At 61.7% G+C, this 115343-nt stretch carries 93 protein-coding genes and 3 pseudogenes (2 of these 96 cut by a window edge); 54 read left to right on the plus strand and 42 right to left on the minus strand.

What is annotated here, in order from left to right; all coding sequences use genetic code 11:
• Positions 1-595 carry the 3' portion of a bifunctional O-antigen ligase/aminoglycoside phosphotransferase family protein gene (locus tag BM110_RS11990; RefSeq protein ID WP_093513449.1) on the plus strand. Its footprint begins 1262 nt before the window's first position, so only the last 595 of its 1857 coding nucleotides appear in the window; its start codon lies off the left edge, out of view; its stop codon occupies positions 593-595.
• 54 nt (positions 596-649) lie between these two features.
• Here the strand turns inward: BM110_RS11990 and BM110_RS11995 are convergent, their stop codons facing one another.
• From BM110_RS11995 to BM110_RS12020, 6 genes are all read right to left on the minus strand, one after another.
• Positions 650-1531 (minus strand): glycosyltransferase, encoded by an 882-nt coding sequence (locus tag BM110_RS11995; protein WP_092246568.1) that lies wholly within the window; start codon positions 1529-1531, stop codon positions 650-652.
• Positions 1528-2676, minus strand: a complete 1149-nt coding sequence (locus BM110_RS12000; protein WP_093513450.1) for a glycosyltransferase — start codon at positions 2674-2676, stop codon at positions 1528-1530. Before BM110_RS12000 ends, BM110_RS11995 begins: the two co-directional genes overlap by 4 nt.
• A gap of 59 nt (positions 2677-2735) precedes the next feature.
• A complete protein-coding gene (locus tag BM110_RS12005) occupies positions 2736-4136 on the minus strand; it encodes a PIG-L deacetylase family protein (RefSeq protein WP_093513451.1) in 1401 nt (466 codons plus the stop codon).
• On the minus strand, positions 4133-5029 hold the full coding sequence (locus BM110_RS12010) for an antimicrobial resistance protein Mig-14 (protein WP_093121296.1): 897 nt from the start codon (positions 5027-5029) through the stop codon (positions 4133-4135). Before BM110_RS12010 ends, BM110_RS12005 begins: the two co-directional genes overlap by 4 nt.
• Complete coding sequence (locus BM110_RS12015) at positions 5030-6787, minus strand: carbamoyltransferase family protein (RefSeq protein WP_092246556.1); 1758 nt, start codon at positions 6785-6787, stop codon at positions 5030-5032. It abuts the gene before it with no gap.
• A 142-nt stretch (positions 6788-6929) separates the two neighbouring features.
• Complete coding sequence (locus BM110_RS12020) at positions 6930-7286, minus strand: YceK/YidQ family lipoprotein (protein WP_092246553.1); 357 nt, start codon at positions 7284-7286, stop codon at positions 6930-6932.
• A gap of 198 nt (positions 7287-7484) precedes the next feature.
• Between BM110_RS12020 and BM110_RS12025 the strand changes: the two genes are divergently transcribed.
• Positions 7485-9569, plus strand: coding sequence for a TonB-dependent receptor family protein (locus BM110_RS12025; RefSeq protein WP_093513452.1), 2085 nt, complete (start codon positions 7485-7487; stop codon positions 9567-9569).
• Here BM110_RS12025 and BM110_RS12030 read toward each other — a convergent pair whose 3' ends face one another.
• Genes BM110_RS12030 through glnE form a run of 8 tightly spaced genes read right to left on the minus strand, consistent with a single transcriptional unit; the run spans position 9570 to position 19513 of the window.
• The gene (locus BM110_RS12030; protein ID WP_093513453.1) at positions 9570-11012 is read right to left on the minus strand and encodes a lipopolysaccharide kinase InaA family protein; all 1443 of its coding nucleotides are present in this window, start codon (positions 11010-11012) and stop codon (positions 9570-9572) included.
• Positions 11012-11764, minus strand: coding sequence for a lipopolysaccharide kinase InaA family protein (locus BM110_RS12035; protein ID WP_093121299.1), 753 nt, complete (start codon positions 11762-11764; stop codon positions 11012-11014). Before BM110_RS12035 ends, BM110_RS12030 begins: the two co-directional genes overlap by 1 nt.
• Positions 11761-12495, minus strand: coding sequence for a lipopolysaccharide kinase InaA family protein (locus BM110_RS12040; protein WP_093121300.1), 735 nt, complete (start codon positions 12493-12495; stop codon positions 11761-11763). Before BM110_RS12040 ends, BM110_RS12035 begins: the two co-directional genes overlap by 4 nt.
• A complete protein-coding gene (gene rfaP, locus BM110_RS12045; protein ID WP_093513454.1) occupies positions 12495-13301 on the minus strand; it encodes a lipopolysaccharide core heptose(I) kinase RfaP in 807 nt (268 codons plus the stop codon). The genes BM110_RS12040 and rfaP overlap by 1 nt, the downstream gene beginning before the upstream one ends.
• The gene (locus BM110_RS12050; RefSeq protein WP_092246541.1) at positions 13298-14422 is read right to left on the minus strand and encodes a glycosyltransferase family 4 protein; all 1125 of its coding nucleotides are present in this window, start codon (positions 14420-14422) and stop codon (positions 13298-13300) included. The genes rfaP and BM110_RS12050 overlap by 4 nt, the downstream gene beginning before the upstream one ends.
• Positions 14422-15483, minus strand: coding sequence for a lipopolysaccharide heptosyltransferase I (waaC, locus tag BM110_RS12055; RefSeq protein ID WP_093513455.1), 1062 nt, complete (start codon positions 15481-15483; stop codon positions 14422-14424). The genes BM110_RS12050 and waaC overlap by 1 nt, the downstream gene beginning before the upstream one ends.
• Before the next feature lies 1 nt (position 15484).
• The gene (gene waaF, locus BM110_RS12060) at positions 15485-16519 is read right to left on the minus strand and encodes a lipopolysaccharide heptosyltransferase II (protein ID WP_071492320.1); all 1035 of its coding nucleotides are present in this window, start codon (positions 16517-16519) and stop codon (positions 15485-15487) included.
• Between the two features lie 54 nt (positions 16520-16573).
• On the minus strand, positions 16574-19513 hold the full coding sequence (gene glnE / locus BM110_RS12065; RefSeq protein ID WP_093513456.1) for a bifunctional [glutamate--ammonia ligase]-adenylyl-L-tyrosine phosphorylase/[glutamate--ammonia-ligase] adenylyltransferase: 2940 nt from the start codon (positions 19511-19513) through the stop codon (positions 16574-16576).
• 383 nt (positions 19514-19896) lie between these two features.
• Between glnE and aceE the strand changes: the two genes are divergently transcribed.
• From aceE to msrA, 4 genes are all read left to right on the plus strand, one after another.
• Positions 19897-22542, plus strand: coding sequence for a pyruvate dehydrogenase (acetyl-transferring), homodimeric type (aceE, locus tag BM110_RS12070; RefSeq protein ID WP_058423512.1), 2646 nt, complete (start codon positions 19897-19899; stop codon positions 22540-22542).
• Between the two features lie 11 nt (positions 22543-22553).
• A complete protein-coding gene (gene aceF / locus BM110_RS12075; protein WP_093513457.1) occupies positions 22554-24203 on the plus strand; it encodes a dihydrolipoyllysine-residue acetyltransferase in 1650 nt (549 codons plus the stop codon).
• 315 nt (positions 24204-24518) lie between these two features.
• Positions 24519-27212, plus strand: a complete 2694-nt coding sequence (locus BM110_RS12080) for a putative bifunctional diguanylate cyclase/phosphodiesterase (RefSeq protein ID WP_071492324.1) — start codon at positions 24519-24521, stop codon at positions 27210-27212.
• Between the two features lie 73 nt (positions 27213-27285).
• Complete coding sequence (gene msrA / locus BM110_RS12085) at positions 27286-27933, plus strand: peptide-methionine (S)-S-oxide reductase MsrA (RefSeq protein ID WP_093513458.1); 648 nt, start codon at positions 27286-27288, stop codon at positions 27931-27933.
• A 127-nt stretch (positions 27934-28060) separates the two neighbouring features.
• On the opposite strand, the gene BM110_RS12090 is transcribed toward msrA, so the two are convergent.
• Positions 28061-28897 (minus strand): 23S rRNA (adenine(2030)-N(6))-methyltransferase RlmJ, encoded by an 837-nt coding sequence (locus BM110_RS12090; protein WP_071492326.1) that lies wholly within the window; start codon positions 28895-28897, stop codon positions 28061-28063.
• Between the two features lie 174 nt (positions 28898-29071).
• On the opposite strand from BM110_RS12090, the gene BM110_RS12095 reads away from it, so the two are divergent.
• Entirely contained in the window at positions 29072-30349 is a 1278-nt protein-coding gene (locus tag BM110_RS12095) for an O-acetylhomoserine aminocarboxypropyltransferase/cysteine synthase family protein (RefSeq protein ID WP_092246523.1), read from the plus strand.
• Here the strand turns inward: BM110_RS12095 and BM110_RS12100 are convergent.
• The 3 genes from BM110_RS12100 to putP form a co-directional block, all read right to left on the minus strand.
• Positions 30335-31018: a DUF4123 domain-containing protein gene (locus BM110_RS12100; protein ID WP_093513459.1), complete on the minus strand. Its 684-nt coding sequence runs from the start codon at positions 31016-31018 to the stop codon at positions 30335-30337. The two genes, BM110_RS12095 and BM110_RS12100, sit on opposite strands and share 15 nt — an antisense overlap.
• 26 nt (positions 31019-31044) lie before the next feature.
• Positions 31045-33018 (minus strand): type VI secretion system Vgr family protein, encoded by a 1974-nt coding sequence (locus BM110_RS12105; protein ID WP_093513460.1) that lies wholly within the window; start codon positions 33016-33018, stop codon positions 31045-31047.
• A 204-nt stretch (positions 33019-33222) separates the two neighbouring features.
• On the minus strand, positions 33223-34707 hold the full coding sequence (putP, locus tag BM110_RS12110) for a sodium/proline symporter PutP (protein WP_071492330.1): 1485 nt from the start codon (positions 34705-34707) through the stop codon (positions 33223-33225).
• Positions 34708-35167: 460 nt separating this feature from the next.
• Between putP and putA the strand changes: the two genes are divergently transcribed.
• Both putA and BM110_RS12120 read left to right on the plus strand, forming a co-directional pair.
• On the plus strand, positions 35168-39121 hold the full coding sequence (gene putA / locus BM110_RS12115) for a trifunctional transcriptional regulator/proline dehydrogenase/L-glutamate gamma-semialdehyde dehydrogenase (RefSeq protein WP_093513461.1): 3954 nt from the start codon (positions 35168-35170) through the stop codon (positions 39119-39121).
• Positions 39122-39325: 204 nt separating this feature from the next.
• Complete coding sequence (locus tag BM110_RS12120) at positions 39326-41128, plus strand: acyl-CoA dehydrogenase (RefSeq protein ID WP_093513462.1); 1803 nt, start codon at positions 39326-39328, stop codon at positions 41126-41128.
• Here BM110_RS12120 and BM110_RS12125 read toward each other — a convergent pair.
• Together BM110_RS12125 and BM110_RS12130 are read right to left on the minus strand one after the other, a co-directional pair.
• Positions 41125-41418 (minus strand): cell division protein ZapA, encoded by a 294-nt coding sequence (locus tag BM110_RS12125; RefSeq protein WP_071492333.1) that lies wholly within the window; start codon positions 41416-41418, stop codon positions 41125-41127. The two genes, BM110_RS12120 and BM110_RS12125, sit on opposite strands and share 4 nt — an antisense overlap.
• A complete protein-coding gene (locus BM110_RS12130) occupies positions 41415-41645 on the minus strand; it encodes a hypothetical protein (protein ID WP_058423524.1) in 231 nt (76 codons plus the stop codon). Before BM110_RS12130 ends, BM110_RS12125 begins: the two co-directional genes overlap by 4 nt.
• 343 nt (positions 41646-41988) lie before the next feature.
• On the opposite strand from BM110_RS12130, the pseudogene BM110_RS30115 reads away from it, so the two are divergent.
• From BM110_RS30115 to selO, 5 genes and pseudogenes are all read left to right on the plus strand, one after another.
• Positions 41989-42645 (plus strand): annotated as a pseudogene (locus BM110_RS30115) (MCP four helix bundle domain-containing protein); the annotation flags it as partial.
• Positions 42646-42948: 303 nt separating this feature from the next.
• Positions 42949-43548: pseudogene (locus tag BM110_RS30120) on the plus strand (methyl-accepting chemotaxis protein); the annotation flags it as partial.
• A 234-nt stretch (positions 43549-43782) separates the two neighbouring features.
• A complete protein-coding gene (locus tag BM110_RS12140; RefSeq protein WP_093513464.1) occupies positions 43783-45525 on the plus strand; it encodes a potassium/proton antiporter in 1743 nt (580 codons plus the stop codon).
• A gap of 50 nt (positions 45526-45575) precedes the next feature.
• Positions 45576-48914 carry a mechanosensitive channel MscK gene (gene mscK, locus BM110_RS12145; protein WP_071492335.1) on the plus strand — a complete coding sequence of 1113 codons (3339 nt, stop codon included), beginning with the start codon at positions 45576-45578 and terminating at the stop codon, positions 48912-48914.
• 48 nt (positions 48915-48962) lie between these two features.
• Positions 48963-50426: a protein adenylyltransferase SelO gene (gene selO, locus BM110_RS12150; RefSeq protein WP_093513465.1), complete on the plus strand. Its 1464-nt coding sequence runs from the start codon at positions 48963-48965 to the stop codon at positions 50424-50426.
• 45 nt (positions 50427-50471) lie between these two features.
• Here the strand turns inward: selO and BM110_RS12155 are convergent, their stop codons facing one another.
• Positions 50472-50873: a helix-turn-helix domain-containing protein gene (locus BM110_RS12155; RefSeq protein WP_038846491.1), complete on the minus strand. Its 402-nt coding sequence runs from the start codon at positions 50871-50873 to the stop codon at positions 50472-50474.
• Positions 50874-50881: 8 nt separating this feature from the next.
• Positions 50882-51169, minus strand: coding sequence for a type II toxin-antitoxin system HigB family toxin (locus BM110_RS12160; protein WP_093513466.1), 288 nt, complete (start codon positions 51167-51169; stop codon positions 50882-50884).
• A 237-nt stretch (positions 51170-51406) separates the two neighbouring features.
• Here BM110_RS12160 and trxC point away from each other — a divergent pair, with 237 nt between their 5' ends.
• Entirely contained in the window at positions 51407-51841 is a 435-nt protein-coding gene (gene trxC / locus BM110_RS12165; protein WP_092246493.1) for a thioredoxin TrxC, read from the plus strand.
• Between the two features lie 57 nt (positions 51842-51898).
• Here trxC and BM110_RS12170 read toward each other — a convergent pair whose 3' ends face one another.
• Entirely contained in the window at positions 51899-52669 is a 771-nt protein-coding gene (locus tag BM110_RS12170) for a ParA family protein (RefSeq protein ID WP_071492339.1), read from the minus strand.
• A gap of 349 nt (positions 52670-53018) precedes the next feature.
• On the opposite strand from BM110_RS12170, the gene BM110_RS12175 reads away from it, so the two are divergent.
• From BM110_RS12175 to BM110_RS12270, 20 genes are read left to right on the plus strand one after another with little or no spacing between them, the layout of a single operon-like run.
• Positions 53019-53738 (plus strand): beta-ketoacyl synthase chain length factor, encoded by a 720-nt coding sequence (locus BM110_RS12175; RefSeq protein ID WP_092246490.1) that lies wholly within the window; start codon positions 53019-53021, stop codon positions 53736-53738.
• Positions 53714-54526 (plus strand): lysophospholipid acyltransferase family protein, encoded by an 813-nt coding sequence (locus BM110_RS12180; protein WP_092246487.1) that lies wholly within the window; start codon positions 53714-53716, stop codon positions 54524-54526. Before BM110_RS12175 ends, BM110_RS12180 begins: the two co-directional genes overlap by 25 nt.
• On the plus strand, positions 54504-54773 hold the full coding sequence (locus tag BM110_RS12185) for a phosphopantetheine-binding protein (protein ID WP_071492342.1): 270 nt from the start codon (positions 54504-54506) through the stop codon (positions 54771-54773). The genes BM110_RS12180 and BM110_RS12185 overlap by 23 nt, the downstream gene beginning before the upstream one ends.
• A gap of 9 nt (positions 54774-54782) precedes the next feature.
• Positions 54783-55037, plus strand: a complete 255-nt coding sequence (locus BM110_RS12190; RefSeq protein ID WP_016979215.1) for an acyl carrier protein — start codon at positions 54783-54785, stop codon at positions 55035-55037.
• Entirely contained in the window at positions 55034-55579 is a 546-nt protein-coding gene (locus tag BM110_RS12195; RefSeq protein ID WP_093513467.1) for a COG4648 family protein, read from the plus strand. Before BM110_RS12190 ends, BM110_RS12195 begins: the two co-directional genes overlap by 4 nt.
• Complete coding sequence (locus tag BM110_RS12200) at positions 55576-57246, plus strand: acyl-CoA synthetase family protein (RefSeq protein WP_093513468.1); 1671 nt, start codon at positions 55576-55578, stop codon at positions 57244-57246. Before BM110_RS12195 ends, BM110_RS12200 begins: the two co-directional genes overlap by 4 nt.
• A complete protein-coding gene (locus BM110_RS12205; RefSeq protein ID WP_092246478.1) occupies positions 57239-57973 on the plus strand; it encodes a glycosyltransferase family 2 protein in 735 nt (244 codons plus the stop codon). Before BM110_RS12200 ends, BM110_RS12205 begins: the two co-directional genes overlap by 8 nt.
• Positions 57970-58905 carry an LpxL/LpxP family acyltransferase gene (locus BM110_RS12210; protein WP_092246475.1) on the plus strand — a complete coding sequence of 312 codons (936 nt, stop codon included), beginning with the start codon at positions 57970-57972 and terminating at the stop codon, positions 58903-58905. Before BM110_RS12205 ends, BM110_RS12210 begins: the two co-directional genes overlap by 4 nt.
• Complete coding sequence (gene hutH / locus BM110_RS12215) at positions 58889-60430, plus strand: HAL/PAL/TAL family ammonia-lyase (RefSeq protein WP_093513469.1); 1542 nt, start codon at positions 58889-58891, stop codon at positions 60428-60430. Before BM110_RS12210 ends, hutH begins: the two co-directional genes overlap by 17 nt.
• Positions 60423-60848 carry an acyl-CoA thioesterase gene (locus tag BM110_RS12220; protein WP_093513470.1) on the plus strand — a complete coding sequence of 142 codons (426 nt, stop codon included), beginning with the start codon at positions 60423-60425 and terminating at the stop codon, positions 60846-60848. Before hutH ends, BM110_RS12220 begins: the two co-directional genes overlap by 8 nt.
• A gap of 29 nt (positions 60849-60877) precedes the next feature.
• Positions 60878-61531 (plus strand): outer membrane lipoprotein carrier protein LolA, encoded by a 654-nt coding sequence (locus BM110_RS12225; protein ID WP_093513471.1) that lies wholly within the window; start codon positions 60878-60880, stop codon positions 61529-61531.
• A complete protein-coding gene (locus BM110_RS12230; protein ID WP_093121331.1) occupies positions 61521-63833 on the plus strand; it encodes an MMPL family transporter in 2313 nt (770 codons plus the stop codon). Before BM110_RS12225 ends, BM110_RS12230 begins: the two co-directional genes overlap by 11 nt.
• 33 nt (positions 63834-63866) lie before the next feature.
• Positions 63867-65114 carry an NAD(P)/FAD-dependent oxidoreductase gene (locus BM110_RS12235; protein ID WP_092246459.1) on the plus strand — a complete coding sequence of 416 codons (1248 nt, stop codon included), beginning with the start codon at positions 63867-63869 and terminating at the stop codon, positions 65112-65114.
• Positions 65111-65845: a class I SAM-dependent methyltransferase gene (locus tag BM110_RS12240; protein ID WP_092246456.1), complete on the plus strand. Its 735-nt coding sequence runs from the start codon at positions 65111-65113 to the stop codon at positions 65843-65845. Before BM110_RS12235 ends, BM110_RS12240 begins: the two co-directional genes overlap by 4 nt.
• Positions 65842-66324, plus strand: a complete 483-nt coding sequence (locus BM110_RS12245; protein ID WP_093513472.1) for a hypothetical protein — start codon at positions 65842-65844, stop codon at positions 66322-66324. Before BM110_RS12240 ends, BM110_RS12245 begins: the two co-directional genes overlap by 4 nt.
• Positions 66321-67487, plus strand: a complete 1167-nt coding sequence (locus BM110_RS12250) for a beta-ketoacyl-[acyl-carrier-protein] synthase family protein (RefSeq protein WP_093513473.1) — start codon at positions 66321-66323, stop codon at positions 67485-67487. Before BM110_RS12245 ends, BM110_RS12250 begins: the two co-directional genes overlap by 4 nt.
• The gene (locus BM110_RS12255; RefSeq protein WP_092246447.1) at positions 67484-67945 is read left to right on the plus strand and encodes a hotdog family protein; all 462 of its coding nucleotides are present in this window, start codon (positions 67484-67486) and stop codon (positions 67943-67945) included. The genes BM110_RS12250 and BM110_RS12255 overlap by 4 nt, the downstream gene beginning before the upstream one ends.
• Positions 67942-68670, plus strand: a complete 729-nt coding sequence (locus BM110_RS12260; protein ID WP_092246444.1) for a 3-ketoacyl-ACP reductase FabG2 — start codon at positions 67942-67944, stop codon at positions 68668-68670. The genes BM110_RS12255 and BM110_RS12260 overlap by 4 nt, the downstream gene beginning before the upstream one ends.
• Positions 68670-69896, plus strand: coding sequence for a beta-ketoacyl-ACP synthase (locus BM110_RS12265; protein ID WP_071492357.1), 1227 nt, complete (start codon positions 68670-68672; stop codon positions 69894-69896). The genes BM110_RS12260 and BM110_RS12265 overlap by 1 nt, the downstream gene beginning before the upstream one ends.
• Positions 69897-69922: 26 nt before the next feature.
• Positions 69923-70366: a hypothetical protein gene (locus BM110_RS12270; protein WP_093513474.1), complete on the plus strand. Its 444-nt coding sequence runs from the start codon at positions 69923-69925 to the stop codon at positions 70364-70366.
• Between the two features lie 160 nt (positions 70367-70526).
• Here the strand turns inward: BM110_RS12270 and BM110_RS12275 are convergent, their stop codons facing one another.
• Positions 70527-71420, minus strand: coding sequence for a LysR family transcriptional regulator (locus BM110_RS12275; RefSeq protein ID WP_092246437.1), 894 nt, complete (start codon positions 71418-71420; stop codon positions 70527-70529).
• 124 nt (positions 71421-71544) lie between these two features.
• On the opposite strand from BM110_RS12275, the gene BM110_RS12280 reads away from it, so the two are divergent.
• The gene (locus BM110_RS12280; protein WP_092246434.1) at positions 71545-72819 is read left to right on the plus strand and encodes an MFS transporter; all 1275 of its coding nucleotides are present in this window, start codon (positions 71545-71547) and stop codon (positions 72817-72819) included.
• A 119-nt stretch (positions 72820-72938) separates the two neighbouring features.
• Here BM110_RS12280 and hemE read toward each other — a convergent pair whose 3' ends face one another.
• The 11 genes and pseudogenes from hemE to BM110_RS29580 all read right to left on the minus strand — a co-directional run bounded on the left by hemE (position 72939) and on the right by BM110_RS29580 (position 87547).
• Complete coding sequence (gene hemE / locus BM110_RS12285) at positions 72939-74006, minus strand: uroporphyrinogen decarboxylase (protein WP_092246431.1); 1068 nt, start codon at positions 74004-74006, stop codon at positions 72939-72941.
• A gap of 241 nt (positions 74007-74247) precedes the next feature.
• Positions 74248-75666 (minus strand): FAD-dependent oxidoreductase, encoded by a 1419-nt coding sequence (locus tag BM110_RS12290; RefSeq protein ID WP_092246428.1) that lies wholly within the window; start codon positions 75664-75666, stop codon positions 74248-74250.
• A 32-nt stretch (positions 75667-75698) separates the two neighbouring features.
• Complete coding sequence (gltB, locus tag BM110_RS12295) at positions 75699-80144, minus strand: glutamate synthase large subunit (RefSeq protein WP_093513475.1); 4446 nt, start codon at positions 80142-80144, stop codon at positions 75699-75701.
• Positions 80145-80495: 351 nt separating this feature from the next.
• The gene (locus BM110_RS12305; protein WP_093513476.1) at positions 80496-82055 is read right to left on the minus strand and encodes an SPOR domain-containing protein; all 1560 of its coding nucleotides are present in this window, start codon (positions 82053-82055) and stop codon (positions 80496-80498) included.
• A 10-nt stretch (positions 82056-82065) separates the two neighbouring features.
• Positions 82066-83166 carry a 3-dehydroquinate synthase gene (aroB, locus tag BM110_RS12310; RefSeq protein ID WP_021492321.1) on the minus strand — a complete coding sequence of 367 codons (1101 nt, stop codon included), beginning with the start codon at positions 83164-83166 and terminating at the stop codon, positions 82066-82068.
• A 125-nt stretch (positions 83167-83291) separates the two neighbouring features.
• Positions 83292-83810 carry a shikimate kinase AroK gene (gene aroK, locus BM110_RS12315; RefSeq protein WP_003171222.1) on the minus strand — a complete coding sequence of 173 codons (519 nt, stop codon included), beginning with the start codon at positions 83808-83810 and terminating at the stop codon, positions 83292-83294.
• Positions 83811-83814: 4 nt separating this feature from the next.
• Positions 83815-85071: pseudogene (locus tag BM110_RS12320) on the minus strand (type IV pilus secretin PilQ); the annotation flags it as partial.
• A 139-nt stretch (positions 85072-85210) separates the two neighbouring features.
• Positions 85211-86176, minus strand: a complete 966-nt coding sequence (locus BM110_RS12325; RefSeq protein WP_093513477.1) for a pilus assembly protein PilP — start codon at positions 86174-86176, stop codon at positions 85211-85213.
• A complete protein-coding gene (locus BM110_RS12330) occupies positions 86173-86727 on the minus strand; it encodes a PilN domain-containing protein (protein ID WP_092246413.1) in 555 nt (184 codons plus the stop codon). Before BM110_RS12330 ends, BM110_RS12325 begins: the two co-directional genes overlap by 4 nt.
• The gene (gene pilM / locus BM110_RS12335) at positions 86724-87377 is read right to left on the minus strand and encodes a type IV pilus assembly protein PilM (protein ID WP_093121363.1); all 654 of its coding nucleotides are present in this window, start codon (positions 87375-87377) and stop codon (positions 86724-86726) included. The genes BM110_RS12330 and pilM overlap by 4 nt, the downstream gene beginning before the upstream one ends.
• 23 nt (positions 87378-87400) lie before the next feature.
• On the minus strand, positions 87401-87547 hold the full coding sequence (locus BM110_RS29580; RefSeq protein WP_156682174.1) for a hypothetical protein: 147 nt from the start codon (positions 87545-87547) through the stop codon (positions 87401-87403).
• Between the two features lie 51 nt (positions 87548-87598).
• Here BM110_RS29580 and BM110_RS12340 point away from each other — a divergent pair, with 51 nt between their 5' ends.
• Positions 87599-90058, plus strand: a complete 2460-nt coding sequence (locus BM110_RS12340; RefSeq protein ID WP_371914370.1) for a penicillin-binding protein 1A — start codon at positions 87599-87601, stop codon at positions 90056-90058.
• A 206-nt stretch (positions 90059-90264) separates the two neighbouring features.
• Here BM110_RS12340 and BM110_RS12345 read toward each other — a convergent pair whose 3' ends face one another.
• The 3 genes from BM110_RS12345 to rpmE form a co-directional block, all read right to left on the minus strand.
• On the minus strand, positions 90265-91533 hold the full coding sequence (locus tag BM110_RS12345) for a malic enzyme-like NAD(P)-binding protein (protein ID WP_071492370.1): 1269 nt from the start codon (positions 91531-91533) through the stop codon (positions 90265-90267).
• Positions 91534-91713: 180 nt separating this feature from the next.
• On the minus strand, positions 91714-92520 hold the full coding sequence (locus tag BM110_RS12350) for a thermonuclease family protein (protein WP_093513478.1): 807 nt from the start codon (positions 92518-92520) through the stop codon (positions 91714-91716).
• Positions 92521-92534: 14 nt separating this feature from the next.
• The gene (rpmE, locus tag BM110_RS12355; protein WP_005784030.1) at positions 92535-92768 is read right to left on the minus strand and encodes a 50S ribosomal protein L31; all 234 of its coding nucleotides are present in this window, start codon (positions 92766-92768) and stop codon (positions 92535-92537) included.
• A gap of 215 nt (positions 92769-92983) precedes the next feature.
• Here rpmE and BM110_RS12360 point away from each other — a divergent pair, with 215 nt between their 5' ends.
• The 10 genes from BM110_RS12360 (at position 92984) to BM110_RS12405 (ending at position 105740) form a co-directional block, all read left to right on the plus strand.
• Positions 92984-95203 (plus strand): primosomal protein N', encoded by a 2220-nt coding sequence (locus BM110_RS12360; RefSeq protein WP_092246398.1) that lies wholly within the window; start codon positions 92984-92986, stop codon positions 95201-95203.
• Between the two features lie 110 nt (positions 95204-95313).
• Positions 95314-97050, plus strand: coding sequence for an arginine--tRNA ligase (argS, locus tag BM110_RS12365; protein ID WP_092246395.1), 1737 nt, complete (start codon positions 95314-95316; stop codon positions 97048-97050).
• Between the two features lies 1 nt (position 97051).
• Positions 97052-97753: an SPOR domain-containing protein gene (locus tag BM110_RS12370; protein WP_025858692.1), complete on the plus strand. Its 702-nt coding sequence runs from the start codon at positions 97052-97054 to the stop codon at positions 97751-97753.
• Positions 97754-97948: 195 nt separating this feature from the next.
• Positions 97949-98479, plus strand: coding sequence for an ATP-dependent protease subunit HslV (hslV, locus tag BM110_RS12375; protein ID WP_010563201.1), 531 nt, complete (start codon positions 97949-97951; stop codon positions 98477-98479).
• A gap of 37 nt (positions 98480-98516) precedes the next feature.
• Positions 98517-99854 carry an ATP-dependent protease ATPase subunit HslU gene (hslU, locus tag BM110_RS12380; protein ID WP_092246392.1) on the plus strand — a complete coding sequence of 446 codons (1338 nt, stop codon included), beginning with the start codon at positions 98517-98519 and terminating at the stop codon, positions 99852-99854.
• 148 nt (positions 99855-100002) lie between these two features.
• Positions 100003-100380: a gamma-butyrobetaine hydroxylase family protein gene (locus tag BM110_RS12385; protein ID WP_071492374.1), complete on the plus strand. Its 378-nt coding sequence runs from the start codon at positions 100003-100005 to the stop codon at positions 100378-100380.
• Positions 100381-100629: 249 nt separating this feature from the next.
• Positions 100630-102309, plus strand: a complete 1680-nt coding sequence (phaC, locus tag BM110_RS12390; RefSeq protein ID WP_093513479.1) for a class II poly(R)-hydroxyalkanoic acid synthase — start codon at positions 100630-100632, stop codon at positions 102307-102309.
• A 165-nt stretch (positions 102310-102474) separates the two neighbouring features.
• Positions 102475-103320, plus strand: a complete 846-nt coding sequence (phaZ, locus tag BM110_RS12395) for a poly(3-hydroxyalkanoate) depolymerase (RefSeq protein ID WP_016979176.1) — start codon at positions 102475-102477, stop codon at positions 103318-103320.
• 89 nt (positions 103321-103409) lie between these two features.
• Positions 103410-105092, plus strand: a complete 1683-nt coding sequence (gene phaC, locus BM110_RS12400) for a class II poly(R)-hydroxyalkanoic acid synthase (RefSeq protein WP_093513480.1) — start codon at positions 103410-103412, stop codon at positions 105090-105092.
• A gap of 27 nt (positions 105093-105119) precedes the next feature.
• A complete protein-coding gene (locus BM110_RS12405; RefSeq protein ID WP_071492378.1) occupies positions 105120-105740 on the plus strand; it encodes a TetR/AcrR family transcriptional regulator in 621 nt (206 codons plus the stop codon).
• 36 nt (positions 105741-105776) lie between these two features.
• Here BM110_RS12405 and BM110_RS12410 read toward each other — a convergent pair whose 3' ends face one another.
• Positions 105777-106451, minus strand: a complete 675-nt coding sequence (locus tag BM110_RS12410) for a response regulator transcription factor (RefSeq protein WP_256575397.1) — start codon at positions 106449-106451, stop codon at positions 105777-105779.
• Positions 106452-106819: 368 nt separating this feature from the next.
• Between BM110_RS12410 and BM110_RS12415 the strand changes: the two genes are divergently transcribed.
• From BM110_RS12415 to BM110_RS12440, 6 genes are all read left to right on the plus strand, one after another.
• Entirely contained in the window at positions 106820-107401 is a 582-nt protein-coding gene (locus BM110_RS12415; RefSeq protein WP_093513481.1) for a fimbrial protein, read from the plus strand.
• Between the two features lie 93 nt (positions 107402-107494).
• Positions 107495-108283, plus strand: a complete 789-nt coding sequence (locus BM110_RS12420; RefSeq protein WP_092246379.1) for a fimbrial biogenesis chaperone — start codon at positions 107495-107497, stop codon at positions 108281-108283.
• On the plus strand, positions 108280-109038 hold the full coding sequence (locus BM110_RS12425; RefSeq protein ID WP_093513482.1) for a fimbrial biogenesis chaperone: 759 nt from the start codon (positions 108280-108282) through the stop codon (positions 109036-109038). Before BM110_RS12420 ends, BM110_RS12425 begins: the two co-directional genes overlap by 4 nt.
• A 143-nt stretch (positions 109039-109181) precedes the next feature.
• On the plus strand, positions 109182-111725 hold the full coding sequence (locus BM110_RS12430) for a fimbria/pilus outer membrane usher protein (RefSeq protein ID WP_093513483.1): 2544 nt from the start codon (positions 109182-109184) through the stop codon (positions 111723-111725).
• Between the two features lie 56 nt (positions 111726-111781).
• Positions 111782-112720, plus strand: a complete 939-nt coding sequence (locus BM110_RS12435) for a fimbrial protein (protein WP_092246369.1) — start codon at positions 111782-111784, stop codon at positions 112718-112720.
• Positions 112721-112741: 21 nt separating this feature from the next.
• Positions 112742-113269 (plus strand): fimbrial protein, encoded by a 528-nt coding sequence (locus BM110_RS12440; RefSeq protein WP_093513484.1) that lies wholly within the window; start codon positions 112742-112744, stop codon positions 113267-113269.
• 73 nt (positions 113270-113342) lie between these two features.
• Here BM110_RS12440 and BM110_RS12445 read toward each other — a convergent pair whose 3' ends face one another.
• The 3 genes from BM110_RS12445 to BM110_RS12455 all read right to left on the minus strand — a co-directional run bounded on the left by BM110_RS12445 (position 113343) and on the right by BM110_RS12455 (position 115097).
• Positions 113343-114281, minus strand: a complete 939-nt coding sequence (locus BM110_RS12445) for a phasin family protein (protein WP_093513485.1) — start codon at positions 114279-114281, stop codon at positions 113343-113345.
• A 12-nt stretch (positions 114282-114293) separates the two neighbouring features.
• On the minus strand, positions 114294-114716 hold the full coding sequence (locus tag BM110_RS12450; RefSeq protein ID WP_028615406.1) for a phasin family protein: 423 nt from the start codon (positions 114714-114716) through the stop codon (positions 114294-114296).
• A 105-nt stretch (positions 114717-114821) separates the two neighbouring features.
• Positions 114822-115097 (minus strand): polyhydroxyalkanoic acid system family protein, encoded by a 276-nt coding sequence (locus BM110_RS12455; RefSeq protein WP_071492386.1) that lies wholly within the window; start codon positions 115095-115097, stop codon positions 114822-114824.
• A 144-nt stretch (positions 115098-115241) separates the two neighbouring features.
• Between BM110_RS12455 and ubiE the strand changes: the two genes are divergently transcribed.
• A protein-coding gene (ubiE, locus tag BM110_RS12460; RefSeq protein ID WP_016972732.1) for a bifunctional demethylmenaquinone methyltransferase/2-methoxy-6-polyprenyl-1,4-benzoquinol methylase UbiE crosses the window boundary here: on the plus strand, positions 115242-115343 show its 5' end (the start). 669 nt of this gene lie beyond the right edge of the window; the window shows 102 of its 771 coding nt (coding positions 1-102); its start codon is at positions 115242-115244; its stop codon lies beyond the right edge, outside the window.

The raw sequence follows: 115343 nt of genomic DNA on the forward strand, positions 1-115343 counted from the left end.
GCTGGGTCCGAAAGTCCTGCGCCTGGCCGACGGCCGCTTCCTGAAGATCTTCCGTGCGCGCCACTGGTACACCTCGGGCAGCTTCAACCCCTACTCCGAGCGGTTTGCCAGCAACGCCGAGCAATTGCGCACCCTGGGCATCCCCACGCCGCAGATTCTAGGCCTCTATAGCCTGCGCGATGCCAGCACTGCCGTCAGCTACGCGCCACTGCCCGGCCTGACTCTGCGCCAGGCCCTGCAAGGCCTGGACAACAGCCTGCGTGAGTCGCTGATCGAACGTTTCGGTCAGTTCATGGCCAAGCTGCATGAGCGCGGTGTGTACTTCCGCTCGCTGCACCTGGGTAACGTGCTGTTGATGGATGACGGTGAGTTCGCCCTGATCGATATCGCCGACCTGCGCATCTTCCCGTCGCCGCTGCGCAACGCGTTGCGCCAGCGCAACCTGCGCCATATGCAGCGCTACCCACAGGACCGCGCCTGGTTGTTCGAGACACACTTCGAACAGTTGGCCAAAGGTTATGCGTCCGTTGCCAGCCAAGGCGCCACGGCGAAGATCCGCGCGCAAGTGCAGGCATTGACCAGCCCCGCCACCTGATAAAAAAGGCGACTATCACTGCTGATAGTCGCCTTTTTCATACCCCCCGCCGCCTCATTTCCTGAGGGGCGCCAGGTACAACCGCACCAAGCCACGCAAGGTCTTGCGCCCCCAGAACTTCAGCGGGATCTGCTTGAGGATCTCGCGCGCCAGTGGCCGGTCACGATCAGCCGTCTTCAGGAACATCGAGTTCAGGAAGTTATAGCGCACCGCGTCATAGGCCGGATGCTCGCTGAAATGGGCATAGGTCTTGAGAATGTTCTGGATCATGTAGCGATGGTTCTTGTAGGTGTTGCTTGCGTGCTGCCGATACTGCGCCATCACCACGCCGAGCGCGTCAATGGTGTAGCCCGCGGCGGTGATCTTCAATTGGATCAGCAGGTCTTCCAGAGGGATCAATGGGTCGAAGCCACCGACTTCTTCCAGCACTTCGCGGCGAATCAACATGGTCGGTGCCGGCGGGAAGGGCTTGCGGTCCATGAACATGTCGTCGAAATCCAGGCTGCGAAACGGTACGTCGCGGCGCTGCTTTTTCTCCGGGTGCAGGTTGCCGTCACCATCGATCAACTCGATATTGCCAGCGCACATGCCCACCTTCGGCTTCCCTTCCATGTAGGCCACCTGGGTGGCGATGCGGTCCGGCAACATGATGTCATCGGAGCCGAAGGGCGCGATCAGGCTGCCCTTGGCGCGGGCGATGGCACCGTTGAGCGTGGCGGTCAGGCCCTGGTTCTGCTGCACCTGGAAATCAAAGCCGTGCTCGGCCTGCAGGCGCTGGATGCGCTCGACACTGTCATCCTTGGAACCGTCATCCACCACCAGCAGCTCGATGTTAGGGTACGTCTGGCCAAGCACGCTGAGGATGCTCTCCTCGATGTACCGGCCGTGGTTGTAGGACGCGATGATCACCGAGACCAGGGGTTGTTGTGCTGTCATGCTCTACCTACTTCTTTCAAACCGGTTTCGATGAGGTTCAGGTACTTTTGCTGGAACTCGGCCAGGGCGTGGTTTTCTTCCAGATAACGGAATACCTGTTCACCCTTGGCGCGCAATTGCTCGTCGCTCATGGCCAGATAAGTGTCCAGGGCCGCTGTCAGTTGCTCGACATTGCCAGGCTCGTGAGACAAGCCTCCCGCCCCTTCCACCAGCGGCAGCATGGCCGGCCCGTTGGAAGCAATCACCGGCAGGCGTCCACTCATGCCTTCGAGCAGCGCCAGGCCCAGGCCCTCCAGCAAGGAAGGCATGGTCCAAATATCGAAGGCGCGTACATATTTGAGGCCATCCTCGCGAAAGCCCAGCAAGTGCGCACGGCCAGTGAGGCCAAGGCGCTCGATGTCCGCGCGCAAGTCGGCTTCGGCACGGCCGGAACCAATGATGCCGACCTGAACGTCGGGGTACTTATCCTTGAGGCGGGCAAACGCTTGCAGCAGGTGCGTATGACCCTTGATCGGCACCAGTCGCCCCAGTGCGCCGATGATCCGCGCGTCGAGCGGCAGCCCGAGCGCCTGGCGAGCCTGCTCGCGTGGCAACTGCAAGGCTTCGGCCTGGGGAATATCGATGGCATTGGTGACGAAGGTGGTGTTCTCTTGGGTAAAGCCGCAGTTGAGGCCGATCAGGTAATCCCTGACCGCCGCCGACACCCCCACAAACCGCCAGGCCGGGCTGACCAGACGGCGCGTCTGGCGCCGGCGATACGCGCGTTCGTACTCGCCGAAACCGTGGGAGATGCCGATGCACAACGGGATCTTCAACCAACGGTTGAGCGACAGCATCATGTTCACCGACTTGAAGCGGTTACAGATGACCACATCGAATTTCTGCTCACGGCAGTACTTGTAGATTTCCCACATGGCGCCCAGGCGGATGCCTTTGAGGGCCTTCTCGGGAAACTCGAAATACTTGGAATGATCCGCCACGCTCAACGGCTGGCCCGGCTGCGGTCGACCGCTCAGGAAGGCGGACGTCACCTCGAATCGCTCCGTCGGCAACGCCTTGACGATCTGCTCGCCGAGATCAGCGAAATCATTGAGCTTGACGTTGTAGTCAGGCTGCAACTGCAAAACCTTGAAACGAGGCTTCATATCACTCCATGAGGCAATCGGGCTACTGCACGCGGGCAGCCCGACGAAAAAAGTCAATTTCAGTCCTGCTTCAGCACCCAAAGCAGCTCGTGGCGGCGCACGGCCTTGCGGAAAAACTCGTTCTCGCCGTAAGGCGATGGACCACGGCCAGCCAGCCATTGCTGCAACAGACGACGCACCCGGCGCTTGAACGGTGCACGGGGCTGCAGATCATGCATCATACCCAGCGCCATGGCCTTGTCCTGCTGCTGGCTCAAGCTGAGCACCCGGCAATAGGGCTCAAGTACCTGGGCGGCATCGAACTGCGGCGGCAAAGCGATGCCGGCGCCTGAATCCCCCATGGGCCAACGGTCGTTATCATGCAGATGGTTGGCATAACCAAGCAACGTGGTCGGTTGCCACTCAAGCCCCTGCAGCGCCTGCACCACCGCGGTGTGCGCGCAGATATGGTCAGGGTGGGGGTCGAGCACTGGCGTCGGCAACACAATCACCTCGGGACGCGCCTTGAGCAACACCGCCCGCAGGTCGGCTATCAGGTTGTTCCAGGTCGGCGCACCGTCCACATCCCCCGGCAACGCCAAGGCATTGAACTGGCGGAACAGCCGCGTATCGTCCAACTGCGCTTCGCGCGATGCCTGGGGTTGATCGGGGGCGTCACGCATGGCCGACAGTTGCAGGCAGAAATACCCCAACTGCACGCAGTGCGCCTCTGGCACACCGGCCCAGCGCGGCACGGCAATGCTGTCCCAGGCACGCAGGCGCCCTTTGATCCGCGCCGCTTCAGCCTTGGGCAAGCCCATTTGCTGATAGTGCTCGGCCTCGATCTCACCTGCGGTCAGGGTCACGATCCAGCTTTCATCCGCCTGGCTGTACAGACCGAAGGCAGCCAGCTCAGCATCATCGGCGTGAGGGGCGATCACCATCACCCGCTGGCGGGCAGCATCTGGCTGGCGAAACACCCACAAGACCGGCTGGCCGATCACGCGACAAAAGCGCCCGCGCAGGCGCAGTTCACCGCCGGCCAATGCCGCCGCCGAACCGGTGAGATTGAGGCAACGCTTGCCGGCAACCCCGCGCTCGAACGCCTGGCGATCGTCCAGAAAATCAACTGCAGGATCAAACAAACGCCCCCAGAGGGTGCTCTTGAGCTGCACTTCGACGATCAGCGTTTCATCGCCTGCCAGCTCGAGCGGTGTCTCTGCCAGCAGTCGGCTCCCTTCCAGACGCAGCCCGACCTGCTGGCCACTCGACGCAAACCTGTATTGGTAGTCGTCCTTGGGCGAATAAAACAGGTGGTCGGCAAACCAGGCTTCATGGACCACCCACAGCACGACCGCGAGGATCAGCGGCAACCACCAGGCCACCAGCACACCGGTCGCGATCAACAGCAGCAGCCCGATCAGCAGCGCAATGCGTTTATTGCGCCGGTGGCGCTTGAGCAGTTGCTGTTTGCGGCTCATACGCTGAACACCGGCACCGGGTTGCACCAGCGTTCCTTGTACTCGCGGTCGGCACGCCCGAAGGAAAAACGCAGCGGTTTATCCACGGCCCGCGCCTGTTCCCAGGCGCTTTGGGTGTTGAGGAAGCTCAGCACACTGCCGGGGCTGAATGCCCGGGTTTCAGGGTCGACACCGCCATTGACGTACTCGATGCTGATCCACTCCGGCGCCTCGACGCGGTACACCAGTTGTACGGCAATCGGCGCATCGTTGAGAAACAGGACCGAGCCGATCAGGAACTCTTTGAGCAGCTCCAGCACCTCAGCCAGGCGCTCGGCGCCTGTGGCGGCAAAGCCCCAGCGGCGCTGGAACAGATCGCAGTAGATCGCCGACAGCTCCACACTGGAAAACTCGCTCACCGCCCGCACCACGCCGCCCGCCTCTTCCAGCAGACGCAGTTCGCGGCGCTGGTTGTAGCGAAACTTCTTCGACAGGTCTTCGGGGGTACGCGCCATGGCCAACTGCTCGGCCTGGGACTTGAGGGTGCTGATGCGGCCCTCGTTCAGCGCTGACAGGTAGCGCCCGCGATGGCGCACCGGCAACTGGGCATCGGCAGTGATCGGCAGGATGATCTCGGCATTGCCCAGGTCAAACAGGCCTTTCTTGCCGCTGCGCTTGAGTACGTCCTTGGACAGGGCCAGGTCGCGCCCCCAGGTGGCAATCGCCCCTCGGAGTTCACCGTCCTGTTCCCAGCCCAGGTAACGCACCGGAATCTGCGCCAGGCCCGCCAAGCGCTCGACAACCTGCGGATGGGTTGCAACGCTTCCGCCAAACCGCTGCCAGGCCTGGGCGTAAACCTCGGCCTCGACAGGCGCCCAGCCACGCTCACGCCACGCCTGGAAGCGGTTCAGCATTTAGACCACGGCGTCATAAGGGTCCACGCCGTCCTTGACGACCAGAATGTCTTCCATGATCAGGTATTGCAGGTCGGAGCCGAAGAACATGTTCAGCGCGTCGGTCGGCGAGCAGATCATCGCTTCGCCGCGACGGTTGAGCGAGGTGTTCAGGGACACGCCGTTGCCGGTCAGTACTTCGAGCTCTTTCATCATGTCGTAGTAGCGCGGGTTGTACTCGCGCTTGAGCACCTGAGCGCGGGAGGTGCCATCTTCATGGACCACTTCCGGCACGCGGGTCTTCCACTCTTCGGCCACTTCAAAGGTGAAGGTCATGAAGGGTGCCGGGTGGTCGACCTTGATCATCTGCGGCGCGACGGTGTCGAGCATCGACGGGCAGAAAGGCCTCCAGCGCTCGCGGAACTTGATCTGGTGGTTGATGCGATCCGCCACGCCGGTAGCGCTCGGGCAACCGATGATCGAGCGGCCGCCCAATGCACGCGGGCCAAACTCCATGCGGCCCTGGAACCAGGCCACCGGGTTGCCGTCGACCATGATCCTGGCGATGCGCTGGGGCATGTTCTCGATCTTGCGCCAGTTCGGCTTGCTCTCATGCCTGGCGCACGCGGCGATCACGTCTTCGTTGCTGTAGGACGGGCCGAGGTAGACGTGTTCCATCTTCTCCACCGGCACACCCCGGGCGTGGGACACGTAGGCCGCCGCGCCCACGGCAGTACCGGCATCGCCGGAGGCTGGCTGTACGAACAGCTCCTTGACGTCATCACGGGCGATGATTTTCTGGTTCAGCTTGACGTTCAGCGCGCAGCCGCCGGCGAAGGCCAGCTTGCCGGTGTCCTTGAGGATGTCGCCCAGGTAGTGGTCGATCATCTGCAAGGCCAGCTTCTCGAACAGCGCCTGCATGCTGGCGGCGTAGTGGATGTACGGCTCGTCGGCGATATCGCCTTCGCGCTTGGGACCCAGCCACTCGATCAGTTTTGGCGAGAAGTAGAAACCCTTGCCCTTCTCTTTATAACGGCGCAGGCCGATGACGTTGGCGTAGTCGGTATTGATCACCAGCTCGCCGTTCTCGAAGGAGGCCAGGCGCGAGAAATCGTACTTGCTGGCGTCGCCATACGGCGCCATGCCCATGACCTTGAACTCACCGTCGAGCATCTCGAAACCGAGGAACTCGGTGATCGCGCCGTACAGGCCGCCCAGGGAGTCCGGGTCGTAGAATTCCTTGATCTTGTGGATCTTGCCGTTTTCGCCGTAGCCGAAGAACGTGGTGGCGTACTCACCTTTACCGTCGATCCCGAGGATCGCGGTTTTCTCTTGGAAGCCGGAGCAGTGGTAGGCGCTGGAAGCGTGGGCCAGGTGGTGTTCAACCGGTTCGATCTTGATTTTCTTCGGATCGAAGCCCAGTTGCTCCAGGCACCAGACGATCTTGTTGCGATAGCGCTTGTAGCGACGGTTGCCCATCAGGATCGCATCAAGGGCGCGGTCCGGGGCGTACCAGTAACGCTTGGCGTAATGCCAGCGCGCCTCACCGAACAGGCTGATCGGGGCGAACGGGATCGCCACCACGTCAACGTCGGAAGGCTTGATACCGGCCTGTTCCAGGCAGAACTTCGCCGACTCGTAGGGCATGCGGTTCTTTGCATGTTTGTCGCGTACGAAGCGTTCTTCTTCGGCGGCAGCGATCAGCTTGCCGTCGATATACAAGGCTGCGGAAGGATCATGGCTAAGGGCGCCGGACAGGCCAAGAATCGTCAATGCCACAGGGGTCTAGCCTCTTTTAGTCTGCATGCAGGCGGGTTGCGCCTGAAAAAAGTGTGCTCCCCGCCTGGGCGGGAAACAGCTAAAGGGCGGGATTATAGCGTAAAAGCGAAAGGAAGCTGTTAGCGGCGAGCGTCAAGAGGGATCAGCGGAAGATCTCGATGCTGCCGTCCCGGCTTTGACGGTAAACGGTGTAGGGCAGCACAAGGGTGTCCAGCACGCCGGAGGCGACAAACTCGACCGCGACAAAGGGTAGCATGCTCCCGTCATGGTCGATCAGGCTCTTGTCCTTCAGGCTCTTGTCGGGCGCCGGCTCCCCATTGAGCGTGCAGAACCCGTAGATCACCCCGCTGTAGATGCGCGGCACGTTTTCGCAGTGACTGCGCGAGTCCTTGAGGTTCTGGCTGGTGACCGCGTCGGGCCGGAAGACCGTATTGATGGTTCCGCAGCCCGTCAACACAAGCGACAGCGCACTGCACAAGACTTTCGACCCCATTCTCATGACCCTCTCCTTATGGCCCGTCCGCCATTGTTATTGCCAAGGCTGACCACGCTACCATCGCCAAGGTGGGTGACCCAAAGCAGCAAAATTGATTTGCAGCGTAGGACGATTCCCAAATGATAAAAATCGCCTGAGCCACTAAACTCGCGCCCCTTTGCGCGTCTACCTCCTATGCGCGCCATGGATTCCGGCTGACTGATGAAAACCCTCGCCCGCTTCACCTTGTTGTTGCCTGGCCTGTTGGCCCTGAGCGATGCCGCTCGGGCCGACGACGCTCCGCTGGTCCTCGACCCCAGCGTGGTCACCGGCTCGCGCAGCGCCAGCCCGACCTTCGACCTGCCGTACTCGGTGGACGGCATCAGCCGCGAACAGATCAGCGACGGCCAATTGGGCATCAACGCCTCCGAGGCCCTGTCCCGCGTGCCTGGCCTGGTGGTGCAGAACCGCCAGAACTATGCCCAGGACCTGCAGATTTCCTCCCGAGGCTTCGGCGCCCGCTCGGCGTTCGGCGTGCGCGGCATCAAGCTGATTGCCGACGGCATCCCCGCCAGTACCCCGGACGGCCAGGGCCAGGCGGCCACCTTCAACCTCGATACCGCCGAACGCATCGAAGTGCTGCGCGGCCCTGCCGCCACCCTGTATGGCAGCAATGCCGGCGGCGTGATCCAGATGTTCTCCCGCGACGGCGAAGGCCCACCGCGCATCGGCGCCGAGACCCTGGTGGGCAGCGACGGCCTGAAAAAGAACCACCTGAACGCCGAAGGCGCGACCAACGGCGCCGGTTTCGTGCTCGACGCTTCGCGCATGGACACCAACGGCTACCGCGACCACAGCAGCGCACGCCGCGACCAGACCTTCGCCAAGCTCAATGTCCAGCCGGATGACGACAGCAAGCTGGCGCTGATCTACAGCAGCCTGCAGCAGAACGGCACCCAGGACCCGCTGGGGCAGACCTGGGCAGCGTACAAGGCCGACCCACGCTCGGTGAGCGCCAACGCGCTGACGTACAACACGCGTAAAAGCATCGATCATCAGCAATTGGGAATGAATTACGAGCGGTACTTCGGCGATGCGACACTGCAGGTGAACGGATATACGGGGCGGCGGAGTGTGATTCAGTATTTGTCGATTCCAAAGGGCACACCCGCCAACGAGCGTGGCGGCGGCGTGGTGCAATTCGACCGCAAGTTCTATGGCGGCAGCGTGCGTTGGATACAGCCTATTGAAAGCGCACCGGGCGAGCTAATGATCATCTCCGGCCTGGATTTCGATCAAAGCGAAGACAGTCGCCACGGCTACCAGAACTACAGCGGCAACACCCTCGGCGTAAAAGGCCAACTGCGCCGCGATGAAATCGACACCGCCCGCAGTCTCGACCCCTATATCCAGGCCAACTGGGCCCTCGACCGCTGGACCCTGCAAGCCGGCGTCCGGCACAGCACCATGCAGTTGGACGTTGACGACCAGTTCCTCAGCAACGGCGATTCCAGCGGCAACAAGACCTATCAGAAAAATACGCCGTCAATGAGCGTGATGTATGCGTTCACGCCTGAACTGCATGGTTATGTGAGCGCGGGCAAAGGCTTCGAAACACCAACCCAGGCCGAATTGGCCTATGCGCCGGGCAATGTGGAGGGCTTCAACTTCGGCTTGAAACCGTCAGAGAGCACACAGTACGAAGTGGGATTAAAGGCCCAAGTGAAAAATACCAGGATCAATGCGGCCGTATTCCAGATAACTACAGAAGATGAGTTAGTGGTCGCTCAATCCAAAGACGGCCGCACCAGTTACCAAAACGCCGGCCGCACCCTGCGCCGCGGCTTCGAACTGGGCATCGAAAGCCAGCTCAGCGAGCACTGGAGCGCCAACCTCGCCTACACCCGCCTGCAAGCCACCTACGACAGTGACTTCGTCAGCGGCAACACCGCCGTCGACAAGGGCAACTACCTGCCGGGAGTCCCTCAAACCACGCTGTTCGCAGAACTGAGCTGGAAACCAAGGGACTGGGTCAGCACCGCCCTCGAAGGGATGTACCGCAGCCAGGTCTACGTCGAAGACACCAACAGCCAACACGCCGCCCCGGCCTACAGCGTATTCAACTGGCGCGCCCGCTTTGAGCAGAAAGTCGAACACTGGACCTTCCACCAGACCCTGCGCCTGGACAACCTGCTCGACCGCCAGTACGTCGGCTCGGTGATCGTCGGCGACGGCAATAACCGCTACTACGAAGCGGCGCCTGGACGTTCGTGGTATGCAGGCGCCGGGGCGGAGTATCGGTTCTGATCAGTTGATGTCTCGAGGCAACCGCTGATCAATCAATTGGTACAACGCACTGCTTTCGGGCCAGTTACGCATGAACCGCGCCCGGTCCTTGGCATACGCCGGGGCGAAGCTCGCCTCGGAGCCGTGCTGACACATGGCGTCCAGGTCGATCAGCGACCAGCGGCCCTGGTCCCAGAACAGGTTGTGGCCCTTGAAATCGCCATGGCTGATGCGTTCACGGATCAGCTCGGCGAACAGGTGATCCAGCGCCTGCAGTTCGTTTTCCGGCGCGTCACCATTTTCAACGTACGGCGCGAAGCGCTCGATGATATCTGGGCCGGGCAGGTATTCGGTGACCAGGTAAGCGCGACGGCGCAACCAGAAGAAGCGTTTTTCCAGCACCGCCAGCGGCTTGGGCGTGGCGATACCGAGGAACGCCAGGCGGTTGCCTTCGCGCCAGGAGTGCCAGGCACGGCTCGGACGCCAGAAGCGTTTGAGCCAGTGGGCGAAGCCCTTGATGTTATAGCGCTTGATTACCAGCGGCCGACCGGCCACCTCGACCTTGGCCACGCTGGCGGCGCCGCCGGTCTTGTACAAATGCCCCTGGTCCAGCAGTGCGTCAGCCTGTTCCAGCACCGGCAGCATGGCCGGTTCCTCTTCCCGCCGGATCGCGCGCAAGGCAAAGGCGCCGCGCACCACGCTGAACAGCGTGCATTCACGGCCGACCTTGCTCAGGAAGTCCTTGAGGCGCCAGGCACTGACTTTACGCACCTGTTTCTCCAGGGCTTCCAGCGGCAGGGCGTGCTCGCCGTTGCTCAGCAGGTAGTACACCAGCAGCTCTTCGGTAAACGGCTCGATATTCTTCGGCAACTGGGCGAAAAACACCCCGAGGTTTTCCAGCACACGGTTGCGTGAGAGCGGTTTACCCGCTTCTTCGACGCGGATCCCGGCGCCATCGATCAGGTACAGCTTGCCGTCCTGGCGCAGCAGGTTGTCCAGGTGCAGGTCTTCCTGCCATAGGCCCCTGGTGTGCATCTGCGCAATGGCACCCAGCGCTTCGGCCAGCACGGCGGTTTGTTCGTCAGCCAGCGGCGGCAGGTCTTCGACGGCCTGCCAGGCAGCGGCCAGGCTTTCGGCGCCCTCGATGAACTCGAACAGCAGCCAGCCGCCCTCGCCTTCCTGCAAGCCATCGGCCAGCAGCAACGGCGTGGTCAGGCCTTGCTCGGCGAGCAGGCGCACGCCGCTGAGTTCACGCTGAAAGTGCCGCGCCGCCTTGCTGCCCACCAGTAACTTGGCCAAAACCGGACGACCGCGCCAGACCGCCGCCCCCACATAACGCTCGCCCGGCAGCACACGTAACAGGCTCAGCAGTTGCAACTGGCCCGGGCCGGCCGCATCGGCCAGTTCGAGGGTCAGTGGCAGCCCGGGGTTACGGCCGGCGGCTTTAAGCTCGGACAGACGCATCAACGGTTTTCCTTGTGACTACGGCGCGCGGTCAGTTTCTGCAGCCAGCTGGTGACCAGCGCGCTGTCCTTCGATTGATCAAGATAGGCGGCCAACAGTTGGCGCACCTGTTCATCCGACCACTGCGGTGCACGTCGCAACAACGGCTCCAGGTCCTTGACCCGATCGCGCCAGCCGAACAGCAGCGGGCGGGTTTTCTCAAGGTCGATCAACTGCGCGGCATAGCCGTCGCCGGTGGCCTGCATAAAAATATGCTTGGGATAAAAACAGCCATGCACCTGGCCGACGCTGTGCAACCGGCGCGCAAGCTGACCGCAGGCCAGCAGGATCGCGTGGTGCTGGGCGTCGCTCAATTGAGGCCACTGCCCCAGCAGCGAATCCAGGTCATTCCAGCCGTCCAGGGCACGGGTCAGCAGCATGGCGCGATGCTCGCCGCCCACCTTGCGCTCGCCGTAGAAAGCCGCCTGCAAGGCAGGGATGCCGAGCTTGCGGTAACGACTGATATTGCGGAACTCGCGGGAGAAACTCGGCTCGCCAAAGGGACGGTGCAGGCTGCGCGTCAGGTAGTTGCTCTGACGCTTGAGGTAATAACCGTGGCCGTCCAGCTCCAGACGAAACACGCTGCTCCAGCCGCCGCGACTGGTGTTGGGTTCATCCACTGCATCCAGTTGTTTGGCCCACAGGGCGTCGAACGTCGCCAAGCCGTTGCGCTCCAGCAGCGCCCGGTCTTCAGCCGCCAGGAAATCACTCATTCACGTCCCTCGAAAAACTTCACCACGTGGCGAATACGCTGTTTGTCCGCTGCACTCAGGTGTCGGCGCTGACGGTATTGCATGTAGAAACGCAGGCGCTGGGTGGCGGACAAGTGATACTTGGCCACCTTGTCCAGGCAGGCCAGGTCTTTGGTGATGCGGTACTTGAGCCAGAACCCGCGCCAGAAATCGCCGTTGGGGCAGTCGATCAGGTACAGGGTCTGCTGGTCATCGATCAACAGGTTGCGCCACTTCAAGTCGTTATGGGTAAAGCGATGATCGTGCATGGTGCGTGTGTATTCGGCGAGCTGACGGCTCACCGCGTCGACCCACTTGGGGTCGCGCAGGCGCGCATCGTTGCGCTCGGCCAATACCGAGAGGTCTTCGGTCTTCGGCAGCTCGCGGGTGATCATTGCCCCACGATCATAGGCCAGGCCCTTTCGCTCCAGCCCCCAGGCAACCACATCAGCGGTGGGAATACCCCATTTGGCGAAACGCTTGAGGTTCTGCCATTCGGACTTGACCCGCGGCTTGCCCAGGTAGCGCCGCAGCCCTTTGCCGGCACCAATGTAGCGCTTGACGTAATAGTTGACCCCGCCACGCTCCACGCGGATCACTTCCGACAGCGGATCGCGGGTCAGGCGCTCGCCTTGCAGGGCGAAGACCGCTTCGAGGTTGCCGAAATCATCCGCCAGGCTGGCGTACGCAGGTTCCAGGTTCCAACCCGCCATCAGATCGCATCCCCATAACGCAGCTTGCGCGCATACAGCTTGTCGGCCTTGCGCTGCATCAGGCTCAGTGACGCCGATTGCTCAGCGAGGATCTGGCGCAGCGGCTGGCGGAAGTAGCCCTTGAGGAAACGCAGCTTGTCGCGACGGGTGAGGCCGATATCCAGCGCCGAGTAGTACAGCGCGGACAGGTCCTTGTCGCGCCAGCGCAGCGGCAGATGGGCACGCAGTTGAGCGCGGTGCAGGTCGATCACCGACAGCTTGATGTTGTTCGCATCGATGGGCCTGGCGGTGTCCAGCAGGAAGTGGCACAGGTAGCAGTCGCGGTGGTTTACGCCACCCCGGTGCATATCACCAACCATGCGCGCCAGCTCGGCCGTGAGGGCATGACGCAACGCGGGCGCAGGCGGTTCGGCGACCCAATTGATCGTGACGTCTTCGAGGCTGAGGGTCGGCGCCAGCTCTTCGGTGATGATGAACGAGTGCTGGTCCGCCGGGTTGCTGCCCTTCTCGCCGAAAGCCACGCCGGTCATGGTCGGCACGCCGAGTGACTGGAGTCGATGAATCGCCGCCCATTCAAGGCCTGCGCCCAGCACCGGCAGCTTGGCGGTAATCAGGTTCTTGAAGATTTCGCCCCAGCCGATGCCACGGTGGATCTTCACGAAATACGGACGGCCATCCACCACGGTGCGCAGCGTGCGGCGCGCCGCCAGCTCACGGAATACCTGGCCTTGCAGTTTCTCGACTTCGGCAAAGGCATCAAGCCCGGCCCACAATGTCTTGAACGGTTCGGCAAGAATCAACTTCATCGTTTTGGCTCCGCCAGAATCACATCCGCAGCGCGCTGCGGCATGCTGTAAAGGTCGGCCGTCTCAGCGAAGGCCAGGCCATTGCGGCTCCAGGCCGCGCGCTGTGCAGTGTCGGTGAGCATGTGCGTCAGGTACTGGTTGAGCTGCGCTTGTTCAAACGGCTCATCCAGTACCAGGCCACTGTCGGCCTCGGCAATGTAGTGGGCATACCCACATACCGCCGAGACCAGCACCGGCAACCCGGCCACCAGGGCTTCGAGCAAGACGGTGCCGGTGTTTTCGTTGTACGCCGGGTGAATCAACAGGTCGGCGCCCAGCAGGAAACGCGGGATATCGCTGCGGCCCTTGAGGAACTGCACGTTATCGCCCAAGCCCAAGGTGGCGCTTTGCAGTTGGAATACCTTGGGGTCGTCCTGGCCGATTACAAACAGGCGCGTGCGTTTTTTCAATTCAGGCGGCAACGCGGCCACGGCCTTGAGGCTGCGGTCGACCCCTTTGGTCTTGAAGCCCGAGCCGATCTGCACCAGCAGCAACTCGTCGTCGCCGAGGTTGAATTCCTTGCGGAAACCCTCACGGATTTCGGCGGCATTCGGCGGTGCGCGGCGGTCCTGGGCAATGCCCGGTGGCAGCAGGTGGAAGCGCTCCACCGGGGTGTTGTAATGCTTGATGAACAGCGGCTGCTGCACTTCGGAAATCATCAGGACTTCGGTCTTGGCGTCCTTGGCGAACACTGCGCGTTCGTACTCGGCGAAGTGCTTGTAGCGGCCGAAATAGCGGTACAGCGAGTGGCGCAGGTTTTGCGCCTTGTCTTCAAAGCAACCGTCGGCGGCGTAGTACACGTCCAGGTTGGGCATTTTGTTGAAGCCGATCAGGCGGTCCACCGGGCGCCTGGCCAGGTCGGCAGCCATCCAGGCGCTGAGCTTTTCATTGCGCCGATGGTTGAAGAACGCCTTGACCGGCGCCACCAGCACTTCGAAGCCGGGCGGGATGTCGCCCTCCCAGATCAGCGTGTACACACGAATCTGATGACCGCGCTGCTGGCACTCCAGGGCGATGCGCATGAAGTCGCGCTGCAGGCCACCGAAGGGGAAATATTTGTACAGCACAAAAGCCAGTTGCATCAGTGCAGCTCCTCAGCCAATAACAACGTGCTCAGTCGGCTTGCCACACGCTCTGGGTTCAGGCGCGTGAAGCACAGGGGCGACTCGCGCTTGAGGTCGAACCGACGCAGGTCGTCGGCCGTCGGTTGATAGGTACATTGCTTTTGCAGGCACGGCGCGCAGGGGAAGTCGCTGGCCAGATGAATCTGGCGCTTGCCGTAGGCACCGGTCAGGCCGGGGTTGGTCGGGCCGAACAGGGAGATGGTCGGCACATCCAGCGCGGCGGCCAGGTGGCCGAGACCGGTGTCCACCGCCACACAGGCGCGAGCGCCGGCCAATACACGAGCCACACCGGCCAGGTTCAGCTTGGGTAGCACCTCGGCGTTTTGCAGGCCCTGGGCCAGGCGTTCGGCACGGGCTTTTTCGGCGGCGTTACCCCACGGCAATTTCACGTCGACACCCAGGCGGCCCATGCGCTCGGCCAGCTCGCGCCAGTAGGCTTCGGGCCAGTGCTTGGTGTCCCAGGTGGTGCCGTGCAACAGCAGCACAAAAGGTTTTTTCGGCGGCAGGCCCAGGAGCTTTTCAGTGCTCAGGCCGTAGTCGCCCAGGCCTTTGGGCAGGTCATATCCGAGCGCCACGGCGAACAACTGGCGCAGACGCTCCACCGCGTGTTGCCCTCGCGCAACGGCGAGGCGTCGCGAATAGAAACGCGCAGCCATCGGCTCGCGGGCGGAGTTTCTGTCGAAACCCGCGACGGGCGCACGCACATAACGGGTCAGCCAGGCGCTTTTCAGCAGGCCCTGGGCGTCGATCACCAGATCGTATTTGGTCGACTGGACTTGCTGCTTGAAGCGCCGCCACTCGCCACTCTTGATGGTTTGCCAGATGTTTTTGCGCCAGCGGCGGATCGCCACCGGGATCACCTTGTCGACCGCCGGGTGCCAGGTGGGAATCTCGGCAAAGCCTTCTTCCACTACCCAGTCGAATTGAATGCCGGGGATCGCCCGCGCCGCGTCGGTCAGCGCCGGCAAGGCGTGGATCACGTCGCCCAGGGATGAGGTCTTGATTACCAGTACGCGCAAACTATCGGACCTCGACCGCAGAGCCCTGCAACCGCTGCAAGGCCTCGTTCACCGGCTGTGGCAACAACTGGCGCATGCAATTGTAGTGGCCGAAACGGCAGGTACGGTCAAAACATGGGCTGCACTCCAGGCCCAGGCGCACCACTTCGACCTGATCGGCCAAGGGCGGCGTGAAGCCCGGCGAGGTGGAGCCATACACCGCCACCAGCGGGCGGTTCAGCGCAGCGGCCACGTGCATCAGGCCGGAGTCGTTGGACACCACCGAATCGGCGCAGGACAGCAGGTCGATGGCCTCGGCCAGGGACGTGTCGCCACTGAGGTTCACTGCCTCTTCACGCAGGCCGGGGATCAGGCGCTGGCGAATGTCTTCACCTACCGGATGGTCCTTCTTCGAACCGAACAGCCACACCTGCCAGCCTTCGCGGATCTTCGCCTCGGCCACCTTCGCGTAATGCTCCGACGGCCAGCGCTTGGACTCGCCAAACTCGGCGCCGGGGCACAAGGCCAACACCGGCCGGTCCAGGGTCAGGCCGAACTTGGCCAGGGCCGCGTCGCGGCTCAGCGGGTCGATCTGCAGGCTCGGGCGCGGATACGGCTTGGGCAACTCGGCACCCGGCTCATAGGCCAGGGCCATGAAGCGTTCGATCATCAGCGGGTAGCGGGCTTTGTCCAGCGTGCGCACGTCATTGAGCAGCACGTAGCGGAACTCGCCGCGCCAGCCGGTGCGCTTGGGGATACCGGCAAAATACGGCACCAGCGCCGACTTGAGCGAGTTGGGCAGCAGGATCGCCTGGTCGTACTCACCCGCCAGGGACTTGCCGATGCGACGGCGGGTTGCCAGCTCCAGGGCACCGTGGCCGAGCGGGAAGCTCAAGGCCTTGCGCACCTCGGGCATGCGCTCGAGGATCGGCCGGCTCCACTCGGGGGCGAGCACGTCGATCTGGCAGTCCGGGTAACGCACGCGCAGGCACTGGAAGAGTGTCTGCGCCATCACCATGTCACCGACCCAACTGGGCCCAACGATCAGAATATTCATGTAGTTTCCACAAACGATGCGGGGAGGCTTATGCCTCCCCGCCGTAATAGTGTTTCAGCTCAGCCCCAGCGCCTGCCAGATTCGCATTACCTGGCGCCGTTCGTCGGCAAACTGATCCCCGGCCACTGTACCGGCCTCGTTCTGCAAGGCCTGGCGGTGCGCGGCGGATCGGTAGGCCTTATACACCTCACGCAGCAGATGGGCATCGGCGGCGGGCATCAAGCCTACCTGCTCCAGGCCTTCCAGAATGCGGATATTGTCGGTGTAGCGCAGCAACGATGGATGTTGCGCAGACCACGCCAAAGCCGCGTATTGCACCATAAATTCAATATCGACGATACCTCCGGCGTCCTGCTTGAGGTCGAACAGCGCCGTGGCTTCGAAGGCATTGGCGCCGGTGCCGGCCGCCGTGCCCTTGGTGCCCAGGTTGTCACGCATTTTGGCGCGCATCTCGCTGACCTCCTGGCGCAGCTTCGCCAGGTCCCGCTCCTGCCCCAATACCTTAGCCCGTACCCGCTCGAACGCCTGGCCCACATCCTGGCTGCCCACCAGCACCCGCGCACGGATCAGGGCCTGATGCTCCCAGGTCCAGGCTTCATTTTGCTGATAGCGCTCAAACGCCCCCAGCGAACTCACCAACAAACCGGATGCGCCGGAAGGTCGCAGGCGCATGTCCACTTCATACAACTGGCCCGAGTTGGTCTGGGTGGTCAGCAGGTGGATGATGCGCTGGCCCAGGCGCGTGAAGAACTGCGCACCGTCGATGGGCTTGGCGCCATCGGTTTCCGCCTGGGGATCACCGTCGTGGATAAACACCAAGTCCAGGTCCGAACCATGCCCCAGTTCTATACCGCCGACTTTCCCATAACCGACAATGATAAACCCAGGATCGCACAGGGTGCCGTCCAACCGCTGCGGCGAGCCATGGCGCCCCACGGTCTGGCGCCAGGCCAGGGCCAGCACTTGTTCGAGGATGGCCTCGGCGAGCCAGGTCAGGTAGTCGCTGACTTTCATCAGCGGCAGGCTGCCGGCAATCTCCGAGGCCGCCACGCGCAGGCGGTGGGCCAGCTTGAAGTGCCGCAGGGCTTCCATCTGTTGCTCAAGGTCATCTTCGGGGATGCGTGTAAGACGCTCGCGTAGTTCGGCGGCCAGTTCCGGCGCCAGCGGTGGCTTGAACAGGCGGCCTTCGTTGAGCAATTCGTCGAGCAACAGCGGGAAACGGGTGATCTGCTCGGCGATCCACGGGCTCGCGGCGCACAGGGTCAGCAGACGGCGCAGGGCATCGGGGTTTTCCGTGAGCAGCACCAGGTAAGCGGAACGCCGGGCGACGGCTTCCACCAGCGGCAACACGCGCTCCAGCACCAGGTCCGGGTTGGCGTGCTCGACCGCCTGGGCAAGCAGGCGCGGTATAAAAGCATCCAACCGTTCGCGCCCCAAACGCTGCATGGCCCGCAGTTGCGGGCTGTTGCGCAGGCCGGCCAACGCCTTGAGCGCCTTGGCCGCGTCGGTAAAACCACCTTCGGCCAACTGACGGCAGGCCGCCTCTTCATCCTGGGATTCCTCCCAAAGCGGCAGCCACTCACCGCCCACCACCAACTCGCTTTCTTCGCCCTCTTCTTCATCCGGATCGGCGATCACCTGGCGGAAGTGCCAGTCCACCCGACCGCGCCAGTACATCAGGCGCTCGTGGAAAGCGTCCCAATCGGCAAAGCCCAACATAAAGGCAATGCGCGCCTGGTCTTCGGGGCTGTCCGGAAGCATTTGTGTCTGGCGATCGGCAATCGCCTGGATCGCGTGCTCGGTGTAACGCAGGAATTCGTAGCCATTGCGCAATTCGGCAATCACCGCCGGCGGCAGGTAACCCTGGCCTTCCAGGGTGCCGAGCACCTTGAGCAGCGGGCGCTGTTGCAGGCTCAGGTCGCGGCCGCCGTGGATCAACTGGAACGCCTGGGCGATAAACTCCACTTCGCGGATGCCGCCCGAGCCCAGCTTGATGTTGTCGGCCATGCCTTTGCGCCGTACTTCCTGCTGAATCAACTGCTTCATCGTGCGCAGCGCTTCGATGGCGGAGAAGTCCAGGTAGCGGCGATAGACGAACGGCCGCAGCATGTCGAGCAGTTGTGCACCGGCCACCTGGTCGCCGGCCACGACCCGCGCCTTGATCATGGCGTAGCGTTCCCAGTCACGGCCCTGATCCTGGTAATACTGCTCCAGCGCGTTGAAGCTCAGTACCAGCGCACCGGCCGAGCCGTAGGGGCGCAGGCGCATGTCGACGCGAAACACAAAGCCGTCAACGGTGATCGGGTCGAGGGCCTTGATCAGTTTCTGACCAAGGCGGATAAAGAATTCCTGGTTATCCAGGGCGCGTTTCACACCCACCGTCTCGCCACCTTCGGGGTAGGCGAAGATCAAGTCGATATCCGACGACAGGTTCAACTCCACCGCACCGAGCTTGCCCATGCCGAGGATCACCATGTGCTGCGGCTCGCCGCTGCGCCGCCCGGTGGGCGTGCCGAACTGTACGCAGTGACGTTGGTACAGCCACTGGTAGGCCTGGTCGATGCAGGCGTCGGCCATGTCGGAAAGGTCGCGGCAGGTTTGCACCAGGTCGGCCTGGCGGGTCAGGTCGCGCCAGATGATGCGCACTTGCTGGCGCGTGCGCTGGCGACGCAGCACACGGCCGAGTTCATCTTCTGTTTCGACTTGTTGCACAGCGCCAGCAATCTGCCAGCACAGCTCGCCGGGCGCAAAACCCCGGTCCAATTCGCCCCAGGCGGCCAGTTCGAGCAACATCAAAGGGTCACGAACACTCTGTTCAATGACGAAATCACTGGCGGCGCACACGCGGGCGAAGTCGGCCCACCGTTGCGGCGTCCACGCAGAAAGTCCATGATCGTCGTCCAGCGCGGCCACTGCGTCACGAAATGACTGCTCGGCCCGCTGGGCTTTTGGCAAGAGAATGGCCGGTAGTTGGGCCAGTGTTGGAAGGCTCATGGTCTATCCTTGATCGGCGTGTAATTGGCTACGTGTTGTGAACGCAAGGACCACGCTCTATGAAGGACTGTCGAACAAAGGTTAGAAATAGCTGAAATTAATTTCATTTTGGCAGCCAACATCAAGCTTTCACCTTTTCTTGTTCGCAAAAGATCAACAATAACGATTATGCTCACCAGCCAGACCGAGCCATACGCTCAGTCTTGTGTAGTTTTACTACTCGTATATACATTCGAAAGGCTGAAATGGCCGACGATTTGTAGTAAAACTACAGGACGCCGAAGCAACCTTCGGCCATCCAAGAATTTATGTCGTCTGCCCACAAGGCCAGTCGCAAACTTCAGGCAACCGATTCTGGTAGCCTTTCCGCCCTGGAGCAAGCCATGCAAGACCTCGATCCCGTCGAAACCCAGGAATGGCTGGACGCCCTGGAATCGGTTCTCGACAAAGAAGGCGAAGACCGTGCTCACTACCTGATGACCCGTATGGGCGAACTCGCGACCCGCAGCGGCTCGCAACTGCCTTACGCCATCACTACGCCATACCGCAACACCATCCCCGTTACCCACGAAGCACGCATGCCTGGCGACCTGTTCATGGAACGCCGCATTCGCTCGCTGGTACGCTGGAACGCCATGGCGATGGTAATGCGCACGAACTTGAAAGATTCGGACCTGGGCGGTCACATCTCCAGCTTCGCTTCCAGCGCAACCCTGTATGACATCGGCTTCAACTACTTCTTCCAGGCCCCGACCGACGAACACGGCGGCGACCTGATCTACTTCCAGGGCCACACCTCGCCAGGCGTCTACGCCCGTGCGTTCATGGAAGGCCGCATCAGCGAAGAACACATGAACAACTTCCGCCAGGAAGTGGACGGTAACGGCCTGTCGTCGTACCCGCACCCTTGGCTGATGCCTGATTTCTGGCAGTTCCCGACCGTATCCATGGGCCTGGGCCCGATCCAGGCGATCTACCAGGCACGCTTCATGAAGTACCTGGAAGCCCGTGGCTTCATCCCTGAAGGCAAACAGAAGGTCTGGTGCTTCCTGGGCGACGGCGAGTGCGACGAGCCGGAATCCCTGGGCGCCATCTCCCTGGCCGGCCGCGAGAAGCTGGACAACCTGATCTTTGTCATCAACTGCAACCTGCAGCGCCTCGACGGCCCGGTTCGCGGCAACGGCAAGATCATCCAGGAACTCGAAGGCGTATTCCGCGGCGCCCAGTGGAACGTGACCAAAGTCATCTGGGGCCGTTTCTGGGACCCACTGCTGGCCAAGGACGTCGACGGTATCCTGCAGCGTCGCATGGACGAAGTCATCGACGGCGAGTACCAGAACTACAAGGCCAAGGACGGCGCGTTCGTCCGCGAACACTTCTTCAACACGCCTGAACTCAAGGCGATGGTTGCCGACCTGTCCGACGACGAGATCTGGAAACTCAACCGTGGCGGCCACGACCCGTACAAGGTCTATGCGGCGTACCACGAAGCGGTCAACCACAAAGAACAACCGACCGTCATCCTGGCCAAGACCATCAAGGGTTATGGCACCGGTGCCGGCGAAGCGAAGAACACTGCGCACAACACCAAGAAAGTCGATGTCGACAGCCTGAAGTTGTTCCGTGACCGCTTCGACATCCCGGTCAAGGATGAAGAGCTGGAAAACCTGCCGTTCTTCAAGCCGGAGCCGAACAGCGCCGAAGCCCGCTACCTGGCCGAGCGCCGCGCCGCACTGGGTGGTTTCGTGCCACAACGCCGCGCGCAGAGCTTCAGCGTACCGACGCCGGACCTGAGCACCCTCAAGGCTATCCTTGACGGCTCGGGCGACCGTGAAATCTCCACCACCATGGCCTTCGTGCGGATCCTCGCGCAGTTGGTCAAGGACAAGGACATCGGCCCGCGCATCGTCCCGATCATCCCGGACGAAGCCCGTACCTTCGGTATGGAAGGCATGTTCCGTCAGTTGGGCATCTACTCCTCCGTCGGCCAGCTCTACGAGCCAGTCGATAAAGACCAGGTGATGTTCTACAAGGAAGACAAGAAGGGCCAGATCCTCGAAGAAGGCATCAACGAAGCGGGCGCAATGAGCTCCTTCATCGCTGCCGGTACTTCGTACTCCAGCCACAACCAGCCGATGCTGCCGTTCTACATCTTCTATTCGATGTTCGGCTTCCAGCGTATCGGCGACCTGGCCTGGGCAGCAGGCGACAGCCGTACCCGTGGCTTCCTGATCGGCGGCACCGCCGGTCGTACCACGCTGAACGGCGAAGGCCTGCAACACGAAGACGGTCACAGCCACATCCTGGCTGCCACCATCCCGAACTGCCGCACCTTTGATCCAACCTACGGCTACGAGCTGGCGGTGATCATCCAGGACGGCATGAAGAAGATGACCGAAGAGCAGCAGGACGTTTTCTACTACATCACTGTGATGAACGAGTCCTACCAGCAGCCAGCCATGCCGGCCGGCGTGGAAGAAGGCATCATCAAGGGCATGTACCTGCTCGAAGAAGACACCAAGGAAGCAGCGCACCACGTACAGCTGATGGGCTCCGGCACCATCCTGCGCGAAGTGCGTGAAGCGGCCAAGATCCTGCGTGACGAGTTCAACGTCGGGGCCGACGTATGGAGCGTGACCAGCTTCAACGAACTGCGTCGCGATGGCCTGGCCGTAGAGCGTCACAACCGCCTGCACCCTGGCCAGAAGCCACAGCGCACCTTCGTTGAAGAGTGCCTGACCGGCCGTAAAGGCCCGGTGATCGCTTCGACCGACTACATGAAACTGTTTGCTGAACAAATTCGCCAGTGGGTCCCGTCCAAGGAATTCAAAGTCCTGGGCACCGACGGTTTCGGCCGCAGTGACAGCCGCAAGAAGCTGCGTCACTTCTTCGAAGTTGACCGTCACTTCGTGGTGTTGGCAGCCCTGGAAGCCTTGGCTGACCGTGGTGAGATCGAACCGAAGGTGGTGGCTGACGCTATCGTCAAGTTCGGGATCAACCCGGAAAAACGCAACCCACTGGACTGCTGAGGAGACTTTTTGTGAGCGAACTCATTCGCGTACCTGACATCGGCAGCGGTGAAGGTGAAGTAATCGAGCTGTTTGTGAAGGTCGGCGACACCGTCGAAGCCGACCAGAGCATCCTGACCCTGGAATCGGACAAGGCGAGCATGGAAATCCCTGCTCCCAAGGCCGGCGTGGTCAAGAGCCTGAAAGTGAAGCTGGGCGACCGCCTGAAAGAAGGCGACGAACTGCTGGAGCTGGAAATCGAAGGTGCCGCTGATGCGGCCCCTGCGCCGGCGGCCCCTGCTGCCGCCGCTGCACCTGCGCCTGCTGCTGAAAAACCTGCCGAAGCGCCTGCCGCTGCGGCTGCCGCACCTGCCGCCGCCACTGTCCAGGACATTCACGTCCCGGACATCGGTTCGTCGGGCAAGGCCAAGATCATCGAGCTGCTGGTCAAGGTCGGCGACACCGTCGAAGCCGACCAGTCGCTGATCACCCTGGAGTCCGACAAAGCCTCCATGGAAATCCCTTCGCCGGCTGCCGGCGTGGTGGAAAGCATTGCGGTCAAGCTGGAAGACGAAGTCGGCACCGGTGACTTCATCCTCAAGCTGAAAGTACAAGGCGCAGCGCCTGCCGCCGCCCCAGCCCCGGCCGCTGCTCCAGCCGCCAAGGCTGAAGCCGCACCGGCTGCCGCTGCACCTGCACATGCACCTGCTGCAAAAGTCGAGGCCGCTCCGGCCGCTGCTGCTGCCGCACCTGCGCCAAGCGGTGCCAAGGTTCACGCCGGCCCTGCCGTGCGTCAGTTGGCCCGTGAGTTCGGCGTGGAGCTGAGCGCTGTGTCGGCCACTGGCCCTCACGGTCGCGTGTTGAAGGAAGACGTGCAGGTTTACGTCAAGGCCATGATGCAGAAAGCCAAGGAAGCGCCAGCTGCTGGTGGCGCTACCGGTGGTTCGGGCATTCCGCCGATCCGCACCGTGGACTTCAGCCGCTTCGGCGAAGTCGAAGAAGTGCCGATGACCCGCCTGATGCAAATCGGCGCGGCCGGCCTGCACGCCAGTTGGCTGAACATCCCGCACGTGACGCAGTTCGACCAGGCCGACATCACCGACCTGGAAGCTTTCCGCATTGCGCAGAAAGCCGTGGCCGAAAAAGCCGGCGTGAAACTGACCGTGCTGCCGCTGCTGCTCAAGGCCTGTGCCTACCTGCTCAAGGAGCTGCCGGACTTCAACAGTTCGCTGGCGCCAAGCGGCAAGGCGATCATCCGCAAGAAGTACGTGCACATCGGTTTCGCGGTGGACACCCCGGATGGCCTGCTGGTACCGGTGATCAAGAACGTCGACCAGAAGAGCCTGCTGCAACTCGCTGCCGAAGCCGCCGCGCTGGCTGCCAAGGCCCGCGACAAGAAGCTCACCCCGGACGACATGCAGGGCGCATGCTTCACCATCTCCAGCCTCGGTCACATTGGCGGTACTGGCTTTACGCCAATCGTCAACGCGCCGGAAGTGGCGATCCTGGGTGTGTCCAAGGCGACTATCCAGCCGGTTTGGGACGGTAAAGCGTTCCAGCCGAAGCTGATGCTGCCGCTGTCGCTGTCCTACGATCACCGTGTGATCAACGGCGCCGCCGCTGCGCGCTTCACCCAGCGTCTGGGCCAAGTGCTGAACGATATCCGCACGATCTTGCTGTAAACCGTCACGGCCTCCTCTTCACTGAGGAGGCCTGGCTGTATCGATTTTCGAGCGCCACGCTCGTACCTCAACCCCGCCACTTGGCGGGGCTTTTTTTGCCGGCTTTCAGGCAGGAAACTGGACATACAAGACAGGTTTGTACACCTTCCATCACCTCGATTGCAGAAATCCCTTCCGCAGCCGATAACCCCGTTATAGCACTTAGCCTTCATCCTCTCTTGTCAGCCCGCGCCGCATGATGCAACCTTGCCGCAGGCAACAGAAAAGAGGGCGTGAGCCCGGCGCCGTGCGCGTTATTTCAAGTGAGTCTCCCCCATGAAAAGCCAGCCCGATGTCGCCCGAATGGCGGCCGAGGTAGTGACGCAGTTACCGGTGCCTTCGCGCCTCGGTATGCTGCGTTTCGAGCGGCTTAATGAGGCAAGCTGGGCCCTCCTTTACCTCGACCCCAATTGCGAGCGCCAATTCGGCCTACCGGCGGTCGAGCTGTGCGCGCTGATCGGCACTCCGTACGCCAGCCTGATGGAGCCCCAGGCGCGCTATCAACTGCACGACATCATCCAGCAGCAACTGAACCAGAGCCCGCACTACCTGGTGCGCTACACCCTGCACACCAGCGACGGCCCGCTGAGCCTGCTGGAAATGGGCGAAGCCTACAAACAACACAATCGCCACCTGCTGCGCGGCTACCTGATGGTAGTCGATGGCCTGTTCAGTGAAATCCCCACTGCCGTGCCCACAGCAGACCTGGAGAACCAGAACAGCCGCCTGCAGATCGCCCTGGAACTCAACCAGCGGGCCCAGCAGGAACAGTTGCAGCACCTTGAGCGGGTGCGCGCCCAACAGGAGTTGATCCTGCTGCTGGCCCGCCAGCGCTACACCACTAACAATTCGCTGCAGGAAGCCGCCGAGCTGATCACCCGCAGCGCCTGCGATATCTACCAGATCGACTGCGCCAGCATCTGGAACCTTGAAGGCCAGCGCCTGGTGCCGATCTCCGCCTACCACCGCGCAGACGGGCAGCATCACTTGCCCGAGCCTATCGACGCCAGTTGCTTCCCGGACTACCTGGAAGCCTTGCACTCCAGCCGGGCCATCGACGCCACCAACGCACTGCGCGACCCGCGCACCCGAGAAATGGCCGACAGCCTGCGCGACAAAGACATCCACGCGATGCTTGACGCGAGCATTCGCGTCGATGGCCATGTGGTGGGCGTACTGTGCCTGGAGCAAAGCGGCAGCACCCGCGCCTGGCAGGCCGATGAAATTGCCTTTGCCGGCGAACTGGCCGACCAGTTCGCCCAGGTGATCAACAACCACAACCGCCGCACCGCCACCAGCGCCCTGCACCTGTTCCAGCGTGCCGTGGAACAAAGCGCCAACGCCTTTCTGCTGGTCAACTGCGATGGTGTAGTGGAGTACGTCAACCCAAGCTTTACTGCGATCACCCAGTACAGCGCCGAAGAGGTCCACGGCCACCGCCTGGCCCAATTGCCGGCGCTGGAGAACCTCAGCGAGTTGCTATTCGACGCCCCCTCGAGCCTGGCCAAAAGCAACAGCTGGCAGGGCGAATTCAAGAGCCGGCGCAAGAACCTGGAGCCCTACTGGGGCCAGCTGTCGATTTCCAAGGTGTATGGCGACAACCGTGAGCTGACGCACTACATCGGCATCTACGAAGACATTACCCAGACCAAGCTGGCCCAGCAGCGTATCGAGCGCCTGGCCTACACGGACAACCTGACCAACCTGGGCAATCGCCCGGCGTTCATTCGCAACCTCGATGAACGCTTCGCCCGTGACAGCGACAGCCCGATCAGCCTGCTGCTGGTGGACATCGACAACTTCAAGCGCATCAACGACAGCCTAGGCCACCAGACCGGTGACAAGCTGCTGATCAGCCTGGCCCGGCGCCTGCGCAACAGCCTGAGCACCGGTGGCAGCCTGGCGCGCTTTGCCAGCAACGAGTTTGCGGTGCTGCTCGACGACACCGACCTGGAAAGTGGCCAGTTGGTGGCCAGCCAATTGCTCGCGACCCTCGACAAGCCGATGTTCGTCGACAACCAGTTGATCAGCGTCACCGGCTCCGTGGGCCTGGCCTGCGCGCCACTGCATGGCCGCGACCCGCAGACCCTGATGCGTAACGCCGGCCTGGCCCTGCACAAGGCCAAGGCCAACGGCAAACATCAGGTGCAGATCTTTACCGAAGCGCTGAATGCCGAGGCCAGCTACAAGCTGTTCGTCGAGAACAACCTGCGCCGCGCCCTCACCCAGAACGAACTGGACGTGTTCTACCAGCCCAAGCTGTGCCTGCGCAGTGGCCGTCTGCTGGGCATGGAAGCGCTATTGCGCTGGAACCATCCGGAAAAAGGCATGATCCGCCCTGACCAATTCATCAGCGTGGCTGAAGAAACCGGCCTGATTATCCCCATCGGTAAATGGATCGCGCGCCAGGCCTGTCGCATGAGCCGTCAGTTGACCGCCGCTGGCATGGGCAACTTGCAGGTGGCGATCAACCTGTCACCCAAGCAGTTTTCCGACCCGGACCTGGTGGCCTCGATCGCCACGATCCTCAAGGAAGAAAAACTGCCGGCCAACCTGCTGGAGCTGGAACTGACCGAAGGCCTGCTCCTGGAAGCCACCGAAGACACGCGCCTGCAGCTTGATCAATTGAAGAGCTTCGGCCTGACCCTGGCCATGGACGACTTCGGCACCGGATACTCGTCGTTGAGTTACTTGAAAAAATTCCCTATCGACATCATCAAGATCGACCGCAGCTTCATCCACGAAATCCCGGACAACCAGGACGACATGGAAATCACCTCGGCGGTGATCGCCATGGCCCACAATCTCAAGCTCAAGGTGGTGGCCGAGGGCATCGAGACCGCCGAGCAACTGGCGTTCCTGCGCCGGCACCGTTGCGATGTGGGCCAGGGCTACCTGTTCGACCGACCGATCCCCGGCGCCGAGCTGTTGGCGATGCTGAAACGCTACCCGCGCGGCCCTATCGCCTGACAGCGCTGTAACACTCGGGCACACTGGCGGTCTCAATCTTTATTGCTAACTCAACCTGACGAGAGGACTGATCATGGTCTTGCGCTCGGAAATTCTGGTGAACAAAAACGTGCTGCCTACTCAAGAACAAGCTCTGCCTGGCCGTGAAACCCCGATGGCATTGCCGCAGACGCACTTCGTCAATGGCAACCCGCTGCTCGGACCGTTCCTCGATGACGTCGGCTTTGCAATCTTCGGCCTGGGCTGCTTCTGGGGTGCCGAGCGTCGGTTCTGGCAGCGCGATGGCGTGGTCAGCACTGTGGTCGGTTACGCCGGCGGCTACACGCCCAACCCGACCTATGAAGAAGTCTGCTCGGGCCTGACCGGCCACAGCGAAGTGGTGCTGGTGGTGTATGACCAGGCCAAAGTGAAATACGAAGACTTGTTGAAAATGTTCTGGGAACTGCACAACCCCACCCAGGGCATGCGCCAGGGCAATGACATCGGCAGCCAGTACCGCTCAGTGATTTATGCCACCACGCCGGAACAACTGGCGGCGGCGCAGGCCAGCGCCAAGGCGTATCAAGCCGAACTGACCAAGGCCGGCCTGGGTGCGATTACCACCGAAATCGAAGAGGCACCGACGGTGTACTTCGCCGAGGCGTATCACCAGCAGTACCTGGCGAAAAATCCGCAGGGCTATTGCGGGATTGGTGGCACCGGTGTGACCTGCCCGATCTAAAGTCGACACGGGTAAAATGTGGGAGGGGGCTTGCCCCCGATAGCGGTGTGTCAGTCAGTACATCTGTAACTGATAGATCGCTATCGGGGGCAAGCCCCCTCCCACATGAGGTATTCACAAGGCGTGGTTACTCAGCGATGAGCCAATCCATCTGCCATCCGCCCTGGGTCTGCCCAAGCTTCCTGGACAGCCACGGCAGCAGCTCACGCAGCTCCTCTTCCAGCCCCCACGGCGGGTTGGCGATGGCCAGGCCCGAGCCAGTCAGGGTGTTGGGGGTGTCCAGCGGATGCACCAGTAACTCCACTCGCAGCAACTTCGGCGCGCCGGTGCCGGCCAGGTCCTGGTAGAAACGACGCAACATGCGCTGGTCCTTCACCGGGTACCAGATGGCCGCGACGGTCTGGCGCATGCGGCCCACTGCTTCCTTGAGGGAGGCGGCGCAGCGTTGCATCTCGTCGAGCTTTTCGAACGGCGGGTCGATCAGCATCAGCGCGCGCTTTTCCGGCACCGGCAACAGCGCACGCGGTACGTGCCAACCTTCGCCCAGGTGCACTTTGACGCGGCGGTCACCCTTCATGTTGTCCTTGAGCAACACGCCGTCTTCCGGGTGTTTCTCATTGAGCAGCACGCGGTCCTGAGGGCGCGTCAGGCGCCGCGCCAGCTCGGGCGAACCAGGGTAGTAGCGCAACTCGCCATCCGGGTTCATCTCATGCAGCACGCGCATGTAATCGGCGGTCAACGGCGGCAGGTCGCTTGCGCCCCACAGGCGGGCGATGCCTTCCAGGTATTCACCGGTGCGGTTGGCCTGGTCGCCCTGCAGGTCGTACAGACCGATCCCCGCATGGGTGTCGAGGTAGGCGAACGGCTGCTCCTTGCGCGACATCAGGGCGATGAGGCGGGTCAAGGTCAGGTGTTTGAAGACATCGGCGTGGTTGCCGGCGTGAAAGGCGTGACGATAATTCATGGTTGCTCCTGCGCAGGGGGCGAAGTTTACCTTTTACGCAAGCGTTGGTGCAGGGCAACGTGCCGGGCGGTACTTATATCGAAAAGACAGGCTTTCACCTGAAAAAAGTCTAAATATCAATGATGACTCGGACTTATTGTGGCGATCCACACTCCAGGGAGGTCCATCACCATCATGAAAGACGCCACCATCGCACTGCACCACGGCTTCCAGTCGGACCCGACCACCAAGGCCGTTGCTGTGCCGATCTACCAGAATGTTGCCTTCGAATTCGACAACGCCCAGCACGGCGCCGACCTGTTCAACCTGGACGTGCCCGGCAATATCTACACGCGGATCATGAACCCCACCAACGACGTGCTGGAGCAACGCATCGCCGCGCTCGAAGGCGGTATCGCAGGCCTGGCGGTGTCGGCCGGCAGCGCGGCGATCCACTACGCGATCCAGACGCTCACCCGCGCCGGGGACAATATTGTCACCACCCCGCAACTCTACGGCGGCACCTACACCTTGTTCGCGCACTTGCTGCCCAGCTTCGGCGTCGATGTTCGCTTTGCCCGGGATGACTGCGCCGAAGCCATCGCCGAGCTGATCGACGACAACACCAAGCTGGTGTACTGCGAAAGCATCGGCAACCCGGCGGGCAACATCGTCGACCTGGAAGCCCTGGCCAACGTCGCCCACGCGCACGGCGTGCCGCTGGTGGTGGATAACACCGTGGCCACGCCGATCCTGTGCAAACCCATCCGGTTCGGCGCCGATATCGTGGTGCACTCGGTGACCAAGTACATCGGCGGCCACGGCAACTCCCTGGGCGGCGTGATCGTCGACAGCGGCAACTTCCCCTGGACCGACTACCCGCAGAAATTCCCCGGGCTCAACAACCCCGAGCCCGCCTATCACGGCGTGGTCTACACCGAGAAATTCGGCCCGGCCGCCTTCATCGCTCGCGCCCGCACCGTTCCACTGCGCAACACCGGCGCGGCACTGGCCCCGATGAACGCCTTCCTGCTGCTGCAAGGCCTGGAAACCCTGGCCCTGCGCATGGAGCGCCATACTGAAAACGCCCTGAAGGTCGCACAGTTCCTGCAAGGCCATGCCGAGGTAGAGTGGGTCAGCTACGCAGGCCTGCCGGACCACCCGCACCACGAACTGGCGCAGAAGTACTTGCAAGGCAAACCGTCAGCAATCCTTTCATTTGGCTTGAAGGGCGGCTATGAGGCCGGCGTGCGCTTCTATGACGCACTGCGCATCTTCAAGCGCCTGGTGAACATCGGCGATGCCAAATCCCTGGCCTGCCACCCGGCCTCCACCACCCATCGGCAGATGAACGAGCAAGAACAGGCCAAGGCCGGCGTAAAGCCCGAGATGATTCGCTTGTCGGTGGGCATCGAGGCCATTGAAGACCTGATCGAGGATTTGCAGCAGGCGCTGGGCTCAACTCAGCTCTGAGGCCAGGTAATCAGCCAGCGCTTCATGGCTGATACCCGATCGACGCGCAAAGTAGGCGACCTTGTGCTGCAAGGTCGCCGGCGCAAAAGCGGTGTAGAGGTCGGGTCGCTGCTCTTCGAGCCACTGCAACAGGTTACCGACCAGGGTTTGCGGCGATTGCTCCGCCAAGTGCTCCAGCAAAGGTACCGGCACTCGCCACCATGGGCTGGCTTTGGCGGCAGTGACCGGGCCAGTCGCAACAGTCAGCGATTGGCCACTAATGAGGTATCGCGGGAACACCGGCAACAGCTCTTCACCGCAGCGCTGAATGATCGGCAGAAACTGCGCGCCATCCCAAAAGCGCAAAAATACCTCTTGCCCATCGGCCAGGTACACCTTGGTCAGGCTTTGCAGGTGTGCGACCACCACGTCCAATGGGCAGGACGATACGGCCAGCCAGCCCCAATCCGTGGCGTCTGTGGCGGCAGCCCATTCCAGGAACGCGCTACCTGGATCGACGATGCCTACATAGGGCATCACCTCCTCCCAGGTCGCATAGGCCGTACTGGCCCAAACGGGATGCAAAGGCGCTCCGCCGGCCAGCGTTCGCCACGCATTCAAGGGCTGGGCGTCGCTGGCAGCGCCGAGTACTGCGAAGATCTTTTCACCAGCAAGCAAGGGTTGAAGCATCGACGTAGAGTCCTTCTGGGTGGAGGTCAGGTGAGATTGCACTGGCCGTTCCTGCATCGTTCGCACTCTTCGCAAAACGGTGCACTGCGTTTCAGGCTGGCGACCTGCACACGGGACAGCGGAGCCGGGATCACTGCCAACAATTTTTCCTTCACCCCCGGCATCAACGGCGCCGCTACTGCAGCGGGCGCCCCGCCAGGCTGGATCGGCACGCTGCTGAAAATGCCACCGGCAGACAGGGTGATCGACTGCCCACCCGCCTGAATCGTGACGGTCGCGCCCGCGCCAATGACGATGCTTTGTCCTGCGCCTATCTGGATGGTCTGCCCGGCCCGGACCTGCTGCGAACCGCCCACCACCAGATGGTCGTCCTGCTTGAGGTCGGTCAGGCGGTTGCCATGATTTATCCGCTGTTCCTCGCCCTGCACTTCATGGTGCGATTCGCCGTCCACCATCACCCGATGGTCATGTAGCACATGCTGCGTCCAATCCCGCTGGGCGCGCAGATAGATTTCCTCGGCCCCCTTGCGATCCTCGATGCGTAGCTCGTTGTAGCCACCCCCCCCAGGGCTGCTCTGGCTGCGCAAGATGCTTCGGGTCTTGTCCGCCGGCAAATCGAGGGGCACCTGTGTTGCCGCATTAGGCAGGCAACCCATCACCAATGGCATATCCGGGTCGCCATTGACGAAGCCCACCAGGACCTCCATACCGACCCGCGGAATCAACACAGAACCGTAACGATCATGGGCCCAACCGCTGGCAACCCTCAGCCAGCAGCTGGACTGATCGTTGCGTTCACCGTTGCGGTCCCAGGCAAACTGCACCTTGACCCGGCCGTACTCGTCACAATGGATTTCACTGTCGGCTGGCCCCGTTACCACTGCGCTCTGGTAACCCGATATGGGCGGCCGCGACATCAGGAGCGGTGTTCGAAACAGCACGTCCCAGGGCGTTACGACAAATTCATTGCTGTAGCCTTGGGAGGATTCATCGCCATATCCTTCAGGGGCAGATTCCTCAAGCACCTGAGGCTGCCGCCCTGTATGGTGCAACTGAGTGACCAGCCACAAGGCATTCCACTCCTGACGAGGGTGACCAGCCATCTTCAGGAACTGTCCGGTGACCAACGCCGGTTGATCGCTATGGCCACGGGCCTGGCGGTAATCGCTGCGATGACGCTCCAGCACGCGTTGCGCCAGGTACTTGCCACGCTCACGATCTTCGAAGTGCCCTGGGTAACCCTGGTCGTTCAGAGTCGGTTGCCGATTGCTGGAGACTGCGCTTTCCAACGTCAGGTTCGGCTTTTTGAAGTCGTAGTCCCGCAGATTCACACCGCTGGTGCGGGTCTTCAGCCGCAGAATAAAGCGCTTGATCGCAGGCCCATCGGCCACCATCCCGGAGCCGGGTGAATACGGCGTGACGTGATCCGGCTGCGCGAACACACTCTGGTCGTCGCCAAACACCAACAGGTGGCGCTCGGGGCTGTGCTGGAAGTGATAGTGAATGCCCCATTCGGCACACAAGCGTTGAATAAACTCCAGATCGGTTTCGCCGAACTGAACACAATACTCACACTCGGGGTACTTGCCGCTCAGATGAAACGCGAAGGCATCAGCCTTGATGGCCTGGGCTTCCAATACCTGCGCAATGATCTGGGGCACTGTTTGTTTCTGGAAGATCCGCTGATGAGTGCTGTGCTCCAGATAAGCCAGCTGCGGCATCAGGGTGATCTGATAGCGCGTAAGGCGCCTGCCCGAATCGCCTTGTGCGACCCGATACACCAGGCCATGAATGCCATGGCCATTGGCATCAAACCCCAGGAACGCCTGGCTGTGCAGCAGACTCTCAAGGTCCAGGTCGGGTTGCTCGCTGACCAACTCCAGGTCAAAGCGAAAAGGCAGGCTGATGAACTCAGTCCCCATGAACCCGTGGACCTTGAATTCACTGGGCTCCCCATTGAGGGACAGGGTAAAGGCACTCTGATTGGCAGGAGCTAACATCCGGTGTTTCTCTGCAAGGGGTAAGGGGCCGATTCTGCATCACGGCTGCCCTCTGCCGAGCACGCGCCAGACAAATCAGTAAAACCCTACAAAAACGCGTACGAATCCTCTCTGGGTCGGCGTAAAGCAAACGCAAAAAAAGGCCCGCTATCCATACGAAGCGGGCCTCTCTTTCAACTCATCAGGCGCTTAAGGCCCGGCGAATTACTTGTTGAGGTTGTAGTCTTTTTCCGCCGCATCAAAACGCTCGACCATACCCGCAGTCGGTGCGCCCATCTTGCTCACGACGTAGATCGCGAGGCTGGCGAAGATGAAGCCTGGGATGATTTCGTACAGGCCCAGCAGCTCAAAGTGTTTCCACACGATCACGGTGATCGCGCCGACCAGGATACCGGCCAGTGCGCCGTTGCGGGTCATGCCTTTCCAGATCACCGAGATCAGCACCACAGGACCGAACGCGGCGCCGAAACCGGCCCAGGCGTAGCTCACCAGGCCCAGTACGCGGTTGTTCGGGTTGGCGGCCAGGCCGATAGCGACCAGGGCCACCAGCAGCACCATGGCACGACCGACCCACACCAGCTCAACCTGGGAGGCGGTCTTGCGCAGAAAGGTTTTGTAGAAGTCTTCGGTCAGGGCGCTGGAGCACACCAGCAATTGGCAGCTCAGGGTACTCATCACGGCAGCCAGGATGGCCGACAGCAACACACCGGCAATCCATGGGTTGAACAGCAGCTTGGCCAGCTCGATGAATACGCGTTCGTGGTTTTCAGTCACAGGACCGGCCACTTCCGGGTGTGCCGAGAAGTAGGCAATACCGAAGAAGCCCACCGCCACCGTGCCGCCCAGGCACAGGATCATCCAGGTCATGGAGATACGACGCGCCTTGGCAATCGACTTCACCGAATCCGCCGCCATGAAGCGCGCCAGGATATGCGGCTGGCCGAAGTAACCCAGGCCCCAGCCCATCAGCGAAATGATGCCGATGAAGGTGGTGTTTTTCAGCATGTTGAAGTTGTCAGGGTTCTTGGCTTCGATGGCCAGGAAGGTGGTGTCGACGCCACCAGTGGCCAGCAACACGATGATCGGCGTGAGGATCAGCGCGAAAATCATCAGGGTGGCCTGTACGGTGTCAGTCCAGCTCACGGCCAGGAAACCACCGACGAAGGTGTAGGCAATGGTCGCTGCGGCACCGGCCCAAAGGGCGGTCTCGTAGGACATGCCGAAAGTGCTTTCGAACAAGCGGGCACCGGCAACGATGCCGGAAGCGCAGTAAATGGTGAAGAACACCAGGATCACCACGGCGGAGATGATCCGCAGCAGGCCGCTTTTATCTTCGAAACGGCTGGAGAAATAATCCGGCAGGGTCAGGGCGTCACCGTTGTGCTCGGTCTGGACCCGCAGGCGACCGGCGACAAACAGCCAGTTGAGGTAGGCACCGACGATCAGGCCGATGGCGATCCAGCTTTCCGACAGGCCGGACATGTAGATCGCGCCCGGCAGGCCCATCAACAACCAGCCGCTCATGTCGGAAGCACCGGCCGACAAGGCTGTCACCACGCTACCGAGGCTGCGACCGCCTAGGATGTAGTCGGAAAGGTTGTTGGTGGAGCGATAGGCCATGAAGCCGATCAGCACCATTGCTGCGATGTAGATCACGAACGTGATCAGGGTTGGATTACTAACGCTCATAAGAGTGACGCCCTGGCTTTGTTTTTATGTAGCGGCGGTCTGTCAGACGACCACCCACTGGAAGTAGGTAGACGTAGCTGCGTGCCGCGCATTTATGACTGACGTTTCCCCAGGAAAGCCGCCAGCCGATGAACCAAACCTCAGAGGTGGTTGCACCTTGGGCGCGAATGCTATTCAACAAAGCAAATAAGGTGCAACCAGTTTCGCGAGAATAAGTTGCACCTTGATGTTAAATGCGCAAAACACCTCGTTTTTGCTCCTTTTCGGAGCAAGAACAGCCGATCTCAGAAGCAAACGCACCAAGGCGAAGCGGATTCCGTCGAAGGCCGGTTTTTTTCCCGATCACGATCGAAAAAATCATGAAGAAAATGGGTTGCACCCGGTTGCACCTCTGCATGCGCAAAGCTAATCTTGCCGCCAGCTGATGCCACTCGGTAGTGGCACCCATGAGGATAAGAAAATGGCTACGACCACCCTTGGGGTCAAACTTGACGACCCGACCCGCGAGCGCCTCAAGGCCGCCGCGACCTCCATCGATCGCACGCCGCACTGGCTGATCAAGCAGGCGATTTTCAATTACCTGGAGAAACTGGAGGGTGGTGCAACCCTGACTGAACTCAATGGTTTGAGCAGCAAGGACGCGGACGACGCGGGCGAGGTCCAGACCGACCACGCCCACCAGTGCTTCCTCGAATTCGCCGAAAGCATCCTGCCGCAATCCGTGCTGCGTGCGTCGATCACTGCCGCTTACCGTCGCCCCGAGCCGGAAGTGGTGCCGATGCTGATCGAACAGGCCCGCCTGCCGGCGCCGATGGCCGAAGCCACCAACAAGCTCGCCGCCTCGATTGCCGAAAAACTGCGTAACCAGAAGAGCGCCGGCGGCCGTGCCGGGATTGTCCAGGGCCTGCTGCAAGAGTTTTCCCTGTCGTCCCAGGAAGGTGTCGCCCTGATGTGCCTGGCCGAAGCGCTGCTGCGCATCCCGGACAAGGGCACCCGCGACGCGCTGATCCGCGACAAGATCAGCACCGGCAACTGGCAGCCGCATTTGGGCAACAGCCCGTCGCTGTTCGTCAACGCCGCCACCTGGGGCCTGCTGCTGACCGGCAAACTGGTCGCCACCCACAATGAAGCCGGCCTCACCTCGTCCCTGAGCCGCATCATCGGCAAGAGCGGCGAGCCGATGATCCGCAAGGGCGTCGACATGGCCATGCGCCTGATGGGCGAACAGTTCGTCACCGGCGAAACCATCGCCGAAGCCCTGGCCAATGCGAGTAAATTCGAAGCCAAGGGCTTCCGCTATTCCTACGACATGCTCGGTGAAGCCGCGCTCACCGAACACGATGCCCAGAAGTACCTGGCCTCGTACGAACAAGCCATCCACTCCATCGGCAAAGCCTCCCACGGCCGTGGGATTTATGAAGGCCCGGGCATTTCCATCAAGTTGTCGGCGCTGCACCCGCGCTACAGCCGTGCGCAGTATGAGCGCGTGATGGATGAGCTGTACCCGCGTCTGCTGTCCCTGACCCTTCTGGCCAAGCAATACGACATCGGTTTGAACATCGACGCCGAAGAAGCCGACCGCCTGGAGCTGTCCCTGGACCTGCTCGAGCGCCTGTGCTTCGAGCCTCAACTGACTGGCTGGAACGGCATCGGTTTCGTGATCCAGGCCTACCAGAAGCGTTGCCCGTATGTGATCGACTACGTCATCGACCTGGCGCGCCGCAGCCGCCACCGCCTGATGATCCGCCTGGTAAAAGGCGCGTACTGGGACAGCGAAATCAAGCGCGCCCAGGTCGAAGGCCTGGAAGGCTACCCGGTGTACACCCGCAAGGTGTACACCGACGTGTCCTACATCGCCTGCGCACGCAAACTGCTGTCGGTACCGGAAGTCATCTACCCGCAGTTCGCCACGCACAACGCCCACACGCTTTCGGCCATCTACCATATCGCCGGTCAGAACTATTACCCCGGCCAGTACGAGTTCCAGTGCCTGCACGGCATGGGTGAGCCACTGTACGAGCAGGTTGTAGGCAAGGTTGCCGATGGCAAGCTGAACCGTCCGTGCCGCGTGTATGCACCGGTCGGCACCCACGAAACGCTGCTGGCCTACCTGGTCCGTCGCCTGCTGGAAAACGGCGCGAACACTTCGTTCGTCAACCGTATTGCCGACCAATCCATCTCGATCCAGGAGCTGGTGGCCGATCCGGTGACCAGCATCGAGCAAATGGCCACGCTGGAAGGCGGCTTCGGCCTGCCGCACCCGCGCATTCCATTGCCACGTGACCTGTACGGTAGCGACCGCGCCAACTCGGCCGGTATCGACCTGGCCAACGAACATCGCCTGGCATCGCTTTCGTGTGCCCTTCTCGCCACCGCTCACAACAACTGGAAAGCCACGCCGATGCTCGGTTGTACCTCCAGCGAGCAAGCAGCGGCGCCGGTGCTCAACCCGTCCGACCTGCGTGATGTAGTCGGTCATGTACAAGAAGCCACCGTCGAAGACGTCGACAACGCCATCCTGTGCGCAATCAGTGCCGGTCCGATCTGGCAGGCCACCCCGCCCGCCGAACGCGCCGCTATCCTGGAGCGCGCCGCCGACCTGATGGAGGGCGAGATCCAGCCGCTGATGGGCCTGCTGGCCCGCGAAGCCGGCAAGACCTTCGCCAACGCCATCGCCGAAGTGCGTGAAGCCGTGGACTTCCTGCGCTACTACGCGGTGCAGGCACGCAACGACTTCACCAACGACGCCCACCGGCCACTGGGCCCGGTGGTCTGCATCAGCCCGTGGAACTTCCCACTGGCCATCTTCAGCGGCCAAGTCGCCGCCGCATTGGCCGCCGGCAACCCGGTACTGGCCAAGCCGGCCGAACAAACTCCGCTGGTCGCCGCGCAAGCCGTGCGCATCCTGTTGGAAGCCGGTATTCCGGAAGGCGTGCTGCAACTGCTGCCGGGCCAGGGCGAAACCGTGGGTGCCCGCCTGGTGGGGGATGATCGCGTCAAAGGCGTGATGTTCACTGGCTCTACCGAAGTGGCGCGTCTGCTGCAACGTAATGTCGCGGGCCGCCTGGACGCCCAGGGCCGTCCGATCCCGTTGATCGCCGAAACCGGCGGCCAGAACGCGATGATCGTCGACTCCTCGGCGCTGACCGAACAAGTCGTGATCGACGTGGTGTCTTCGGCCTTCGACAGCGCCGGCCAGCGTTGCTCGGCCCTGCGCGTACTGTGCCTGCAGGAAGATTCAGCAGACCGTGTGATCGAAATGCTCAAGGGCGCCATGGCTGAATGCCGCCTGGGCAACCCGGAGCGCCTGTCGGTGGATATCGGCCCGGTGATCGACGCCGAAGCCAAGGCCGGCATCGAGAAACACATCCAGGCCATGCGCGACAAAGGCCGCAACGTATACCAGGTGGCGATTGCCGATGGTGAAGAGATCAAGCGCGGCACCTTCGTGATGCCAACCCTGATCGAACTGGAAAGCTTCGACGAGTTGCAACGCGAGATCTTCGGTCCGGTACTGCACGTGGTGCGCTACAAGCGTAAAGAGATCGACCAGCTCATCGGCCAGATCAACGCCTCCGGCTACGGCCTGACCCTGGGCGTGCACACCCGCATCGACGAGACCATCGCCAAGGTGATCGACAACGTCAATGCCGGTAACGTCTATGTGAACCGCAACATCGTCGGTGCCGTGGTCGGCGTACAACCGTTCGGCGGCGAAGGCCTGTCGGGCACTGGTCCGAAAGCCGGCGGCCCGCTGTACCTGTACCGCCTGCTGTCGACCCGTCCTACGGATGCGATCGAGCAATCCTTCGTACGCGGCGACGCACTGGCCGCACCGGATGTTCGCTTGCGCGACGCCATGAGCCAACCGCTGACGGCCCTCAAAACCTGGGCCGACAGCAACCAGTTCAGCGAACTCAGCGCCCTGTGCAGCCAGTTCGCCGCGCAATCGCAAAGCGGTATCACCCGCCAACTGGCCGGCCCGACCGGCGAGCGCAACAGTTACGCCATCCTGCCCCGCGAGCACGTTCTGTGCCTGGCGGACGTGGAAGGTGATCTGTTGACGCAACTGGCGGCGGTACTGGCCGTAGGCGGTTCGGCGGTATGGCCGGAATCTGACCTGACCAAGGCCTTGTTCCCACGCCTGCCGAAGGAGATTCAGGCGAAGATCAAGCGCGTGGCCGACTGGACCAAGGACGAAGTGGTGTTCGATGCGGTATTGCACCACGGTGATTCCGACCAGTTGCGCGCGGTGTGCCAGCAAGTGGCACAGCGTGGTGGCGCGATTGTCGGGGTGCATGGTTTATCCCAGGGCGAGACGGCGATTGCGCTGGAGCGTTTGGTGATTGAGCGGGCGTTGAGTGTCAACACCGCTGCGGCGGGTGGTAACGCCAGCCTGATGACCATCGGCTAACTGCCTGACGAAATGCGGTAAAAAATGTGGGAGGGGGCTTGCCCCCGATAGCGGTGGATCAGCCAATGCACTTGGTGACTGACACATCGCCATCGGGGGCAAGCCCCCTCCCACATTTGCCTGTGCATCACCCAAATCAATGTTGCTATCCAGCCTCTATTCGCGCACTTAGACTCAGGCCAATTCCTCCAAAGGTAATCCGCCATGTCCGAGACGCTGCTCAGTTCCCGCAATCTGGCTTTCGAGCTGTACGAAGTCCTCGATGCCGAGGGCCTGACCCAGCGCGAGCGGTTTGCCGAGCACAATCGCGAAACCTTCGACGCAGCCATCAGCACCGCACGCAGCATTGCGGAAAAATACTTTGCGCCCCACAACCGCAAGAACGACGAGAACGAACCGCGCTACGAAGACGGCAAGGCCATTCTGATTCCGGAGGTCAAACCGGCGGTGGATGCGTTCCTTGAAGCCGGTTTCCTCAACGCAGCACGCAGTTTCGAAGCCGGTGGCATGCAACTGCCCACCCTGTTGTCACAAGCCTGTTTCGCGCACTTCCAGTCGGCGAACGCCGCGTCCACGTCCTACCCGTTCCTGACCATGGGCGCCGCCAACCTGATCGAAAGCTTCGGCACCGCGGATCAGAAACAACGCTTCCTGCAACCGATGATCGACGGCCGTTTCTTCGGCACCATGGCCCTCACCGAACCCCACGCCGGCTCATCGCTGTCGGATATTCGCACCCGCGCAGAACCAGCGGCTGACGGCACCTATCGCCTCAAGGGCAACAAGATCTTTATTTCCGGCGGCGATCACCCTCTGTCGGAAAACATCGTGCACATGGTGCTGGCCAAGCTGCCGGACGCGCCCGCCGGGGTGAAGGGCATTTCGCTGTTTATCGTGCCCAAGTTCCTGGTCAACGACGATGGCAGCCTGGGCAAGCGCAACGATGTGTTGCTGGCCGGTCTGTTCCACAAGATGGGCTGGCGCGGTACCACCTCCACGGCGTTGAATTTCGGCGATAACGGCAACTGTGTCGGCTATCTGGTGGGCAAGCCGCACCAAGGTTTAAGCTGCATGTTCCAGATGATGAACGAGGCGCGCATCGGTGTAGGTATGGGCGCGGTAATGCTTGGCTACGCCGGCTATCTCTATTCCCTGGAGTACGCCCGCGAGCGCCCTCAAGGTCGCCTGCCCGACAGCAAGGATCCTACAACCGCACCGGTCTCGATCATCCAGCACGCCGACATCAAGCGCATGCTGCTCACACAAAAATCCTATGTGGAAGGCGCCTTCGACCTGGGCCTCTACGCCGCACGCCTGTTCGACGACACCACCACCCTGGAAACCGAAGACGCGCGCAAACAGGCCCATGAACTGCTGGACCTGCTGACCCCCATCGTCAAATCCTGGCCGTCGGAGTTCTGCCTCAAGGCCAACGAACTGGCGATCCAGATTCTCGGCGGCCACGGCTACACCCGTGAATACCCGGTGGAGCAGTACTACCGTGATAACCGCCTGAACCCGATCCATGAAGGCACCCATGGCATTCAGTCCCTGGATTTGCTGGGGCGCAAGCTGGCGCAGAATGGCGGCGCGGGCTTGAAGCAACTCATCAGGTTGATCGCCGAAACCGGCGCCCGTGCGCAGCAATATCCAAGCCTCACTGCACTGAGGGAACCGCTGGAACAACTGGTGAACCGCCTGCAAGGCGTGACCATCGGCCTGCTGACGGATCTCGCCCAGGGCAAGGTCAACAGCAGCCTGGCGAACTCGGCGCTGTACTTGAAGGTGTTCGGGCATACGGTGATTGGCTGGCGCTGGCTGGAACAGGCAATTCGCGCCGAAGAAGGCTTGGCCAAGGGCAATGCGGCCGATGTGGCCTTCTACAAAGGCAAGCTCCGGGCTGCCCGGTACTTCCTGACCTGGGAAGTACCGGGCTGCCATCATGAACTGGCGATTCTGGAGGCACGCGATGACACGTGCCTCGGTATGCAGGATGAGTGGTTCTAAGGCGTTCCGATCGCCTTGGAAATCACATCGACCGTGGCGCTGACTTGCTCTTGGTAACGGTCGAGTTCCTGCTGGTGAGCCTGCTGCATTTCGATCTGCTCGGCGCACAGGTTCAGCGCCGCCAGCACCAGTAATTTGTCACCGATCAGGGTCGGGTACTTTTTCTTGGTGGTGGCCAGGGAGGCCTTGAGCAGGGTCACGGCGTGCATCAGGGTCTTATCTTCCCCAGGCGGGGCCTTGATCGAGTAATCCTCTCCGAGAATCGAAACGACCTTTATCCCTTCACTCATGCGCTGACAGGCCCTGCACTCACACGCTCAACCAGCGCCTGGATACGGGCGGCGGTGGCGCCGTGCTTCTCTTCCTGTTCCATCAGGCTCAGTTGCAGGCTGTCGTTCTCATCCTTGGCGCGGGCCAGTTCGGCCTTGAGGGATTCATTGCTGCCCAGCAGGTCCTGATTCTGTTGTACGAGGTCGCTGACGAGTTGTTCCAATTGGCTGAGAGATGCTTCTAACATTTTGATTTCTCTGGCTTTTCAAAGGGCGGTGACGATAAAGAAAATTCACCTCGGATGCCAGGGTTATCCCCGGCGCGCGGCCCGTTTTTTAAGGGCCGGGCCGCACTTTCGAGCCTTAGTGACTGCATTTACCGGATCTGGTTCCTGAATCAGTCAAACCCCTCGTCAGGTGCGACAAAACCGCACACGCCCCTTTAGACTTTAGTCGTACGACCGATAGAGAGGCACACCCCGTCTCACGGCCGCACGGATCGCGCTTCTCCCCCAGGATTCCCGCATGTCGCTTCGTAATATGAATATCGCTCCGAGGGCCTTCCTCGGCTTCGCGTTTATTGGTGCGTTGATGTTGTTTCTCGGTGTGTTCGCCCTGAATCAGATGAGCAAGATCCGCGCTGCCACCGAAGACATCACCCTGTCCAGCGTGCCAAGCATTCGTGCCCTGGATGAGTTCACCCAACTGACCCTGCGCCTGCGGGTGCTGTCGTACCGCCTGCTGACCAACCGTGAACCGGATGTGCAACAGAAAACCCTGGAAGCCTTCGAGCTGCGCAACCAGCAGATTCGCACCGCCCAGGGCATCTACGAAAAACTGATCGAGAGCAGTGAGGAGCGTTCGACCTATGACGAGTACGTACGCCTGCTCGGCCAGTACCACCAGATTGAAGAGCGCATGAAGAGCCTGTCACGGGCCAATCAAGTGGAGGAACTGCGCAGCCTGCTCAACACCGAATTGCTCAGCAATTCCGAGCAAGTCAACGCCGTGCTCACGCGGCTGCTGGACCTCAACAACACGATGGCCCTGACCACCAATAAGGATGCCGAGGACCAATACAACATGGCCTTCAACCTGGTGGTAAGCCTGTTGGTGGTCGCCACCCTGCTGACCCTGCTGTTTGCCTGGCTGCTGACCCGCAGCATCACACTGCCCATTTCCCAGGCATTGGAAGCTGCGGAAGAAGTGGCCGAAGGCAACCTGACCCGCCCGATCAAGGTCGACGGCAACGACGAAGCCGGGCGCCTGCTGGCAGCCATGGCCAAGATGCAGGACAAGCTGCGCGACACCCTGCAACGCATCGCCGGTTCCGCCACCCAGTTGGCATCGGCCGCCGAAGAGTTGAACGCAGTCACCGACGAAAGCGCCCGTGGCCTGACCCAGCAAAACAATGAAATCGAACAAGCCGCCACGGCGGTGAATGAAATGACCAGTGCCGTCGAAGAAGTTGCTCGCAATGCGGTGAGCACCTCCGAAGCGTCGCGCAACGCCACCACCTCCGCCGGTGATGGCCGTGATCTGGTGCAGGAAACGGTCAGCGCCATCGAGCGCATGAGCGCCGACGTGCAAGCCACCGCGACCCTGATTGGCGACCTGGCCAATGAGTCCCGCGATATCGGCAAGGTACTCGACGTGATCCGTGGCCTGGCCGACCAGACCAACCTGCTGGCCCTGAACGCGGCGATTGAAGCGGCGCGTGCCGGTGAAGCCGGTCGCGGCTTTGCGGTAGTGGCCGATGAGGTGCGGGCCCTGGCCCATCGCACCCAACAGTCGACCAGCGAAATCGAGCGGATGATCGGCAGTATCCAGGCCGGCACCGAGCACGCGGTGGATTCGATGCGCAACAGCACCGAACGCGCCGAATCGACGCTGAACATCGCCAAAGGTGCCGGGATGTCGCTGGATACCATCAACACCGCAATCGTCGAGATCAACGAGCGCAACCTAGTGATCGCCAGCGCGGCCGAAGAGCAGGCGCAGGTGGCGCGGGAAGTGGACCGCAACCTGGTGAACATCCGTGATTTGTCGGTGCAATCGGCCACTGGTGCCAGCCAGACTAGTGCGGCGAGCAGTGAGCTGTCGCGCCTGGCGGTGGACTTGAACGGGATGGTCAGCCGCTTCCGCCTCTAACTGACACAACTGGGTCGAAATTGTGGGAGGGGGCTTGCCCCCGATGACGGTGTATCAGCCAGCTTATCTGTAGCTGAACCATCGCAATCGGGGGCAAGCCCCCTCCCACATTTAGATCTGTGCCTGTCTTTAAAAGCTTTTTGACAGCGCAGCAATTCAACAGGTTAGAATCGCTGGCACGTAGACTGCATGGTCAGTTTGCGCCCTGTCTTGTTTGCCCGTGGAGTATTGCCTTTGAATGCGACGACCATCAACAGCCTGTTCCTGATCGGCGCGTTGCTGGTAAGTGCGAGCATTCTAGTGAGTTCTCTTTCGTCCCGCCTGGGCATCCCGATCCTGGTGATCATCCTGGCCGTGGGCATGGTCGCCGGCGTCGACGGCGGCGGCATCATCTTCGACAACTACCCGACCGCCTACCTGGTGGGCAACCTCGCCCTGGCCGTGATCCTGCTTGATGGCGGTTTGCGCACGCGGGTGGCGAGTTTCCGCGTGGCACTCTGGCCGGCGTTGTCGCTGGCCACGGTGGGGGTGTTGATTACCACCGGCCTCACCGGCATGGCCGCGGCCTGGCTGTTTGACCTCAATATCATCCAGGGCTTGCTGATTGGTGCGATTGTCGGCTCGACGGACGCCGCAGCCGTGTTCTCGCAGCTCGGCGGCAAAGGCCTGAACGAACGGGTCACCGCCAGCCTGGAGATCGAATCCGGCAGCAACGACCCGATGGCGGTGTTCCTCACGGTTACCCTGATCGACATGCTCGCCAGCGGCCAGACCGGCCTGCACTGGAGCCTGCTGACGCACCTGGTGCGCGAATTCGGCATCGGCGGCATCGTCGGCCTGGGCGGCGGCTGGTTGATGTTGCAGATGGTCAACCGCATCAACCTGGCCACCGGCCTGTACCCGATCCTGGTGATCGCCGGTGGCCTGTTCGTATTTGCCGTGACCAACGCCCTGCACGGCAGCGGCTTCCTCGCCGTGTACCTGTGCGGCCTGGTGATAGGCAACCGCCCGGTGCGCAGCCGTCATGGCATTCTGCATATGCTCGACGGCATGGCCTGGCTGGCGCAGATCGGCATGTTCCTGGTGCTGGGCCTGCTGGTCACGCCCCATGACTTGCTGCCGATTGCGTTGCCGGCCCTGGGCCTGGCGCTGTGGATGATCCTGTTTGCACGGCCGCTGTCGGTGATGGTTGGCCTGCTGCCCTTCAAGGCGTTCCATGGCCGCGAAAAAGCCTTTATCGCCTGGGTCGGGTTGCGCGGCGCGGTGCCGATCATCCTGGCGGTGTTCCCGCTGATGGCCGGCCTGCCCCATGCGCAGCTGTACTTCAACCTGGCGTTCTTTATCGTGCTGGTGTCACTGCTGGTGCAGGGCACGAGCCTGCCGTGGGTGGCCAAGCTGCTCAAGGTCACCGTCCCGCCGGACCCGGCGCCGATTTCCCGCGCGGCGCTGGAAGTGCACGTCACCAGCGAATGGGAGCTGTTCGTCTACCGCCTGGGCGCGGAAAAATGGTGCATCGGCGCCGCCCTGCGCGAGCTGAAAATGCCCGAAGGCACGCGGATTGCCGCGCTGTTCCGTGGCCAGCAACTGCTCCATCCGTCGGGTAGTACCGTGCTGGAAGTCGGCGACCTGCTCTGCGTGATCGGCCACGAACACAACCTGCCAGCCCTGGGCAAACTGTTCAGCCAGGCACCGCAACGCGGGCTGGATCTGCGCTTCTTCGGCGACTTCGTGCTGGAAGGCGACGCCCAGCTGGGCGCGGTGTCGGCCTTGTACGGCCTGAAGCTGGAGGGCATCGACCCGGACATGCCGCTGAGCAGCTTCATCACCCAGAAAGTCGGGGGCGCGCCCATCGTCGGCGACCAGGTGGAGTGGAACAACACCATCTGGACCGTTGCGGTCATGGACGGGAACAAGATCGGCAAAGTGGGCGTCAGATTCCCCGAAGGAAGTCGCCCGGGCCCCGGACTCTTCCTCTAAACTGCGGGGCGACGACGCCCCCGATTCTTCACCTTGCACGACCGGTCTCTATGCCAACCTTGCGCACTCTTCTCGCCACTGCCCTGCTGAGCCTGACCCTGTGTGTCGGCGTTGTCCACGCCGCCGACCCGCCCAGCGCCGAGGCTATCCAGCAAACCCTGGACAAGCTGCCCGACCGCAAACTGCCCGACGCCGACATGAAGGCGCTGCAGACCATTCTGCAGCAGACCCTGACGTACCTGGGCAACAAGCAGGATTACGAGCAGCGCCTGGCCGACCTCAAGCGCCAACTGGAAGACGCCCCGCGCCAGACCACCGAGAACCAGCGCGAACTGACGCGGCTCAAGGCAACCAAAGTCATCCCGGTCGCCCAGCGCTACGCCAGCCTGCCGGTGCCACAGCTTGAACAGTTGCTGGTGCAGCGCAGCACCCAGCAAGGCGACCTGCAAAAAGAACTGGCCGATGCCAACAGCCTGTCCATCGCCGCCCAGACCCGTCCTGAGCGCGCCCAGACCGAAATCAGCAACAGCCAGACACGCATTCTGCAGATCAACTCGACCCTCAAGGCCGGTAAAGACAACGGCAAGACCCTCAGCGCCGACCAGCGCAACCAGCTCAACGCCGAACTTGCGGCCCTCAACGCGCTGATCCCCCTGCGCCGCCAGGAACTGGCCGGCAACAGCCAGCTGCAAGACCTGGGCAACAGCCAGCATGACCTGGTGATGGAAAAGACCGCACGCCTGGAACAAGAGATCCAGGACCTGCAGACCCTGATCAACCAGAAGCGCCTGGCCCAGTCCCAGCAGACCGTGACCCAGCAGTCCATCGAAGCGCAAAAAGCCGGTGGCAGCAGCCTGCTGGCCACGGAAAGCGCGGCCAACCTGAAGCTGTCCGACTACCTGCTCAAAAGTACCGACCGCCTCAACGACCTGACGCAGAAGAACCTGCAGACCAAGCAGCAACTGGACACCGTGACCCAGAGCGACTCGGCCCTGGACGAGCAAATCAACGTGCTCAAGGGCAGCCTGCTGCTGTCAAAGATCCTCTACAAGCAAAAGCAGGCCCTGCCGCGTCTCACCGTGGACCGCGACCTGGCGGACGACATCGCCAACATTCGCCTGTACCAGTTCGAGGTCAACCAGCAGCGCGAGCTGATCAGCTCGCCCAGCGCCTATGTGGATAACCTGCTGGCCAACCAGGCGCCGGAAGACGTCACCCCGCAACTGCGCCGCACCTTGCTCGAATTGGCGATCACCCGCAGCGACCTGCTGGAGCGCCTGAGCCGTGAACTGAGCGCGCTGCTCAACGAATCCATCACGTTGCAACTGAACCAGAAGCAGTTGCTCAGCACCGCCACCACCCTGCGCGCGACGCTGGATGAGCAGATGTTCTGGATTCCCAGCAACAAGCCGCTGGATACCGAATGGCTGGAAACCGTCCCCGCGCACCTGAGCAAGCAAGTCGCCACCCTGCCCTGGGCGTCCAGCGTCAGCGAACTGTATGACGGCCTGACCCAACGCCCGCTGCTGTTCCTGCCCCTGCTGCTGTTGATCGGCGCGTTGCTGTGGCGTCGTAAAAACCTGTACCAGCGCCTGAACAAGGTGCACCTGGACATCGGCCACTTCAAGCGCGACAGCCAGTGGCACACGCCCCAGGCCATCCTGATCAACATCCTGCTGGCGATGCCGGTGTCCCTGGGCTTGGCGTTGTGCGGCTACGCGCTGCAAATCGACGCCCGTGGGCAAAACGCCAACCTCGGTTCAGCCCTGTTGCAGATCGCTCAGGCCTGGCTGGTGTTCTACACCGCCTATCGCATCCTGGCGCCCGGTGGCGTGGCCGAACTGCACTTTCGCTGGGAAAAGCCCCAGGTCGAATTCCTGCAAGGCTGGGTGCGCAAACTCGGGCTGGTGGTATTGGCCCTGGTGGCCGTGGTCGCCATCGCTGAACACCAACCCGCGGCGCTGGCCGACGACGTGCTGGGCATCGGCGTGGTGCTGACCTGCTACGCGCTGATGGCCTGGCTGCTGGGCCGCCTGTTGCTCAACAGCCCTACGCACGAAAAGGCTTCGCTGTTTCGCAAGGCCGTGGGCCTGTTGTTTACCGCGCTGCCCATCGCGCTGTTTATCGCCGTGTGCTTCGGCTACTACTACACCGCACTCAAGCTCAGCGACCGGCTGATCAATACCCTGTACCTGCTGATGTTCTGGCTGGTGATCGAAGCCACCTTCGTCCGTGGCCTGGGCGTTGCCGCCCGGCGCCTGGCCTATGCGCGCGCCCTGGCCAAACGCCAGGCCGCCAAGGAAGCCGGCGACGGCGAAGCGGTGATCGAAGAACCGACCCTGGACATCGAGCAGGTCAACGAGCAGTCCATGCGCCTGATTCGCCTGGCATTGCTCGGCGGTTTTATCGCCGCGCTGTATTGGGTGTGGGCGGACCTGATCTCGGTATTTTCTTACCTGGATAACGTCACGCTGTACGAATACACCAGCGGCACCGGTGCGAATATCAGCATGGTGCCCATCAGCATCGGCGACTTGCTCGGCGCGCTGATCATCATCGGCATTACCTTCGCGCTCGCGCGCAACTTACCGGGTTTGCTCGAAGTATTGGTGCTGTCCAAACTGGACCTGGCCCAGGGCAGCGCCTACGCGACCACCACGCTGTTGTCCTACGTGATTGCCGGCGTCGGTTTCGTCTCCACCCTGTCGACCCTCGGCGTGAGCTGGGACAAGTTGCAATGGCTGGTGGCGGCGCTGTCGGTGGGCCTGGGCTTTGGTATGCAGGAGATCTTCGCCAACTTCATCTCCGGCATCATGATCCTGTTCGAACGCCCGGTGCGCATCGGCGACACCATCACCATCGGCAACCTGTCGGGCACGGTGAGCAAGATCCGCATCCGCGCCACCACGATCACCGACTTTGACCGCAAGGACATCATTGTCCCGAACAAAACGTTCATTACCGGACAACTGATCAACTGGTCACTGACCGACACCATTACCCGCGTCACCCTCAAGCTCGGCGTGGACTACGGCTCCGACCTGGACCGCGTGAAGGAACTGCTGCTCAAGGCCGCCCGCGAGAACCCGCGGGTACTCAAGGAGCCGGAACCCCATGTGTACTTCCTCAACTTCGGCGAAAGCACCCTCGACCATGAACTGCGCATGCACGTGCGCGACCTGGGCGACCGCAACCCGGTGATCGACGAAGTGAACCGCTTTATCAATCGCGAGTTCAAGAAAGAGCACATCAACATCTCGTTCCGCCAGATGGAGGTCTATCTCAAGAACCTCCACGGCCAGGAATACAAACTGGTGGAAGTCGACACCCCGGCCAAGCCCGCCAATGACGGCGGCGTGCAGGAACCACCACCGAGCAAACTCGACTAACCGCGCTATCCCCAGCAGAATGCTCGGACATTCTGCTGGAGATGGCCGGTGAAAGCCCTCGACGAACTGACCTTCGACAACCGCTTCGCACGCCTGGGCGATGCGTTCTCAACCCATGTATTGCCCGAGCCCCTCGACGCACCGCGCCTGGTCGTGGCGAGCGAGGCCGCCATGGCCCTGCTCGACCTGGACCCCGCCGTTGCCGAAACACCGGTGTTCGCCGAACTGTTCGGCGGGCACAAACTGTGGGCCGAGGCAGAGCCGCGGGCGATGATCTATTCCGGGCATCAGTTCGGCGGCTACACCCCGCAATTGGGTGACGGCCGTGGGTTGTTGCTGGGCGAGGTGTACAACCAGGCGGGCGAGCATTGGGACCTGCACCTCAAGGGCGCCGGCATGACGCCTTACTCACGCATGGGCGATGGGCGTGCCGTGCTGCGCTCGTCGATCCGCGAATTCCTCGCGTCCGAAGCGCTGCATGCGCTGGGCATCCCCAGCAGCCGCGCGCTGTGCGTGATCGGTTCCGACACCCCGGTGTGGCGCGAAAAACAGGAACGCGGCGCGATGGTGTTGCGCATGGCGCACAGCCATATCCGCTTCGGGCATTTCGAATACTTCTACTACACCAAGAAACCCGAGCAGCAGGCGCAACTGGCCGAACACGTGCTCAACCTGCACTACCCCGAATGCCGCGAACAGCCCGAGCCGTACCTGGCGATGTTCCGCGAAATCGTCGAGCGCAATGCCGAGCTGATCGCCAAATGGCAGGCATATGGCTTCTGCCACGGGGTGATGAACACCGACAACATGTCGATCCTCGGTATCACCTTCGACTTCGGGCCGTTTGCATTCCTGGACGACTTTGACGCGCACTTCATCTGCAACCACTCGGATCACGAAGGGCGCTATTCCTTCAGTAATCAGGTGCCGATCGGGCAGTGGAACTTGAGTGCATTGGCGCAGGCGCTGACACCGTTTATCAGCGTCGATGCGTTGAAGGAAGCACTTGGGTTGTATCTGCCGCTTTATCAAGCGAACTACCTGGACCTGATGCGCCGCCGCTTGGGGCTGACCATCGCCGAAGACGATGACCAGCAACTGGTCGAGCGTTTACTGAAGCTGATGCAAAACAGCGGCGTGGATTACACCCTGTTCTTCCGGCGCCTGGGGGATGAATCGGCGGCGTTGGCCGTAGCGCGGCTGCGCGATGACTTTGTCGACCTGGCCGGGTTTGATGCCTGGGCCGAGCAGTACAAGGCGCGCGTTGAGCGGGATGGGGAATTCAGCCAAGAACAACGCCGTGCGCGGATGCATGCGGTGAACCCGCTGTATATCCTGCGCAACTACCTGGCGCAGAACGCCATCGTTGCCGCCGAATCCGGGGATTACAGCGAAGTGCGGCGGTTGCATGCGGTGCTTTCCAAGCCGTTTGAGGAGCAAGCGGGGATGGGGCAGTACGCACAGCGGCCGCCGGATTGGGGGAAGCATTTGGAGATTAGTTGTTCGTCATAGGAGGCCTATCCAGAAGATCGCCCACCGCCGTGATCGTGATCGTGATCAGATGAACATATCCACAGGGACCTTGAAGAACTCCGCCAGCCAACGAATCTGCCGAACGTTCAGCTGGCGTTTTCCACTCAGGATTTCTGAGACAACCGACTGAGCGCCGACACCAGGCAGGTCACTTTGCGTCAAGCCATGCTCCTGCATCATTGAACGCAATACATCGACACCGCTCGCCTCAGGTATTGGCCAATGCTCTAAGTCATAGGCCTCAACCCAATCACCGATGATATCGACCAGCCCCATCAGCGGATGGGTTTCATCGTCCCCCACGATATCCAGCAATTCGTCGAGCGCCTCTACCAACACATCGTAATCAGCCTCGGTTTTCGGCTTACGCAACAAGGGGGACACGAACTGCCAATGCTCGGCGACTTGCTCGATCAATACACTCATTTTTCCCATTACTCCTTCCACTTACCCTTGTCGTATTCACGATGGTCCAAAACATGCCGGATGTAGAGACGCTGCATTCGATAGCGCACGATGGCAATAAGGCGGAGCTTGTTGCCTCCGATATTGAACACATGCAGCGCCCCCACTTTATCCACAGCAGGGAAAACTGCTCTCAAAGTCGCAAAGTCTTCAGGGTTGATGACTTTGACCTTCCGATGCCACTCATCCAGAGCACTGGCTGAGTGAGGCCATTTTTCCTTGGCATTTCGTATTTGCTTCGCACTGATCACTCGCATGCAACATCCCTATCGCATCTTGCTATGAAGGTTAAACTCGAACGCTGACTATCGCAATTTGCTATAGAGTCGATCGGACCGGTGGTGCTTTGTCGAACACGCTTTCACAGCCTAGGTAGGCATGCCCAACCAGCACGCAAAAATCTGTGAGCATATGCAACGCCGCTTCATAACTTGATAACACCTGCGTCCGGCTCCACATTGAACTTCACTGACTGCTTTCATTGGAGCCCCACCATGCCCGAACCTCTTGTCATCCCCTGCCCCCACTGCAACGGCCTCAACCGCATCCCCGGTGAACGCCTGGGTGATGCGCCCAAATGCGGGCGCTGCAAGCAGCCGGTTTTGTCGAACAAGCCGTTTGAGTTGAAGCAAGGCGACTACGCCAGTCAAATCAAGGGCGATTTGCCGTTGCTGGTGGATGTGTGGGCGGACTGGTGTGGGCCGTGTAAGTCGTTTGCGCCGGTGTTCGAGCAGGCGGCCGGGCAGTTGGCGGGCAAGTGCCGGTTGGCCAAGCTGGACAGCGAGGCCAATCAGCAGTTGTCGGCACAGTTGGGGATTCGCTCGATTCCCAGTTTGATTCTGTTCAAGAACGGCCGCGAAGCGGCGCGCCAGAGTGGGGCGCTTGCGTTGCCGCAATTGATGAGCTGGTTGCATAGCCAAGGCGTGTAACTCGGCCTTGGAAACCACCCATCCCCCTCCCACAGGGGTTTTGTGTTGTCTTTTGGATCACGCGTTTTCCAGCAGGTTATGCAACTCTACAAACTGCTGCGTCAGCTTGTGCCGTGGATCCAGGTGGATCAGCGGCTTGCTCTCCTGGTGCGACTCACGCATGCGCACGGAGCTGGCCAAGTACACCGGCAGCACCGGCAACCCTTCTGCAATCAACTCATCCAGCATCTGCTGCGGCAGGCTCGCCCGGGCCTGGAACTGATTGACCACGATGCCTTCCACTTCGAGGTCCTCGTTGTGGTCTTCCTTCAACTCTTCGATCTCCGCCAGCAGACCATACAGGGCCTGGCGCGAGAAGCTGTCGCAATCGAAGGGTATCAGCACGCGATCAGCGGCAATCAGCGCTGAAACCGCATAAAAATTCAGTGCTGGAGGCGTATCCAGGTAAATCCGGTCGTAATCTTCGCTCAGCTCATCCAGCAGCTTTCGCAGCTTGTTGATCTTGTGCTTGGCCTCGAGCTTGGGCTGCAGGTCCGCCAGTTCTGCGGTTGCGGTGATCACGTGCAGGTTGTCGAAGGGGGTCTCGTAGATATCCACTCGGTTTTTCTTCGAAAACGGCCCGGAAGACAGGGTTTGCTTGAAGAATTCGGCAATACCCATGGGGATATCGTCGCCGGTCAGCCCAGTGAGGTATTGGGTTGAATTGGCTTGCGCATCGAGGTCCACCAACAGGGTTCGATAACCTTCGCTGGCGCTGACTGCCGCCAGGTTGCAGGCAATGCTGGACTTGCCAACGCCACCTTTTTGATTGAACACCACACGCCGCATGGAAAAACCTCCGTGTATCAATGAATGTCCGAGTGTAGAGGGCAAAAGCGCCTGTTAGCTACCTCGTTCATCCATGCACTGCTGCATCACGATGCCATTGGCACGATAGCTGTCATACACAGCCCACAGATTAAAAAGAACGGTCCGACAATCCATCCAGTCCTTGGGTAAAGGACAATCTGTCAATTCTTTCCACTATTTTGTAATCGACCGTGCACAAATCTTTACCAAAGTTTGCTAGAACCCCACGGCACCGGGATAATGCGCGCCATTCGGCTATTGTTCCCTGTCCCGGTATTCGGGGCCAAAAGTCGCACATGGAAGCCCGCAGGGGCGGGACAACTTCTCAGTGATCACTTTCAACATCGCCCAATGGCGCGCCTGGGCCCCCGGGCTCGATAGCGTGGATGACTGGCGCGCCTGGTGTCAGGCGCCGGCGTTGCTGCCCGCAAGTGATGCAGCCCCTGATGTCTCGTTCCTGCCGGCCATGCAGCGCCGCCGCCTGAGCAGGCTGGCGCGCATGGCGTTCAGCGTGGGTTGGCCACTGGCCGAAGGCCTGCAGGACCTGCCGCTGGTGTTTATCTCCCGGCATGGCGAAACCCCGCGCACCCTCGACATCCTCAGCGACCTGGCCAGCGAACAACCGCTGTCGCCAACCCAGTTCAGCCTGTCGGTGCACAATGCGGTGATTGGCCTTTGGTCGATCCTGCGCAATGAAACCAGCGAAATGACCGCCCTCGCCGCCGCCGGCGATGGCCTGGAACACGGCATGCTCGAAGCCGCCGCGCTGCTCAACGAAGGTGCGACGGCGGTTTTACTGGTGATAACCGAAGAGCAGGCGCCCGAAGCCTATGCCAGCTGGATCGTCGACGTGCCCTTCCCCTACGCCCTCGGTTTGCTGCTGACGCCGGGCGACGAGTGGCAACTGGAACTCGGTACCGGCACTGTCCAACCCACTCAAACCCAGTGGCCCCACGCCCTGAACCTGCTGCGCACCCTGCTCACCGAACAGGTCGCCTGCCAACATGCCTGGAAGAACCGCGTATGGAACTGGCAACGCAAGCCCTGAATGACAAACCACGAGACGCCTATTACTGGCGCCTGTTCGCCACCGCCGCCAGCTTTGCGCTGTTCGGTTTCGGCGGGTTGTGCCTGCGTTTGCTGGTGTTTCCTTTGCTCAGTTGCCTGCCAGGGGACGCTGCAAAGCACCGCAGCCGCGCCCGTCACACGATCAGTTGGCTGTTCTGGTTCTTTATCCGCCTGATGCAACGCGCCGGCGTGCTGACCTACAGCGTCGAAGGTGCCGAAAAGCTGGGTCGCCCGGGCCAGATGATCATCGCCAACCACCCATCGCTGATCGACGTGGTATTCCTGATCGGCCTGGTGCGCCAGGCCAATTGCGTGGTCAAGCAGAGCCTGTGGCAGAACCCGTTCACCCGCGGCCCGGTGCGCGACGCCGGTTATATCAGCAACGACGGCAGTGCCGAGATGCTCGATGCTGCCGCAGACGCCCTGCGCAGCGGCCAGACCCTGATCATCTTTCCCGAGGGCACCCGCACCACACCCGGCGCGGCGCCTGCCTTTCATCGCGGCGGTGCCGCCATTGCACTGCGGGGTGCGACAATCATCACCCCCGTGGTGATCAAGGTCAGCCCGACCACGCTGACCAAGGCCGAACCCTGGTATCGCATCCCTAAATGCCGCGTGCACTTCAGTTTGCGGGTGGGTGCCGATATAGAACCACAGGCGTTCGCAACACTGGGGCCCGCGCCCCAGGCCTCACGCAAGCTCAACGATTACCTGCATCACTATTTTATTAAGGAGCTCGCCGAAGATGAGCGACCAACACCGCCTTGAGCACGACATAAAGGCGCTGATCATCGAGGCCCTGGGCCTGGAAGATATCAGCGTCGACGATATCGGCAGCGATCAGACCCTGTTCGGCGAAGGCCTCGGCCTGGATTCGGTAGATGCCCTGGAACTGGGCCTGGCGATCCAGAAAAAGTACGGCATCAAGATCGATGCCGACGCCAAGGACACCCGCAATCACTTCACCAACGTGGCCAGCCTTGCGGCGTTCGTCACGGCCAGACAGGCAGCTTGAGACCGGACCATGCAAACTCGTGACGATATTTTCAACACCCTGCGCGATGCCTTGGTGGAACTGTTCGAACTGCCGCCGGAACGCGTTACCCTGGACGCCAACCTGTACCAGGACCTGGAAATCGACAGCATCGATGCCGTCGACTTGATCGACCATATCAAGCGCCAGACCGGCAAGAAGATCGCCGCCGAGGAATTCAAGGCTGTGCGCACCGTGAACGACGTGGTTGAGGCGGTGTACCGTCTGGTCACGCCTGCCGCATGAGCCGGTTGATCGGCCTTGGCCTGTTGCTGGCGGGGCTGCTGTACCCCTTTGCGGTGTATTACGGCACCGAACACTTCGCCCCGTGGCAATTCGGTCTGCTGCTCGGCAGTCTGTGGCTGCTGCGCGCGCTGACCGGTGCACGACGCCCGGGCAGCCGCGGGATGGCGCTGGCGGTGATCGTGTTCTGCCTGTTGCTCGCCTGGTTCGACAACCCCCGCCTGCTGCGCTGGTACCCGAGCCTGGTCAGCGCGTTCATGCTGGCGCTGTTCGGCCTGAGCCTCAAATATGGCCCGCCGATGGTCGAGCGCCTGGCGCGCATGACCGACCCGGTGCTGGCGCCGCATGCCATCGTGTACACCCGCCAGGTCACCGTGGTGTGGAGTGTGTTTTTTCTGTGTAATGGCCTGCTCGCCGCCACCCTCACCCTGTGGGCACCGCTGAGCTGGTGGACGTTGTACAACGGCCTGATCGCCTACGGGCTGATGGGGCTGTTGTTTGCCGTGGAATGGCTGGTACGACAAAGGGTTCGAGGCCGCGTATGAATGGGTTGAAACTTGAGCACGTGCTGCTTGAGCCGCTGGAACAGCGTCCGGTTACCACCGAACCTGCCATGAATCATGCCCAACTGTGGGCATACTCCCTGAGCCTGGCGGCGGGCCTGCAAGCCCGCGGCATCCAGCGACTGGCCGTGTACCTGGAAGATGCCGGCCTGCTGGCGATTGCCCTGCTGGGTGCCTGGCGGGCCGGAGTCAGCGTACTGCTGCCCGCCGACCTGCAACCTCAGACCCGCCAACGCTGGGATGAGGCCGTCGATGCCTGGCTGACCCAAGCGGCTGACCTTGAGTCGCTGTATGCGGCGCCATTGAGCGCTGCCGCACTTGAACTGGACGCTTGCCAACTGAGCCTGTGCACCTCCGGCTCCAGCGGCGAACCCAAGCGCATCGACAAGACCCTGCGTCAACTGGCCAACGAGGTCGAGGCCCTGGAAACCCTGTGGGGCCAGGACCTCAAGGACGCCTGCATCATCGGCAGCGTCGCCACCCAACACATCTACGGTTTGCTGTTCCGCGTCCTGTGGCCGCTGTGCGCCGGCCGTACCTTTGTGCGCAAGCAACTGGCATTCCCTGAAGACATGCAGCGCGCCAGTCGCGAGCATGCGCACTTTGCCTGGGTTGCCAGCCCGGCACTGCTCAAGCGCATGGGCGATAACCTCGACTGGCCGGCACTGAGCAGCGTGTCGCGGGTGTTTTCGTCCGGCGGCGCGTTGCCGGTGGACGCCGCCGGCAGCCTGTATGACCGCTTGCAACAATGGCCGACCGAGATTCTCGGCAGCTCGGAAACCGGCGGCATCGCCTGGCGCCAAGGCGCACAGCCGTGGCAGCCGTTTACCGACGTGCAACTGAGCCAGGATGCCGACGGTGCCCTGCGCATTGCATCGCCTTACCTGCCTGAGGGGCATGTCGAACAGACCGCCGACGCCGCACGCATCCATGCCGATGGCCGTTTCGAGCTGCTCGGCCGCCTGGACCGCATCGTCAAGCTGGAAGAAAAACGCATCTCCCTGCCCATGCTGGAACACGCGTTGATGACCCACCCGTGGGTCGCCGACACCCGCCTGGGCGTAGTCCAGGAAAATCGCGCCTCGCTTGGTGCGCTGGTGGTGTTGAGCGCCGAAGGCCTGCATGCCTTGCGCAATCAAGGCCGCCGGACCGTCACCCAAACCCTGCGCCAACACCTGAGCCAGCACTGCGAAGCCCTGGCCCTGCCGCGTCGTTGGCGATTGCTGAGGCAGCTGCCGCTGAACAGCCAAGGCAAACTGCCTCAGGCCGACATCGAGGCACTGCTGCTGGCACCCCGGCCCAAGGCACCGGAAGTATTGGAGCGCGTCGAAGCCAACGGCGAATGGACCGTGCAACTGAGCGTCCCGCCAGACCTGGCCTATTTCAGCGGCCACTTCCCGGTCACGCCGGTGCTGCCGGGCGTGGTGCAAGTCGAGTGGGCGTTCAATCTGGGCCAACAACTGCTCGATTTGCCACCGAGTTTTGCGGGTATGGAAGTGCTCAAGTTTCAGCAATTAGTGCGCCCAGGCGATGGGATCGAACTGCACCTGCGCTTTGACCCGGAACGCGGCAAATTGTATTTCGCCTATCGCAACGGCGTAGCGGCCTGCTCCAGCGGACGCATTCAGTTGGTGGCATCCAATGCATAACCCCTGCGCCCTGATCCCGGTCTACAACCACGAAGCCGCCGTGCCGGCCGTGGTCCGCAGCCTGCTGGACAGCGGCCTGCCCTGCCTGTTGGTGGATGACGGCAGCAGCCCGGCGTGCGCAGCGGTATTGGCGCAACTGGCAACCCTGGACAACGTCACCCTGCTGACCTTGCCGAACAACCAGGGCAAAGGCGGCGCGGTGATGGCCGGCTTTCGCGAAGCCGCACGCCTGGGTTTCAGCCACGCCCTGCAAGTCGACGCCGACGGCCAGCATGACCTGCGCGAAGTCGAGACCTTTATCGACACCTCGCGTCGGCATCCCGATGCGATTATCTGCGGCTATCCCGAATACGACGACAGCGTGCCCAAAGGCCGCTTGTACGCGCGCTACCTGACCCACGTGTGGGTGTGGATCAACACCTTGTCGTTGCAGATCCGCGACTCGATGTGCGGCTTTCGCGTGTACCCGCTGGCACCGGTGCTGGCGCTGATGGACTCGGCCTACATCGGCACGCGCATGGACTTCGACTCCGACATTCTGGTGCGCCTGGCCTGGCGCAACCAACCGATGCGCTGGCTGCCGACCCAGGTGCATTACCCGGCCGATGGCCTGTCGCACTTCCGCCTGTTCCGCGACAACGTACGCATCTCGGCCATGCACACCCGGCTGTTCTTCGGCATGCTGATCCGCGCGCCGATGATCCTGTGGCGGCGGTGGCAGGCATGAGCGACAGCAGCAAACACTGGGCCGACCGCGAGGAGCGCGGCAGCTATTGGCTGATGAAACTCACCGCCTTCGCCGCCAAGGTCCTTGGTCGTCGACTGCTGAGCCCGGTGTTGTACGGCATCGTCCTGTACTTCTTCCTGTTCGGCCGCACCGCCCGACAAAGCGCCTGGCAATACCAGCAGCGCCTGGCCGACTGGAGCGGGCGTGACGAACTGCGCCCTACCCACTGGAAAGTCTTCGGCCAGTTCATGGCCTTTGCCGACTCGTTGCTCGACAAGCTCGACGTGTGGAACGGCAAGTTGCGCCTGGAGCAGATTGAAATCAACGACCCTGCGCAATTGCGCGGGCAACTGCGGGGCGAGCGCGGGCAGATGCTGGTGGGCGCGCACCTGGGCAACCTCGAAGTGTGCCGGGCGCTGGCCGAGATCGGTGAACAGGTCACCATGAACGTGCTGGTGCACACCAAGCACGCCGAACAATTCAACCGTCTGTTGGGCGAGGCCGGGGCGACGCACTTGCGCCTGATCCAGGTCAGCGAGCTGGACCCGGCCACCATGCTGCTGCTCAGCCAGCGCCTGGATGACGGCGAGTGGCTGGCCATCGCCGGCGACCGCGTGCCGCTGCACGGTGGGCGCACGGTGCGTGTGGACTTCCTCGGCCACGACGCCGCCTTCCCCCAAGGCCCGTGGCTGCTGGCCGGCCTGCTCAAATGCCCGGTGAACCTGTTGATGTGCCTCAAGCACGGCAGCCGCTATCGCCTGAGCATCGAGCCGTTTACGCCGCTGATCGAATGGAAACGCACCACCCGCGAGCAGGTCATAGCCCTGTGGACCGCACGCTACGCCGCACGCCTGGGCGAGTTCTGCCTGGAAGCGCCCCGACAATGGTTCAACTTTTACCCTTTCTGGAAGACCGATGACCACGCATCTTGAGCCGGTAACCTTTGGCGAACGCCCTTTGCGCATCGAAGACGTGCTGGCCCTGGCCAACCGTCAAGCGCCTACGCAGTTGCAGGATGACCCCGCGTATCGCCAGCGCATCGCCAAGGGCGCGCAGTTCCTCGACTCGCTGCTGGACAAGGAAGGTGTGATCTACGGCGTGACCACCGGCTACGGCGACTCCTGCGTGGTGGCGGTGCCCTTGCAGCACGTCGAAGCGCTGCCGCGTCATCTGTACACCTTCCACGGTTGCGGCCTGGGCAAGTTGCTCGACGCCCAGGCCACCCGGGCGGTGCTGGCGGCTCGTTTGCAGTCGCTGTGCCACGGCGTATCCGGTGTGCGCGTGGAGCTGCTGGAGCGCCTGCATGCGTTCCTCGAACACGACGTGCTGCCGCTGATCCCGGAAGAAGGCTCGGTGGGCGCCAGCGGTGACCTGACGCCCCTGTCCTACGTGGCCGCAACCCTGTCCGGCGAACGTGAAGTGATGTTCCGTGGCGAACGCCGCCAGGCCGCCGACGTGCACCGCGAACTGGGCTGGAACCCGCTGGTGCTGCGCCCCAAGGAAGCCCTGGCGCTGATGAACGGCACCGCCGTGATGACCGGCCTGGCGTGCCTGGCCTTCGCCCGCGCCGACTACCTGCTGCAACTGGCCACGCGCATCACCGCGCTGAACGTGGTGGCGCTGCAAGGCAACCCGGAACACTTCGACGAGCGGCTGTTCGCCGCCAAGCCGCACCCGGGGCAGATGCAAGTCGCCGCCTGGCTGCGCAAGGACCTGTCCATCGATGCGCCGACCGCGCCACTGCACCGCCTGCAGGACCGTTACTCGCTGCGCTGCGCGCCCCACGTCCTCGGCGTGTTGGCCGACAGCCTGAACTGGCTGCGTTCGTTCATCGAGATCGAGCTGAACAGCGCCAACGACAACCCGATCATCGACGCCGAAGAAGAACGCGTGCTGCACGGCGGGCACTTCTACGGCGGGCATATCGCCTTTGCCATGGACAGCCTCAAGACCCTGGTGGCCAACGTCGCCGACCTGCTCGACCGCCAGCTCGCACTGTTGGTGGACGTGCGCTACAACCACGGCCTGCCGAGCAACCTGTCCGGCGCGCCGGCTGACCGCGCCATGATCAACCACGGCTTCAAGGCGGTGCAGATCGGCACCAGCGCCTGGACCGCCGAAGCCCTGAAAAACACCATGCCCGCCAGCGTGTTCTCGCGCTCCACCGAGTGCCACAACCAGGACAAGGTGAGCATGGGCACCATCGCCGCCCGCGATGCGATCCGCGTGCTGGAGCTGACCGAACAGGTCGCCGCCGCAACTTTGCTCGCGGCCAACCAGGGCGTGTGGCTGCGGGCCCAGGCCGAGGATGCGCGGCCGCTGCCACCGGCCTTGGCCGCCATGCACGCGGAACTGGCCAAGGACTTCCCGCCGGTCATCGAAGACCGCGCCCTGGAAGGCGAACTGCGCCTGTGCCTGCAACGCATCGCCGAACAACACTGGAGGCTGCATGCGTAACCCTGGCGTGCTGCATTGCGACACTGAAATCCTCGTGCCGTTTTTTGACGTCGACACCATGAACGTCGTGTGGCACGGGCATTACGTGAAGTACCTGGAGGTGACGCGTTGCGCGCTGCTGGACAAGCTCGGCCACAACTACGCGGCGATGCTCGAATCGGGCTACGCCTGGCCGGTGATCGACCTGCAACTGCGCTACGTGCGCGGCGCCGTGTTCGGCCAGACCATCAACGTACGCGCCAGCCTGGTGGAGTGGGAGAACCGCTTGAAGGTCAACTACCTGATCACCGACCTGGCCAGCGGCGAGCGTTTGACCCGCGCCAGCACCGTGCAAGTCGCGGTGGAAATCGCCACGCGCGAGATGCAACTGGCCTCCCCCAAAGTTTTCACCGACGCCGTCGAAAGGGCCCTGAAATGAAATCCCATATGGGAGGGGGCTTACCCCCGATGGACTTCAACGATAACGCGATCCGCCGGACACTACGCAGCGCCCTCAGGCTCATCGCGGGCAAGCCCGCTGCCACATTTTTGATCGGGTTGTTCCTGAGCTTTAGTGCACATGCTTTTGACTTGCAACAACTCAGCGACCAACTGGCCAAACCCTCGGTGATCCACGGCAACTTCACCCAGGAAAAACACCTGCGTGCCCTGCCCCAGCCCTTGGTCAGCAAAGGCACCTTCGTGCTCGCCAAGGACCATGGCCTGCTGTGGCTGCTGAAAACGCCACTGCAACAGGACTACCGCATCAGCGCCCAGGGCATTGCCCGTCGCGACGCCAATGGTTGGCAACTGCTGCCGAACAAGAGCGCCGGTGCCGAACAAAATCGGCTGTTCCTCGCCGTACTGCAGGGCGACAGCAGCGGCCTGCAACGTGACTTCGAATTGAAGCTGCAAGGCGAGGCCAAGCAGTGGAAGTTGACCCTGATCCCGCGCTCGCTGTTGCTCAAGCAAGTCTTCACCCAGATCAACATCGACGGCGGCGACCTGGTGCAAACCATCGAACTGCTGGAAACCCAGGGCGACAGCACCGTGCTGCGCATGCAGGACAGCCATGCCGACCTGCCCCTGAGTGAAGCGGAGCAACACGACTTTGCCCAGTGAGCGCCTGCTGCCGCGCCTGTTCCTGATCCTGCTGGTGGCCGTGCTGGCCCTGGCCGGCTGGCAGTGGCGCCACGGTGCGCCGCTGTCGGCCAACCTGATGGAACTGGTGCCGGGCAACACCCCGGATGCGCTGGAACAGCAAGCCGAACAACGCATGCAGGAGCCGCTGAACCGCGAAATGCTGGTGCTGGTGGGGCATGCCGACCGCCAGCAAGCCGTGGCCGTGGCGCAACAGTTGGGCGAGCGCTGGCAGGCCAGCGGGCTATTCGAAAAAGTGCAGTGGAACCTGCAAGCCGACTTGCCGGCGCTGCGCGAGCAATTGCTGCGTGGCCGCCTGGCGATGCTGTCAGCCAAGGACCGCGAGCAACTGATCGAGCATCCCGATGCGTTTATCCAGCAACGCGTACAGGCGCTGTTCGACCCCTTCACCGGATTCAGCCTGGTGCCGAGCCAGGATGACTGGCTGGGCCTGACCGGGCGTATCCAGAACAGCCAACCGCAACACGGCTCGGTGCAACTGGATATCGGCAGCGGCGCATTGATCGCCGATGCCGACGGCAAAAGCTGGGTGCTGCTGCGGGCACGCACCACCGGCAATGCCTTCGACATGAAACTGCCGTTGCAGGTGGCGGATCTGCTCCAGGCGAGCCGCGAGCAAGCCGGTCGGCAAGGCGCGCAGTTGCTCGCCGCCAGCGGTTTGTTGTACGCCGCCAATGGTCAACAGCAGGCCACGCGGGAGATTACCTGGGTCGGCGGCGGCGCTACCGTTGGCATCCTGTTGTTGCTGTTGCTCGCCTTCCGCCGCTGGCGCGTGCTGCTGGCCTTTGTGCCGGTGCTGGTGGGCATGCTGTTTGGCGCGGTGGCGTGTGTGGCGCTGTTCGGCCATATGCATGTGATGACCTTGGTACTCGGTTCCAGCCTGATCGGCGTGGCGGTGGATTACCCGCTGCACTACCTGTCGAAGAGCTGGAGCCTGCAGCCGTGGCGCAGTTGGCCGGCGTTGCGCATCACCTTGCCCGGTTTGAGCCTGAGCCTGGCCACCAGTTGCATCGGCTACCTGGCGCTGGCCTGGACGCCGTTCCCGGCGCTGACCCAGATTGCGGTGTTCTCCGCGGCGGGACTGGTCGGTGCGTACCTGTCCGCCGTGTGCCTGCTGCCGGCGCTGCTCAAGGGCGTCGAACTGCGCCCGGCGCAATGGCCGCTGCGCGTCGCGCAATGCCTGTGGCTAGCGCGCGAGTCGCTGCTCAAGCGCGTGCCGAGCCCGGCATTGCTGGCGCTGGTGCTGCTGTTTTGCGCCGGTGGCCTGTGGCACTTGAACAGCAAGAACGATATCCGCCAGTGGATCGGCGCGCCGCCGCAGCTGCTGCAAGAAGCCCAGGCCGTGGCGCGGATCACCGGGTTCCAACCCACCAGCCAGTTTTTCCTGGTGCGTGCAGACAACCAGCAACAGCTGTTGGAGCGTCAACACGCGTTGGGCCAACGCCTAGATCAGTTGGTGAACATGGACAAGCTCCAGGGCTACCTGGCGCTCGATCAACTGGTCAGCCTGCCCGCCGAACAGCAACAACTGCGCGACGCACTGAACGCACTGCCGCAACACTGGCAGCCGCTGCTGGACCTCGGCGTGCCCGCCAGTGCCCTGCAAGCCGAAGTCGCACAGTTGCAAGCACTGCCCACCCAAGACATCGACGCCGCGCTGAAAGGCCCGCTGGCCGAGCCTTGGCGCACGCTGTGGCTCGGGCCGGTGGACGGCGGCGTGGCGGCGATGGTCAGCCTGCAAGGCTTGAACAACCCCGCGCTGCTGCGCGTGCAAGCGCTGGATCTGCCCGGCGTGCAGTTGGTCGACCGCCTGGGCGACTTGAACCGGGTGTTTGCCGACACCCAGATCAGCGCCGCTGAATTGAAGTTGATCTCCTGCGTCTTGATCGTCCTGCTGCTGATCCTGCCGTTCGGTCTCGGCGGGGCCTTGCGCATCGTCGCCCTGCCATTGCTGGCGGCGCTGTGCAGCCTGGCCAGCCTCGGTTGGCTGGGCCAGCCGCTGACGCTGTTCAGCCTGTTCGGCCTGCTGCTGGTCACGGCCATCAGCGTGGACTACGCAATCCTGATGCGCGAACAGATAGGTGGTCCTGCGGTCAGTCTTCTCGGCACATTGCTGGCGGCGCTGACGACCTGGTTGTCGTTTGGCCTGCTGGCCGTATCAAGTACGCCAGCGGTGAGCAATTTCGGCTTATCGGTCAGCCTGGGCCTGGCATTCAGCTTGATGCTGGCACCCTGGGCCGGGCGGCAGAAGCACGCCTTATGAATGTAATTATCGCCAATGTGGCAAGGAGCCCTCGTGCCCACAGTTGAAATGGAACGTCGCCAGGTGGTGGTGATCGGTGCCGGTCCATCCGGGGCTATCGCCGCCGCGCTGTTAAAGCGCAAAGGGCATGATGTATTGATCATCGAGCGCCAGCATTTCCCACGGTTTTCGATTGGCGAAAGCCTGCTGTCGCACTGCATCGACTTTATCGAAGAAGCCGGCATGCTCGACGCCGTGCAGGCGGCAGGTTTCCAGGTGAAAACCGGCGCTGCGTTTGCCTGGGGCGAGCGCTACAGCGCGTTTGATTTCGGCGACACCTTCAGCAACGGCAAACCCACTACCTTCCAGGTGCAGCGCGGCGAGTTCGACAAGCTGCTGGCCGATCAGGCAGCCAAGCAAGGTGTGGATATCCGCTACGGCGAAACCATTGTCGGCGTGGACTTCAAGGGCGAGTCGCGCTACCTGCATGTACGCAGGGAGAACGGCAGCGAGTACCACCTCAAGGCCAAGTTCGTACTCGATGCCAGCGGCTACGGCCGGGTGTTGCCGCGCCTGCTGGAGCTGGATCTGCCGTCGGACTTTCCGGTGCGCCAGGCGGTGTTCACCCACATCGAAGATCGCATCGAACACCCAGGTTTCGAGCGCAGCAAGATCCTGGTGACCACACACCCGACCCAGCGTGATATCTGGTTCTGGACCATTCCGTTCAGCAACGGCCGCTGCTCGGTGGGCGTGGTCGCTGCCAGGCAGCATTTCGACGGTCGTGACAGTGACCTCGACGCCTGCCTGCGCGGCTTCATCGATGAAACCCCGAGCCTGGCCGGTGTGCTGCAAAACGCCGTATGGGATACGCCGGCGCGGACCATCGGCGGCTACGCGGCCAACGTCAAAACCCTGCACGGGCCTGGCTTTGCGCTGCTGGGCAACGCGGCGGAATTTCTCGACCCAGTGTTTTCTTCGGGCGTGACCATCGCCATGCGTTCGGCGAGCATGGCGGCCGGCGTGCTGCATCGTCAGCTCAACGGCGAAACCGTAGACTGGCAGACAGAGTTTGCCGAACCGTTGAAGCGCGGTGTCGATACGTTCCGCTGCTACGTCGAAGGCTGGTACGCCGGGACGTTCCAGGATGTGATCTTCCATCCGGGCAGTTCGCCGGAGATTCGCCGGATGATCGCGTCGATCCTCGCCGGTTATGCGTGGGATGAGCGCAACCCGTTTGTGAGTGAACCCAAGCGACGCTTGCGGATGTTGTCGGAAATTTGCGCAGGGGACGCCGCGTGAGCAGTCAGTATTTGAGTAAGAACTACGTCGAAGAAACCAGGTTCGGCTTCTGGTTCCTGCGCAGCCACACCTGGCAGCACCATGTGTTGCGCGTGGCGATCAACGACCTGCGCAGCCTGTTCACCGAACCACTGCCACAAGCGCCGGTGCTGCTGGACGCCGGTTGCGGCCAGGGCAAATCCTTCAAGCTGTTGCAGCAGGTGTTCGCCCCGAAGCGCCTGATCGGTCTTGACGCGGACCTGCACAGCCTGGAACTGAGCCGTGAAGAAGCGGCGCGCCAGGGCCTGGCCATCGAGCTGATCGGCAGTGACTGCGCCACCCTGCAGGTGTCGGACGACAGCGTGGACATCCTGTTCTGCCACCAGACCTTCCACCACTTGGTAGAGCAGCATCGCGCACTCAAGGAGTTCTACCGCGTGCTCAAGCCAGGCGGTTACTTGCTGTTTGCCGAGTCCACCGAAGCCTATATCGACACCTGGGTGATCCGCTGGCTGTTCCGCCACCCGATGCATGTGCAGAAAAGCGCCGAAGAATACCTGGAGATGCTCCGCGAACAGGGCTTTGAGTTCGGCCCGCAAAACGTCTCGTACCCGTACTTGTGGTGGAGCCGCTCCAGCGACTTCGGCCTGCTGGAACGCTGGGGCCTGCGCAAGGCACCGCCGGTGGGCCAACGCGAAGAAACCCTGGTCAACTGCGTGGCACGCAAACCACTGGCGAGTGCCAACCCATGATGCGCTGGCTGTTGATCGGTTGCCTGATGCTGCTGGGCGCCTGCGCCAGCCAGGCGCCGTTGCCCGAGAAAATCCCGGCCCTGGCCTTGCCGCTGCAACTGCATGTGCAACGCCTGGCTGACGGCCAGAGCCAGGACTGGCTGTTGGTGATCCAGCGCGAAGCCAATGGCATTCGTTGGTCGATGATGGACCCCCTGGGCATTCCCCAGGCCCGGCAAAAGCTGATCGATGGCGAGTGGCAAGCCGATGGCTTGCTGCCGCCCAACCCCCAGGCACGCGAGCTGTTTGCCGCGCTGCTGTTTGCGCTGACCTCGGCGGATGACGTGCGTACGCTGTACCCCAGCGCGCAGGCGATGGATTTGACGCGCACCCTGCCGGGCCATTGGCAGATCGTGTACCAGTCGTCCGAGGTGTTCAGCGTAAACATGACTGGCCAACCCTTGAGCTACCGCATCACACCGCTAGGAGCGGCACGATGACCGCCTACCTGAACGCCCTGGGCGTGATTTGCGCCCTTGGCCGTGGCCAGGCGGAGGTCAGCCGCAGCCTGTTTGCCGGTGACTGCTCCGGCATGCGCGCCGAAAGCGGCTGGGTCCCAGACCGTGTGCTGCCGGTGGCCGGTGTGCACGGCGAGCTGGCAACCATCCCCGCTGAGCTGGGCCAGCAAAGCAGCCGTAATAACCAGTTGCTGCTGGAAGCGGCGTTGCAGATCGAGGGCGAGATCCGCCAGGCGATCCACACCTACGGCGCCTCACGGGTCGGCATCGTGCTCGGCACCAGCACCTCGGGTATCGATGAAGCCAGTCGCGGTATTGCCCTTTACCTGCGCGAACACCAGTTCCCCGGCGATTACGATTACCGGCAGCAGGAACTCAGCGCCCCGGCGAACTTCCTCGCCGACTGGCTGCAACTGAGCGGCCCGGCCTATGTGATCTCCACCGCCTGCACCTCCAGCGCGCGCGCATTGATGAGCGCCCAGCGCCTGCTGGACCTGGGCGTGTGCGATGCAGTGATCTGCGGCGGCGTCGACAGCCTGTGCAAGCTCACGCTCAACGGGTTCAGTGCTTTGGAAGCGGTGTCGAACGAACGCTGCAACCCGTTTTCGGTGAACCGTAACGGCATCAACATCGGCGAAGCGGCCGTGCTGTTCCTGATGAGCAAGGTGCCTGCCCCCATCGCCCTGCTGGGCAGCGGCGCCAGTTGCGATGCGCACCATATTTCCGCGCCGGAACCCACCGGCAAAGGTGCATTGCAGGCGATGCGCAAGGCCCTGGCCAGCGCGAAATTGCAGCCCGGGCAGATCGGCTATCTGAACCTGCACGGCACCGCCACCCAGCATAACGATGCGATGGAAAGCCTGGCGGTCGCCAGCCTGTTCCCCCACGGCGTGGCCTGCTCGTCGACCAAACCCCTGAGCGGGCATACCCTGGGCGCTGCCGGTGCGCTGGAAGCGGCGTTCTGCTGGTTGAGCCTGGTCCACCACCGGGTGCCGCCGCATGTCTGGGATGGCCAGGCCGACCCGGCACTGCCCGCCTTGCACTGGGCGCAAGCCGCAGAGCCCCTGGAAAAACGCTGCCTGATGAGCAACTCGTTTGCCTTCGGCGGTAACAATGTCAGCCTGATTATTGGAGAGGCCCCATGATCGATTGGCCACTCGCCGAACTGCTGCCCCATGCGGGCGACATGATCCTGATCGACCAGGTGCTGTCGTTCGATGAAGAGCAGGTCCACACCCGCACCACAATCAAGCCAGGCGGCCTGTTCAACCGCGCTGACGGCAGCCTGCCGGCCTGGGTCGGCATCGAGTTGATGGCGCAAAGCGTCGCCGCCTACGCCGGTTGCCACGCGCGCCAGAAAGGTGAAGCGGTGGAACTGGGTTTCCTGCTCGGCACGCGCAAGTTCGAATGCAACGTGGAACACTTTCCGGCAGGCGCCGAGCTGAGCATCCACGGCCTGCGTTCCCTGGAAGACGACAATGGCATGGGTGTGTTCGAATGCCACCTGACCGGTGACGGTATCCAGGCGAGCGCCCGCTTGAATGTATTTCGACCGCCCCAGGCGGCCAATTATTTAGATGAATCGAAGGACGTAACGCCATGACTGAATCCGTACTGGTCACCGGCTCCAGCCGTGGCATCGGTCGCGCTATTGCACTGCGCCTGGCCCAGGCCGGGCATGACCTCGTGCTGCACTGCCGCAGCGGGCGTAGTGACGCCGATGCGGTGCAGGCCGAGGTTGAAGCCCTGGGCCGCAAGGCGCGGGTGTTGCAGTTCGATGTGGCGGATCGTGCGCTGTGCAAGGAAATTCTCGAGGCCGATGTGGAGCAACATGGCGCCTACTACGGCGTGGTGCTCAATGCCGGCCTGACCCGTGACGGCGCATTCCCGGCCCTGTCGGAGGAGGACTGGGACGTGGTGATGCGCACTAACCTGGACGGTTTCTACAACGTGCTGCACCCGGTGATGATGCCGATGATTCGTCGTCGCGCAGCCGGGCGTATCGTGTGCATCACGTCGGTTTCCGGTTTGATCGGCAACCGTGGCCAGGTCAACTACAGCGCGTCCAAAGCCGGCCTGATCGGCGCGGCCAAGGCCCTGGCCATCGAGCTGGGCAAGCGCAAGATCACCGTCAACTGCGTCGCCCCCGGCTTGATCGACACGGCGATGCTGGATGAAAACGTACCGGTGCAAGAGCTGATGAAAATGATCCCGGCGCAGCGCATGGGCACGCCGGAAGAAGTCGCCGGTGCGGTGAACTTCCTGATGTCGGCCGAAGCCGGCTATATCACGCGCCAGGTCCTGGCCGTGAATGGAGGCTTGTGCTGATGAAGCGCGTCGTCGTCACCGGCATGGCCGGCATGACCTCCCTGGGCAGCGATTGGGCGAGCATTTCGGCCAACTTCCGCGCCAACCGCAGTGGCATCCGGCGCATGGACGAGTGGGACCGCTTCACTGAATTGAACACGCGCCTGGCCGGGCCGATCGACGACTTCGTCGTGCCCGCCCATTGGACGCGCAAGCAACTGCGCAGCATGGGCCGCGTCTCGCGTCTGGCGGTGTGGGCGGCGGAGCAGGCGTTGCAGGACGCCGGCTTGCTTGGTGACGAGTCGATCAAGGACGGACGCATGGGCGTGGCTTGCGGCTCGTCCACCGGCAGCACGGACGAGATCAAGGCGTTCGGCAATATGCTGCTGAACTCGGTGGCCGAGGGGCTGAATGCCAACTCCTACGTGCGCATGATGCCGCACACCACGGCGGCGAATATCAGCATCTTCTTTGGCCTGACCGGACGGCTGATCCCCACGTCCAGCGCATGCACCAGCGGCAGCCAGGGCATCGGCTATGCCTATGAGGCGATCAAGTTCGGCCGCCTGCCCCTGATGCTCGCCGGCGGCGCCGAAGAGCTGTGCCCCACCGAAGCCATGGTGTTCGACGCGCTTTACGCCACCAGCCTGAAAAACGACGCCCCGCAAACCAGCCCACGCCCCTATGACAGTGGCCGCGATGGCCTGGTGATCGGTGAAGGCGGCGGCATGCTGGTGCTCGAAGAACTGGAACATGCGCTGGCGCGCGGTGCGCATATCCATGCCGAGATTGTCGGCTTCGGCAGCAATGCCGACGGTCAGCACACCACCCGCCCGGAGCAGAAAACCATGCGCCGCGCCATGGAGCTGGCCCTGGAAGATGCCGGGCTTGAGCCGTCCGCGATCGGCTACGTGAACGGGCATGGCACGGCCACCGACCAAGGCGACATCGCCGAAACCCTGGCCACCAGCAGCCTGTTCGGCACCCGCATGCCCATCAGTTCGCAGAAGAGTTTCCTCGGCCACACCCTCGGCGCGTGCGGCGCGCTGGAGTCGTGGTTCAGCATCGAGATGATGAACCGCGACCAGTACGTGCACACCTTCAACCTGGACACCGTCGACCCGCAATGCGGCGAGCTGGATTACCTGCAGGGTGACTTCCGCGAGATGCACCACGACTACGTGATGAACAACAACTTTGCCTTTGGCGGCGTCAACACCTCGCTGATTTTCCGCCGCTGGGCCTGACTCTTTAATCGATTGGAGAAAACGGAATGTCTTCCTTGCTACGCGTTACCTTGATCACCCTGGCCCTGCTGGTCAGCGCCGGCTGCACCAGCAAACCGATCCTCAATACCCAGCACGACCTGCCGGCCGACGCCCAGGTCAGCGAAGAAAAAATGAAAACGGTGATCGTCAACGCCCTGCAAAAGCGCGAATGGACGGTACAACGCCTCAGCCCGCAACTGGTGCAGGCCGAAATCACTGTGCGTAACCAGTACTACGCCGCCATCGACATCCGCTACACCCGCAACAGCTACGCCATCACCTACCGCGACAGCCGCGAACTGGGCTACAAGGATGGCAAGATCCATCGCAACTACAACCGTTGGGTGAACAATCTGGATAGCGACATCATGGCGGGCTTGCGCAGCAATGGCGTGAATGAGGCGGGGACGGCGGCGCAGTTGTTTGAGCAGACGGGGACGTCGAAGTAAGACCAGCGTCAGGCACACCCCCTCCGTGGTGAGCGGGCTATTGTGGTGAGCGAGCTTGCTCGCGCTGGGCTGCGTAGCGACCCCAAAGATCTTGGGAGCGCTTCGCACTCCAGCGCGGGGCAAGCCCGCTCACCACAACAAGCGCGCTCACCACAAAGCGTTATTGGGCAGCCTTGCGCGTCAACAACTCCACAAACGCCTCTGCCATGGGCGTCTGCGCGCCCTTGCGTTGCACCAGCCACACCGCCGTCATCGCCTCCTGATCCAGCAGCGTGCGATACACCACACCATCGATCCGAATGCGCTGGTAGGACGCTGGCAGTACCGACACGCCCAAGCCCGCCGCCACTAGGCCGATGATGGTCATCGCCTCCCCGGCCTCCTGGGCAAAGTGCGGGCTGAAGCCAGCATCACGCGCCAGGTTGAGCAACTGGGCATAGAGGCCGCTGCCGTAAGTGCGCGGGAAAAACACAAACGGCTCCTGTGCCAATTGCGCCAGGTGCAAACCACGCTCGCTGCCCGCCACCAACGGGTGACCAGCATTCAGCACCGCCACCAAGGGTTCGCGCATCAACTCGACCACGCTCAAGGAATCCGGCAAGGGCAGTGGCCGCATCAAGCCCACCTGGATCGACTCATCCACCAGCGACTCGGCCACTTCGGTGCTGCTCATCTCCTGCAGGTTCAGATGCACCGCCGGGAATGCCTGGCGAAACGCGAAAATTGCCTGGGGAATACTGGAGTTGAACGGTGCCGACGAGGTGAAACCAATCTTCAATTCACCCAGCTCGCCCAACTGCGCCCGACGCGCCACATCCGCCGCCTTGTCCACCTGCGCCAGCACCAGCCGCGCCTCTTGCAAGAACAGCCGCCCGGCCTCGCTCAGCTCGACCCGACGATTGGTCCGCTCAAACAAACGTGCGCCCACCTCTTGCTCCAGCGCCTGAATCTGCTGGCTCAACGGCGGCTGCGAAATGCCCAACACCTGCGCGGCCCGGCCGAAATGCAGTTCTTCGGCGACGGCGATGAAGTACCGCAAGTGACGCAATTCCATGCAAACCTCATTAGGTCGTTAAAGCTATCAAACAGGTCGAACAATATATTGGAAAGAATCATTAGGGAGCTATATTCTTTTTTGCATTGCCGGTCCTGGCACGCTCTTCCTCCCCGAGGTCCCCGTGAAAGCTGCTGTCGCTCCACTCGCTCAAGAAGTCCCGCCCACTGCCCTGGATGAGGTGGTGGCCCAGCTCAATGACGAGTACATCGAAAAAGGCACGCCGATGTTCATGCGTACGGTGCTGGCACTGTTCTCCGGCGGTTTCGCCACTTTTGCGCTGCTGTATTGCGTGCAGCCGATGATGCCGGCGCTGTCCCACGAATTTTCCATCAATGCGGCACAAAGCAGCCTGATCCTGTCGGTGGCCACGGCGATGCTCGCATGTGGTTTGTTGATCACCGGGCCGATTTCCGACCGCCTGGGGCGCAAGCCGGTGATGGTCTCCGCGTTGTTCTGCGCCGCGCTGGCGACCATCGCCAGCGGCCTTATGCCGACCTGGGAAGGCATCCTGCTGATGCGTGCACTGGTGGGTCTGTCGCTCAGCGGCCTGGCCGCCGTAGCCATGACCTACCTGAGCGAAGAAATCCACCCGCAGCACATCGGCCTGGCCATGGGCTTGTACATCGGCGGTAACGCAATTGGCGGCATGAGCGGGCGGCTGATCATCGGCGTGTTGATCGACTTCGTCAGTTGGCACACCGCGATGCTGATCATTGGCGGTCTGGCGCTGATCGCCGCCACGGTGTTCTGGAAGATCCTCCCCGAATCACGCAACTTCCGCGCTACCAGTCTCAAGCCGCGCAGCCTGGTGGATGGCTTTGTCATGCATTTCAAGGACGCCGGCCTGCCGTGGCTGTTCCTCGAAGCGTTCCTGTTGATGGGCGCGTTCGTGACGATGTTCAACTACATCGGCTATCGCCTGCTGGCCGATCCTTATGACCTGAGCCAAGCCGTGGTCGGCCTGCTGTCGCTGGTGTACCTCTCGGGCATCTACAGCTCGGCGAAAATCGGCTCCCTGGCTGACCGCCTTGGCCGCCGTCGCGTGCTGTGGGGCACCATCGTGCTGATGCTGGCCGGCATGGCCCTGACCTTGTTCACCCCCCTGTGGCTGGTTGTGCCGGGCATGCTGATCTTCACCTTCGGCTTCTTCGGCGCCCACTCGGTGGCCAGCAGCTGGATCGGCCGCCGCGCGGTGAGAGCCAAGGGGCAAGCGTCGTCGCTGTACCTGTTCTGCTACTACGTGGGGTCGAGTATTGCGGGGACGGCAGGCGGGTTCTTCTGGCACTTCGCCGGGTGGAACGGGATCGGCGCGTTTATCGTGGCGCTGTTGATCGGGGCGTTGCTGGTGGCGTTGAAGTTGGCAAAGTTGCCGCCGTTGGGGCAAGCGAAGGCCTGAGTTTCTCTGGCTTTTAATGTGGGAGGGGGCTACACCCCGATGAGGGTAGATCAGTCATAGTTGTACTGACTGGTACACCGCCATCGGGGGCAAGCCCCCTCCCACATTCGTTTTGCGTGTTATTCGTGATACTGCGCCGACAGCTCATGCACCGCGCGCAGGAACGCACCCGCATGCTCCGGATTCACTTCCGGGGTGATGCCATGGCCGAGGTTGAACACGTGCCCGGTGCCTTTGCCGTAGCTGGCCAGGATGCGGCCAACTTCGGTGCGGATGGCTTCCGGCTTGGCGTACAGCACGGTCGGGTCCATGTTGCCTTGCAGCGCGACCTCGCCACCAACGCGACGGCGAGCCTCGCCAATGTCGCAGGTCCAGTCCAGGCCCAATGCATCGGCACCAGCGCCGGCAATGCTTTCCAGCCACAGGCCGCCACCTTTGGTGAACAGGATCACTGGCACCTTGCGCCCTTCGTGTTCGCGGATCAGGCCGCTGACGATCTTGCGCATGTAGGCCAGGGAGAACTCCTGGTACGCCGCCGCCGAGAGGTTGCCACCCCAGGTGTCGAAGATCTGCACCGCCTGGGCGCCGGCCATGATCTGGCCGTTGAGGTAGGAGGTGACCGACTGTGCCAGCTTATCCAGCAGCAGGTGCATGGCTTGCGGGTTGTCGTAGAGCATGGCCTTGGTCTTGCGGAAGTCTTTCGACGAGCCGCCTTCGACCATGTAGGTGGCCAGGGTCCAGGGGCTGCCGGAGAAGCCGATCAACGGCACGCGGCCGTTGAGCTCGCGGCGGATGGTGCTGACGGCGTCCATCACGTAACCGAGGTCTTTGTGGGGGTCTGGAATCGGCAGGGCTTCGATATCGGCCAGGGTGCTGACGACTTTCTTGAAACGCGGGCCTTCGCCGGTCTCGAAGTACAGGCCCTGGCCCATGGCGTCAGGGATGGTGAGGATGTCGGAAAAAAGGATGGCCGCGTCCAATTGTGGATAGCGGTCCAGCGGCTGCATCGTGACTTCGCAGGCGAACTCCGGGTTCATGCACAGGCTCATGAAATCGCCGGCGTTGGCACGACTGGCGCGGTATTCCGGCAGGTAGCGACCGGCCTGGCGCATCATCCACACAGGGGTGACGTCCACGGGTTGCTTGAGCAGGGCACGAAGGAAACGGTCGTTCTTGAGGGCAGTCATGTCGGCATCCGCAAAAAAAGTGCGGGCATTTTCTCAGAGCCAGACGCAAAAGGCACGGTATGAGCCGTGCCTTTTGTCTATCGGGTCAATTTGTCGCGGACATGAAAGCGCTACAAAAATAAACGTGGGAGGGGGCTTGCCCCCGATTGCAGTGTGTCAGTCCCAGTATCTGTAACTGAACCACCGCTATCGGGGGCAAGCCCCCTCTCACATTTTTGACCGCATTTCAGCCTGAACGAGATTAGACGTTCAGGTAATCCAGGATCCCTTCGGCGGCATTGCGGCCTTCGAAGATCGCGGTTACCACCAGGTCAGAACCGCGCACCATGTCGCCACCGGCGAAGATCTTCGGGTTGCTGGTCTGGTGCTTGTACTGGCCTTGTTCCGGGGCTACGACGCGGCCCTGGCTGTCGGTCTGGATCTGGAATTGCTCGAACCACGGCGCCGGGCTTGGGCGGAAGCCGAAGGCGATGACCACGGCGTCGGCCGGGATGATCTCTTCGGAACCCGGGATCGGCTCGGGGCTGCGACGGCCACGGGCGTCCGGCTCTCCGAGGCGGGTCTCGACCACCTTCACGCCTTCGACGCGGTCTTCACCGACGATTGCAATCGGCTGGCGGTTGTAGAGGAATTTCACACCTTCTTCTTTGGCGTTCTTCACCTCTTTGCGCGAGCCGGGCATGTTGGCTTCGTCACGGCGATAGGCACAAGTCACCGACTTGGCGCCCTGGCGGATCGAGGTGCGGTTGCAGTCCATCGCGGTGTCACCACCGCCGAGCACCACGACCTTCTTGCCTTTCATGTCGACGAAGTCTTCCGGCGACTTTTCAAAGCCCAGGTTGCGGTTGACGTTGGCGATCAGGAAGTCGAGCGCGTCATAAACGCCCGGCAGGTCCTCACCGGCAAAACCGCCCTTCATGTAGGTGTAGGTGCCCATGCCCATGAACACGGCATCGTATTCTTCGAGCAGTTGCTCCATGGTGATGTCCTTGCCGACTTCGGTATTGAGGCGGAACTCGATACCCATGCCGGTGAACACTTCACGACGGTTACTCAGGACGGTTTTTTCCAGCTTGAACTCGGGGATGCCGAAGGTCAGCAAGCCGCCGATTTCCGGGTTCTTGTCGAACACCACCGGGGTCACGCCGCCACGCACCAGCACGTCGGCACAGCCCAGGCCCGCCGGGCCCGCGCCGATGATCGCGACGCGCTTGCCGGTCGGCTTGACCTTGGACATATCCGGGCGCCAGCCCATGGCGAACGCGGTGTCGGTGATGTACTTCTCCACCGAACCGATGGTCACCGCGCCGAAGCCGTCGTTGAGGGTGCAGGCACCCTCGCACAGACGGTCCTGCGGGCACACCCGGCCGCACACTTCCGGCAGGGTGTTGGTCTGGTGCGACAGCTCGGCGGCAGCGAGGATATTGCCCTCGGCCACCAGCTTCAGCCAGTTCGGAATGAAGTTGTGCACCGGGCACTTCCATTCGCAATACGGGTTACCGCACCCCAGGCAGCGGTGGGCCTGGTCGGCCGAGTGCTGGGGTTTGAAGGGTTCGTAGATCTCCACGAACTCTTTCTTGCGTTGACGCAACAGTTTCTTCTTCGGATCTTTGCGCCCGACATCGATGAACTGGAAGTCGTTATTCAGACGTTCAGCCATGTTAAAACCTCATCAAACTCTTCAGGCGCATATCACTGCGGGTTGGCACGGATGCTGGAAAGCAACGATTTCAGGTTGGCAGCCTTGGGCTTGACCAGCCAGAAACGACGCAGGTAATCATCGAGGTTTTCAGCGAGGTTACGGCCCCATTCGCTGCCGGTCTCCTCGACGTACTCGTCCAGCACGTGCTGCAAGTGGTTCCGGTAGGACTCCATGGCTTCGCCGCTGATCCGCTGGATCTCGACCAACTCGTGGTTGACCTTGTCGACGAAGGTGTTGTCCTGGTCGAGCACGTAGGCGAAACCGCCGGTCATGCCCGAACCGAAGTTGTAACCGGTCTTGCCCAGTACCGCGACAAAGCCCCCGGTCATGTACTCGCAGCAGTGATCGCCAGTGCCTTCCACCACGGTGTGGGCACCGGAGTTACGCACGGCGAAACGCTCACCGGCAGTACCGGCAGCGAACAGCTTGCCACCGGTGGCGCCGTACAAGCAGGTGTTGCCGATGATGGCACTGTCCTGGGTCTTGTACACGCTGCCTTTAGGCGGAACGATCACCAGCTTGCCGCCGGTCATGCCCTTGCCCACGTAGTCGTTGGCGTCGCCTTCCAGGTACATGTGCAGGCCGCCGGCGTTCCACACGCCGAAGCTCTGGCCCGCGGTGCCCTTGAAGCGGAAGGTGATCGGCGCTTTCGCCATGCCCTGGTTGCCGTGCTTGCGCGCGATTTCGCCGGAGATGCGTGCGCCGATGGAACGGTCGCAGTTGCAGATATCCAGGGCGAATTCGCCACCGCTGGCGTCGTTGATCGAGGAACCGGCCATGTCGACCATCTTCTCGGCCAACAGGCCTTTGTCGAACGGCGGATTACGGTCCACGCCGCAGAACTGCGGTTTGTCGGCCGGGATATGATCGCTGCCCAACAGCGGCGTCAGGTCCAGGTGGTTCTGCTTGGCGGTCTGGCCTTCGAGGACTTCCAGCAGATCGGTACGGCCGATCAGCTCTTCCAGCGAACGCACGCCCAGCCTGGCCAGCCACTCACGGGTCTCTTCGGCGACGTAGGTGAAGAAATTCACCACCATGTCGACGGTGCCGATGTAGTGATCCTTGCGCAGCTTCTCGTTCTGAGTGGCGACACCGGTGGCGCAGTTGTTCAGGTGGCAGATGCGCAGGTACTTGCAGCCCAGGGCGATCATCGGCGCAGTGCCAAAGCCAAAGCTCTCCGCACCGAGGATCGCGGCCTTGATCACGTCGAGGCCGGTTTTCAGGCCGCCGTCGGTCTGCACGCGCACCTTGCCACGCAGGTCGTTGCCGCGCAGGGTCTGGTGGGTTTCGGCCAGGCCGAGTTCCCACGGCGCGCCGGCGTACTTAATGGAAGTCAGCGGCGAAGCGCCGGTGCCGCCGTCGTAGCCAGAGATGGTGATCAGGTCGGCATAGGCCTTGGCCACCCCAGCGGCGATAGTGCCCACGCCGGCTTCCGCCACCAGCTTCACCGAGACCAGCGCCTGCGGGTTGACTTGTTTCAAGTCGAAAATCAGCTGCGACAAGTCTTCGATCGAATAGATGTCGTGGTGCGGCGGCGGCGAGATCAGGGTCACGCCCGGCACTGCATAACGCAGCTTGGCGATCAGACCGTTGACCTTGCCGCCTGGCAGTTGGCCGCCCTCACCCGGCTTGGCGCCCTGGGCAACTTTAATCTGCAGCACTTCGGCGTTGACCAGGTATTCCGGGGTTACACCGAAACGGCCGGTCGCGACCTGCTTGATTTTCGAGCTCTTGATGGTGCCGTAGCGCGCAGGGTCTTCACCGCCTTCGCCGGAGTTGGAACGCGCGCCCAGGCGGTTCATGGCTTCGGCCAGGGCTTCGTGGGCCTCGGGCGACAACGCGCCCAGGGAGATACCGGCGGAGTCGAAGCGCTTGAGGATCGATTCCAGCGGCTCGACTTCGGCGATGTCCATCGGCGTGTCCAGGGTCTTCACCTTGAACAGGTCACGGATCATCGACACCGGGCGGTTGTCCACCAGCGAGGTGTATGCCTTGAACTTGGCGTAGTCGCCCTGCTGCACGGCGGCTTGCAGGGTGTTGACCACGTCCGGGTTGTACGCGTGGTATTCGCCACCGTGCACGAACTTGAGCAGGCCGCCTTGCTGGATCGGCTTGCGCGCACTCCAGGCTTCGGCCGCCAGGGCTTTCTGTTCAGCTTCGATATCGACGAAACGTGCGCCCTTGATGCGACTTGGCACGCCCCGGAAGCTCAGCTCGCAGACTTCTTCGGACAGGCCAATGGCTTCGAACAGTTGCGCACCGCGATAAGACGTAACGGTGGAGATGCCCATCTTCGACAGGATCTTCAGCAGGCCTTTGGTGATGCCCTTGCGGTAGTTCTTGAACACCTCATAGAGGTCGCCCAGCACTTCACCGGTACGGATCAGGTCACCCAGCACTTCGTACGCAAGGAACGGGTACACCGCCGAGGCGCCGAAACCGATCAACACCGCAAAGTGATGCGGGTCGCGGGCGGTGGCGGTTTCGACAAGGATGTTGGAGTCGCAACGCAGGCCTTTCTCGGTCAGGCGGTGGTGCACCGCGCCAGTCGCCAGCGAGGCGTGGATCGGCAGCTTGCCCGGCGCGATGTGGCGGTCGGTCAGTACGATCTGGGTACGACCGGCACGCACGGCTTCTTCGGCCTGGTCGGCGACGTTGCGCACCGCGGCTTCAAGGCCGAGGTTCTCGTCGTAGTTCAGGTCGATGATCTGGCGGTCAAAGCCTGGGCGCTCCAGGGTCATCAGCGAGCGCCACTTGGCCGGAGACACGACCGGCGAGCTGAGGATCACGCGGGAGGCGTGCTCAGGCGACTCCTGGAAGATGTTGCGCTCGGCACCGAGGCACACCTCCAGGGACATCACGATAGCTTCGCGCAGCGGGTCGATAGGCGGGTTGGTCACCTGGGCGAACTGCTGGCGGAAATAGTCGTACGGCGTACGCACGCGCTGGGACAGCACGGCCATCGGCGTGTCATCGCCCATGGAGCCAACCGCCTCGTAGCCTTGCTCACCGAGCGGACGCAGCACCTGGTCGCGCTCTTCGAACGTGACCTGGTACATCTTCATGTATTGCTTGAGTTGGTCCACGTCGTAGAACGCCGAACCATGGTCGTTGTCTTCCATGGTCGCCTGGATGCGCAGGGCGTTCTTGCGCAGCCATTGCTTGTACGGGTGACGGGACTTCAAGCGGTTGTCGATGGCGTCGGTGTCGAGGATCTGCCCGGTTTCGGTGTCCACGGCCAGGATCTGGCCCGGCCCCACGCGGCCTTTGGCGATGACGTCTTCGGGCTTGTAGTCCCACACGCCTATTTCCGAAGCCAGGGTGATGAAACCGTTGGTGGTGGTGACCCAACGCGCCGGGCGCAGACCGTTACGGTCGAGCAGGCATACCGCGTACCGACCGTCGGTCATGACCACGCCGGCCGGGCCGTCCCACGGCTCCATGTGCATCGAGTTGTACTCGTAGAATGCACGCAGGTCCGGGTCCATGGTCTCGACGTTCTGCCACGCTGGCGGAATGATCATGCGCACGCCACGGAACAGGTCGATGCCGCCGGTGACCATCAGTTCGAGCATGTTGTCCATGCTGGAGGAGTCGGAACCCACGCGGTTGACCAGCGGGCCGAGCTCTTCCAGGTCCATCAAATCGTTGGCGAACTTTGTGCGACGGGCCACGGCCCAGTTGCGGTTGCCGGTGATGGTGTTGATCTCGCCGTTGTGGGCGAGGAAGCGGAATGGCTGGGCCAGCGGCCATTTCGGCAGGGTGTTGGTGGAGAAGCGCTGGTGGAACACGCAGATTGCGGTTTGCAGGCGCTCATCGCTCAGGTCTGGATAGAAGGCGGTGAGGTCCGCCGGCATCATCAGGCCTTTATAAATGATGGTCTTGTGGGAAAAGCTGCAGATGTAGTGGTCGGTGTCGGCGGCGTTGGCCACGGACGAGCGGCGACGCGACGTGAACAGCTTGATCGCCATGTCCTGGTCGCTCAGGCCATCCCCGGCGATGAACACTTGCTCGATCTGCGGCAGGCGCTCGAGGGCCAGGCGGCCGAGCACACTGGTGTCGATCGGCACTTTGCGCCAGCCGACGAGTTGCAGGCCGGCAGCCAGGATCTCGCGGTTCATGTTCTCGCGAGCGGCTTCGGCTTTGACCGGGTCCTGGTTGAAAAACACCATGCCCACGGCGTACTGCTTGGGCAGGTCGACCGCAAATTGCTCTTTTGCGACAGCGCGCAGGAACAGGTCGGGCTTTTGAATCAGCAAGCCACAGCCGTCACCGGTCTTGCCGTCGGCGTTGATCCCACCGCGGTGGGTCATGCAGGTCAGGGCCTCGATGGCCGTTTGCAAAAGGGTATGACTGGGCTCGCCCTGCATATGGGCTATCAGGCCGAAACCGCAGTTATCCTTGAATTCATCGGGTTGGTACAGACCTGCTTTCATAGACACTTTCTCACCAGGCTGCCTCTTATTCCGAGGCAAATTTCTTTTCAATTCAACCGGTTACCTTCCACGCCGAACGTACGCCGGCTTAGCGGGGGCAAAAGGGAGGTCATTGTACACACCGACACAGACGCTCACAAATTTAGCGACGAAATGTCGCAAATCTATGTCGCATTTATGAAAGGTTTAAAGCGATATGCTGTGCTAGTCAAAACTTTTTTAATTCTGACCGCTACGACTCAAAAGCCACTGTGACGCAGACACCACAAAGCGCGCGGTCTCTAGAGACAGCACGCACTTGCGGTTTTTTTGAGGTGCCGGGAGGGCGGCCTGGGTAAGGCCGCCGGATCTTCAGCGAGTTGTTGCGAGTTCTTGTTGAACGCTGGCAACAGTGCGAGGCCAAGGTTTACCAGCCTGAACCTTCGCTGGCAAGGCCTTGATGGCAGAATCAGCCGCTGCACGGCTGGAGAAACTGCCATAGGTGATCACGTAGAGAGGCTTGCCGTTGAGCACTTTCTTGAAATAACGGTACTCGCCGCCCTGCTCTTTCACGAACGCCTGGGCGTTGGCTTCGGAGCTGGTGCCGAGGATCTGCACCACGAAGTTGCCGGAAGGCTGGCTGCCATACCAGCCGCTACCTGCAGCACCGGCCTTGGCAACGGTGGCGGATGGTTTTTCAGCAGGCTTGGCAGCCGGGGCCGGAGCGGGCTTGGCGGCTGGCGCAGGCGCAACCGGTTTGGTCACAGGCGCAGGCTTGGCGGTTGCAACAGTCGGTGCCGGCGTTGGTTTTGCCGCTGGCTGACCGGCTGGCACGCCCGCAGGGGGTGCAGTGGTCGTGACGGTCGGCGGTGTTGCGCTGGAACCTTCCACCGGCACGCCGTCATCACCTTCGGAGATACCACCGGCTTCTTCGGCGAGCGGGCCGCGCATGACAGGTTGGCCAACCATCGGCAGGTTGGTCGGTTGCCCGGAATTGGCGAACTCGACGTTTGGCGTGGGTTTGCCCAGTGGCAACTGCGCCTGTTCGGTTGGCGCGCCGGCCGTGGTCGGTGCCTTGCTGCGGCCTGGAATCAACCAGGCGGCGGCGACAGCGACCACGACAACGGCGGAAATAGCCAATACGTGTTTCTTAGGCATAGAGAACCCCATCTTTGGACGCTTGACCGCTGTGCGGCTGGCAATCATGGCTTCGATCATGGCATCGCGGGCAACCTGGTTGATGGTGCCAGGCCAGCCGTCGGAGCTTTCGTGAATATCAGAGATCTGTTGAGCGGAGAAAAGTTCGATACCCGCGCCCGCGCCTTCCAGGCGTTGAGCCAGGTATTCGCGGGTTTCTTCCTCTTCGTACGGCTGCAGTTCGATGACGTGGAACAGCTCCTGATCACCGCTGATCTGCTCCAGCTCGGCAATCAGCGACGACTCACCAAACAGGAACACGTGGGGGCGACCTTCCGGCGTACCGGCCGCCAACGCCAGCAGCGCTTCGAGGGCGGATTCGTCGAGCTGCTCGGCGTCATCCACCAGCAGGTAGACTTCCTGGCCGGTCAGGCCCAGTTGCACCACTTGCTTGAGGATTGCGTTCGGTTCGGCAGTCGCCACGTCCAGCGCCTGGGCGACCTGGCGCAACACGCCCGCCGCATCACCGGCACCACGGGCCGACACCACCACGCTCTGCACCGACTGCTTGTTAGTGCTGGCCACCAGGGCCTGGCGCAGCAAGGTCTTGCCGCTGCCCAAAGGGCCGGTCACGACCAGCAGCAATTGGCTGTAGCGCGCGAGGTGATGCAACTGGCCGAGCACTGGTTTGCGCTGGGCCGGGAAAAATTTGAAACCAGGCACCCGTGGAGCAAAAGGGTCGTGGCTTAACTGGTAATGGCCGAGGAACGCCTCGTCGGCATGCAAACTAGTCATCGGGATCTTATTAACCTTTAAGCTGGGCCAGGGCGCGGTAATCCGCTCCCAGCGTGGCCTGTAAAATCTCTTTCGGATAATCGTCGGTCACCACCGCTTCGCCCATGTGGCGCAGCAGCACCAGTCGCAGTCGACCGTCGATCACTTTCTTGTCTATTGCCATATGTTCGAGGAAATCTGCCTCGGTCATCTCTTCAGGCGGAATCACCGGCAAACCGGCGCGCTGGAACAGGCGGATGCCACGGTCACGCTCCTGGGCACTGATCCAGCCTAGGCGCTGCGACATCTCCAGTGCCATCACTGTGCCAGCCGCCACGGCCTCTCCATGCAACCACACACCATAGCCCATGTGGGTTTCGATCGCATGGCCGAAGGTGTGACCCAGGTTCAAGGTGGCCCGTACGCCGGACTCCCGTTCGTCGGCATTCACCACGAGTGCCTTGGCGGCACAGGAGCGGGAAATGGCTTCGGTGAGGGCCGCCTGGTCGAGATTGCGCAAGGCGTCGACGTGCTCTTCCAGCCAGGTCAGGAACGGTTCGTCGCAGATCAGCCCGTACTTGATGACTTCCGCCAGACCCGCCGACAGCTCACGCGGCGGCAAGGTGTTGAGAGTCGCGGTATCGATCAGCACGGCTTGGGGCTGGTAGAACGCGCCGACCATGTTCTTGCCCAGCGGATGGTTGATGCCGGTCTTGCCGCCCACCGACGAATCCACCTGGGACAACAGGGTGGTCGGCACCTGGATAAAGTCCACGCCACGCTGGTAGCAGGCCGCTGCAAAGCCGGCCATGTCGCCGATGACACCGCCGCCCAGGGCGATCACGGTGGTGCGGCGGTCATGACGTGCAGTCAGCAGGCCATCAAAGATCAGTTGCAGGGTTTCCCAGTTCTTATGGGCCTCGCCGTCGGGCAGGATCACAGAAATAACGGAGTACGCCGCGAGGCTGCGGCTCAGACGCTCAAGATACAGCGGCGCGACCGTTTCATTGGAGATGATCGCCACTTGCCGCCCGGCAATATGCGGTGCGAGCAACTCGGGCTGGTCCAACAGACCTTCGCCAATATGGATCGGGTAGCTGCGCTCGCCTAGATCGACCTTAAGTGTCTGCATGTGTCCCCGCGTTGAAGATGTATTGACGACCGGTAACGTCAAACGCTGACGCTGCCTGATGGCTCTACGCCACACCTTGGGAGGTGTTGGCGCGCCGCCGAGAATAGCGCATTTCGGGCCTGGCTTTAACGGGGTGGCAGCCGTTGCAGGCGCTCAAGAATGTCGAGGACCACCATCCGGGGTGGCCGCTCATCGGTTTCTACCACCAGATCGGCAATTTCCCGATACAGCGGATCGCGCAGCGCCAGCAAATCCCGCAGGGTTTTCTCCGGGTTGGCCGTGCGCAGCAACGGGCGATTGCGATCACGGGCGGTACGGCCCACTTGCTGCTCGACCGACGCATGCAGGTAGACCACCCGGCCACCGGCATGCAGCGCGCGGCGGTTCTCGTCACGCATCACCGCGCCCCCACCCGTCGCCAATACCACGCCATCGCAGCCGCACAGCTCGGCAATCATCGCCTGCTCGCGGTCACGAAAGCCCAGTTCGCCTTCCTTATCGAAGATCCATGGGATATTGGCACCCGTGCGCAATTCAATTTCCTTGTCGGAATCTTTGAACGGCAGGCGCAGCTCTTTGGCCAGCAAACGGCCGATGGTGCTTTTTCCAGCGCCCATCGGTCCTACAAGAATCAAATTTCGCACAGAATCAACGACTCACAGCAATCGCCTGGTTATTCATAATACGCGGAGTCAGGAATACCAGCAGCTCGGATTTTTTCTCCGCCAGCACATCGCGCCGGAAAAGGCGGCCAAGATACGGCACATCGCCCAAAAATGGCACTTTATCTACCACTTTGCTTTGGGTATTGGAGAAAACCCCGCCGATGACGATGGTCTCGCCATCCTTGACCAGCACCTTGGCATTGACCTCGTTTTTCTTGATCGGCGGCACGTCGTTGAGTTTATTGAGATAGTCGGGCTCATCCTTGGTGACTTTCACCTCCATGATCACGCGGTCGTCAGGAGTGATTTGCGGGGTGACCTCCAGCGACAGCGAGGCTTCCTTGAACGACACCGAGGTCGCGCCGCTGGAGCTGGATTCCTGATAGGGAATCTCGGTGCCCTTGAGGATGCGTGCGGTTTCCTTGTCGGACGTGACCACCTTGGGTTGCGAGACGATTTCGCCGTTACCGGTTTTCTCCATGGCGGTGAGCTCCAGGTCCAGCAGCAGGTTGTCGGTGATAAAGGCGATGCCCAAGCCCGAGGTGCCGTTGAGTGTTCCCAAGTCCACGAAAGGTGAACTGGGTGGGTTTTCCGGCGGCTCCGCGCCTTCAGGCAGAGGTTTGGGAATGCCACCCGCGCTCCAGTTGCCGCGAGCGAGCCGCCCACCCCAGCGCGCGCCCAGGCTTTTGTCATAATCGACATTCGCCTCGACAATCCGCGCCTCGATCATGACCTGGCGCACCGGCACATCCAGCTGCGCCACGATCCTGCGCAGTTCCTCCAGCCGCTCGCCAGTCTGATAGGCGATGATGTTGTTGGTGCGATCATCCACCGCCACCGAGCCACGCTCATCGGTGACGCCCTCAAGGCCCGTGAATGACTGAAACAACTTGGCCAGGTCCGCCGCCTTGGCGTAATTGACCTGCAACAGCTCCCGACGCAACGGCGCCAGTTCGGCCATTTGCTTGCGCGACTCCAGCGTCAGCAGCTCACGCGCGGCCAACTCCTCGGCGGGCGCGACCAGCAACACACCGGCCTTTACCCGCTTATCCAGGCCCTTGGCTTGCAGCACCAGGTCCAACGCCTGATCCCAAGGTACATCCTTTAGACGCAGGGTGATCGAGCCCTGCACATCGTCGCTGGCAACCAGATTGAGGCCCGCCACATCGGCAATCTGCTGCAGCGCGGTGCGCAACTCGATGCTCTGGAAGTTGAGGTTCAGCTTGTCGCCGGTGTAAGCGCTCGACGTGGCGCTGCCAGGCGGTGGCAACTGGATCAGGTCTACACGATTGGGCACAGCAACAGCCATCGGCGCCGTGAACGCTATCCATAGCGCCACACCGAAGGACAAGAAAATCCTTTTCATTGATTCGATTCCGTTATGAGTTGACGTTCAACACCAGGGTTCGCGGGCGCTCCAGCCATGCACCCTGACCATCGGGAAACAGCTCGACCAGCTCTATGTGACGCTCATGGATGGCCGTGACCCGGCCATGGTCCGGCCCCAGATAGTCACCGACCGCCAGGCGATGCACCGTGGAGGCCGCACGCAGCAAGGCGAAAACCTGCGACCCGCGAGACAGCGTGCCGACCATTTCGAACTGGTCCAGCGCAAGGCTTTCCAGGGCTGCACGTGGCCGGGCGAGATCTGGCGCACGGGCTGGCCGCCCAGGTAGATGATCGACCTGAACGGCAAGCCGCTGAAAAGGGTCGCGCAGCCCAGAAGCCTCGTAGACAAAGGGCTGCCCTTGGCGGGCCTGACCGCCTCCCCCGCCGCCCGGCTGCCAGTAGCTCTTGACCAGCAGATCAAGGCGCAGCAGCTTGCCATCCCGCCGCAGGACCACATCATGCACCGTCGCGATTCGCGCCAGACCACCCAAGCTACTCAGGAACGTCGCCAGGTCGTGGTAAGCCCCTGTCACGCCGACCTGTACCGGCTGCTCGTGATAGTACTGCTGAGACTGTTCGTCCAATGGCGTGACGCTCTCGACCACCAGACCATTGGCCAATGCCAAGTGCGCGATGTCTTCCAGCAAGCCGGGCATTTCGGATTCGCCCGGCAACGCCCGGAAAAGCTCATCGGCTTTCACCTGCATCACTTGGAGCTGCTGCGTGCGCGCCTCAAGGGGGGCAGCCATGGCCGTCTTTTGAGCGACTTGCTGTTGCAGGGCCACTTCCCGCACCTCGACCTGGCTTAGCCGCTGACGCGACTGGCTCAGGTACACAAGGTCACCCACCACAAATATCAGGCTCGCCAGCGCACAGCCCAACAGGGCCTTGCCAGGCAGGGGCCATTTTGCAGCGTTGTGAGTGAGTGCAGAAAGATTGAGCCTCAACGGGCTCAAGGTTGTGCCTCGGAAGGCTCGCCCTGTCGCACCATCAGCTGGAATTCATTGTTGCCACGCGCGCCCTCGGTTCGCACCTGTTGCAACCGCGTAGAGTGGGCGCCTTGCGCGGCCTCCAGGCGACGCATCAGTTGGGCGATATCCTGGCTCGACTCGGCACTGCCGCTGATACTCACCGTATCGCCCTTCGCCACCACTTCATGCAGATGGACACCGTCGGGTACTGCGCGCGCCAACTGATCCAACAATTGCGCACCGGACGAGCGGGAGTCGTGCAGGTCCTGCACAACCTTCATGCGCTGCGCCAACTGCTGGCTTTGCTCCTGCAGGTCGTCGATGGTCTTGATGCGCGAATCCAGGCCGGTGATTTGCTTGCCCAGATGGTCATTACGGGTCACTTGCCGGTCAATGGCCTGGTCGATCACCTGGTCCGCCAGCCACACGGCTGCGAGCGCCGCGCAGGCGAACGCCAGCAGGCACGCCAGCAGGTACTTGCGTCGCCGCTCCGCCAGCGCCTGGCGCCAAGGCAAAAGGTTGATTCGTGTCTTCAAGCGAAACTCCTCAGGGCCAACCCGCAAGCAATTCCCATCCCGTGGGCGTCCACGGCCCATTGTGCACCATCGACTCGATGGCCCGGCGTGAAGCTGGCGAAATCCTGACTGCATGCGCGCGCCAATGCAAACGCTTCGACATCGACCACCCTCGGCACCAGCCCGGCCAGCGCCAGAACCGCCTCCCGTGCCTCGACGTGTTCCTTCAGGCACGCCGCCAGCAGCACCTCGACACGACCTGGGTCCAGGGCGGTCGGCCCGCGCACTTGAAAGTCGATGGCCACGTCATCCAATGGATAAGGAATGTACTGGTCTGCCTCCATCTGGATCATCCAGGCCATCTCATCGTCGGTGAGCCCAGCCTCCATCTCGATTATGCGCGTGATCACCGAGGGCCCGGATACCGCAGCGGCAGCACCACGGACCGACGTTGCCATTCGCGACAACGCACTGCGCAAGGTGCGTCCCACGCCTTCGAGATCCAGAAATGTGCCGTCGACCACCGAGCGTACCGGCAATGCCTGGGTGACATAGGCCCGAATGTGGTAACCCGTGATTGAACGGCCCAGCTCCACCAGCCGGATTGCCGTGTCATTGATGTCGACGCCCAGCAGGGTATCGAGTTTTCCCGTGAAAAATCCTTTTCCCATAAAACTCCCTAAAGCTTTGCCTGTCATACCGCCTGATTGCCGCCGGGCGCCATGCATTCGGTCGACTTGTTGAGCAGGTGCGAATGACGCCCCAAGTCGAAAAATGCTTTAATGCCCAGCGTTTTTTGCCGCTTTTTATCTGCAGCTCGGGTCGATCCATCGATTGCCATGCAAGCCCCGACGCCTAACCCATTCTTTTCTCTGGAAATCCAAAAGCCTTGATTCGTCTGCTGAAGTTTTTCGGGTACTCCATTGTCGCCATCGTTTGCGGGCTGCTGCTCGTGCTCAGCGGGGCCTACCTCTACCTTAGTCCGGGTTTGCCCTCCGTAGAGGCTCTCAGAAGTATCCAGTTGCAGATTCCTTTGCGGGTCTACAGCAGCGATGAAAAACTGATCGCGGAGTTCGGCGAAATGCGCCGCACACCGATCCGTTTTGCCGATATTCCACCCAATTTCATCAGCGCCCTGCTCTCGGCTGAGGACGATAATTTTGCCAACCACTATGGCGTCGACCCCAGCAGCCTGGTGCGTGCGGCCACGCAATTGGTAAAAAGCGGACACATTCAATCCGGCGGCAGCACCATCACCATGCAGGTGGCGAAGAACTTCTTCCTGACCAGCGAGCGCAGCTTTTCGCGCAAGGCCACCGAGATCCTCCTGGCACTGCAAATCGAACGCCAGTTGACCAAGGATGAGATCCTTGAGCTGTACGTGAACAAGATCTACCTGGGCAACCGCGCCTACGGGATCGAGGCGGCCTCGCAGGTCTACTATGGCAAGTCCATCCGTGACGCCAGCCTGGCGCAGATGGCCATGATCGCCGGCCTGCCCAAGGCGCCCTCACGCTTCAACCCCCTGGCCAACCCGGCGCGCAGCAAAGAGCGCCGCGACTGGATCCTGGGGCGCATGTACAAGCTGGGCAAGATCGACCAGGCCGCTTACGAAAGCGCCATCGCCGAGCCGTTGAATGCCAGCTACCACGTGCCGACGCCGGAAGTGAACGCCCCTTACATCGCCGAAATGGCGCGCGCCGAGATGGTCGGCCGCTACGGCAGCGAGGCGTATACCGAAGGTTTCCGCGTGACCACCACCGTGCCGAGCGACTTGCAGGATATCGCCAATAATTCGGTGCATTCCGGCCTGATCACCTATGACCAGCGTCACGGCTACCGTGGCCCCGAATCACGCCTGCCGGGCAAGACCCTGAGCGCGTGGACCACCGAGTTGGGCAAACAACGTGCGATCAGCGGCCTGGAGCCGGCCATCGTCACCCAGGTGAAAAAAGATGGCGTGCAGGTCCTGACCCGCACCGGCGAAGCCCATGTGGCATGGGACAGCATGAAGTGGGCGCGCCCGTTCCTGAACACCAACAGCATGGGCCCGATGCCCAAGCAACCGTCGGACGTGGCGCAGGTGGGCGATTTGATCCGCGTACAACGCCAGAAGGACGACAGCCTCAAGTTCAGCCAGGTGCCGCTGGCCCAGGGCGCACTGGTGTCGCTGGACCCGCAGAACGGTGCAATCCGTGCCCTGGTCGGTGGCTTCGCGTTCGAGCAGAGCAACTACAACCGCGCGACCCAGGCCAAACGCCAACCGGGCTCGAGCTTCAAGCCGTTCATCTACAGCGCCGCGCTGGACAACGGCTACACCGCCGCCAGCCTGGTCAACGATGCACCCATCGTGTTTGTCGACGAGTACCTGGACAAGGTCTGGCGCCCGAAGAACGACACCAACACCTTCCTTGGCCCGATCCGCATCCGCGAAGCGCTGTACAAGTCGCGTAACCTGGTGTCGATCCGCTTGCTGCAGGCAATGGGCGTGGGCAAGACCATCGATTACATGACGCGCTTCGGTTTCGCCAAGTCAGACCTGCCGCCCAACCTGTCCCTCGCCCTGGGCACTGCGACCCTCACACCGATGGAAATCGCCACCGGCTGGAGCACCTTTGCCAACGGCGGCTACAAGATCACACCGTACCTGATCGACAAGATCGAAAGCCGCAACGGCGAAACCCTGTTCACCGCCAACCCACCACGCGTGCCCGGTGACGTGGTCAACGGCGTGGCAGCGACGGATGGCCTGGCAGCGCCAAGCAATGGCGGCATCACCATCGAGCCGACCCCAGGCACGACGCAGGCCGCCAACGGTACCCCGGCGGAGCCACAGGCGCCGGCAGTTGCCGAGCGTATTGTCGACGGCCGTACCACTTATATTCTCAACAGCATCCTGGAAGATGTGATCAAGAAGGGGACCGGCCGCCGCGCCCTGGCGCTGAACCGGCCGGACATCGCCGGCAAGACCGGTACCACCAACGAATCCAAGGACGCCTGGTTCTCCGGCTACAACGCCGACTACGTGACCACCGTGTGGACCGGCTATGACCAGCCGGAAAGCCTGGGTCGCCGCGAGTTCGGTGGCACCGTCGCGCTGCCGATCTGGATGAGCTACATGGGCGCAGCCTTGAAGGACAAGCCGCCGCACACCCAGCCGGAGCCGGAAGGCATCCTCAGCCTGCGCATCGACCCGATCAGTGGCCGTGCAGCTTCGCCAAGCACTCCGAACGCGTACTTCGAACTGTTCAAGAGCGAAGACACGCCGCCGTCGGTCAACGAGCTGGGCAATGGCGTTGCACCGGGTAGCCCGCTGCCGGCGGATGAGGCGGCGCCGATCGATCTGTTCTAGTGAGATTTATGGCCTGAAACAGATTCAATGTGGGAGCGGGCTTGCTCGCGATTGCGGTGTGTCAGGCGCCACATGAGCTGATTGATCCATCGCTATCGCGGGCAAGCCCGCTCCCACACTTGGGTCTCCACAAGGCCCAAGTGAATCGCCACAAAAAAGCCCCGACTCGCAAGAGCCGGGGCTTTCTGTTGGTGCGCTACAACGGCTTAGCCGTTGAACACATCATCCACGCTTTTCAGCGGGTAGTGCTTCGGATACGGCAGGGTGGCCACGCCGGTCTCGATGGCGGCCTTGGCCACGGCATCGGAGATCAGGGTGATCAGGCGCTTGTCCATTGGTTTCGGGATGATGTACTCACGACCGAATTCCAGCTTGGCGCCACCGTAGGCGTCGCACACGTCCTGAGGCACCGGCAGCTTGGCCAGTTCACGCAGGGCATTGGCGGCAGCCACTTTCATCTCTTCGTTGATGCGCTTGGCGCGAACATCCAGGGCGCCACGGAAGATGAACGGGAAGCCCAGTACGTTGTTGACCTGGTTCGGGTAGTCCGAACGGCCGGTGGCCATGATCACGTCGCTGCGGGTGGCGTGAGCCAGTTCCGGCGAGATCTCCGGGTCCGGGTTGGAGCAGGCGAACACGATCGGGTTGGCCGCCATGGACTTGAGGCCTTCGGCGCTCAGCAGGTTCGGGCCGGACAGGCCGACGAACACGTCTGCACCGTCGAGGGCGTCAGCCAGGGTGCGCTTGTCGGTGGCGTGGGCAAACATCGCCTTGTACTGGTTCAGGTCGGTACGCTCGGACTGGACCACGCCCTTGCTGTCGACCATGAAGATGTTTTCCAGCTTGGCGCCCATGCTCACCAGCAACTTCATGCAGGAGATGGCCGCAGCGCCGGCGCCCAGGCAGACGATCTGCGCGTCAGCCAGGGTCTTGCCGGCGATTTCCAGGGCGTTGATCATGCCGGCCGCGGTAACGATCGCGGTGCCGTGCTGGTCATCGTGGAATACCGGAATGTCGCACTGTTCGATCAGGGCCTTTTCGATCTCGAAGCACTCAGGTGCCTTGATGTCTTCCAGGTTGATGCCACCGAAGGTGATGGAAATGCGCTTGACCGTGTCGATGAAAGCCTGCGGGCTTTCGGAGTCGACTTCGATGTCGAAAACGTCGATGCCGGCAAAGCGCTTGAACAGCACGCCCTTGCCTTCCATGACTGGCTTGGAGGCCAATGGACCGAGGTTGCCCAGGCCGAGAATCGCGGTGCCATCGGAAATCACTGCAACCAGGTTGCCTTTGCCGGTGTACTTGTACGCCAGTTCGGGGTCGCGGGCGATTTCACGTACGGGCTCGGCAACACCAGGGCTGTAGGCCAGCGACAGGTCGCGGGCGGTGGCAGTGGCCTTGGTGAGCTCTACACTCAGCTTTCCTGGACGAGGATGGGCATGATATTCGAGAGCGGCAGTTTTCAAATCAGACATATCGGCATTCCGCTTTTACTGTTGGTCGACGGACCGCCGAGGATACGCGTGTCGCAAAGTCCCTACAAGACTGGGTAGTCACAGGTGTCAAGGCCCCAAAGCGCCGTACTTTGGTCTAAGGCCACGGGATACAAGGGGTTAACTGTTCACAATCGAATAAAAAAATGTCTACAATTTTTTTTAATCAGCCAATTTGAGCATGCTAGGGTCGGTCAGCGGCAGCAACCAACGTGCCTGGCCGTTTTTCCGGCCACCCCGTTTGGATCGATCCTGCACCCAGCCACGAGCCTCGACTGCCCTGCCTTGCAGACCACTGAGCAATACCGAGTCGAACCGGCGGGCGAGTTCGGGTGCAATGCGTAATACCAGTGAACCCTGCAACTCGATCCAGATTCCACCACGATTGCGTTCGATCTTGCTCACTCGGCCGCTGACCAGGGCGAAGCCGGACTGCTTGAGTTGCGCCACGCTTTGCACGGGTGACTGCTGCCATACGCCCAAACGCGCGTTACGGGCGCTGTCCTGCGCAGCTGTCTGGCAAGCGACAAGATCGACATTGGGCGCGACCCCCACCTGAAACCCCAGGCCTTCGGCCAGCAGTTGCGCCTCAAGATTCTTTCCATCAGCGCTGTAGAGGTGGGCCAAGGTACGGCCGTAGCGGTCCTTGCTCTCGCGCCCCGGCACCAAGCCAACCCGGCCGCCACTGGCCTCAACCAACACCTGCAAACGCTGGCGGGCCGCAACGGCGTAGGGCTCGTCGGAGCGGCCTTGCTTGCCGGTTTCCGGGGCATTGAGACCGATCATCCGCACACTGCGGCCATCCTTGAGGCGCACGGTGTCGCCATCCACCACGCGTTGCACCTCCACCCGGGCCAAGGCGGACGGCGCGGGGCAAAACACGTCGGCCTGGGCGACTGAAAGCCAAATCCCAGGCACAAAAAAGGCGCCCACACGGGACGCCTTTTTCAACAGCTGGCAAAAGCCCATAAGGCTTTTGAGCCTTACTCTGCTGGAGTAGCAGCAGGCTTCTTGCCGAAAGCACCAAAGCGATCTGCGAAGCGCTGTACACGGCCGCCGGTGTCCAGAGTTTTCTGCTTACCGGTGTAGAACGGGTGGCACTCGTTGCATACGTCAGTACCCAGTGGCTTGCACAGGTTCGAACGGGTTTCGAACTTGTTGCCGCAGCTGCAGGTGACTTCGATGGTTTCGTACGCTGGATGGATATCGGCTTTCATGGCACTTCCTCGGGCTAGCGTGCCGCCACTCGACACTATTGTCGAATACCGCACGTAATTAGGCCGCGGATTCTACCAGACCTTTTCAATCACGCAAGCTGCACATCTGGCTGAAAACCTCCTTTCATCAGAAAACCGTGGCATACCCAAGCCCTCCCGGCTCTGCTAGGCTCCCGCCCCTGCGCCACCGCCTGCCTTTATATGAGACTCCTCGCGTGCCCGACGCCATTCTGCGCCTCGCCCTGCCTTCGCCCCTGCGCCGCCTGTTCGATTACCGGGCGCCGGCCGGCGTACTGCGGGCGCAGTTGCAACCGGGCATGCGTGTGCGTGTGCCGTTCGGGCGGCGTGAGATGATCGGCATTCTGGTTGAAGTCACCGACCACAGCGAAGTGCCGGCCGAAAAACTCAAGCCCGCGCTGGCCATCCTCGACACCACCCCTCCACTGCCACCCGCGCTGTTCAAGCTGTGCCTGTGGACCGCTCAGTATTACCAGCACAGCCTGGGCGATACGTTGAGCTGGGCCTTGCCGGTGCTGCTGCGCCAGGGCGAACTGGCCGAAGCGCGTCAGGAGCGCTTCTGGTCGATGGTGCCCGGCGCGCGCCTCGACGACCCGCGCATCGCCCGTGCCCCACGCCAACGTGAAGCACTGGCCACGCTGGCGCAGCATCCCCATGGCGTGGCTCATCAACTGCTGAGCAAGCTGATGCTGAGCAAAGACAGCCTCGACCTGCTGCTTGCCAAAGGCCTGGTACAGGTGGAAATCCGCAAGCACGCCCCTGACGCCCGCCACGAACACTGGCTGGCCCAGCCGGAATTGCCGCTGAACCCCGAGCAACGCGCCGCCTACGAAGCGATCCGCGCAGGCTTCGACAGCTTCCACGCTTTCCTGCTGGCTGGCGTCACGGGCAGCGGCAAGACCGAAGTCTATTTGCAGTTGATCCGCGAAACCCTGCAAGCCGGCAAACAGGCGCTGGTGCTGATCCCCGAGATCAACCTCGGCCCGCAGACCCTGGCGCGCTTCGAGCAGCGTTTCAATGCGCGTATCGCGCTGGTGCATTCGGCGGTCAACGACCGCGAGCGCCTGGAGTCCTGGCTGGCAGCGCGGGATGGCGAGGCCGACATTATTATCGGCACCCGTTCGGCGCTGTTCACCCCGATGAAAAACCCCGGGCTGATCATCATCGACGAGGAACACGACGGCTCCTATAAACAGCAGGAAGGCCTGCGCTACCACGCCCGCGACCTGGCGCTGGTGCGCGCTCGCCAGGAAGACATCCCGATTGTGCTGGGCTCGGCCACGCCGTCCCTGGAAAGCCTGCACAACGCCTACACCGGCCGTTACGGCCTCTTGCGCCTCAACGAACGGGCGGGCGGCGCCAAGCAACCACGTTTCCTGCGCCTGGACGTCAAAAGCCGCCCGCTGGACAGCGGTATTTCCGGGCCAATGCAACAAGCCATCGGCCAGACCCTCGCCGCTGGTCAGCAGGTGCTGGTGTTCCTCAATCGGCGCGGCTTTGCGCCGACGCTGCTGTGCCATGACTGCGGCTGGATGTCCGAGTGCGAGCGCTGCGACGCGCGCATGACGGTGCACCAGCGCCACGGCGAACTGCGCTGCCACCACTGCGGCCATGTGGAGCGGGTGCCGCGCCATTGCCCGCAGTGCGGCAAAGTCGACCTGCGACCGGTCGGCGCAGGCACCGAGCGCGCCGAGGAACGCCTGGGCATCCTGTTCCCGGATTACCCAGTGCTGCGGGTCGACCGTGACAGCACCTCGCGCAAAGACGCGATGAACCAGCTGTTCGCCACCATCCAGAAAGGCCAGCCGTGCATCCTCATCGGCACGCAAATGCTTGCCAAGGGGCACCACTTTCCACGGGTGACCCTGGTGTCGATCCTGGATGCGGACGGTGGGCTGTTCTCCGGGGATTTCCGTGCCAGCGAGCGCATGGCGCAGTTGATCGTGCAGGTTGCGGGCCGCGCAGGGCGTGCCGAGGAGCCAGGCCGAGTGATTATCCAGACGCACCTGGCCGACCATCCGCTGCTGATCCAGCTCACCGAGCAAGGCTACTTCGCCTTCGCCGAACAGGCCCTGAGCGAACGTCGCGCCGCCGGCCTGCCGCCGTTTTCCCACCTGGCACTGCTACGCGCCGAAGCGCACAAGCCGGGGCAGGCCGAAGGTTTCCTGGATGAAGCGTGCAGCGCAGCCGAACGTTTGCTTGGCGAACTGGGTCTGAGCGGCATCGAACTGCTCGGCCCGGTGCCTGCGCCCATGGAGCGCCGCGCCGGGCGTTATCGCGCTCAGCTACTCTTGCAGGCAACCTCCCGCGCACCGCTGCATCGGCTATTAAGTAGCTGGTTGCTTGCCCTGGAGCAAATGCCCAGCGGCCGGCAAGTGCGATGGTCGTTGGACGTAGACCCGGTAGATTTGTATTAACCCTGGCCACAGGTCCCGCGAAGGTTGGCAAGCCCGCCCTCGCCACGGATAATGCCCAGTTTTTCCACCTGCGCATCGCGCGCCGCCGCTTGCGGTCGAAAGAGAACACCATGAAAGACACCATTCGCCAGCTGATCCAACAAGCCCTCACCCAACTCGTCAACGAAGGTGTGTTGCCTGAAGGCCTGTCGCCGGCGATCCAGGTGGAAAACACCCGCGACAAGACCCACGGTGACTTCGCCAGCAACATTGCGATGATGCTGTCCAAGCCGGCTGGCATGAAACCGCGCGACCTGGCGGAAAAAATCATCGCCGCGCTGCCGGCCGACGAAAGCGTCACCAAGGCCGAAATCGCCGGCCCCGGTTTTATCAACTTCTTCCAGAATACCCAGGCCCTGGCTTCGCGCCTGGATGCAGCCCTGGCCGACGCCAGGATCGGCGTGCTCAAGGCCGGCCCGCTGCAGCGCGTGGTCATCGACCTGTCGGCACCGAACCTGGCCAAAGAGATGCACGTGGGCCACCTGCGCTCCACCATCATCGGCGATGGCGTGGCGCGGGTGCTGGAGTTCCTCGGCGACAGCGTGATCCGTCAGAACCACGTGGGCGACTGGGGCACCCAGTTCGGCATGCTGATGGCTTACCTGCAAGAAAACCCGATCACCAGCAACGAGCTGTCGGACCTGGAAAACTTCTACCGCGCCGCCAAGAAGCGCTTCGACGAATCCGAAGAGTTCGCCGACCGCGCCCGTGGCCTGGTGGTCAAACTGCAAGCCGGTGACGAGGAATGCCTGGCGCTGTGGAACCGTTTCCGTGAGATCTCGCTGTCGCACTGCCAGGAAATCTACGATCTGCTCAACGTCAAGCTGACCATGGCCGACGTGATGGGCGAAAGCGCCTACAACGACGACCTGATCAACGTGGTCAACGACCTCAAGGCCCAGGGCCTGCTGGTGGAGAGCAACGGCGCGCAATGCGTGTTCCTCGAAGAATTCAAGACCGCCGACGGCGAGCCGCTGCCGGTGATCATCGTCAAGGCCGATGGCGGCTACCTGTATGCCACCACCGACCTGGCGGCCGTGCGCTACCGCAGTGGGGTGCTCAAGGCCGACCGTGCGCTGTATTTCGTCGACCAGCGCCAGGCCCTGCACTTCCAGCAGGTGTTCGAAGTGGCACGCCGCGCGGGCTTCGTCACCCACCCGATGCACATGGAACACATGGGCTTCGGCACCATGAACGGCGCCGATGGCCGCCCGTTCAAGACCCGTGACGGCGGCACCGTGAAGCTGATCGACCTGCTGACCGAAGCCCAGGAACGTGCCTACAACCTGGTGAAGGAAAAGAACCCGGAACTGGCCGAGGCCGACCTGCGCAACATCGCCCGCGTGGTAGGCATTGGTGCGGTGAAATACGCCGACCTGTCCAAGCACCGCACCAGCGACTACAGCTTCAACTTCGAGCTGATGCTCAACTTCGAAGGCAACACCGCACCGTACCTGCTTTACGCCTACACCCGTGTGGCCGGCGTGTTCCGCAAGCTGGGCAAGGACTTCAGCGAAGTTGAAGGGCACATCGTGCTGGACGCCCCGCACGAGCAGGAACTGGCCGCCAAGCTGGCGCAATTCGGCGAAGTGCTGAACAGCGTCGGCGAAAAAGGCACGCCGCACATCCTGTGCACCTACCTGTACGAAGTCGCCGGCCTGTTCTCCAGCTTCTACGAGAACTGCCCGATCCTGACTGCCGACGACGAAGCCCAGAAGCAAAGCCGCCTGCGCCTCGCCGCCCTGGCTGGACGTACCCTCAAGCAAGGCCTGGAACTGTTGGGCCTGGAAACACTGGAGCGTATGTAAGTTGGCTGCCAAGAAAAAACCTGCACCCAAGCGCGGCGCCAGCCGCTATCAGGCCCCGGCGAAGAAGCCGATCCCGGGCTGGTTGTGGATGGCGATCGGCCTCACCGTCGGCGCGTTTATCGTATTCCTGATGAAACTGGATCCGGGCAAGGGCGATGACGTCAAACGGGTCAAGCAGGAGCAACAGAAGGCCACGAAAATGGCCGAAGCCAACAAGACTGCGCCGAGCCCGACCGCTCCGGTAAAGCCGAAGTACGACTTCTACACGCTGTTGCCCGAATCGGAAGTGATCGTGCCGCCGGACGCCGTGCCGGAGAAAACCCTGCCGACGCCGCAAGTGCCGACCACCCCGGTCACCCCGGCGGAAGCCGCTAAAATCGACACAGCGCGCGCCCAGGCCGCATTGGCCGGGATCACCCCGCCGCCGGCACCGCCAGTGGCCGAGACCAAGGCCGCGCCAGTGACCAAGTTCTTCCTGCAAGCGGGCTCGTTCCCCAAACAGGCGGATGCGGACCGCGTGCGGGCGCAGATCATTCTGCTGGGCCAGTCGGTGACGGTGGAGTCCGGCACTGTGAAGGATGCGACCTGGTATCGCGTACTGGTAGGACCGTTCAGCAACCGTGAACAGCTGACCGTGGCGCAAAAGCAATTGGCCGGCGCGGGTTTTAGCAACCTGTTGTTACAACAACGCCAGAGCCGCTGACCTTCAGCCAACCTGGATCAAATGTGGGACGGGGCCTGTCCCCTCCCACATTTGGTTTTGCCGCGCTGTGGAATGTGTGTCAGACCCTTGAGCACCACTCGTCCGCCATAACCCCATATGGTTGAAATCCCCTCCGCCACCCCCATATGAGTTTCCATCAGGGCATTTTCGCCCCGCTGCGTGGAGACTCTCCCCTTGACCACCATCGTTTCAGTACGTCGCCACGGCAAAGTCGTCATGGGCGGCGACGGCCAGGTTTCCCTGGGCAATACCGTGATGAAAGGCAACGCCAAGAAAGTGCGTCGCCTGTACCACGGCCAGGTTCTCGCGGGCTTTGCCGGCGCTACCGCCGACGCCTTCACCCTTTTCGAACGTTTCGAAGGCCAATTGGAAAAACACCAGGGCCACCTCGTGCGCGCCGCAGTCGAACTCGCCAAAGAATGGCGCACCGACCGCTCCCTCAGCCGCCTGGAAGCCATGCTGGCCGTCGCCAACAAAGACGCGTCCCTGATCATCACCGGCAACGGCGATGTGGTTGAGCCCGAACATGGCCTGATCGCCATGGGTTCCGGCGGTGGCTACGCCCAGGCGGCAGCCAGCGCACTGTTGAAGAAAACCGACCTGTCGGCCCGCGAAATCGTCGAGACTGCCCTGGGCATCGCCGGCGATATCTGCGTGTTCACCAACCACAACTTCACCATTGAGGAGCAGGACCTCGCCGAGTAAGCCGTAGGCTTATTCCCGCTTGAGGCCGCCAAACATTATGTCCATGACTCCCCGCGAAATCGTCCATGAACTCAACCGCCATATCATCGGCCAGGACGATGCCAAGCGCGCCGTAGCCATCGCGCTGCGTAACCGCTGGCGCCGGATGCAACTGCCCGAAGAACTGCGCGTTGAAGTAACGCCAAAGAACATCCTGATGATCGGCCCGACCGGCGTCGGCAAAACCGAGATCGCCCGTCGCCTGGCCAAACTGGCCAACGCGCCGTTCATCAAGGTAGAAGCCACCAAGTTCACCGAAGTAGGCTATGTGGGCCGTGACGTCGAGTCGATCATTCGTGACCTGGCAGACGCAGCTCTGAAAATGCTGCGCGAACAGGAAATGACCAAGGTCAGCCATCGCGCCGAAGACGCCGCCGAAGAACGCATCCTCGACGCCTTGCTGCCACCGGCACGCATGGGCTTCAACGAAGAAGCCGCACCGGCCTCGGACTCCAACACCCGCCAGCTGTTCCGCAAGCGCCTGCGTGAAGGCCAGCTGGACGACAAGGAAATCGAGATCGAAGTCGCCGAAGTGTCCGGCGTCGACATCTCTGCCCCGCCTGGCATGGAAGAGATGACCAGCCAGTTGCAGAACCTGTTCGCCAACATGGGCAAGGGCAAGAAGAAAAGCCGCAAGCTCAAGGTGAAGGAAGCGCTGAAACTGGTGCGCGACGAAGAAGCCGGGCGCCTGGTGAATGAGGAAGAACTCAAGGCCAAGGCCCTGGAGGCGGTCGAGCAGCATGGCATCGTGTTTATCGACGAGATCGACAAGGTGGCCAAGCGCGGTAACTCCGGCGGCGTCGATGTGTCCCGTGAAGGCGTACAGCGCGACCTGCTGCCGCTGATCGAAGGTTGCACCGTGAACACCAAGCTGGGCATGGTCAAGACCGACCACATCCTGTTTATCGCCTCCGGTGCGTTCCACCTGAGCAAGCCAAGCGACCTGGTGCCGGAGCTGCAAGGCCGCCTGCCGATTCGCGTGGAGTTGAAGGCGCTGACCCCGGGCGACTTCGAACGCATCCTCAGCGAGCCGCACGCCTCGCTCACCGAGCAGTACCGTGAACTGCTGAAAACCGAAGGCTTGGGCATCGAGTTCCAGCCAGACGGCATCAAGCGCCTGGCGGAGATCGCCTGGCAGGTCAACGAGAAGACCGAGAACATCGGTGCCCGTCGCCTGCACACCTTGCTGGAGCGCTTGCTCGAGGAAGTATCCTTCAGTGCCGGCGACCTGGCCGGTGCGCAGAATGGCGAAGTGATCAAGATCGACACGGCTTACGTCAACAGCCACTTGGGCGAATTGGCGCAAAACGAAGACTTGTCGCGCTATATTCTGTAAGCCTCACACAGAATCGCTTCGCTTCAATGTGGGAGGGGGCTTGCCCCCGATAGCGGTCTATCAGACAGATATATGCTGACTGACACACTGCCATCGGGGGCAAGCCCCCTCCCACATTTTGAGGCCGGTTCCATCAGGATTATTGCCAATGTCGAAGTTTCCCACTGCTGTAAACCTGCACAAAACCTCCAACACCCTCGGCCTCACCTACGGGCCCGACGAGGTGTACCAACTTCCTGCCGAACTATTGCGCACCCACTCGCCTTCCGCCGAGGTCCAGGGCCACGGTAAGCCGATCCTGCAATTCGGCAAGCTCAACGTGAAGCTGATCAAGATCGAACCGGCCGGCCAGTACGCACTGAAATTGACCTTCGACGACGGGCATGACAGTGGACTGTTCACCTGGGACTACCTCTATCAGTTGGCCGTGCGTCAGGACGCGCTGTGGGCCGACTATCTTGCCGAACTCAAAGCCGCTGGCAAAACACGCGACCCGAGCGAGTCGGTCGTACGGCTGATGCTCTAGCTCAGGCGTCTTGCTCTTTAGAGCGCATTTTCTAATTTCATCTGCTTGAATGCCCTGTCGCGTGGCCAACGATTGGCCCGCTTGCGAAAAAAATTAAACTCGGGTAACCAATGGAACTGGCAAGTTCCCTGCATTTGACGATGTGGTATCAACGGTCACCCGAGTCGCAGTACCAGGCTTGTGTTGTGTATCGAAACTGGGTGCGCAGCGGTCCCCGGTACTCGTCTTTCGGACAATGGAGCGTCGTAGATGAGTAACAAGAACAACGATGACTTGAAACGCCAGGCCTCGGAAAACACTCTGGGGCTCAACCCGATCATCGCGTTACGTAAAAAGGATTTACTCGCCTCGGCGAAGATGGTGCTGACCCAAGCCATCAAGCAACCGTTGCACAGCGTCAAGCACGTCGCCCATTTTGGCGTCGAGCTGAAGAATGTGATGTTTGGCAAATCCGCGCTGGTGCCGGAAAGCGATGACCGTCGTTTCACCGACCCGGCCTGGAGCCAGAACCCACTCTACAAGCGCTACCTGCAAACCTACCTGGCGTGGCGCAAGGAACTGCACGACTGGATCGGCGACAGCAACCTGTCGGAACAGGACATCAGCCGTGGCCACTTCGTGATCAACCTGATGACCGAAGCCATGGCCCCCACCAACAGCGCGGCCAACCCGGCGGCGGTCAAGCGTTTCTTTGAAACCGGCGGCAAGAGCCTGCTCGACGGCCTGTCCCACCTGGCCAAGGACATGGTGCACAACGGCGGCATGCCCAGCCAGGTCAACATGGGCGCCTTTGAAGTGGGCAAGACCCTGGGCACCACCGAAGGCGCGGTGGTGTTTCGCAATGACGTGCTGGAGTTGATCCAGTACAAGCCGATCACCGAACAGGTGCACGAACGCCCGCTGCTGGTGGTGCCGCCGCAGATCAACAAATTCTATGTATTCGACCTGAGCCCGGAGAAGAGCCTGGCGCGCTTTTGCCTGCGCAACGGCCAGCAGACGTTCATCGTCAGCTGGCGCAACCCGACCAAGGCGCAGCGCGAGTGGGGCCTGTCGACCTATATCGAAGCGCTGAAAGAAGCCGTCGATGTGGTCACCGCGATCACCGGCAGCAAAGACGCGAATATGCTCGGCGCCTGCTCCGGCGGCATCACCTGCACCGCCCTCTTGGGCCACTACGCGGCGCTGGGGGAGAAGAAGGTCAACGCCCTGACCCTGCTGGTGAGCGTGCTGGACACCACGCTGGACACCCAGGTGGCGCTGTTCGTCGACGAGCAGACCCTGGAGGCGGCCAAGCGCCATTCCTACCAGGCCGGCGTGCTCGAAGGCCGCGACATGGCCAAGGTGTTCGCCTGGATGCGCCCCAATGACCTGATCTGGAACTACTGGGTGAACAACTACCTGCTGGGCAACGAGCCGCCGGTGTTCGACATCCTGTTCTGGAACAATGACACCACGCGCTTGCCGGCGGCGTTCCACGGCGATCTGATCGAACTGTTCAAGAACAACCCACTGGTGCGCGCCAACGCACTGGAAGTGTGCGGCACGCCCATCGACCTGAAGCAGGTCACTGCCGATATCTATTCATTGGCGGGCACCAACGATCACATTACGCCGTGGCAATCCTGCTACAAGTCCGCGCAGCTGTTTGGTGGCAAGGTCGAGTTCGTGCTGTCGAGCAGCGGGCATATCCAGAGCATCCTCAACCCGCCGGGCAACCCCAAGGCGCGCTACCAGACCAGCGATGGCCTGGCGGGCAAGCCGCTTGAGTGGCAGGAGAATGCGACCAAGCATACGGATTCGTGGTGGCTGCATTGGCAGGCGTGGCAGGCAGAGCGAGCGGGTAAATTGAAGAAAGCACCGACGAGCTTAGGCAATAAGACCTACGCAGCAGCGGAAGCTGCGCCGGGCACTTATGTACATGAACGATAAGCAGATGTTTGGTTGAAATGCAGTCACTGTGGGAGCTGGCTTGCCTGCGATAGCGGCGGGTCAGTTGTTGATGGGCTGGCGGAAAGAATGCCATCGCAGGCAAGCCAGCTCCCACATGGATCGCATCGCCCATAAGACTTACGCACCACCTGACAGGGCTTTCCCATGCCGCAACCGTTCATCTTTCGTACCATCGACCTGGATGGCCAGACCATCCGCACGGCGGTACGCCCGGGCAAGCCTCACTTGACGCCGCTGCTGATCTTCAATGGCATCGGCGCCAACCTTGAGTTGGTGTTTCCGTTCGTCCAGGCGCTGGACCCGGACCTGGAAGTGATCGCCTTCGATGTGCCCGGCGTGGGCGGTTCGTCGACACCCAATCGACCGTACCGCTTTCCCGGTTTGGCCAAACTCACCGCGCGTATGCTCGATTACCTGGACTATGGCCAGGTGAATGCGGTTGGCGTGTCCTGGGGCGGCGCGCTGGCGCAGCAGTTTGCCTATGACTACCCGGAGCGGTGCAAAAAGTTGATCCTCGCAGCCACGGCGGCGGGTGCAGTGATGGTGCCGGGCAAGCCAAAAGTGCTGTGGCTGATGGCCAGCCCGCGCCGCTACATCCAGCCGTCCCACGTGGTGCGCATCGCGCCGATGATCTACGGCGGTTCGTTCCGCCGCGATTCGAAACTGGCCGCCGAACACGCCAGCAAAGTGCGCTCGGCCGGCAAGCTCGGCTACTACTGGCAACTGTTCGCCGGGTTGGGCTGGACCAGCATCCACTGGCTGCACAAGATCCGCCAGCCCACCCTGGTGCTGGCGGGGGACGATGACCCGCTGATCCCGCTGATCAACATGCGCATGCTCGCCTGGCGCATTCCCAATGCACAGTTGCACATCATCGATGACGGCCACCTGTTCCTGATCACCCGGGCCGAAGCCGTGGCGCCGATCATCATGAAGTTTCTTGAAGAGGAGCGCATGCGCGCGGTGATTCATCCGCGACCGGCTGTGTAAGGACCACACCGCCGCGCAACTTGCCAGGAACCGACTATGGTTCTGAATTGGCGTGCCTGTTTGATGGCTTGACGAAGGAGTGTTGGCTCATGCGAGAAAGACCCGTGACGAACCCGGCGCCCACCCCCGCCGCGTTCATCAACGCGCAAAATGCGATCACCGGCCTGCGCGGCCGGGATTTGCTGTCGACGCTGCGCAGCGTGGCTGCCCATGGCCTGCGCAACCCGGTGCATACCGTTCGGCATGCCTGGGCGCTGAGCGGGCAACTGGGCCGCGTACTGCTCGGTGAAACCGTGCACGAACCCAACCCCAACGACAGCCGCTTCAACGACCCCACCTGGAAGCTAAACCCCCTGTACCGCCGCAGCCTGCAGGCCTATCTGAGCTGGCAGAAGCAGACCCGTCACTGGATCGATGACAGCACCCTCAGCGACGATGACCGGGCCCGTGCGCACTTTGCCTTCTCATTGCTCAACGATGCGGTCTCGCCCTCCAACACCCTGCTCAATCCGTTGGCGATCAAGGAGCTGCTCAACTCCGGCGGCAACAGCGTGGTGCGTGGGGTGACCAACCTGGTCGAAGACCTGCTGCACAACAATGGCCTGCCGCGCCAGGTGAGCAAGCACGCCTTCGAAGTGGGCAAGACGGTCGCCACCACCCCCGGTTCGGTGGTGTTTCGCAATGAGCTGCTGGAGCTGATCCAGTACAAGCCCATGAGCGAAAAACAGTACGCCAAGCCGCTGCTGGTCGTGCCGCCGCAAATCAACAAGTTCTACATTTTCGACCTGAGCCCGGCCAACAGCTTTGTGCAGTACGCCCTGAAAAACGGCCTGCAGACCTTCATGGTCAGCTGGCGCAATCCGGATGTGCGGCATCGCGAATGGGGCCTTTCCACCTATGTAGCCGCGCTGGAGGAAGCACTCAACGTCTGTCGCGCGATCAGCGGCGCCCGCGAGGTCAACCTGATGGGCGCCTGCGCCGGCGGCCTGACCATCGCCGCGCTGCAAGGCCACCTACAGGCCAAGCGCCAGCTGCGCCGCATCTCCAGCGCAAGTTACCTGGTGAGCCTGCTGGACAGCCAGATCGACAGCCCCGCCACCCTGTTCGCCGACGAGCAGACCCTGGAAGCCGCCAAGCGTCGCTCCTACCAGCAAGGCGTGCTCGACGGCCGCGACATGGCCAAGGTGTTTGCCTGGATGCGCCCCAATGACCTGATCTGGAACTACTGGATCAACAATTACCTGCTGGGCAAGGAACCACCGGCCTTCGACATCCTGTACTGGAACAACGACAACACGCGCCTGCCCGCCGCCTTGCACGGCGACCTGCTGGACTTCTTCAAGCACAACCCACTGAGCCATCCCGGCGGTCTGGAAGTGTGTGGCACGCCCATCGATTTGCAGAAGGTCACGGTGGACAGTTTCAGCGTGGCCGGCATCAACGACCACATCACGCCGTGGGATGCGGTGTATCGCTCCACTCAGTTGCTGGGCGGCGAGCGGCGCTTCGTGCTGTCCAACAGCGGGCATATCCAGAGCATTCTCAACCCGCCGGGCAACCCCAAGGCCAACTACGTCGAGAACCTCAAGCTGAGCAGCGACCCACGCGCCTGGTATTACGACGCCAACCACGTCGAAGGCAGCTGGTGGTCGCGTTGGCTGGAGTGGATCCAACAGCGTTCCGGCGTACAACGCGAAACCCTCACCGCCCTGGGCAACCAGAATTACCCACCGATGGAAGCGGCACCGGGCACTTACGTGCGCGTGCGCTGAGCTCAACGATCACCTTAAGAAGACTGGATGAAGACCCGCGACCGTATCCTTGAATGCGCCCTGCAACTGTTCAACCAGAAGGGCGAACCCAACGTGTCGACCATGGAGGTGGCCAATGAAATGGGGATCAGCCCCGGCAACCTCTACTACCACTTCCATGGCAAGGAGCCGCTGGTCCTCGGGCTGTTCGAGCGTTTCCAGAATGAGCTGGCACCCCTGCTGGACCCACCGCCAGACGCGCAATTGGAAGCCGAGGATTACTGGCTGTTCTTGCACTTGATTGTCGAGCGCATGGCGCATTATCGGTTTCTGTTTCAGGACCTGTCGAATCTGGCAGGGCGCCTGCCGAAGCTGGCCAAGGGCATTCGCAACCTGCTGACGGCGCTGAAACGGACTCTGGCGTCATTGCTGGCGCGGTTGAAGACGGCAGGACAACTGGTCAGTAGCACCCAGGCCCTTGGGCAACTGGTGGAGCAGATCACCATGACCTTGCTGTTCTCCCTGGATTACCAACGGATTCTCGATCGTGAAGGCGAAGTACAGGTGGTGGTTTACCAGATCATGATGCTGGTGGCGCCCCATCTGCTATCGCCGGCACGCCAGACAACTGAGCAATTGGCCCTGCGTTATCTGGACAGGCCGATTTAAATACTCGCGCAAGTCAAACATTCAAACCACGCGGCGCTAATCAGGACGACCAAACTGCTTGGTAAACATAAAAAGCTCACTGTCGGTCCTGATACCCAACTTCCGATACGCCGACTGTTTTTGTGTACTGATAGTACTCGCGCTACGCGAAAACTTTGCCGCAATTGAATTCACGGACATTCCGTCCAGAAAACAACGCAGGACTTCCTGTTCCTTGGGGGTCAAGGCGCCGCTCAATCGTACCGGCAGTGAATGTTCAAGTGTCGACTTGATATTCTCCCGTGCCAGAACAGACTCTCCCTCCTGCAGCACCGACAACATGCAACGCTGCAGGTAAATCCGCCCCTGGGCGACAGTCCGAATAGCCACGATCAATTCCGTGAGGTGTTCGGTCTTGCCCAGCACTCCAAAGCTTCCGGCCTTCAACGCCAGTATCACCGTTGCACGCGTGCAGCGGGATGACACAACGAGCACCTTGCAACGTTTGAAACGCCTGCTCAGCATCTGGATCAGGCCGAGGCCATCGATGTCTGACGGCCCCAGTGTAAAGTCCATCACCACCACATCCGCAGGTTGTTGGCCGAGCGCATCAAGCAACTCCCTGGATGTACCGAAGGAGCCGATGACCTCCAGGTCGGGCTCTTTGCGCAGGCCCAGTTCAATTCCCTGCCGAACCATTTCATGGTTATCCAGCAACATGATGGTGTGCATTTCAGACACCCGGAAGTTCGCTCAAGTAAGTACAAATTAGTACACATATGCTCGCTGCACGAACAGTGTATAGCGCAGCCTTTTTCGTGAATCAATCCATCAAAAACAGCCAACATGCTCCTGACAAGTTATTCCTACATACATGTCTTACATTGAAACCCTACAGACACTACCCCATACAATTGTTTTAATTAAAATTTTAGACTTCGAATATTTACGAGATAAATCTCGTGACCTGTCGATAGGCAAAAATAACGTTCCCAGCCAAATTACTGCCACCTGCCATTCGGTAAAAAAACGAAACAAATTACCGATGCAACACTTCAATGTGTGGCGGGTTACTCAGATAACTCACGATTGGGAACACTATGAAAGTCCACGTTTTCTCCACCCTCGCCGTAGTACTCGCCTTAGCCGCAGCGGTTTCGCAGCCGGCACAGGCTGCCAACGACGGAACCATCAACTTCACCGGGTTGGTGAGCGATACGACCTGCACCATTGAAGGCGCAGCGCCAGGCACCGGCGCCGTGGTCAAAGACGTCAACCTTGGTGGCGTGTCCGCCGCACGCCTGCAGAAACCGGGTGATCGCGCCAACCTGACCGGCTTCACCATCCGCATTGGCGCACCTGGCGAAGGTGGCTGCACCAACGGACGCACCGCAATGGTTGCTTTCGACCCTACCAGCCCGGCGATTGATGTGGCGACCGGGCGCTTGAACATCGACGGCTACGATGACCCATCCGACACCACCAACGCCAAGAACGTACAGGTTGAGGTGACTAACCGTAATGGCACTCCGATCAACGTTTACACGGAAAAATCCGAAGGTGTGGTCATCGCCGACAACCAGGCTGTCATCCCATTGGCCGCACAGATGTACGCCAGTGGTGTCGCGACTGAAGGTACAGTCAGGACCCGCGTCGGCTTCATGGTCGTGTACGCCGATTGATAGAAAAGCGGGCCCGCTCTGGCGGGCCTTGCACGCAACGGGCCTGCCGCCGCCAGGCAGGCCCACCCGCTTGATTCGAAGAGAGCTTTGAGCATGAAAAAGCTGGCCTGCCTCGTGCTTTACACCTGTGGTGTTGCGGGGTTACTGCTGCAAGCAGTTCCCGCCCGGGCCGGGGTCATTATGCATGGCACCCGCGTGATCTATCCCGCTGACCAGCAGGAAGTGGTGGTACGCCTGGAGAACAAAGGTGACCGTCCAGCGCTGGTACAAGCCTGGCTGGACACGGGCGATATCCGCTCGACGCCGGCGACGGTACGCACGCCGTTTACCCTTTCGCCACCGATTTTCCGCGTTGAGCCCCACCAGCAGCAGGCGCTGCGGCTGCGCTATACCGGAGCGGCCGCAGCCCCCGATCGCGAAAGCCTCTACTGGCTGAATGTGCTGGAAGTACCACCGCTTACCGCCGGTACCGAACAAGGCAACCAGATCGAACTGGCATTTCGGACCCGCTTGCGTGTGTTCCTGCGACCGCAGGCATTGCCCTACTCCGTAGCCAGCGCTGCGTCAAAGCTGCAATGGAAACTGGTCGCCCATGAGCATGGCTACGCCCTGCAAGCCACCAACCCCACGCCATATCATGTTTCCCTGAGTTCGGTGGATTTGCTGAGCGAAGGAAAACGATTCACTAAAGCACCAAACAAAGAGGCCAACGACAGCCTGATGATGCCGTGCGGCGACGTGAAGCTGTTTGCACTGCCATTGTTGCGCGAATACCCCACCGGCGCGCTGAACGTCGAATTCACCGCCGTCAGCGACTTCGGTGCCCGCGTGCGCCACTCGGCAAGCGTCACACCACCAGACGCCAGGCGATCGAAACCATGAATGCCATTTTCACTTCACACTGGGTGGCCCGTCTCATTGCATTGACACTTGCGCTTTCCGGTGCCGCCGTCGGGCACGCCAGTGTGGTCATTGGCACCACTCGGATCATCTACCCGCAGCGCGACAAGGAGGTGACGGTCAGGCTCGAAAGCAAGAACCAGGCACCCGTGCTGGTCCAAGTCTGGCTGGACAGCGGTGACGAACACTCGACCCCGGATAGGGCCACGGTGCCGTTTATCGCCACGCCGCCGATCTTTCGCATGGATCCAGGCAAGCAGCAGGTCGTACGCCTGGCGTACACGGGCGACACCTTGCCCACGGAACAGGAAAGTCTGTTCTGGCTCAACCTGTTGGAGGTGCCCGCGCACTCCCAGGAGGCCAATCAGTTGCAACTGGCCTTCCGCTCGCGGATCAAGCTGTTTTTCCGACCGTCGAACCTTCCTTCCGGGGTCGACGCGGCACCGGGAAAACTGCAATGGCGGCGTGAATCGACCGCGCAAGGCCAGGTACTGGAGGTCTATAACCCCACGCCTTACTACGTAACCTTCGAACAGGTCGAGTTGCTGGAGTCCCGGCAGCGCCATCCACGCAAGGCTGCGTCTTCAGGTGCTGGAAACATGGTGGCGCCGGGTGATCGCACGCGCTTTGAACTGCCCAGCCTCAACACCCCGCCAGGCAGCGCCGCCACCGTGGAGTTCCAGACACTCGACGACTACGGAGTGCGCAATACCCACAGTGCCCGGGTCTCGACATGACCCCGAGAGCTGCCTAGCGCCGTATTGGCCCGCCTCTCCCCGCTACTGACCTCACTGCACACGTTGGTTTGATGCCCGGTTTTCAGGGAAGGGCTTCCCATTGCCCAAATTCGGACAGCCCCTATTTTTTGGAAGTGGTACACATGAGTTTTAACACCCGCGCCAGTTTAAGAAACTGGCCTTTTGCGCGTCATCAATTGATGCTTGCGACGCGCTGCCTTTTACTGATGAGCAGCGCCTATGCTGTGGGCGCCCACGGTGCCGAGAATGTCAGGTTCAACCCGGCCTTCTTCCCGGATGGGGTTGGCGGCCAACAAGTCGACATAGGCAAATTCAGCCAGGGTAACGTCGTGCTGCCCGGCAGCTACCGCACCGACGTTTATCTCAATGGCCAATGGATTGGGCGCGAAAGCCTCACGTTTGTCGCGGTAAAGGGCCGAGATTCCGCACAGATGTGCCTGGAGCGAGATGTCGTGCTCAGGTTTGGCATCGACTTGGACGCGGCACAAGCTCAACCCAGCGAAGCCAGACAAACGCCCACTCCCGCGTTTGCACCCTGCGAAGACATCTCAACCTACCTGCCGGGAAGCACCGGTCAATTCGACCCGGGCGAAAACCGCCTGACCCTGCAGGTTCCTCAGATCTACCTGGCACGTAAAGCGCGCGGTTATGTCGACCCCAGGCACTGGGACGGCGGGGTCGATGCGGCTTTCGTGCGCTACAACGCCAACACCTTTGAGACCCGCACAAATGGCCGCTCCGTCGACTCTCATTACCTGGGCCTGAATACGGGGCTCAATCTGGGAGACTGGCACTGGCGCCACAGCGGCAGCTTCAGCCAGACCGATACCTCCTCGGGCTATCAGCGCAGCAGCACCTATGTGCAGCGCGAGTTGAGCCCGCTGCGATCACAGATGATGCTCGGCGAAATCTATACCCCAGGCGAACTGTTCGACAGCGTGCGCCTGCGTGGTGCCAGCCTGTTCAGCGATGATCGGATGCTGCCGGACTCTCAGACCGGGTTCGCCCCGGTCGTGCGCGGCATCGCCGAGACCAATGCACGGGTCACCGTGCGCCAACGGGGCGTGTTGTTGGATGAAGTGTCGGTCGCTCCTGGCCCGTTCGTGCTCAACGATTTGTTTCCTACCGGTTATGGCGGCGACTTGACCGTCACGGTGACCGAGGCAGATGGCCGTCGACGCGAATTCATAGTGCCATTCGCCGCCAACGCCAATCTGCTGCGCACTGGCCACAGCCGCTATTCCCTTAGCGTCGGCAGGATGGATGAAATCGGCCTGCGCCATCCCCCAAGGCTGGTACAAGCCACTTACCAGCACGGCCTCAGTAACCTGGTGACCGGCTACACCGGGACGGTGGCGGGTGACGACTACTTGTCGCAATTGCTGGGCGCGGCATTCAATACCCCGTATGGAGCGCTCTCCCTTGACCTGACCCACTCAGATGCAACATTACCGGGCCACGGTTCACGCCAGGGGCAAAGCGTGCAGCTGCGCTACAGCAAGAACTTCACCGACACCGGCACCCACTTCGCCCTCGGCGCCTACCGATACTCCACGCAAGGCTTTCTGAGCATCGCCGACGCCGCACGGGTGCGCGACCTCGCCATCGGCGGGCACAACTTGGATAACGTATCGCGTCTGCGCGACAGGATGGACATCAGCCTCAATCAAAGCTTGAGCAACGGCACGGTCTACCTGACCGGATCCTCGCAAAACTACTGGAACCGCACCAGCGGCAACCTGACCTTTACCACCGGTTACAGCGGCAACTGGAAGGGCCTGCGCTACACCCTCAGCGCCCAGCGCACCAAGGATCTGCTGAGCGAGCGGGTCGACAAGCAAGTGGAACTGACCCTGAGCCTGCCCTTAGGCAGCGACGCTCGCTCCCCCACCCTGACCACCACTGTCTATCGCGGCGATCAAAGCAGCGGTGAACGGATGAACCTCGGCGGCACCCTGGGCGAGCGCGGCCAATTCAGCTACGGAGTGGGGGGTAGCCGTACGCAGGGCCGCAGTAACTCGGTCTCTGCCGACATGAAATACCAGACCAGCCACGGCGTGCTGTCGGCAGGGTTCGGCCAGAGCAACGCCTACCGCGCAACGTCCCTGGGCATGACCGGCGGCATCGTCGCTCACGCAGGTGGTGTGATTTTCGCACCGGAACTGGGCGAAACCATTGGCATTGTCCAGGCCCCAGGCGCACAAGGTGCGCGGATCAATGGCAATCACGGCGCCCAGGTCGGCAAGGGCGGGTATGCCGTGGTGCCGTACCTCACACCTTATCGCCAGAACGTGGTCGAGTTGGACCCCAAGGATCTGTCTGTAGATGTGGAACTCAAGAGCGCCGCGCAAAACGTCGCCCCCCGTGCAGGCTCGGTGGTGAAACTGCACTTCGACACCGTCAGCGGCCAAGCCTTATTGATCTCTGCATTACGCAAGGATGGCAGCCTGCTGCCCTTCGGTTCCGATGTGTTCGACGAGAATGGCGACAGCGTCGGCGTGGTCGGCCAGGGTGGCAAAGCCTTTGTGCGCGTACCGCGCTCCCAGGGGGTACTGGCGGTGAAGTGGGGGTCCGAGGGAAACGCTTCCTGCCGGCTTCGTTACGACGTCAGTGGACAACAGGGTGCCAACCGCTTGCTTCAGGTGGACGCAGGTGCATGCCAATGACTGCGGCCGGCCGTTCATCCCGTGTTTACACAGCCACTTTTCACGATGGACTGAAGATGAAACATCACCTCCCCCTCCTGGCGGCACTACTGGCCCTGGGCACATCGATCACTGCACAGGCGGCCTGTGACAGGTACCCGGATGCAACGCTGACCCTCAATACGGCCACGACAATCAGCGTGCCGGACAGCATTCCTGTCGGCGGCGTGATCCTGCGACAGGCGTTCAACGGCACATCGCCCGGCTTCACAACCCATTGCTGGGGGCAGACGCTGAGGACGATTACCGGGCGCTACGCACGCGATCTGTACCCCGGCACACTTATCTATCGCACTGAGGTGCCCGGTATCGGTATCACGGTGTCGATGACATGGGCCGATGGCGGGCCGGCAAACTTCGGGCTCTTCAGTCAGCACACCGTTATGTACCCCGGGAAAGTCCAAAGCTTCACCTCGGCGCAAGTCACTTTCTACAGGATGGGCACAGTGGCAGACGGGACCATACCCAGTGGGAGCCTCTGGGAGGACAGGTGGCATAACGTCCCGGAAAGTTTTCGATTGGTGTTCGGCAACGCCATACGTTTCATCCGGGCTCCCGCCACTTGTGACCTGGCCGCCGGGGACGTCAACCGCCTGATCACACTTGCCCCGATCAATGTCGGCGATTTGAACGACGCAGCGTACGCCGGCGTTCAGAACTTCGATCTCACCGCCAATTGCACCGATGCCGGCAGCGTCACCTTTCGTTTTACCGGGACGCCCGCGCCAGACAACACCGCACTGTTCGCCAATACGGGCACTGCCCAAGGCATAGGGCTGTGGCTCTACTCACGCATCAACGGCGTGCCTCAGACCATCAGCGTCAATGACCAGCGCACGGTGACGGTGTCCGGTGATCGGGCAGTCTTGCCGCTCAGCGCCGCGTACCACAAAAACGGCAGGGTCAGCCCAGGCACTCTGGCTAGTACCGCCACCGTCAGCATTACCTACAACTAACTGAAACCCGAGGAAAACCCGATGTACCTTCGAAGCATTCCCCTGCTGATGACCATGATTGGCGGACTCGTCAGCCTCACCGCCCACGCCGCGACTACCGGCACTTTGAGTTTCGCCGGACAAGTCAACGCCGGCACCTGCAACCTGGCAGCGGGCGACGAAAATCGGAACATTACGTTGCCAACGATCAAGATTTCCGACCTGGACGCGAGCCCCTCCGCCGGCCAGCTCGACTTCGAGGTTACCGCCGACTGCGAATCGGATATCCGTAACGTGATCTTCCTATTTGCCGGAACACCCGCCGTGGGCAACGGCGAGTTATTTGCCAATACCGGCGGCTCAAAAGGCACTGCGCTGTGGCTGACACATCGCGCGCCCACCCTTTCGACCATCCCCGCCAATGGCACCCCTGAGCAGCGCAGCCGAACTGTGGCGACGAACGGCAACAAGGCTGTACTTCCCCTCGCGGCGGCTTACCATAAGACCGGTGAAGCCATCACCCAGGGCAGCCTGGTCAGCGCGGTCACCGTTTCCATCACTTACAACTGACGAAACGGCCTTAGGGGGCGCAAAAAAATGCCCGACCTTCGTAGGCCGGGCATTTTTCGTCTCCTGGAAAAAATCAGGACTGACTGGATGGCGTCGGGGTTACCGGCGTTGCAGTCGGGGTCGCAGCAGCAGGGGTCGGCGCGGACACCGAGTTGGCTGTGGAGGCGGTTGGCGCAGTAGCAGGCTTGGCAACAGCTGGCTTCGGTGCTGCTGGTTTTTTCGCTACCGCAGGCTTCTTCGCGGCGGCTGGTTTTGCCGCTGGCTTGGCAGCCGGTTTCGCGGCGGCCGACTTGGCGGCTGGCTTGGCCGCTGCGGTTTTGGTCGCTGGCTTGGCGGCAGGTTTTGCTGCTGGTTTTGCAGCAGCCTTGGCTGCGGGTTTAGCCGCTGGTTTAGCGGCTGGCTTGGCAGCAGCTTTCGCAGCGACAGGCTTGGCAGCGGGTTTGGCTGCAGCAGTTTTGGCGGCTGGCTTCGCAGCAGCCTTGGCCGCTGGTTTGGCGGCCGGCTTGGCGGCGGCTTTTACCAGAGGCTTGGCGGCAGTTTTGGCAGCCGGTTTGGCCGCTGCTGTTTTAGCGGCAGGCTTGGCAGCAGGTTTGGCGGCTGCGGTTTTCGCCGGAGCCACTTTGGCGCCGGTGAGTTTTTCAATTTGCCTGGTCAGGGTATCGACCTTGCTGTGCAGCGTTTTGAGTTCAGCTTTACTCGGCACGCCCAGTCGCGAAACGGCACTGGCGAGGCGCTTGTCGAAAGTCTGTTCCAACTTCTCCCAAGTGTCAGCAATGCTGGATTTGGCAGAGCCGGCAGTTGCCTTGGCCGCTTCAACTTTTTTTCCAACCGTGGTTTTGGTCAACTTCTCGGCCTTCTCGCCGTCCTTGACCAAAGTCTCGAAGTATTTGCCGCCGTCACTGCTAACCTTCGAGTACACGCCTAAACCAGCAAGCCAGATCTTACGGGAATATTTTTCAACTTCCCCGACCCACGAGCTGCCTTCTTTCTGAGTAGTCTTTTTAACAGCCATCCCGATGTCTCCTTAGTGTTTACGCGCGACACGTTCTAGCAATGTCGTCAGCTCTTCGAGCTTAGCAGAGAGTGTCTCAACGTCATGTTTAGACGCAATGCCGATTCGATTCAAGGCACTGGCAACGCGAGTATCAAAAGCTTTTTCAACTTTATCCAGCTGAACTTCTACCAGACCTTTGACTGCGGAGACATTACTCTTTACTTGGTCAATCTGACTGTTGGCGGCCTCAAGTTGTTCAACTGCAACTTTTTTGCCTTTGCTTTCAACATGTTGCCCAGTTTTAACCAGCTCTTTGAAGTACTCGCCGCCCTCGCTTCCGACCTTGGCGTAAGCCCCCAGACCCGCCAACCAAATCTTGCGGGCGTAGGACTTGACCTCGCTCAGGGTGGTGGTCTGGGCGTCGATTTTTTTCTTCAGGATAACTTTGGCCATGGTGCACCTCACGCAGAATAGGGGGGAGGAACGGCCCACAGGAGTTGAGGGCTTGGGCACAAAGTAGGCGGGAAAATTAGAATCGGCACCCTAAGAACAATGGGATCACGCCAGCGCCTTATCCAGGGCCTTTTCGATTTCGGACTTGATGGTGCCACTCATGGCCGACATCAACAGCCCCAGCTCCACATCAATGCGCAGCGAATCCTCAGCGACTAATACCGTGCCTTTAACCCCCGAACGCTTGAGATTCAAGGTATCGCCGGACCACGACGGCTCCAGGCCGTATTGCTCCTTGAGTTTGTGCGCCAACTTGTCGGCCTTTGCCCGCGCGCCCTCTTTACCCAGGGAATGTGCACGCTCAACAGTTATACGGGCCATTGCAATGACTCCTCTTTATAGGGACTTGGATACCTTCGATGCGGCAAAAGGTCTCGCTGACCGCCCATCTTACCTTCAGCCTTGCCAAGACAAAGCAGGCCTTGGGGATTATCATGTCCCGCATTCTCTTTTGGTGACAGCGATATGACTGATCAGCGCAAAGGCAGCGATGCCGAACCCACCACTCACTTCGGCTTCAAGAACGTCCCGGAAAGCCAAAAAGCGGAAAAAGTCGCTGAGGTGTTC

The sequence above is a fragment of the Pseudomonas sp. NFPP28 genome (assembly GCF_900115535.1).
Lineage (GTDB): Bacteria > Pseudomonadota > Gammaproteobacteria > Pseudomonadales > Pseudomonadaceae > Aquipseudomonas > Aquipseudomonas extremorientalis.

Bases quoted from the DNA above. Each gene is read 5' to 3' on its own strand.
- msrA (WP_093513458.1), top strand. From the start codon at position 27,286: ATGGTCTTGCGCTCGGAAATTCTGGTGAACAAAAACGTGCTGCCTACT.
- rfaP (WP_093513454.1), bottom strand. From the start codon at position 13,301: ATGAAGTTGATTCTTGCCGAACCGTTCAAGACATTGTGGGCCGGGCTT.
- BM110_RS12255 (WP_092246447.1), top strand. From the start codon at position 67,484: ATGATCGATTGGCCACTCGCCGAACTGCTGCCCCATGCGGGCGACATG.
- BM110_RS12090 (WP_071492326.1), bottom strand. From the start codon at position 28,897: ATGAATTATCGTCACGCCTTTCACGCCGGCAACCACGCCGATGTCTTC.
- BM110_RS12270 (WP_093513474.1), top strand. From the start codon at position 69,923: ATGTCTTCCTTGCTACGCGTTACCTTGATCACCCTGGCCCTGCTGGTC.
- BM110_RS12000 (WP_093513450.1), bottom strand. From the start codon at position 2,676: ATGAAGCCTCGTTTCAAGGTTTTGCAGTTGCAGCCTGACTACAACGTC.
- BM110_RS12405 (WP_071492378.1), top strand. From the start codon at position 105,120: ATGAAGACCCGCGACCGTATCCTTGAATGCGCCCTGCAACTGTTCAAC.
- BM110_RS12245 (WP_093513472.1), top strand. From the start codon at position 65,842: ATGATGCGCTGGCTGTTGATCGGTTGCCTGATGCTGCTGGGCGCCTGC.
- BM110_RS12265 (WP_071492357.1), top strand. From the start codon at position 68,670: ATGAAGCGCGTCGTCGTCACCGGCATGGCCGGCATGACCTCCCTGGGC.
- BM110_RS12030 (WP_093513453.1), bottom strand. From the start codon at position 11,012: ATGCGTCTGTCCGAGCTTAAAGCCGCCGGCCGTAACCCCGGGCTGCCA.
- BM110_RS12125 (WP_071492333.1), bottom strand. From the start codon at position 41,418: ATGAGTGAAGGGATAAAGGTCGTTTCGATTCTCGGAGAGGATTACTCG.
- BM110_RS12220 (WP_093513470.1), top strand. From the start codon at position 60,423: ATGCGTAACCCTGGCGTGCTGCATTGCGACACTGAAATCCTCGTGCCG.
- pilM (WP_093121363.1), bottom strand. From the start codon at position 87,377: ATGGGAAAAGGATTTTTCACGGGAAAACTCGATACCCTGCTGGGCGTC.
- hemE (WP_092246431.1), bottom strand. From the start codon at position 74,006: ATGACTGCCCTCAAGAACGACCGTTTCCTTCGTGCCCTGCTCAAGCAA.
- BM110_RS12385 (WP_071492374.1), top strand. From the start codon at position 100,003: ATGTCGAAGTTTCCCACTGCTGTAAACCTGCACAAAACCTCCAACACC.
- BM110_RS12455 (WP_071492386.1), bottom strand. From the start codon at position 115,097: ATGGCCCGTATAACTGTTGAGCGTGCACATTCCCTGGGTAAAGAGGGC.
- BM110_RS12035 (WP_093121299.1), bottom strand. From the start codon at position 11,764: ATGAGTGATTTCCTGGCGGCTGAAGACCGGGCGCTGCTGGAGCGCAAC.
- BM110_RS12180 (WP_092246487.1), top strand. From the start codon at position 53,714: ATGGAACTGGCAACGCAAGCCCTGAATGACAAACCACGAGACGCCTAT.
- BM110_RS11995 (WP_092246568.1), bottom strand. From the start codon at position 1,531: ATGACAGCACAACAACCCCTGGTCTCGGTGATCATCGCGTCCTACAAC.
- BM110_RS12425 (WP_093513482.1), top strand. From the start codon at position 108,280: ATGAATGCCATTTTCACTTCACACTGGGTGGCCCGTCTCATTGCATTG.
- gltB (WP_093513475.1), bottom strand. From the start codon at position 80,144: ATGAAAGCAGGTCTGTACCAACCCGATGAATTCAAGGATAACTGCGGT.
- putP (WP_071492330.1), bottom strand. From the start codon at position 34,707: ATGAGCGTTAGTAATCCAACCCTGATCACGTTCGTGATCTACATCGCA.
- BM110_RS12440 (WP_093513484.1), top strand. From the start codon at position 112,742: ATGTACCTTCGAAGCATTCCCCTGCTGATGACCATGATTGGCGGACTC.
- BM110_RS12275 (WP_092246437.1), bottom strand. From the start codon at position 71,420: ATGGAATTGCGTCACTTGCGGTACTTCATCGCCGTCGCCGAAGAACTG.
- BM110_RS12445 (WP_093513485.1), bottom strand. From the start codon at position 114,281: ATGGCTGTTAAAAAGACTACTCAGAAAGAAGGCAGCTCGTGGGTCGGG.
- putA (WP_093513461.1), top strand. From the start codon at position 35,168: ATGGCTACGACCACCCTTGGGGTCAAACTTGACGACCCGACCCGCGAG.
- BM110_RS12120 (WP_093513462.1), top strand. From the start codon at position 39,326: ATGTCCGAGACGCTGCTCAGTTCCCGCAATCTGGCTTTCGAGCTGTAC.
- trxC (WP_092246493.1), top strand. From the start codon at position 51,407: ATGCCCGAACCTCTTGTCATCCCCTGCCCCCACTGCAACGGCCTCAAC.
- BM110_RS12170 (WP_071492339.1), bottom strand. From the start codon at position 52,669: ATGCGGCGTGTGGTGTTCAATCAAAAAGGTGGCGTTGGCAAGTCCAGC.
- BM110_RS12095 (WP_092246523.1), top strand. From the start codon at position 29,072: ATGAAAGACGCCACCATCGCACTGCACCACGGCTTCCAGTCGGACCCG.
- BM110_RS12250 (WP_093513473.1), top strand. From the start codon at position 66,321: ATGACCGCCTACCTGAACGCCCTGGGCGTGATTTGCGCCCTTGGCCGT.
- phaC (WP_093513480.1), top strand. From the start codon at position 103,410: ATGCGAGAAAGACCCGTGACGAACCCGGCGCCCACCCCCGCCGCGTTC.
- rpmE (WP_005784030.1), bottom strand. From the start codon at position 92,768: ATGAAAGCCGATATCCATCCAGCGTACGAAACCATCGAAGTCACCTGC.
- phaZ (WP_016979176.1), top strand. From the start codon at position 102,475: ATGCCGCAACCGTTCATCTTTCGTACCATCGACCTGGATGGCCAGACC.
- BM110_RS12020 (WP_092246553.1), bottom strand. From the start codon at position 7,286: ATGAGAATGGGGTCGAAAGTCTTGTGCAGTGCGCTGTCGCTTGTGTTG.
- BM110_RS12200 (WP_093513468.1), top strand. From the start codon at position 55,576: ATGAATGGGTTGAAACTTGAGCACGTGCTGCTTGAGCCGCTGGAACAG.
- BM110_RS12350 (WP_093513478.1), bottom strand. From the start codon at position 92,520: ATGGGCTTTTGCCAGCTGTTGAAAAAGGCGTCCCGTGTGGGCGCCTTT.
- hslU (WP_092246392.1), top strand. From the start codon at position 98,517: ATGTCCATGACTCCCCGCGAAATCGTCCATGAACTCAACCGCCATATC.
- BM110_RS12450 (WP_028615406.1), bottom strand. From the start codon at position 114,716: ATGGCCAAAGTTATCCTGAAGAAAAAAATCGACGCCCAGACCACCACC.
- BM110_RS12185 (WP_071492342.1), top strand. From the start codon at position 54,504: ATGAGCGACCAACACCGCCTTGAGCACGACATAAAGGCGCTGATCATC.
- BM110_RS12205 (WP_092246478.1), top strand. From the start codon at position 57,239: ATGCATAACCCCTGCGCCCTGATCCCGGTCTACAACCACGAAGCCGCC.
- BM110_RS12010 (WP_093121296.1), bottom strand. From the start codon at position 5,029: ATGCTGAACCGCTTCCAGGCGTGGCGTGAGCGTGGCTGGGCGCCTGTC.
- waaF (WP_071492320.1), bottom strand. From the start codon at position 16,519: ATGAATATTCTGATCGTTGGGCCCAGTTGGGTCGGTGACATGGTGATG.
- BM110_RS12410 (WP_256575397.1), bottom strand. From the start codon at position 106,451: ATGCACACCATCATGTTGCTGGATAACCATGAAATGGTTCGGCAGGGA.
- BM110_RS12005 (WP_093513451.1), bottom strand. From the start codon at position 4,136: ATGAGCCGCAAACAGCAACTGCTCAAGCGCCACCGGCGCAATAAACGC.
- BM110_RS12100 (WP_093513459.1), bottom strand. From the start codon at position 31,018: ATGCTTCAACCCTTGCTTGCTGGTGAAAAGATCTTCGCAGTACTCGGC.
- glnE (WP_093513456.1), bottom strand. From the start codon at position 19,513: ATGAGCCTTCCAACACTGGCCCAACTACCGGCCATTCTCTTGCCAAAA.
- BM110_RS12420 (WP_092246379.1), top strand. From the start codon at position 107,495: ATGAAAAAGCTGGCCTGCCTCGTGCTTTACACCTGTGGTGTTGCGGGG.
- BM110_RS12260 (WP_092246444.1), top strand. From the start codon at position 67,942: ATGACTGAATCCGTACTGGTCACCGGCTCCAGCCGTGGCATCGGTCGC.
- BM110_RS12430 (WP_093513483.1), top strand. From the start codon at position 109,182: ATGAGTTTTAACACCCGCGCCAGTTTAAGAAACTGGCCTTTTGCGCGT.
- BM110_RS12025 (WP_093513452.1), top strand. From the start codon at position 7,485: ATGAAAACCCTCGCCCGCTTCACCTTGTTGTTGCCTGGCCTGTTGGCC.
- phaC (WP_093513479.1), top strand. From the start codon at position 100,630: ATGAGTAACAAGAACAACGATGACTTGAAACGCCAGGCCTCGGAAAAC.
- BM110_RS12210 (WP_092246475.1), top strand. From the start codon at position 57,970: ATGAGCGACAGCAGCAAACACTGGGCCGACCGCGAGGAGCGCGGCAGC.
- BM110_RS12040 (WP_093121300.1), bottom strand. From the start codon at position 12,495: ATGGCGGGTTGGAACCTGGAACCTGCGTACGCCAGCCTGGCGGATGAT.
- BM110_RS12305 (WP_093513476.1), bottom strand. From the start codon at position 82,055: ATGACTAGTTTGCATGCCGACGAGGCGTTCCTCGGCCATTACCAGTTA.
- BM110_RS12290 (WP_092246428.1), bottom strand. From the start codon at position 75,666: ATGGCTGAACGTCTGAATAACGACTTCCAGTTCATCGATGTCGGGCGC.
- mscK (WP_071492335.1), top strand. From the start codon at position 45,576: ATGCCAACCTTGCGCACTCTTCTCGCCACTGCCCTGCTGAGCCTGACC.
- BM110_RS12160 (WP_093513466.1), bottom strand. From the start codon at position 51,169: ATGCGAGTGATCAGTGCGAAGCAAATACGAAATGCCAAGGAAAAATGG.
- BM110_RS29580 (WP_156682174.1), bottom strand. From the start codon at position 87,547: ATGGCAATCGATGGATCGACCCGAGCTGCAGATAAAAAGCGGCAAAAA.
- BM110_RS12345 (WP_071492370.1), bottom strand. From the start codon at position 91,533: ATGTCTGATTTGAAAACTGCCGCTCTCGAATATCATGCCCATCCTCGT.
- BM110_RS12080 (WP_071492324.1), top strand. From the start codon at position 24,519: ATGAAAAGCCAGCCCGATGTCGCCCGAATGGCGGCCGAGGTAGTGACG.
- BM110_RS12190 (WP_016979215.1), top strand. From the start codon at position 54,783: ATGCAAACTCGTGACGATATTTTCAACACCCTGCGCGATGCCTTGGTG.
- argS (WP_092246395.1), top strand. From the start codon at position 95,314: ATGAAAGACACCATTCGCCAGCTGATCCAACAAGCCCTCACCCAACTC.
- hutH (WP_093513469.1), top strand. From the start codon at position 58,889: ATGACCACGCATCTTGAGCCGGTAACCTTTGGCGAACGCCCTTTGCGC.
- aceE (WP_058423512.1), top strand. From the start codon at position 19,897: ATGCAAGACCTCGATCCCGTCGAAACCCAGGAATGGCTGGACGCCCTG.
- BM110_RS12225 (WP_093513471.1), top strand. From the start codon at position 60,878: ATGGACTTCAACGATAACGCGATCCGCCGGACACTACGCAGCGCCCTC.
- aroB (WP_021492321.1), bottom strand. From the start codon at position 83,166: ATGCAGACACTTAAGGTCGATCTAGGCGAGCGCAGCTACCCGATCCAT.
- BM110_RS12415 (WP_093513481.1), top strand. From the start codon at position 106,820: ATGAAAGTCCACGTTTTCTCCACCCTCGCCGTAGTACTCGCCTTAGCC.
- BM110_RS12130 (WP_058423524.1), bottom strand. From the start codon at position 41,645: ATGTTAGAAGCATCTCTCAGCCAATTGGAACAACTCGTCAGCGACCTC.
- BM110_RS12435 (WP_092246369.1), top strand. From the start codon at position 111,782: ATGAAACATCACCTCCCCCTCCTGGCGGCACTACTGGCCCTGGGCACA.
- BM110_RS12050 (WP_092246541.1), bottom strand. From the start codon at position 14,422: ATGCAACTGGCTTTTGTGCTGTACAAATATTTCCCCTTCGGTGGCCTG.
- BM110_RS12195 (WP_093513467.1), top strand. From the start codon at position 55,034: ATGAGCCGGTTGATCGGCCTTGGCCTGTTGCTGGCGGGGCTGCTGTAC.
- BM110_RS12105 (WP_093513460.1), bottom strand. From the start codon at position 33,018: ATGTTAGCTCCTGCCAATCAGAGTGCCTTTACCCTGTCCCTCAATGGG.
- BM110_RS12155 (WP_038846491.1), bottom strand. From the start codon at position 50,873: ATGAGTGTATTGATCGAGCAAGTCGCCGAGCATTGGCAGTTCGTGTCC.